This is a genomic window from Pseudomonas moorei (assembly GCF_008801475.1).
GTDB lineage: Bacteria > Pseudomonadota > Gammaproteobacteria > Pseudomonadales > Pseudomonadaceae > Aquipseudomonas > Aquipseudomonas moorei.
Window position 1 is genome coordinate 222580 of the sequence record NZ_VZPP01000009.1, and the last position, 112726, is coordinate 335305.

General features: G+C 60.1%; 102 protein-coding genes, 4 tRNA genes and 2 pseudogenes. 85 read left to right on the plus strand and 23 right to left on the minus strand.

All coding sequences use genetic code 11. The annotated features are described in order from the left end of the window. Positions 1-143: 143 nt before the first annotated feature. A complete protein-coding gene (locus F7R06_RS19015; protein WP_090317555.1) occupies positions 144-1220 on the minus strand; it encodes a DUF748 domain-containing protein in 1077 nt (358 codons plus the stop codon). A gap of 128 nt (positions 1221-1348) precedes the next feature. Between F7R06_RS19015 and cysK the strand changes: the two genes are divergently transcribed. The 4 genes from cysK to F7R06_RS19030 all read left to right on the plus strand — a co-directional run bounded on the left by cysK (position 1349) and on the right by F7R06_RS19030 (position 4829). Then, complete coding sequence (gene cysK, locus F7R06_RS19020) at positions 1349-2323, plus strand: cysteine synthase A (RefSeq protein ID WP_090317558.1); 975 nt, start codon at positions 1349-1351, stop codon at positions 2321-2323. Positions 2324-2558: 235 nt separating this feature from the next. Continuing rightward, a complete protein-coding gene (locus tag F7R06_RS19025; RefSeq protein WP_090317561.1) occupies positions 2559-3497 on the plus strand; it encodes an aspartyl/asparaginyl beta-hydroxylase domain-containing protein in 939 nt (312 codons plus the stop codon). Between the two features lie 206 nt (positions 3498-3703). Next, positions 3704-3868, plus strand: coding sequence for a hypothetical protein (locus F7R06_RS30785; RefSeq protein WP_162842363.1), 165 nt, complete (start codon positions 3704-3706; stop codon positions 3866-3868). A gap of 97 nt (positions 3869-3965) precedes the next feature. Then, the gene (locus F7R06_RS19030) at positions 3966-4829 is read left to right on the plus strand and encodes a DMT family transporter (protein ID WP_090317564.1); all 864 of its coding nucleotides are present in this window, start codon (positions 3966-3968) and stop codon (positions 4827-4829) included. Positions 4830-4865: 36 nt separating this feature from the next. On the opposite strand, the gene F7R06_RS19035 is transcribed toward F7R06_RS19030, so the two are convergent. The 4 genes from F7R06_RS19035 to F7R06_RS19050 form a co-directional block, all read right to left on the minus strand. Next, positions 4866-5807, minus strand: coding sequence for a LysR family transcriptional regulator (locus F7R06_RS19035; RefSeq protein ID WP_090317568.1), 942 nt, complete (start codon positions 5805-5807; stop codon positions 4866-4868). Positions 5808-5876: 69 nt separating this feature from the next. Beyond that, entirely contained in the window at positions 5877-7406 is a 1530-nt protein-coding gene (locus F7R06_RS19040; RefSeq protein ID WP_090317571.1) for a tripartite tricarboxylate transporter permease, read from the minus strand. Continuing rightward, positions 7403-7936: a tripartite tricarboxylate transporter TctB family protein gene (locus tag F7R06_RS19045; protein WP_090317574.1), complete on the minus strand. Its 534-nt coding sequence runs from the start codon at positions 7934-7936 to the stop codon at positions 7403-7405. The genes F7R06_RS19040 and F7R06_RS19045 overlap by 4 nt, the downstream gene beginning before the upstream one ends. A 53-nt stretch (positions 7937-7989) precedes the next feature. Further along, positions 7990-9006 carry a Bug family tripartite tricarboxylate transporter substrate binding protein gene (locus F7R06_RS19050; RefSeq protein ID WP_090317577.1) on the minus strand — a complete coding sequence of 339 codons (1017 nt, stop codon included), beginning with the start codon at positions 9004-9006 and terminating at the stop codon, positions 7990-7992. Positions 9007-9457: 451 nt separating this feature from the next. Between F7R06_RS19050 and F7R06_RS19055 the strand changes: the two are divergent. The 7 genes and pseudogenes from F7R06_RS19055 (at position 9458) to F7R06_RS19085 (ending at position 18410) form a co-directional block, all read left to right on the plus strand. Continuing rightward, positions 9458-10797: pseudogene (locus F7R06_RS19055) on the plus strand (MFS transporter). After that, positions 10790-11746, plus strand: a complete 957-nt coding sequence (locus tag F7R06_RS19060) for an amidohydrolase family protein (protein WP_090317580.1) — start codon at positions 10790-10792, stop codon at positions 11744-11746. The pseudogene F7R06_RS19055 and the gene F7R06_RS19060 overlap by 8 nt, the downstream one beginning before the upstream one ends. Further along, positions 11743-12747 (plus strand): 4-hydroxythreonine-4-phosphate dehydrogenase PdxA, encoded by a 1005-nt coding sequence (locus tag F7R06_RS19065; protein WP_090317583.1) that lies wholly within the window; start codon positions 11743-11745, stop codon positions 12745-12747. The genes F7R06_RS19060 and F7R06_RS19065 overlap by 4 nt, the downstream gene beginning before the upstream one ends. A gap of 469 nt (positions 12748-13216) precedes the next feature. After that, positions 13217-14542: an MFS transporter gene (locus F7R06_RS19070; protein ID WP_090317585.1), complete on the plus strand. Its 1326-nt coding sequence runs from the start codon at positions 13217-13219 to the stop codon at positions 14540-14542. Positions 14543-14569: 27 nt separating this feature from the next. Beyond that, a complete protein-coding gene (locus F7R06_RS19075; protein WP_090317588.1) occupies positions 14570-15745 on the plus strand; it encodes an L-rhamnonate dehydratase in 1176 nt (391 codons plus the stop codon). Between the two features lie 53 nt (positions 15746-15798). Further along, positions 15799-16794, plus strand: coding sequence for an AraD1 family protein (gene araD1 / locus F7R06_RS19080; protein ID WP_090317591.1), 996 nt, complete (start codon positions 15799-15801; stop codon positions 16792-16794). Positions 16795-16829: 35 nt separating this feature from the next. After that, positions 16830-18410, plus strand: coding sequence for an aldehyde dehydrogenase (NADP(+)) (locus F7R06_RS19085; RefSeq protein WP_090317594.1), 1581 nt, complete (start codon positions 16830-16832; stop codon positions 18408-18410). A gap of 133 nt (positions 18411-18543) precedes the next feature. On the opposite strand, the gene F7R06_RS19090 is transcribed toward F7R06_RS19085, so the two are convergent. Further along, entirely contained in the window at positions 18544-19437 is an 894-nt protein-coding gene (locus F7R06_RS19090; protein ID WP_090317597.1) for a DMT family transporter, read from the minus strand. Positions 19438-19614: 177 nt separating this feature from the next. Between F7R06_RS19090 and aceK the strand changes: the two genes are divergently transcribed. From aceK to F7R06_RS19105, 3 genes are all read left to right on the plus strand, one after another. Beyond that, positions 19615-21333: a bifunctional isocitrate dehydrogenase kinase/phosphatase gene (gene aceK / locus F7R06_RS19095; RefSeq protein WP_090317601.1), complete on the plus strand. Its 1719-nt coding sequence runs from the start codon at positions 19615-19617 to the stop codon at positions 21331-21333. Positions 21334-21455: 122 nt separating this feature from the next. Further along, entirely contained in the window at positions 21456-25367 is a 3912-nt protein-coding gene (hrpA, locus tag F7R06_RS19100) for an ATP-dependent RNA helicase HrpA (protein ID WP_090317606.1), read from the plus strand. 248 nt (positions 25368-25615) lie between these two features. Then, on the plus strand, positions 25616-26737 hold the full coding sequence (locus tag F7R06_RS19105; protein WP_090317609.1) for a beta-ketoacyl-ACP synthase III: 1122 nt from the start codon (positions 25616-25618) through the stop codon (positions 26735-26737). 131 nt (positions 26738-26868) lie between these two features. On the opposite strand, the gene xopAW is transcribed toward F7R06_RS19105, so the two are convergent. From xopAW to F7R06_RS19120, 3 genes are all read right to left on the minus strand, one after another. Continuing rightward, positions 26869-27717 (minus strand): EF-hand domain-containing protein, encoded by an 849-nt coding sequence (gene xopAW / locus F7R06_RS19110; RefSeq protein WP_090317612.1) that lies wholly within the window; start codon positions 27715-27717, stop codon positions 26869-26871. A gap of 240 nt (positions 27718-27957) precedes the next feature. Continuing rightward, the gene (locus tag F7R06_RS19115; RefSeq protein WP_090317616.1) at positions 27958-29007 is read right to left on the minus strand and encodes a sensor histidine kinase; all 1050 of its coding nucleotides are present in this window, start codon (positions 29005-29007) and stop codon (positions 27958-27960) included. Beyond that, positions 29007-29765: a response regulator gene (locus F7R06_RS19120; protein ID WP_047526906.1), complete on the minus strand. Its 759-nt coding sequence runs from the start codon at positions 29763-29765 to the stop codon at positions 29007-29009. Before F7R06_RS19120 ends, F7R06_RS19115 begins: the two co-directional genes overlap by 1 nt. A 293-nt stretch (positions 29766-30058) precedes the next feature. On the opposite strand from F7R06_RS19120, the gene pyrF reads away from it, so the two are divergent. Further along, complete coding sequence (pyrF, locus tag F7R06_RS19125) at positions 30059-30757, plus strand: orotidine-5'-phosphate decarboxylase (protein ID WP_162493922.1); 699 nt, start codon at positions 30059-30061, stop codon at positions 30755-30757. A 69-nt stretch (positions 30758-30826) separates the two neighbouring features. Here the strand turns inward: pyrF and F7R06_RS19130 are convergent, their stop codons facing one another. Continuing rightward, positions 30827-31831 (minus strand): NADP-dependent oxidoreductase, encoded by a 1005-nt coding sequence (locus tag F7R06_RS19130; protein ID WP_090317623.1) that lies wholly within the window; start codon positions 31829-31831, stop codon positions 30827-30829. Positions 31832-32063: 232 nt separating this feature from the next. Between F7R06_RS19130 and F7R06_RS19135 the strand changes: the two genes are divergently transcribed. From F7R06_RS19135 to F7R06_RS31530, 4 genes and pseudogenes are all read left to right on the plus strand, one after another. Further along, a complete protein-coding gene (locus F7R06_RS19135; protein WP_090317626.1) occupies positions 32064-32825 on the plus strand; it encodes an SDR family oxidoreductase in 762 nt (253 codons plus the stop codon). Positions 32826-33083: 258 nt separating this feature from the next. Next, positions 33084-34469 (plus strand): aminotransferase-like domain-containing protein, encoded by a 1386-nt coding sequence (locus F7R06_RS19140; protein WP_090317630.1) that lies wholly within the window; start codon positions 33084-33086, stop codon positions 34467-34469. Between the two features lie 987 nt (positions 34470-35456). Further along, positions 35457-35633 (plus strand): annotated as a pseudogene (locus F7R06_RS31525) (HAMP domain-containing protein); the annotation flags it as partial. A gap of 204 nt (positions 35634-35837) precedes the next feature. Next, on the plus strand, positions 35838-36542 hold the full coding sequence (locus tag F7R06_RS31530; protein ID WP_425415192.1) for a methyl-accepting chemotaxis protein: 705 nt from the start codon (positions 35838-35840) through the stop codon (positions 36540-36542). A gap of 258 nt (positions 36543-36800) precedes the next feature. On the opposite strand, the gene F7R06_RS19150 is transcribed toward F7R06_RS31530, so the two are convergent. Continuing rightward, positions 36801-37559, minus strand: a complete 759-nt coding sequence (locus F7R06_RS19150) for a hypothetical protein (RefSeq protein ID WP_245706671.1) — start codon at positions 37557-37559, stop codon at positions 36801-36803. A gap of 386 nt (positions 37560-37945) precedes the next feature. Between F7R06_RS19150 and F7R06_RS19155 the strand changes: the two genes are divergently transcribed. The 4 genes from F7R06_RS19155 (at position 37946) to F7R06_RS19170 (ending at position 38358) form a co-directional block, all read left to right on the plus strand. After that, a tRNA-Glu gene (locus F7R06_RS19155) sits at positions 37946-38021 on the plus strand. Between the two features lie 2 nt (positions 38022-38023). Continuing rightward, a tRNA-Gly gene (locus F7R06_RS19160) sits at positions 38024-38099 on the plus strand. Between the two features lie 104 nt (positions 38100-38203). Then, positions 38204-38279, plus strand: a tRNA-Glu gene (locus F7R06_RS19165). A 3-nt stretch (positions 38280-38282) separates the two neighbouring features. After that, a tRNA-Gly gene (locus F7R06_RS19170) sits at positions 38283-38358 on the plus strand. Between the two features lie 116 nt (positions 38359-38474). Here the strand turns inward: F7R06_RS19170 and F7R06_RS19175 are convergent. The 3 genes from F7R06_RS19175 to F7R06_RS19185 form a co-directional block, all read right to left on the minus strand. Then, on the minus strand, positions 38475-39113 hold the full coding sequence (locus F7R06_RS19175; protein WP_090317639.1) for a LysE family translocator: 639 nt from the start codon (positions 39111-39113) through the stop codon (positions 38475-38477). A 1-nt stretch (position 39114) separates the two neighbouring features. Continuing rightward, the gene (locus F7R06_RS19180) at positions 39115-39885 is read right to left on the minus strand and encodes a 2OG-Fe(II) oxygenase (RefSeq protein ID WP_090317643.1); all 771 of its coding nucleotides are present in this window, start codon (positions 39883-39885) and stop codon (positions 39115-39117) included. Between the two features lie 92 nt (positions 39886-39977). Further along, entirely contained in the window at positions 39978-40604 is a 627-nt protein-coding gene (locus F7R06_RS19185; RefSeq protein WP_090317646.1) for an alanyl-tRNA editing protein, read from the minus strand. A 91-nt stretch (positions 40605-40695) separates the two neighbouring features. On the opposite strand from F7R06_RS19185, the gene F7R06_RS19190 reads away from it, so the two are divergent. Beyond that, the gene (locus tag F7R06_RS19190; protein WP_090317650.1) at positions 40696-41694 is read left to right on the plus strand and encodes a LysR family transcriptional regulator; all 999 of its coding nucleotides are present in this window, start codon (positions 40696-40698) and stop codon (positions 41692-41694) included. A gap of 57 nt (positions 41695-41751) precedes the next feature. Here the strand turns inward: F7R06_RS19190 and F7R06_RS19195 are convergent, their stop codons facing one another. Further along, complete coding sequence (locus tag F7R06_RS19195; protein ID WP_047526931.1) at positions 41752-42159, minus strand: PA2817 family protein; 408 nt, start codon at positions 42157-42159, stop codon at positions 41752-41754. An 84-nt stretch (positions 42160-42243) separates the two neighbouring features. After that, positions 42244-44691 carry an acyl-CoA dehydrogenase gene (locus F7R06_RS19200; RefSeq protein WP_090317652.1) on the minus strand — a complete coding sequence of 816 codons (2448 nt, stop codon included), beginning with the start codon at positions 44689-44691 and terminating at the stop codon, positions 42244-42246. Positions 44692-44939: 248 nt separating this feature from the next. On the opposite strand from F7R06_RS19200, the gene F7R06_RS19205 reads away from it, so the two are divergent. The 4 genes from F7R06_RS19205 (at position 44940) to F7R06_RS19220 (ending at position 48108) form a co-directional block, all read left to right on the plus strand. Continuing rightward, on the plus strand, positions 44940-45599 hold the full coding sequence (locus F7R06_RS19205) for a transglutaminase-like domain-containing protein (RefSeq protein WP_090317655.1): 660 nt from the start codon (positions 44940-44942) through the stop codon (positions 45597-45599). 43 nt (positions 45600-45642) lie between these two features. Then, positions 45643-46266, plus strand: coding sequence for a glutathione S-transferase family protein (locus tag F7R06_RS19210; RefSeq protein WP_090317658.1), 624 nt, complete (start codon positions 45643-45645; stop codon positions 46264-46266). 133 nt (positions 46267-46399) lie between these two features. Next, positions 46400-47332 (plus strand): ABC transporter ATP-binding protein, encoded by a 933-nt coding sequence (locus F7R06_RS19215; protein ID WP_090317661.1) that lies wholly within the window; start codon positions 46400-46402, stop codon positions 47330-47332. Then, positions 47329-48108 carry an ABC transporter permease gene (locus tag F7R06_RS19220; protein ID WP_090317664.1) on the plus strand — a complete coding sequence of 260 codons (780 nt, stop codon included), beginning with the start codon at positions 47329-47331 and terminating at the stop codon, positions 48106-48108. The genes F7R06_RS19215 and F7R06_RS19220 overlap by 4 nt, the downstream gene beginning before the upstream one ends. A gap of 64 nt (positions 48109-48172) precedes the next feature. On the opposite strand, the gene F7R06_RS19225 is transcribed toward F7R06_RS19220, so the two are convergent. Continuing rightward, a complete protein-coding gene (locus tag F7R06_RS19225) occupies positions 48173-48688 on the minus strand; it encodes a DUF2062 domain-containing protein (RefSeq protein WP_090317667.1) in 516 nt (171 codons plus the stop codon). 136 nt (positions 48689-48824) lie between these two features. On the opposite strand from F7R06_RS19225, the gene F7R06_RS19230 reads away from it, so the two are divergent. The 12 genes from F7R06_RS19230 (at position 48825) to F7R06_RS19285 (ending at position 60277) form a co-directional block, all read left to right on the plus strand. Continuing rightward, positions 48825-51059 carry a DNA internalization-related competence protein ComEC/Rec2 gene (locus F7R06_RS19230; protein WP_090317671.1) on the plus strand — a complete coding sequence of 745 codons (2235 nt, stop codon included), beginning with the start codon at positions 48825-48827 and terminating at the stop codon, positions 51057-51059. A gap of 98 nt (positions 51060-51157) precedes the next feature. Continuing rightward, positions 51158-51793: a MotA/TolQ/ExbB proton channel family protein gene (locus F7R06_RS19235; protein ID WP_162493923.1), complete on the plus strand. Its 636-nt coding sequence runs from the start codon at positions 51158-51160 to the stop codon at positions 51791-51793. Beyond that, complete coding sequence (locus tag F7R06_RS19240) at positions 51790-52215, plus strand: ExbD/TolR family protein (RefSeq protein WP_090317677.1); 426 nt, start codon at positions 51790-51792, stop codon at positions 52213-52215. Before F7R06_RS19235 ends, F7R06_RS19240 begins: the two co-directional genes overlap by 4 nt. Continuing rightward, a complete protein-coding gene (gene lpxK / locus F7R06_RS19245; RefSeq protein WP_090317680.1) occupies positions 52215-53225 on the plus strand; it encodes a tetraacyldisaccharide 4'-kinase in 1011 nt (336 codons plus the stop codon). Before F7R06_RS19240 ends, lpxK begins: the two co-directional genes overlap by 1 nt. Positions 53226-53248: 23 nt before the next feature. After that, complete coding sequence (locus F7R06_RS19250) at positions 53249-53434, plus strand: Trm112 family protein (protein WP_003179363.1); 186 nt, start codon at positions 53249-53251, stop codon at positions 53432-53434. Next, on the plus strand, positions 53431-54195 hold the full coding sequence (kdsB, locus tag F7R06_RS19255; RefSeq protein WP_090317682.1) for a 3-deoxy-manno-octulosonate cytidylyltransferase: 765 nt from the start codon (positions 53431-53433) through the stop codon (positions 54193-54195). The genes F7R06_RS19250 and kdsB overlap by 4 nt, the downstream gene beginning before the upstream one ends. Then, positions 54195-54659: a low molecular weight protein-tyrosine-phosphatase gene (locus F7R06_RS19260; RefSeq protein ID WP_090317685.1), complete on the plus strand. Its 465-nt coding sequence runs from the start codon at positions 54195-54197 to the stop codon at positions 54657-54659. Before kdsB ends, F7R06_RS19260 begins: the two co-directional genes overlap by 1 nt. Beyond that, the gene (gene murB / locus F7R06_RS19265) at positions 54656-55675 is read left to right on the plus strand and encodes a UDP-N-acetylmuramate dehydrogenase (protein WP_090317687.1); all 1020 of its coding nucleotides are present in this window, start codon (positions 54656-54658) and stop codon (positions 55673-55675) included. The genes F7R06_RS19260 and murB overlap by 4 nt, the downstream gene beginning before the upstream one ends. 243 nt (positions 55676-55918) lie before the next feature. Next, a complete protein-coding gene (locus F7R06_RS19270; protein ID WP_034149969.1) occupies positions 55919-56389 on the plus strand; it encodes a (2Fe-2S)-binding protein in 471 nt (156 codons plus the stop codon). After that, on the plus strand, positions 56386-58707 hold the full coding sequence (locus tag F7R06_RS19275; protein WP_090317690.1) for a xanthine dehydrogenase family protein molybdopterin-binding subunit: 2322 nt from the start codon (positions 56386-56388) through the stop codon (positions 58705-58707). The genes F7R06_RS19270 and F7R06_RS19275 overlap by 4 nt, the downstream gene beginning before the upstream one ends. After that, positions 58707-59690, plus strand: coding sequence for an XdhC family protein (locus F7R06_RS19280; protein ID WP_090317693.1), 984 nt, complete (start codon positions 58707-58709; stop codon positions 59688-59690). Before F7R06_RS19275 ends, F7R06_RS19280 begins: the two co-directional genes overlap by 1 nt. After that, positions 59687-60277, plus strand: coding sequence for a nucleotidyltransferase family protein (locus tag F7R06_RS19285; RefSeq protein ID WP_090317696.1), 591 nt, complete (start codon positions 59687-59689; stop codon positions 60275-60277). The genes F7R06_RS19280 and F7R06_RS19285 overlap by 4 nt, the downstream gene beginning before the upstream one ends. 181 nt (positions 60278-60458) lie before the next feature. On the opposite strand, the gene rne is transcribed toward F7R06_RS19285, so the two are convergent. Continuing rightward, on the minus strand, positions 60459-63671 hold the full coding sequence (rne, locus tag F7R06_RS19290; RefSeq protein ID WP_090317700.1) for a ribonuclease E: 3213 nt from the start codon (positions 63669-63671) through the stop codon (positions 60459-60461). Between the two features lie 700 nt (positions 63672-64371). Here rne and rluC point away from each other — a divergent pair. The 3 genes from rluC to F7R06_RS19305 are packed head-to-tail and all read left to right on the plus strand — an operon-like array spanning position 64372 to position 66997. Further along, entirely contained in the window at positions 64372-65334 is a 963-nt protein-coding gene (rluC, locus tag F7R06_RS19295; RefSeq protein ID WP_090317703.1) for a 23S rRNA pseudouridine(955/2504/2580) synthase RluC, read from the plus strand. Then, positions 65321-65983 (plus strand): HAD-IA family hydrolase, encoded by a 663-nt coding sequence (locus tag F7R06_RS19300; protein ID WP_090317706.1) that lies wholly within the window; start codon positions 65321-65323, stop codon positions 65981-65983. The genes rluC and F7R06_RS19300 overlap by 14 nt, the downstream gene beginning before the upstream one ends. Positions 65984-66007: 24 nt before the next feature. Further along, entirely contained in the window at positions 66008-66997 is a 990-nt protein-coding gene (locus tag F7R06_RS19305; protein ID WP_090317708.1) for a S49 family peptidase, read from the plus strand. A gap of 49 nt (positions 66998-67046) precedes the next feature. Here the strand turns inward: F7R06_RS19305 and F7R06_RS19310 are convergent, their stop codons facing one another. After that, positions 67047-67625 (minus strand): Maf family protein, encoded by a 579-nt coding sequence (locus tag F7R06_RS19310; protein WP_090317711.1) that lies wholly within the window; start codon positions 67623-67625, stop codon positions 67047-67049. Positions 67626-67730: 105 nt separating this feature from the next. Here F7R06_RS19310 and F7R06_RS19315 point away from each other — a divergent pair, with 105 nt between their 5' ends. From F7R06_RS19315 to F7R06_RS19445, 26 genes are all read left to right on the plus strand, one after another. Then, positions 67731-68258, plus strand: a complete 528-nt coding sequence (locus tag F7R06_RS19315; protein WP_007942001.1) for a YceD family protein — start codon at positions 67731-67733, stop codon at positions 68256-68258. Positions 68259-68271: 13 nt separating this feature from the next. Beyond that, positions 68272-68454 (plus strand): 50S ribosomal protein L32, encoded by a 183-nt coding sequence (rpmF, locus tag F7R06_RS19320; RefSeq protein WP_003179396.1) that lies wholly within the window; start codon positions 68272-68274, stop codon positions 68452-68454. Positions 68455-68458: 4 nt separating this feature from the next. After that, on the plus strand, positions 68459-69469 hold the full coding sequence (gene plsX / locus F7R06_RS19325) for a phosphate acyltransferase PlsX (RefSeq protein ID WP_090317715.1): 1011 nt from the start codon (positions 68459-68461) through the stop codon (positions 69467-69469). A 125-nt stretch (positions 69470-69594) separates the two neighbouring features. After that, positions 69595-70533 (plus strand): ACP S-malonyltransferase, encoded by a 939-nt coding sequence (fabD, locus tag F7R06_RS19330; protein WP_090317717.1) that lies wholly within the window; start codon positions 69595-69597, stop codon positions 70531-70533. Positions 70534-70549: 16 nt separating this feature from the next. Beyond that, the gene (gene fabG / locus F7R06_RS19335) at positions 70550-71293 is read left to right on the plus strand and encodes a 3-oxoacyl-ACP reductase FabG (protein ID WP_090317720.1); all 744 of its coding nucleotides are present in this window, start codon (positions 70550-70552) and stop codon (positions 71291-71293) included. 191 nt (positions 71294-71484) lie between these two features. Beyond that, on the plus strand, positions 71485-71721 hold the full coding sequence (gene acpP / locus F7R06_RS19340; RefSeq protein WP_003175607.1) for an acyl carrier protein: 237 nt from the start codon (positions 71485-71487) through the stop codon (positions 71719-71721). Positions 71722-71830: 109 nt separating this feature from the next. After that, positions 71831-73075 carry a beta-ketoacyl-ACP synthase II gene (gene fabF, locus F7R06_RS19345; protein ID WP_090317724.1) on the plus strand — a complete coding sequence of 415 codons (1245 nt, stop codon included), beginning with the start codon at positions 71831-71833 and terminating at the stop codon, positions 73073-73075. Then, on the plus strand, positions 73075-73890 hold the full coding sequence (gene pabC / locus F7R06_RS19350; protein ID WP_090317727.1) for an aminodeoxychorismate lyase: 816 nt from the start codon (positions 73075-73077) through the stop codon (positions 73888-73890). Before fabF ends, pabC begins: the two co-directional genes overlap by 1 nt. A gap of 3 nt (positions 73891-73893) precedes the next feature. Further along, a complete protein-coding gene (gene mltG, locus F7R06_RS19355) occupies positions 73894-75087 on the plus strand; it encodes an endolytic transglycosylase MltG (protein ID WP_090317730.1) in 1194 nt (397 codons plus the stop codon). Positions 75088-75106: 19 nt separating this feature from the next. Then, positions 75107-75739, plus strand: coding sequence for a dTMP kinase (gene tmk, locus F7R06_RS19360; protein ID WP_090317732.1), 633 nt, complete (start codon positions 75107-75109; stop codon positions 75737-75739). Then, positions 75732-76718, plus strand: coding sequence for a DNA polymerase III subunit delta' (locus F7R06_RS19365; protein WP_090317735.1), 987 nt, complete (start codon positions 75732-75734; stop codon positions 76716-76718). The genes tmk and F7R06_RS19365 overlap by 8 nt, the downstream gene beginning before the upstream one ends. Before the next feature lie 160 nt (positions 76719-76878). Beyond that, positions 76879-77664: a TatD family hydrolase gene (locus F7R06_RS19375; protein WP_090317737.1), complete on the plus strand. Its 786-nt coding sequence runs from the start codon at positions 76879-76881 to the stop codon at positions 77662-77664. 342 nt (positions 77665-78006) lie between these two features. Beyond that, positions 78007-78645, plus strand: coding sequence for a TetR/AcrR family transcriptional regulator (locus F7R06_RS19380; protein ID WP_053161895.1), 639 nt, complete (start codon positions 78007-78009; stop codon positions 78643-78645). Positions 78646-78783: 138 nt separating this feature from the next. Further along, a complete protein-coding gene (locus F7R06_RS19385; RefSeq protein WP_090317740.1) occupies positions 78784-79752 on the plus strand; it encodes a GTP 3',8-cyclase MoaA in 969 nt (322 codons plus the stop codon). Positions 79753-79925: 173 nt separating this feature from the next. Further along, complete coding sequence (locus F7R06_RS19390; protein ID WP_090317743.1) at positions 79926-80534, plus strand: DUF4823 domain-containing protein; 609 nt, start codon at positions 79926-79928, stop codon at positions 80532-80534. 16 nt (positions 80535-80550) lie between these two features. After that, positions 80551-81111 (plus strand): DUF1285 domain-containing protein, encoded by a 561-nt coding sequence (locus F7R06_RS19395; RefSeq protein ID WP_090317746.1) that lies wholly within the window; start codon positions 80551-80553, stop codon positions 81109-81111. A 169-nt stretch (positions 81112-81280) separates the two neighbouring features. Beyond that, positions 81281-81997, plus strand: a complete 717-nt coding sequence (locus F7R06_RS19400; RefSeq protein WP_090317749.1) for a FadR/GntR family transcriptional regulator — start codon at positions 81281-81283, stop codon at positions 81995-81997. A 107-nt stretch (positions 81998-82104) separates the two neighbouring features. After that, the gene (locus tag F7R06_RS19405; protein WP_090317752.1) at positions 82105-82980 is read left to right on the plus strand and encodes an SMP-30/gluconolactonase/LRE family protein; all 876 of its coding nucleotides are present in this window, start codon (positions 82105-82107) and stop codon (positions 82978-82980) included. A 272-nt stretch (positions 82981-83252) separates the two neighbouring features. Continuing rightward, positions 83253-84071 carry an SDR family oxidoreductase gene (locus F7R06_RS19410; protein ID WP_090317755.1) on the plus strand — a complete coding sequence of 273 codons (819 nt, stop codon included), beginning with the start codon at positions 83253-83255 and terminating at the stop codon, positions 84069-84071. A gap of 142 nt (positions 84072-84213) precedes the next feature. Then, positions 84214-85218, plus strand: coding sequence for a substrate-binding domain-containing protein (locus F7R06_RS19415; protein ID WP_090317759.1), 1005 nt, complete (start codon positions 84214-84216; stop codon positions 85216-85218). Positions 85219-85282: 64 nt separating this feature from the next. Next, positions 85283-86839 (plus strand): L-arabinose ABC transporter ATP-binding protein AraG, encoded by a 1557-nt coding sequence (gene araG, locus F7R06_RS19420; RefSeq protein WP_090317765.1) that lies wholly within the window; start codon positions 85283-85285, stop codon positions 86837-86839. Positions 86840-86851: 12 nt separating this feature from the next. Further along, positions 86852-87820 (plus strand): L-arabinose ABC transporter permease AraH, encoded by a 969-nt coding sequence (gene araH, locus F7R06_RS19425; protein ID WP_090318377.1) that lies wholly within the window; start codon positions 86852-86854, stop codon positions 87818-87820. Positions 87821-88017: 197 nt separating this feature from the next. After that, complete coding sequence (locus tag F7R06_RS19430) at positions 88018-88731, plus strand: GntR family transcriptional regulator (protein WP_090317767.1); 714 nt, start codon at positions 88018-88020, stop codon at positions 88729-88731. Beyond that, complete coding sequence (locus F7R06_RS19435) at positions 88728-89726, plus strand: ADP-ribosylglycohydrolase family protein (RefSeq protein ID WP_090317769.1); 999 nt, start codon at positions 88728-88730, stop codon at positions 89724-89726. The genes F7R06_RS19430 and F7R06_RS19435 overlap by 4 nt, the downstream gene beginning before the upstream one ends. A gap of 221 nt (positions 89727-89947) precedes the next feature. Then, positions 89948-91414, plus strand: coding sequence for a purine-cytosine permease family protein (locus F7R06_RS19440; protein ID WP_090317771.1), 1467 nt, complete (start codon positions 89948-89950; stop codon positions 91412-91414). Further along, positions 91407-92336, plus strand: coding sequence for a PfkB family carbohydrate kinase (locus F7R06_RS19445; RefSeq protein ID WP_090317772.1), 930 nt, complete (start codon positions 91407-91409; stop codon positions 92334-92336). The genes F7R06_RS19440 and F7R06_RS19445 overlap by 8 nt, the downstream gene beginning before the upstream one ends. 132 nt (positions 92337-92468) lie before the next feature. Here the strand turns inward: F7R06_RS19445 and F7R06_RS19450 are convergent, their stop codons facing one another. The 3 genes from F7R06_RS19450 to F7R06_RS19460 form a co-directional block, all read right to left on the minus strand. Beyond that, positions 92469-92849, minus strand: coding sequence for a Rho termination factor N-terminal domain-containing protein (locus F7R06_RS19450; RefSeq protein WP_090317773.1), 381 nt, complete (start codon positions 92847-92849; stop codon positions 92469-92471). A gap of 27 nt (positions 92850-92876) precedes the next feature. After that, positions 92877-93200 carry a hypothetical protein gene (locus tag F7R06_RS19455; RefSeq protein WP_090317774.1) on the minus strand — a complete coding sequence of 108 codons (324 nt, stop codon included), beginning with the start codon at positions 93198-93200 and terminating at the stop codon, positions 92877-92879. 80 nt (positions 93201-93280) lie between these two features. Then, positions 93281-94486 carry an MFS transporter gene (locus F7R06_RS19460; RefSeq protein ID WP_090317775.1) on the minus strand — a complete coding sequence of 402 codons (1206 nt, stop codon included), beginning with the start codon at positions 94484-94486 and terminating at the stop codon, positions 93281-93283. A 208-nt stretch (positions 94487-94694) separates the two neighbouring features. Between F7R06_RS19460 and F7R06_RS19465 the strand changes: the two genes are divergently transcribed. From F7R06_RS19465 to F7R06_RS19490, 6 genes are all read left to right on the plus strand, one after another. Then, positions 94695-95177, plus strand: a complete 483-nt coding sequence (locus tag F7R06_RS19465) for a GNAT family N-acetyltransferase (protein WP_056855912.1) — start codon at positions 94695-94697, stop codon at positions 95175-95177. Between the two features lie 261 nt (positions 95178-95438). Continuing rightward, on the plus strand, positions 95439-96431 hold the full coding sequence (locus F7R06_RS19470) for a 2-dehydro-3-deoxygalactonokinase (RefSeq protein WP_090317777.1): 993 nt from the start codon (positions 95439-95441) through the stop codon (positions 96429-96431). A 19-nt stretch (positions 96432-96450) separates the two neighbouring features. Further along, positions 96451-97071, plus strand: coding sequence for a 2-dehydro-3-deoxy-6-phosphogalactonate aldolase (locus tag F7R06_RS19475; RefSeq protein WP_090317780.1), 621 nt, complete (start codon positions 96451-96453; stop codon positions 97069-97071). A gap of 47 nt (positions 97072-97118) precedes the next feature. After that, positions 97119-98267 carry a galactonate dehydratase gene (gene dgoD, locus F7R06_RS19480; protein WP_090317783.1) on the plus strand — a complete coding sequence of 383 codons (1149 nt, stop codon included), beginning with the start codon at positions 97119-97121 and terminating at the stop codon, positions 98265-98267. 163 nt (positions 98268-98430) lie between these two features. Then, on the plus strand, positions 98431-99741 hold the full coding sequence (locus tag F7R06_RS19485; protein WP_090317787.1) for an MFS transporter: 1311 nt from the start codon (positions 98431-98433) through the stop codon (positions 99739-99741). 60 nt (positions 99742-99801) lie between these two features. Continuing rightward, the gene (locus F7R06_RS19490; RefSeq protein WP_090317790.1) at positions 99802-100605 is read left to right on the plus strand and encodes an IclR family transcriptional regulator; all 804 of its coding nucleotides are present in this window, start codon (positions 99802-99804) and stop codon (positions 100603-100605) included. A 178-nt stretch (positions 100606-100783) separates the two neighbouring features. On the opposite strand, the gene F7R06_RS19495 is transcribed toward F7R06_RS19490, so the two are convergent. After that, a complete protein-coding gene (locus tag F7R06_RS19495) occupies positions 100784-102448 on the minus strand; it encodes an electron transfer flavoprotein-ubiquinone oxidoreductase (protein ID WP_090317793.1) in 1665 nt (554 codons plus the stop codon). A gap of 549 nt (positions 102449-102997) precedes the next feature. On the opposite strand from F7R06_RS19495, the gene F7R06_RS19500 reads away from it, so the two are divergent. From F7R06_RS19500 to F7R06_RS19545, 10 genes are all read left to right on the plus strand, one after another. Then, positions 102998-103747 carry an electron transfer flavoprotein subunit beta/FixA family protein gene (locus F7R06_RS19500; RefSeq protein WP_007987229.1) on the plus strand — a complete coding sequence of 250 codons (750 nt, stop codon included), beginning with the start codon at positions 102998-103000 and terminating at the stop codon, positions 103745-103747. After that, positions 103748-104677 (plus strand): electron transfer flavoprotein subunit alpha/FixB family protein, encoded by a 930-nt coding sequence (locus tag F7R06_RS19505; RefSeq protein WP_090317796.1) that lies wholly within the window; start codon positions 103748-103750, stop codon positions 104675-104677. It abuts the gene before it with no gap. Positions 104678-104886: 209 nt separating this feature from the next. Next, entirely contained in the window at positions 104887-105723 is an 837-nt protein-coding gene (locus F7R06_RS19510; protein WP_090317799.1) for a substrate-binding periplasmic protein, read from the plus strand. A 9-nt stretch (positions 105724-105732) separates the two neighbouring features. Beyond that, complete coding sequence (locus F7R06_RS19515) at positions 105733-106089, plus strand: DUF4398 domain-containing protein (protein WP_090317803.1); 357 nt, start codon at positions 105733-105735, stop codon at positions 106087-106089. Next, on the plus strand, positions 106086-106898 hold the full coding sequence (locus tag F7R06_RS19520) for an OmpA family protein (RefSeq protein WP_090317807.1): 813 nt from the start codon (positions 106086-106088) through the stop codon (positions 106896-106898). Before F7R06_RS19515 ends, F7R06_RS19520 begins: the two co-directional genes overlap by 4 nt. Before the next feature lie 201 nt (positions 106899-107099). Beyond that, on the plus strand, positions 107100-108539 hold the full coding sequence (locus F7R06_RS19525) for an aminotransferase-like domain-containing protein (protein ID WP_090317810.1): 1440 nt from the start codon (positions 107100-107102) through the stop codon (positions 108537-108539). Positions 108540-108639: 100 nt separating this feature from the next. Beyond that, positions 108640-109107: a translation initiation factor 2 gene (locus F7R06_RS19530; protein WP_090317814.1), complete on the plus strand. Its 468-nt coding sequence runs from the start codon at positions 108640-108642 to the stop codon at positions 109105-109107. A 165-nt stretch (positions 109108-109272) separates the two neighbouring features. Beyond that, positions 109273-109527, plus strand: coding sequence for a YkgJ family cysteine cluster protein (locus tag F7R06_RS19535; RefSeq protein ID WP_090317817.1), 255 nt, complete (start codon positions 109273-109275; stop codon positions 109525-109527). A gap of 50 nt (positions 109528-109577) precedes the next feature. Continuing rightward, positions 109578-110183 carry an START domain-containing protein gene (locus F7R06_RS19540; protein WP_090317820.1) on the plus strand — a complete coding sequence of 202 codons (606 nt, stop codon included), beginning with the start codon at positions 109578-109580 and terminating at the stop codon, positions 110181-110183. 293 nt (positions 110184-110476) lie between these two features. After that, positions 110477-112570: an LTA synthase family protein gene (locus tag F7R06_RS19545; RefSeq protein ID WP_090317823.1), complete on the plus strand. Its 2094-nt coding sequence runs from the start codon at positions 110477-110479 to the stop codon at positions 112568-112570. Positions 112571-112726: the final 156 nt, after the last annotated feature.

A 112726-nucleotide genomic window follows, 5' to 3' on the forward strand; every position in this document is an offset into this window, starting at 1 on the left:
ATAAATGGTCAGCCCCGACTATAACGCGGTGCCCGGTCAACTGTGAACGCAGACGGCTTATTCAGTCTCTGAATGGAGCGTCACATCTTGACCTGGTCGCGGCGGTTGCCGGGCAACGTCTATTCACTGTCGAGTTCTGGCTATCAACCGGCGTCCGGCTTGGGTCTTTCATAGCGGGCGTTGAATGCCTGAATGAATCCATTGCGTAAAATCTGCAAAAAAGCCTGAAACGCACTGACATCTTGCTGATGTACGTTGCCACTGAGTTCAACCCGGGTGGCAAACTGGTTCTTGCCCTGGTTTTTCAGCACGGTCTCGGAACCACCGACAATGGCCTCCCAAATGGAGCGAAAAATCCCTTTGTCCTTGTTTTCCACATCTTGCTGCCAGTTGAACACGTCGACATCCCTGAGCAGCGGTTTGATATAGCCCGTCAATTTGGCGTTTTTGGCCTGCGCTTCGATGACCACATCGCCATGGCCGGCGTTGAAATCGAACTTGCCGTAGGCCGAAGCGAAGTCGTTCATGCGTCTGAGTTCGATGTCCTTGGCCCGCAGGCGAAATTCGAAGTTTTCGAAATTGCTCAAGGGGTCGAAGGTTGCGCTGGTTTCCAGTGGCGCTTGCCCCAGCAACAGGGCTTTTCCTTCGAAGCGGGCGTCGCGTTTGCCTTTGGTATCCACCACGTTGGTCAGGTTGTAGATGCTGGCATTGACCTTGGTGGCATCCATGTTCACCGGTGGCTTGGAATTGAAGTTGCGGAAGCTGATCTTGCCATCGTCAATTCGCACTTCGTTCAATGTGATCGGCAGCAGTTTGCCCAGTTGGGCGCGCCAGTCGGTGCCTCGACCCGTTTGTGAGTTCTGCTTGTTGGCTCCGCCATCGACGAAGTTCACCTCAGGGTTGATGAACTGCACCCGTGCGACCACCGCATGGTCGTACCAGAGCGAATGCCAACTGACCGCAAGGTCGATCAACGGTGCATTGACGAACGGCACCGGCACCTTGCCGTCGACTTTGACGATTTTCAGCCCGTTGATTTTGTAGGCGCCCCGCCATAAGGCCAGGTCGACGTCAGTGATCTGACCGCGGTAATCGCCCATGTCCGCCAACTTGTCATTGAGGTAATCGCGCACCAGGTAGGGCAGGGCGATGTGCAGGGCAACCAGCAGCACGACAAGGCCTGCGAAGGTCCACAAGGGCCAGCTGTATCGACGTTTCATGATGGCAATTCTCTGGCGATCTATAGCGATTGACTGCGGTGGCCCGCGGACGTTCGCCTGACTGGACGCCCACGACCAACAGGCATACCTTTGTGCGCTTATCCAAATGCTGTAGTAAGGACCCAGTCATGAGCCGCATTTTCGCTGACAACGCCCATTCCATCGGCAATACGCCGCTGGTACAGATCAACCGTATCGCCCCGCGCGGTGTGACCATTCTGGCCAAGATCGAAGGGCGCAACCCCGGTTATTCGGTCAAGTGCCGCATTGGCGCGAACATGATCTGGGACGCCGAAAGCACCGGCAAACTCAAGCCTGGCATGACCATCGTCGAACCGACCTCCGGTAACACCGGCATTGGCCTGGCCTTCGTTGCCGCGGCCCGTGGCTATAAATTGATGCTGACCATGCCGGCGTCCATGAGTATCGAGCGTCGCAAGGTGCTCAAGGCGCTGGGTGCCGAACTGGTGCTGACCGAGCCCGCCAAGGGCATGAAAGGCGCCATCGAGAAAGCTGGCGAAATAGTGGCTAGCGATCCGTCGAAATATTTCATGCCGGCGCAGTTCGAAAACCCGGCCAACCCGGCCATCCATGAAAAAACCACCGGCCCGGAAATCTGGAACGATACCGACGGCGCTGTCGATGTGTTGGTGGCAGGCGTCGGAACCGGTGGAACCATCACCGGCGTTTCGCGGTACATCAAGAATACCCAGGGCAAACCGATCATCTCGGTCGCGGTTGAGCCGGTGGTGTCGCCGGTGATCAGCCAGGCGCTGGCCGGTGAAGAGATCAAGCCGAGCCCGCACAAGATCCAGGGCATTGGTGCCGGTTTTGTGCCGAAGAACCTGGACCTGTCAATGGTCGACCGGGTGGAGTTGGTCAGCGATGAGGAATCCAAGGCCATGGCCCTGCGCTTGATGCAGGAAGAAGGGATTTTGTGCGGAATTTCCTGCGGAGCCGCGATGGCGGTGGCCGTCCGGTTGGCCGAAACCCCGGAAATGCAGGGCAAGACCATTGTGGTGATCCTGCCGGATTCCGGTGAGCGTTACCTGTCGAGCATGCTGTTCAGCGATCTGTTCACCGAGCAGGAAAATCAGCAGTAACAGCCTGGCGCCGGATGGTTGTGCCGCAGGGACGCGCTTCCTGACATCGCGGGAGGCTGATTCAGGTCAGCGAATGTTCAAGTGGCTTGTGCTAAATAAGGCATTTATTGCGCAATCCTAAACACTGAATGTCGAATCCCGCGGGTGTTTACCGAGGTCGGTAATGTTTATCATGCCGACTGCCGCGCCGGGTGAAGGGCGTTGTGCAAAAGTGTCTATTTCCAAGGAGTTGTTGATGACCTTTTCCTTTGCCGCGAAAGCGTCATTGTTGCTGCTGTTTCTGGGTAGCACCCTCTATGTGCATTTGCGTGGCAAGGCACGGTTGCCGGTGTTGCGTCAGTTCGTCAATCATTCGGCGCTGTTCGCACCCTACAACGCCCTGATGTACCTGTTCTCCGGCGTGCCGTCGAAACCTTACCTGGATCGCAGCAAGTTCCCTGAACTGGATGTGCTCAAGGACAACTGGGAAGTCATTCGCGACGAAGCGATGCACCTGTTCGACGAGGGCTACATTCGTGCCGCCGAGAAGAACAACGACGCCGGTTTCGGTTCGTTCTTCAAAAAAGGCTGGAAGCGTTTCTACCTCAAGTGGTACGACAAGCCATTGCCGTCGGCCGAACTCCTGTGTCCGAAAACCGTGGAGCTGGTCAGTCGCATTCCCAACGTCAAGGGCGCGATGTTTGCGCTGTTGCCGGGCGGCAGTCACCTCAATCCGCATCGCGACCCGTTCGCCGGTTCCCTGCGTTATCACCTCGGCCTGTCCACGCCGAACTCCGACGATTGCCGCATTTTTGTTGACGGTCAGGTGTACGCCTGGCGCGACGGTGAAGACGTGATGTTCGATGAAACCTACGTGCACTGGGTCAAGAACGAAACCGAGAAGACTCGCGTCATCCTGTTCTGCGACATCGAACGACCGCTGAGCAACCGTCTGATGACCCGTATCAACCGTTCGGTCAGCGGCTTGCTGGGGCGGGCAACCGCGCCGCAGAACCTTGACGACGAGCGCGTCGGCGGGATCAACCAGGCCTACGCCTGGAGCAAGAACTTCAGTGACAAATTCAGCGGTGCGGTTAAGCAGTGGAAGCGCCGCAACCCCAAGGCCTACCGAGTACTGCGCCCGGTATTGGCGGTGGTGGTGCTGACATTGTTGGGGTATTGGCTGTTTGGTTGAATAATCCTGCAGGAGCCGGCAAATCGGCTCCTGCAGGGATCGCTCGTTTCACCAATACCAAGTGGAAAAATCCAAGAGGTTCGGACGACAACCTCGACGCTTTACCTTCAACGCAACTTATTGCAATTGATGTCTCGCGCTGGTTATAGTCGGCGCACCGTGAGTTTCAGCACTCACATGTTCACCCCTCAAGAAAAGATCGGCCCATGCCTGCATCCCTCATCAACGCGGTAGTCGATTCAGCGGTCAACGCTGGCGTCGTGCCGTGCGGGAATCAGCAGCCGGGGCAGATCAGTCATTACCCCCCTCCTGTCAGTCGCACGCCAGTGTGCGCGGTGGTCTCGCCGCCAGGTGTTGGCATTTCGGGCTGATCAGCGTTTTCTGCTGCTCCCCTGTGCCTGCCTGAAAAAAACAACTGAATTTCAGCTACGGCTGAATTGGCTTTTTGCCTGACTACAGGTGGTATTCATGTTTGTCCTTTCGAAAAAGTCCGCGCTCGCGGCGGTTTCCACGAGTCTGTTCGTCCTGCTGTGGAGCAGCGGGGCGATCTTCTCCAAATGGGGGTTGGCTCACGCATCGCCCTTTGCCTTTCTGTTCATGCGCTTTGTCATTGCCTTGTGCGGCTTGATCCTGCTGGTGCCCTTGCTCCAACTGAAGTTGCCCAAGGGCGGCAAGCCGATGCTGTATGCCATGGCCACCGGGGTGGTGTTGTTGGGGGCTTATCAGATTTTCTATCTGCTGGCTCTGGACTTGAAAGTCACCCCAGGGGTGATGGCGACCATCATGGGCGTGCAACCCATTCTCACCGTAGTGATCATGGAGCGTCAGCGCTCGGCCAGCCGGATGTTCGGCCTGTCGCTTGGTCTCGCCGGGTTGATCATGGTGGTCTACCAGGGCATCGGCCTGGCCGGCATGTCGCTGGCCGGGATGCTCTTCGGGTTGCTGGCGCTGGTGAGCATGACCTTCGGCTCGATCATGCAAAAGCGCATCACCGATAATCCCCTCGGCACGCTGCCGGTGCAGTACCTCGCCGGATTACTGCTCTGCGGGGTCTTTGTGCCGTTCCAGCCGTTCCACTTCGAGCACAGCAGCGGGTTCATCGTGCCAGTGTTGTGGATGGGCCTGGTGGTCTCGGTATTGGCAACGTTGCTGCTCTACCGCTTGATCGCCCGGGGCAATCTGGTGAACGTCACTAGTTTGTTTTACCTGGTGCCGGCGGTGACGGCGGTGATGGACTATCTGTTTTTCGGTAACCGCCTGGCACCGCTGAGCATGCTCGGCATGTTGCTGATCATTGTCGGTTTGGTGTTTGTGTTCCGTAAGACGGCGTAAATATGAGCAGGCCCGGAGTGTTGCTCCGGGCCTTTTTCATTTGGCCAGCGCATGCTCCGCCCGCACCGAATTCATGAACGCCTGCATCGCCGATGACTGAATGCGATGCCGTCGGGTGATCAATCCATAGGGTGGCAGCCGCGCCTCGAACTTGATCGGCAGCACTGCCAGCAGATCGCGGCCGGGATAGTCTTCGACCACGGACACCGGCGTGACGCCGAGCATGTCGGTCTGCTGGATCAGGGACAGCAACGTCATGATCGAGGTGGTTTCGACGATGCTGCTGGGAATGTCGACCCGGGCGTTGTGGAACACTTGATTGATGATTGCGCGCATCGGGCTTGGGTGTTGTTGCAGCACCCATGTCATGTTTTGCAGTTCGGCCCAGCTCAGTTGCGTGGCTTTCGCCAGTGGATTCTGCGCACCGGAGATCACGCACAAGGCCTCTTCGCCGAGGCTGTCGAACAGCAACTCTTCAGCCCGCGCTCCGGCCGGAATCCGCCCCAGCACGATGTCCAGTTGATCCTGCAACAACGCCTGCACCAGTACGTCGCTGGTGTCGACCTGGATGCTCATGGACAACCGGGGGTGGCTTTGTTTCAGGGTCGCGATGGTGCGGGTCAAGAGTCCCGAGGCCAGTGCCGGAATGGCGCCGACCGCGACGCGGCCCAGGTTGCCGGATTCGAGCGCGACCAGTTCTTCGCGCATGCCGCTGAGCTCGGCGAACACCATGCGCGCGTAGTAGATGACGGTTTCTCCGAACGGGGTAGAGCGCATGCCCCGGGGCAAACGCTCGAAGAGTTCGACGCCGAGCAGGTCTTCGGCTTCGTGCAGCATTTTGGTCGCTGCCGGTTGAGTCATGCCGATGTGATCGGCGGCGCGGCGCAACGAACCGAATTCCTGCAACGCCAGCATCAGCCGCAGTTGGCGCAGACGCAGACGACTGTGGATTACATTGGCATCAGGAATTCGGGTCATGGGCCGCACTCGCAAAAAAGACTGCGGCAAGCCTGACAACAAATGTCAGGCGTTGCCAGCATTGCTGTGTCACAGCACCGATTTTGCTTTGGCGACATGGGTTTTGCGCAGGCCCATCAGGGTTCCGAATGCCTTGGAAATCAGCGGCCAGAACAGCATCAACAGCGCTGCCGTGGTCAGGCTGCCCACCAGCGGGTTGGACCAGAAAATCCCCAGGTGGCCGTCTGAGAACAGCATCGACTGACGGAATGCATCTTCAGCCTTGTCGCCCAGTACCGCCGCCAGCACCAGCGGTGCGATCGGGTAGCCGAGTTTCTTGAACAGATACCCCAGTGCGCCGAAGCCCAGCATCAGCACCACGTCGAAGAACGAGTTGTGCACCGAGTAGGCACCGATGGCGCAGACCATGATGATGATCGGCGCAATGATCGAAAACGGAATGCGCAGGATCGAGGCGAACAGCGGCACAGTGGCCAGCACCACGATCAGGCTCACCACGTTGCCCAGGTACATGCTGGCGATCAGGCCCCAGACAAAATCGTGCTGCTCGACGAACAGCGTCGGGCCGGGGTGCAGGCCCCAGATCATCAAGCCGCCAAGCATCACCGCCGCGGTCGCCGAACCGGGAATGCCCAGGGTCAGCATCGGCAGCAGGGCGCTGGTGCCGGCGGCATGGTCGGCGGTCTCCGGGGCGATCACGCCTTCGATTTCGCCTTTGCCGAAGTTGTCGCGGTTCTTCGAGAAGCGCCGCGCCAGGCTGTAGCTCATGAACGAGGCGGCTGTCGGTCCGCCAGGCGTGATGCCCATCCAGCAACCGACCAGGGTGCTGCGCACAATGGTCCACCAGTAGCGGGGCAACTTGGCCCAGGTGCGCAGGATCACCATCGGCGTGATGCGCGCGTGTTCGCCACGGAACACCAGGCCCTCTTCCACGGTGCAGAGAATTTCACCGATGCCGAACAGGCCGATCACCGCGACTTCGAAGCTGATGCCGGTCATCAAAATCGGCTGATCGAACGTCAGGCGCAGGTTGCCGGACACGGTGTCCATGCCGACCGCCGCCATGGCGAAGCCGATCATCATCGCCACCACGGTTTTCAGCGGTGGGTTCTTGCTCATGCCGATGAAGGTACAGAACGCCAACAGGTACACCGCGAAGAACTCCGGCGAACTGAACGACATGGCGAACGCGGCGATCCTGGTCGAGAGGAAGGTCAGCAGCAACACCCCGCACAGGGCACCGATCAGGGCCGAGCTGAACGCGGCGGTCAAGGCTTCGGCGGCGCGACCTTCACGGGCCATCGGGTAGCCGTCGAAGGTGGTCGCCACCGATGAGGGCTCGCCGGGAATGTTGAACAGGATCGAGGTGATCGAGCCACCGAACAACGCGCCCCAATACATGCACGACAGCAAAATGATCGCCGACACCGGCGACATGGTGAACGTCAGTGGCAACAACAGCGCCACGCCATTGGGGGCGCCGAGACCGGGCAACACGCCGACCAGAATGCCCAGCAACACGCCGATCACCATCAGGCCGATATGGCCCGGGGTCAGGATCAGGTTCATGCCTTGCAGCAGGGAATCGAATTCGCTCATTTGAAATTTCTCCCGGCCAGGGCAATCCAGTCGCCCATGGGACCGGCATCCAGGGGCACCTTGAACCACAGTGCGAAAATCAGGTAGCTGGCCAGCACCGCGCCCAGGGAAACCGTGCCGATCATCCACTTGCCGTAAGGCTTGGCGCGGACCTTGTCACGCCACATGAACCAAGCGATGAAACAGGCCGAAGCGACATAAATACCCGTGAACGGCATCGCGCCAACGAACAGGGCGATGGGCACGAACACCGACAGCACTTGCTTGAACGCGCTGCGGCTGACGAATGCAATGCTCAGGGCTTGCCAGCGCACCAGGGTCAACACGCCGTTGGCCACGCTCGCGGCGCTCAGCATCAGGCCGATGTAGAACGGAAAGTAACCCGGCTCGGGGCCGGCATCGCCCCAGCCGATACCTTGTTCGACGCTGCCGAACATCACCACCGCGCCGATCAGGGCGGTGAACACCGCCAGGCCGAGTTCGACCCAGCGGGTGCCGACCAGCGCCGGTGAATTCGAAGAATGAGACATGAACACACCTCCAGCAGATGACGGCCGCCCGCAGGCGAACGGCCGTGACAACTTTAGTTTTTCAGCCAGCCGGCTTCTTTGAATACCGGCGTGACGCGGGCGGTGTCTTTTTCGATGTAGGCGGTCAGTGGCTCACCTTCGAGGAAGGTCGGCACCAGCGCGTTCTGCTTCACGTACGCCTTGAACTCATCGGTCTGGGTGACTTTGCGCATCAGTTCGACATAGAAGGCGCGTTGCTCGGCGGTGATGTCGCCCGGCATGAACACGGTGCGCGGGAAGCGGTACTGGTCGATGCCAAGGCCCTGTTCGTGGCAGGTCGGCACGTCGGCCCAGGATTTATCGCCAGCGACTTTCTCGGTGTAGCTCATGCGCTCCTTACTGAATACGCAGAGCGGTTCGACCTGGTCGCCGCGCCATTGGCTGATGCTTTCGCTGGGGTTGTTGACGTTGGCGGCGATGTGTTTGCCGGCCAGTTGAGTCGCGGCTTCACTGCCGCTCTTGAACGGGATGTATACCAGTTTGCTGTTGTTGGTCTGGTTGAGCAGCAGGGTCAGGGTCTGGTCGACGTCCTTGGACTGGCTGCCGCCCATGCGCAGGTTTGATGGGTCGGCCTTGACCGCTTCATAGAAGCCTTTGGCGTCCTTCCACGGTGCGTCTTTGTAGCTCCAGAGAATGAAGTCATCCTCGGCCACGGCGGCAATCGGCGTCAGCTCTTGCCATTGATAGCCGAGCTTGGAAACCAGCGGCAACAGGTAGATGTTGTTGGTGCCGATCACCAGTTTTTCGGCATCGCCCTTGTTCATCTTCATGTCGAGAAAGGCTTCGGCGCCATTGCCGCCGCCCTTGTTCAGGACGATGGTATTCACATCGAGCAGCTTGTGGGTGGTGATGATCGACTGGATCAGGCGACCGAGCTGGTCGGTGCCGCCACCGGGCCCGCCAGCGACGACGATTTCGACGTTCTTGTCCGGTTGCCAGGCGGCGTGAGCGAGAGCGGGGAGTGCGCCGGCGGCGATCAGTGTGCAGCCAAGAAACAGACGGGATGTGCGACGGACGAATGCATTTCGCATGGAAGGGCCTCGTTTTTGTAGTTGTTATGAGTGGCTTGTCTGAGCGGTAAAGCCGCAAGCCTGGCCTGAGTGTGGGAAGCCATCGCCGCCGCGTCTAGTCAAAACAATACATATACCGATAGCCTGGGGTTATAGGTCGGCAAACGAAGCAGGATCTTTGTAGGAGCAAGCCGGCTCCGGGCGGCGATTTGACGATGGACTCAAGGGCAACGCGTCACGTCAGCAAGCCCGCGTTATCGTTAACGTCCATCGCGAGCAGGCTCGCTCCTACAAAAAAGCATGCGTGGCAGCGTTGAAAGGTCGTTGAAAGCAGGTCATGACATAACTCGAGGCTATCGCCCGATTTCAAGTTTTGATTAGACGGTTATCGCTGGGCCTTCGATAGTGCTCACCAACAAACGCGGCACAACGTCTGCATCTCCACAAAAATAATAAATGAGAGGTACGCACCATGGCTCGTCCCAGTGCTTCCCTGCATCTGCCCGGCGCAGATGTCCAGCCAGTGTCAGCGACAGCACCCCTGACCGGTGTCGCCAAGGCCAGCAATGTGCGCTGGCGGATTTTCGCGATCATCTTCGCCTTGACCATGGTCAACCTGATCGATCGGGTGTCGCTGTCGATCGCGATGCCGACCATTGCCCATGAATTTTCTTTGTCGCCCAGCATGCAGGGGCTGATCCTCAGCAGTTTTTTCTGGCCTACGCCCTGCTGCAGATTCCAGGTGGCTGGATGATCGATCGCTTCGGGCCGCATCGGGTCATCAGTTGGTCGACCGGTTTGTGGGGAACGTTCCAGGTGTTGGCGGCGTTTGCCACCGGTGGACTGTCACTGCTGTTTGCCCGTGTGGCGCTGGGGGCATCGGAGGCGCCGTTGTTTCCGTCCGGCGGCAAACTGATTTCCTTGTGGCTGGCGCCGAGCGAACGCAGCCGCGGCGCGGTGCTGATGGACAGCGGCAGCCCGCTTGGTGTGGCGCTGGGCGGGTTGATCATTGCCTATCTGATTGCTTCGCTGGATTCGTGGCGCCTGGCATTCGTCATCGCCGGCATCGCAACGTTGGTACTGGCCTGGCTGGCGCGGCGTTATCTGCGCGATGACCCGGCCAGTCACCCGCAGGTCAATGCCCGGGAGCTCGAGAAGATCAACGCCGGGCGCGCCACGCCGGCCGCCGAAGCGGCCCGTGCGCCGGTCAAGGGCCTGGGCATCGCCGCTCGTTCCCTGAGCGGTTTGCTGATTGGTCGGGCCAGTTGGGCAATGGTGTATTTCGGTCTGCTGACCTGGGGGCCAAGTTATCTGTCCCAGGCTCGCGGCTTCGATATCAAGGGCATTGGCGCGGCGACCTTTGTGATCTTCATCTGCGGGGCTCTGGGTTCGTTGACCGGTGGTTTTCTCTGCGATGGCTTGATCCGCAGAGGCGTCAGTCGTGGTGTGGCGGTCAAGAGCCTGCTGGCGTTTTCCGGTCTGGTGGCCCTCGGCGCGTTCCTGCTGCTGCCGACCTTGAGTAATCCTTTTGCGGCGGTGGCGCTGTTGGCCATGACCGCGTTTTTCTTGATGTGGGGCAGTCTCTACTGGAGCTTCCCGGCGCTGCTGGCGGCACCGGCGCGGGTCGGCCTGATCGGCGGCGTGATGAACATGGCCGGCAGTACCGGCGGTATCGCGGTGCCGATTCTGGTCGGGGTGATTGTGCAAATGGCCGGCGGCTTTGCCCCGGTGCTCGGCTTCTTCGCGGCGTGTTCGGCGGTATTCGTGCTGGCTACCTTGTTCATCAGCCTTGACGAGGTGCGTCATGACTAAGTTGTGGGACGGTCCGATCATCGATGCCCATCATCACTTTTGGGACCCTTCGATCAATGACCACCCTTGGTTGGCGCCAGAGGCCAATATTCCGTTCCGCTACGGCGATTACAGCGCGATCAAGCGCCGCTACTTCCCCGAGGATTATTTCGCCGATGCCGGTACTCACCGGGTGGTGCAAACGGTCTATGTCGAGACCGAATGGAACCCGCAGGACCCGATTGGCGAAACCCGATTCATCGAGCAACTGGCGGCTCGCTACGGCGTGCCCAACGCGATCGTCGCGCAAGCCTGGCTGGACCGGCCCGACGCCATCGCCGTGCTGACCGAACAGGCCGCCTTCAAATGCGTGCGCAGTGTGCGGCACAAGCCCGGCGGACCAACGTCGCCGGAACAGGTCGGGCATCAGCGCAGCCTGATGAGCGATGAGTACTGGCGCCGCAGTTACGCCGCGCTCGAAGGCTTGGGTTTGCATTTCGATTTGCAGACCCCCTGGTGGAACCTGCACGAGGCCGAACGGCTGGCCCGGGATTTTCCCGGCATTACGCTGATCCTCAACCATGCCGGTTTACCTAGCGACCGCAGCGCCGAAGGCCTGGCGGGCTGGCGCCTGGCGATGGCGCGGCTGGCCCAATGGCCCAACGTGCAGGTCAAGATTTCCGGGTTGGGGCAGGGCGGGCAAAAGTGGCGCGCCAAGGACAACGCCTGGATCGTGCGCGAAATCATCGCCATGTTCGGCACAGATCGGGCGATGTTCGCCAGCAACTTTCCGGTCGATAGCCTGTGTGGCTCGTTCGACGACATCTACAGCGGTTTCAAATCCATCGTCGCCGATCTGCCGACGGCCGATCAGGAGCGACTGTTCTACAGCAACGCGCAGCGCATCTATCGCTGCGAGCCTTGCGCCATTGACCGGGCGTGGACTGAACCCTTGAGGAGTGAAGCATGAACAAGACAACCATCGCCATGGTCCTGGGCGACCCGGCGGGCATCGGCCCGGAACTGATCGCACGTTTGCTCGGCGAGCCCGAAGTGCGTCGCCAGGCCAATGTGATACTGATCGCCGATGAAGCGGAAATGCGTCGCGGCATGCGCATTGCCGGGGTTGAGTTTCCTTATCGTCGCGTCGAATCTCTGGATCGGTTGGAGTTCAACGATGACACGCCGCTGTTCTACGATTTTCGCGGGGACACCATCGGTGAATTTCCACGTTGCGAGGCCAGCGTCATCGGCGGTCGCTACAGCCTCGACACCCTGGAAATCGCCCTGCGCCTGACCGAGGCCGGGACCACCAACGCGGTGCTGTTCGGGCCGCTGAACAAGACGTCGCTGCACATGGCCGGCATGGCCCATAACGACGAGCTGCACTGGTTCGCCGAGTTGCTGGACTTCCACGGACCGTTCTGCGAATTCAACGTGCTCGACAACCTCTGGACCTCGCGGGTGACCTCTCATGTGGCCCTGTCCGAAGTCCCGGGCATGCTCAGCCAGGAGCGGGTGGTGGAAGCGATCCGACTGATCGATACCGCACTCAAGCGCAACGGCCTGGAAAAACCGCGCATCGGCGTGTGCGGGCTGAACCCGCATAACGGCGACAACGGCTCGTTCGGCCGCGAAGAGCTGGACATCATCGGCCCGGCTGTACGCTCGGCCCAGGCGCAGGGAATCGCGGCGGAAGGCCCGTATCCGGGCGACACGATTTTCCTCAAGGTCCAGGGCGATGCCAACGCCTTCGACGCGGTCGTCACGATGTATCACGACCAGGGGCAGATCGCGATCAAGCTGATGGGTTTCTCCCGTGGCGTCACGGTGCAGGGTGGCTTGCCGATCCCGATCACCACTCCGGCCCATGGCACCGCGTTCGATATCGCAGGGCAGGGCAAGGCCAACGTCGGCGCGACCCGCCAGGCGTTCGAAATTGCCTGCCGGATGGGCGGCAACCGCTACTGACCCAATGCAATTTCCCTGTGGAGCCTGCTCGCGAAGAGGGCATGTCAGTCGATATTTATGCCGCCTGACAGATCGCCATCGCGGGCAAGCCCGCTCCCACAGGTCTTTGGATCGATCACAAAATCAAGTAATACCTTCGGACTTGTGGGAGCTGGCTTGCCAGCGATGGCGGTCTGACAGACGTCTTTGATGTGACTGTCAGGCCGCCATCGCGAGCAGGCTCGCTCCCACAGTTTTTTGTGTGTGCCTGATAACCCTATCCTGGCAAAAACAGCCTGAATCGATCACCTCAGGTTATCGCCGGATACGCATAAGTGATTATCCGCATCCCTTTGTGCTGGCTAAAGTCGCTCCATCGAATGAACGCAACCGGTCACTTTCCGGCCACTGCATTCAGGCGAATGACAATTACAAAAAGCCTGCCTTGTCACTTCCGCAAGGCACATACCGGCAGCAAAGGAACACGCCCATGACCCGTCCAGACTCCGCCCTGGCTCTGACCAGAGCCATCTCCAAAAGCCGGCTGCGCTTGCTGCCGTTCCTGATCCTGATGTACATCCTGGCGTTCATCGATCGCTCCAACGTCGGCTTCGCCAAAGCGGCCCTGCAGGCGGACACCGGGCTGGGTGACGCCGCGTTTGCCTTCGGTGCGAGTATCTTTTTCATCGGTTACGCGTTCTTCGAAGTGCCGAGCAACTACATGCTGCACCGTCTCGGCGCCAAGGTCTGGCTGTGCCGGATCATGGTCACCTGGGGCCTGGTGTCGGCGGCGATGATGTTCGCTCACAACGCTCAAACCTTCTACGTCTTGCGCTTCCTGCTCGGTGTGGCCGAGGCGGGCTTCTTCCCCGGGATCATCCTCTATCTCACCTACTGGTTCCCGGCGCAGAGCCGCGGTCAGGCGCTGGGGCTGTTCTACTTCGGCCTGCCACTGGCACTGGTGCTGGGCAGTCCGTTGTCGGGCTGGTTGCTTGACTTCCATGGCGTGTTCGGCCTGACCAACTGGCAGTGGCTGTTCGTGGTCGAAGGCCTGATGGCATCGGTGATCGGCATCGCTGCGTACTTCTATCTGGTCAACCGTCCGGCCCAGGCCACCTGGTTGAGCGTGGAAGAAAAGCTCGCGCTGGAGAAAGCCCTGGCCGACGAAGACGCACAGAAAAAAGACAGCAGCCCCCACGGGTTCCTCAGTGCCTTGCGCAACCCTCGGGTACTGCAATTCTGCGTGGCCTATTTCACCATCCAGATGAGTGTGTATGGCGTGGTGTTCTACCTGCCAACGCGGATCGCCGGGTTGCTCGACGGGCACGTCGGTTTGAACGTCGGCCTGATCACTGCGATCCCGTGGATCTGCGCCCTGATCGTGACCCGCATCGTCACCCGTTACGCCGACCGCACCGGCCAGCACCGTCGCCTCGCCGTGTGCATGCTGACGATGGCCGCCCTGGGTATCGCCGCTTCGGCGCTGGGCACCAGCATGGTGCCAGTGGTCCTTGCGTTCTGCTTTGCCGCTGCCGGTTTCGTCTCGGTGCAGCCGCTGTTCTGGACCATTCCCACCAGCTACCTCAGCGGTGCCGCCGCAGCCGGCGGGATCGCCCTGATCAATTCTCTGGGCAACCTCGGTGGCTTCGTCGCGCCGAACCTGAAAACCGTGATGGAAACCTCGTTTGCAGACCCTCGTGCCGGCATGTTCGCCCTGGCCCTGGTCGGCATTTTCGGCGCCATCCTGCTGTCCCGGCTTCGCACCACCCACACACCAAAATCCCCCTCGCAGCTCACACCGGCTCAGGTTGGCTGATCACCGCGTTAACAAGGAACTGTATTCATGAAAATCAAAGCGATCCGTACCCGCGTTTTCGAGTGGAAAGGCAAAGTCGTCCCGCCACAAGCGCACTTCTGCACCAACGCCAGCGACATCCTGTTCGAACGCGGCGACGCCATGGGCTCGTTCCGTTTCCACGGCTGGCTGGTGGTGGAAGTCGAGACCGACACCGGTCTTGTCGGCATCGGTAACTGCGCCCTGGCACCACGTGTGGCCAAGGAAATCATCGACACTTACCTCGCGCCGATTGCCATTGGCGAAGACCCGTTCGACAACGAGTACATCTGGCAGAAAATGTACCGCCAGAGCCACGCCTGGGGCCGCAAAGGCATCGGCATGGCGGCGATCTCGGCGATCGACATCGCGATCTGGGACATCATGGGCAAAGCGGTGAACAAGCCGGTGTTCAAGTTGCTCGGCGGTCGCACCAAGGAAAAGATCTGGACCTACGCCTCCAAGCTCTACGCCAATGACAATCTCGACCTGTTCCTCGAAGAAGCCCAGGGCTATCTGAGCCAGGGTTTCACCGCGCTGAAAATGCGCTTCGGCTACGGCCCGAAAGACGGCCCGGCAGGCATGCGTCGCAACATCGAACAAGTGCGCGCCCTGCGTGAGCTGGCCGGCCCTGACGTCGACATCATGCTCGAATGCTACATGGGCTGGACCCTGGAATACGCCCGCCGCATGTTGCCCAAGCTTGCCGAGTTCGAACCGCGCTGGCTCGAGGAGCCGGTGATCGCCGACGACATCGAGGGTTACATCGAGCTGAAGAAAATGGGGATCATGCCGATCTCCGGCGGCGAACACGAGTTCACGTCCTACGGCTTCAAGGACCTGCTGGAACGCCGCGCCGTCGACGTGATCCAGTACGACACCAACCGCGTCGGCGGCATCACCGCCGCGCGCAAGATCAACGCCATGGCCGAAGCCTGGTCGGTGCCGGTGATTCCGCACGCCGGGCAAATGCACAACTACCACCTGACCATGTCCACCACCGCCTCGCCAATGGCCGAGTTCTTCCCGGTGTTCGACGTCGAGGTCGGCAACGAACTCTTCTATTACGTGTTCAAGGGCGAGCCACAACCGGTCAACGGCTACATCCAGCTCGACGACCACAAACCGGGCCTGGGCCTGGAAATCTCCGATGAGTACCTGAGCGACTTCAACATCATCGAATGATTCAAAGGCGCCGCTCACGGGCGGCGCCGTCCACGACTTTCTGGAGGCCGGATATGCGCCTGATTCAATTTGAAAACGCCCTCGGTGAGCGCCAGGTCGGCGTCATCGATGGCTCGCACGTCCAGGTGTTGAAAGACACCCGCAATACCCGTGAACTGGCATTGGCGGCGATCCGCGCGCAGCGCAGCCTGCAAGAAGAAGTCGCCCGGCGCGGCACCGAGCCGGGCCCTGACTACGCGCAACTGTTGCAGCAGGGCAAAGTGCTGCCGCCGCTGGACCACGAAGACCCGGCCCATTGCCTCGTCAGCGGTACTGGCCTGACCCACCTGGGCAGCGCTTCGGCGCGGGACAAGATGCACCAGCACGACGGTGCCGTCGAAGCCGGTATGACCGACACCATGCGTATCTTCAAATGGGGGCTGGAAGGCGGAAAGCCGGCAGCAGGGCAGGTCGGTGCGCAACCGGAATGGTTCTACAAGGGCGACGGCAGCATCGTCGTGCGTCCCGGTGCGGACTTCCCCGTGCCGCCGTTCGCTGAGGATGCCGGCGAAGAGCCGGAACTGACCGGGCTCTACGTGATCGGCGACGATGGCCAGCCGTATCGCCTCGGCTATGCCTTGGGCAACGAGTTTTCCGACCATGTCATGGAGCGCCGCAACTACCTGTATCTCGCCCACTCGAAACTGCGTTTCTGCGCCTATGGGCCGGAACTGCGGGTCGGCGAGTTGCCCAGGCATCTGGCTGGCACCAGTCGCATCACGCGCAACGGCGAAACGATTTGGGAGCAAGAGTTTCTCAGTGGCGAGGACAACATGTGCCACAGCCTCGCCAACCTCGAGTTCCACCACTTCAAATACGCCCAGTTTTTGCGCCCCGGCGATGTTCATGTGCATTACTTCGGCACGGCCACGCTGTCGTTTGCCGACGGGGTGAAAACCCAGCCGGGGGATCGCTTCCAGATCAGCCTCGACGCGTTCGGCGCGCCCCTGGAAAACGGTATTGGCGAAAGTGCCAAGCCGTTGGCCATCGGCCAGGTCCGCACGCTCTGACCCCAGCAGGTCTGCAATCGATCAAGGAATCCGAAATGACCACGATACTCGGACACAACTACATCGGCGGTCGCCGTAGCGCCAACGGCACCCTGCAACTGCACAGCCTTGACGCCACTACTGGCGAGCCGTTGCCCGGCACCTTCTTTCAGGCGTCGGAAGCCGAAGTGGATGCCGCTGCCAAGGCCGCCGCTGCGGCTTACCCGATCTACCGCAACCTGAGTGCTGAAAAACGCGCCACGTTCCTCGATGCCATCGCTGATGAGATCGATGCCTGGGGCGATGAATTCGTCGCCACCGTGTGCCGTGAAACCGCATTACCGGCGGGGCGCATACAGGGGGAGCGCGGTCGCACCAGCGGGCAGATGCGTTTGTTCGCCAAGGTGCTGCGCCGGGGTGATTTTTATGGGGCCCGCATTGATCGGGCGTTGCCGGATCGCCAGCCGCTGCCGCGCCCGGATCTGCGTCAGTACCGCATTGGCCTCGGGCCGGTGGCGGTGTTTGGTGCCAGCAATTTTCCATTGGCGTTTTCCACCGCCGGGGGGGATACCGCTTCGGCGCTGGCCGCCGGTTGCCCGGTGGTGTTCAAGGCCCACAGCGGGCACATGGCAACCGCCGAATGGGTGGCGGACGCGATCATCCGCGCCGCCGAGCGCACCGAGATGCCGGCCGGTGTGTTCAACATGATTTACGGTGGCGGGGTGGGGGAATGGCTGGTCAAGCACCCGGCCATTCAGGCCGTGGGTTTCACCGGCTCGCTCAAGGGCGGCAATGCCTTGAGTCACATGGCGGCGACCCGACCACAGCCGATCCCGGTGTTCGCCGAGATGTCGAGCATCAACCCGGTGTTCCTGCTGCCCGAAGCGTTGACGGTGCGTGGCGAGCAGATCGCTGCGCAACTGGCCGGTTCGGTGACCTTGGGCTGTGGTCAGTTCTGCACCAATCCCGGACTGGTCATTGGCCTGCGCTCGCCGCAGTTCAGCAGCTTCGTGCAAACGTTTTGCGCGAACATGAATCAGCAACCGGCGCAGACCATGCTCAACGCCGGCGCCTTGAGCAGTTACAGCCGAGGACTTGCCGAGTTGCATGAACATCCGGGGCTGACCCACCTGGCGGGTAAACCGCAGCAGGGCAATCAGGCGCAGCCGCAAGTGTTCAAGGCCGATGTCAGCCTGCTGCTCAAGGGCGACCAATTGCTTCAGGAAGAAGTGTTCGGGCCAACCACCATCATCATCGAAGTCGAGGATCGGGCGCAGTTGGCGGCGGCGTTGCACGGCCTGCGCGGGCAATTGACCGCGACGCTGATCGGCGAGGCTGACGAGTTGCAGGAGTATCGCTGGCTGGGCGAGTTGTTGCAGGAGAAAGTCGGGCGGATTCTGCTCAATGGTTATCCGACCGGTGTCGAGGTCTGCGAAGCCATGGTGCATGGCGGGCCCTATCCGGCGACTTCGGATTCGCGGGGGACGTCGGTCGGCAGTTTGGCGATTGACCGCTTCCTGCGGCCGGTGTGCTTCCAGAATTATCCGGATGCATTACTGCCCGAAGCGTTGCAGAACGCCAACCCGATGGGGATTCAGCGGTTGGTAGATGGGGAGGTGAGCGCTACAGCGCTGTGATTTTCGATGGCTGAGCCGCTGTCATCGCGAGCAATCTCCCGCAGGGTTTGGCGTTGAGCACAACATTTGTGTGCGACATCAATCACGGTGGGAGCGAGCTTGCTCGCAATGGCTTACTCGGCAGCCACAAAAATCACCGGGCAACCAGCCTGGCCCGCTTCAACACCAACCACAACGCTGCCGCAATCAACACCCCGCCATAAACATGCGCCATCGACAGCGGCTCATCGAGGAACAGCGCACCCCACAACACACCGAACAGCGGAATCAGGAAGGTCGTGGTCATCGATTTCACCGGGCCGATCGAACTCAGCAAGCGGAAGTAAATAATGTACGCAAACGCCGTGCAGCCCAGGCCTAACCCCAGCAAGGACAGCCAGACACTCCAGCCACCCCAGCTCGCCGGTGGGTGGCTGATCACGCTATAACCGAACAGCGGCAGCAGGAACAACGTCGCGCCGAGCATGCTGCCCAGTGCCGACAAGCGGCTGTCGAGACCGCCCGCGTGATCGAGCCAGCGGCGGGCCAGGAATCCGGCAAATCCGTAGCAAGTGGTCGCGAGCAGGCAGGCGACGGCGCCCATCAGCAGTTCCATATCGAACGCCACCGGACCGGCACGGGTCAGCACGCCGACACCGAACAGCCCCAGGAACACGCCGCCGAGCTTGGCGCCAGTGAGCCTTTCATGGAAAAACAGGCCGCCGATCAGTACGCCCATCAAGGGCGTGGTGGCATTGAAAATCGACGAATAGCCGGCCGGCAGCACCTGCGCGGCCACCGAGTAGAGTGTCGCCGGAATCCCGGAGTTGATCACCCCGAGCAGCATCACGGTCTTGAGCTTGCCTTTGAAATCCCAGCTGATGCGCATCAGGCCGAGAATCACCAGCAGTCCGGCAGCGGCGATCGATACACGGAAAAAAGCGGTAGGAATGCTGCCGATCACCGGGGCGATGATGCGCATGAACAGAAAGCTCGCACCCCAAATGGCTGCCAGTGACAGCAAACGAAATGTATCGACGGGGTTCACGGCGCTCTCCTTCTTGAATCGGGACGAGAGTGTTGCCGAGCGCCCGATCGATGGCAACCGAAAAACGGGCATGCAACTTTCAAGGGGGACGATCACGCGACCGCGAAAATTACGCTTCTCCTGTACCCGCTTCACTGGCTAAGCTCAGGCTTCCCGAATTCCCGCAGAGGTCTCACCATGCCGCAGCAATGGCCAGCCGCCGACATCGCCCGTTTGATCCTCGATGGCTTTGACGATTACCGCGAGCATTTCCGCCAGATCACCGATGGCGCCAGGGCCCGTTTCGAGCAGGCCCAATGGCAGGAGACGCAAATTGCCTCGGCGGCGCGGATCAATCTGTACGAAGAAAAAGTCAGCGAAACGGTGGAACGCCTGCGCACGGCGTTCGATACCGACACGCTCGACGTCAGTTGCTGGCCGCTGGTGAAAAGCGCCTACATCAGCCTGATCGACCTGCGCTTCGACGATGAGCTGTCCGAGACCTGGTACAACTCGATTTTCTGCGGGCTGTTCAGCCATGACCTGATCAGCGACGGTTGCATGTTCATCCACACCACCCGGCCGAGCCTGCGCCGGGCCCGCGCCGCGCAAACCCGTACCTACAAACCCCATGGTCAGTTGTCGGGCATGCTGGCGAGCATCTTTGCCGACTATCGCTTCAGCGAGGAATACGCCGATTTGCCCGGCGACCTGCGCCGACTCGAGGCGCAACTGCGCGAGAACCTGCCGGACTGGGTCTGCAAGGACCCGGAGTTGAGCGTCGAGCTGTTTTCCTCGGTGCTTTACCGCAATAAAGGCGCGTACCTGGTGGGACGCATCTACACCGCCGATGAACAATGGCCATTGGCAATTCCGCTGCTGCATCGCGAGGGCCATGGTATCCAGATCGATGCGCTGATCACCGACGAGGCGGACGTGTCGATCATCTTCTCGTTCACCCGTTCGTATTTCATGGTCGATGTACCGGTGCCGGCGGAGTTCATCGGCTTCCTCAAGCGCATCCTGCCGGGCAAGCACATTGCCGAGCTGTACACCTCGATCGGTTTCTACAAGCACGGCAAGTCCGAGTTCTATCGGGCATTGATCAACCACCTGGCCAACACCGACGACCAGTTCATCATGGCCCCGGGCGTGCGCGGCATGGTCATGAGCGTGTTCACCCTGCCGGGCTTCAACACGGTGTTCAAGATCATCAAGGACCGGTTCTCGCCGTCGAAAAACGTCGACCGCGCCACGGTGATCGAGAAGTACCGGCTGGTGAAAAGCGTCGACCGCGTCGGGCGCATGGCCGATACCCAGGAGTTCGCCGACTTCCGTTTCCCTTTGAGCAAGTTTGAGCCGGCGTGCCTGGAAGAACTGCTGGAGGTCGCGCCGTCAACGGTGTCGGTGGAAGGTGACACGGTGCTGATCCGCCACTGCTGGACCGAACGGCGCATGACCCCGCTGAACCTGTACCTGGAAAACGCCAACGAGGCCCAGGTGCGCGAAGCCCTGGAAGATTACGGCCTGGCGATCAAACAACTGGCGGCGGCCAACATTTTTCCCGGGGACATGCTGCTGAAAAACTTCGGCGTCACCCGACACGGTCGGGTGGTGTTTTACGATTACGACGAGATCTGTTTCCTGACTGAAGCCAACTTCCGCCATATTCCGGCGCCGCGCACTCCCGAGGACGAAATGGCCTCCGAACCCTGGTATTCCATCGGACCGCTGGACGTGTTCCCTGAAGAGTTTCCGCCGTTTTTGTTCGCCGATTCGGGGCAGCGCAAGTTGTTCAATCAACTGCATGGTGAGCTGTACAACGCCGATTACTGGAAGGGGCTGCAAGAGGCGATTCGGGCGGGCAAAGTGATTGATGTGTTTCCATATCGACGTAAAGGCCTGGATAACGAATAACCCTCCATCAGACGCGAAATTCTGTAGGAGCCGGCTTGCCGCTCCTACAAGGGATCTCGTTCAACCTTTAAATCTGCGACAATCCCCGCCCTGCGCCACTAGACGACTGAATTGCGTACCCGATGACCGACGAATCGCCCTCCATCGACAAATTGCTGAAAAACCTCGATCACGCCATGCTCGCCGACCGCCACCGGTTGCGGCGGCAGTTGCTTGAACTGCGCAAGAAACCCGACGAGGCCAAGCTGGCCCAGTGGGTGACCCGCATGCAGGCGTCCTGTGATCAGGTGCTGGCGCGCAAGGCCAGCCTGCCGGTGATTCGTTACGACGACAGCCTGCCGATCGCCGCCAAGCGCGATGAAATCAAGGAAGCGTTGCTCAAGCATCAGGTGCTGATCATTGCCGGCGAAACCGGCTCGGGCAAAACCACCCAGTTGCCGAAGATCTGCCTGGAAATCGGTCGCGGCCAGCACGGTTTGATCGGCCACACCCAACCGCGCCGAATCGCCGCGCGCAGCGTGGCCAGCCGCGTCGCCGAGGAATTGGGCACGCCATTGGGGGCGCTGGTTGGTTATCAGGTGCGGTTCGAGGATCAGAGCGATGCCAATACCCTGATCAAACTGATGACTGACGGCATCCTGCTGGCGGAAACCCAGAACGACCGTTATCTGGAACGCTACGACACGATCATCGTCGACGAAGCCCACGAACGCAGTCTCAACATCGACTTCCTGCTCGGTTACCTGAAAACCCTGCTGCCGCGTCGCCCGGACCTGAAAGTCATCATCACCTCGGCGACCATCGACCTGGAGCGCTTTTCCAGGCACTTCGACGATGCGCCGATTGTCGAAGTGTCCGGTCGCACCTTCCCGGTGGACACCTGGTATCGCCCGCTGACTCTGGAGCAGGACGAAGAGGGCAACCGTGTCGAGGACGACTTGACCGTCGATCAGGCGATCCTCGCCACCCTCGATGAAATCGCCGCCTACGAACGCAGCGAACGCCGCAGTCCTGGCGACGTGCTGGTGTTCTTGCCCGGCGAGCGGGAAATTCGCGACGCCGCCGACATGCTGCGCAAGGCCCAGCTCAAGCACACCGAGATTCTGCCGCTGTACGCACGCCTGTCACCGGCCGAGCAGCAGCGGATTTTCCAGTCGCACCCCGGCCGTCGCGTGGTCCTGGCCACCAACGTCGCGGAAACCTCGCTGACGGTGCCGGGCATTCGCTACGTGATCGACAGCGGCACCGCGCGCATCAGCCGCTACAGCTACCGTGCCAAGGTCCAGCGCCTGCCCATCGAAGCCATTTCCCAGGCCAGCGCCAACCAGCGCAAGGGCCGTTGCGGTCGGGTCGAGCCGGGCATTTGCGTGCGTCTGTACAGCGAAGAGGATTTTCTCGGGCGCCCGGAGTTCACCGATCCGGAGATCCTGCGGACCAACCTCGCGGCGGTCATTTTGCAGATGCTGCATCTGCGCCTCGGCGAGGTCACCGCGTTTCCGTTTATCGAGCCGCCCGACGGCAAGGCCATCAGCGACGGTTACAACCTGCTGCAAGAACTCTCGGCGGTGGACCGCAACAGCCAGCTGACCCCGCTTGGTCGCCAGTTGGCACGATTGCCGGTGGACCCGCGCATGGGGCGCATGTTGCTCGAGGCGGCCAAGCTCGGCAGCTTGCAGGAAGTGCTGATCGTTGCCAGCGCCATGTCGATCCAGGACCCGCGCGAACGTCCGCCGGAGCGTCAGCAGGCTGCGGATCAGGCCCACGCGCAATGGAAAGACGCCGACTCGGACTTCGCCGGGCTGGTCAATCTGTGGCGTGGTTTCGAAGAACAGCGCCAGGCACTGACCGCCAGCCCGCTGCGTAACTGGTGTCGCAAGAATTTCCTGAATTACCTGCGCTTGCGTGAATGGCGTGATTCCCATCGCCAGTTGAGTCTGATCTGCCGCGACATGCAGCTGAGCCTCAACAAAGAGCCGGCGGATTACCCGAAACTGCACAAAGCCGTGCTGGTGGGCCTGCTCAGCCAGATCGGCCAGAAAACCGAAGACGGCGACTACCTGGGCGCCCGCCAGCGACGCTTCTGGATTCACCCGTCGTCGGGTATCGGCAAGAAGCGCCCGCAATGGCTGATGACCGCCGAACTGGTGGAAACCACCAAGCTCTACGCGCGCATGGTGGCCAAGATCGACGCCGACTGGATCGAGCCGCTGGCCGGACACCTGATCAAGAAAAACCACTTCGAACCCCATTGGGAGAAGAAGCGCGGACAGGTCGTGGCGTTCGAACAGATCACCCTGTTCGGGCTGATCGTGGTCGGTCGCCGGCCGGTGCATTACGGCCCGGTCGACCCGGTGGTGTCCCGTGAACTGTTTATCCGTGAAGCGCTGGTGCGCGGCGAGATTCAGTCCAGGGCCAAGTGCCTGACAGCGAACAAGCAGTTGCTGGAACAGCTCGACGAACTGGAAGCCAAGGCCCGCCGTCGCGATATCCTCGCCGATGAAGAAACCCTGTTCGCGTTCTATGACGCGCGACTGCCGGCGGAGATCCATCAAACCGCGACCTTCGACAGCTGGTACCGCATCAACAGCCAGAAAAACCCGCAGCTGCTGATCATGCGCGAAGAGGACGTGCTGGCCCGCGAGGCCAGTGAAGTCACCGCCCAGCACTATCCGGACACCCTGCACATCGGTGATCTGGAGCTGGCGCTGAGTTACCACTTCGAGCCGAACCATCCGCGCGACGGCGTGACCCTGCGCGTGCCGGCGCCACTGTTGCCGATGCTGCCACCGGAACGCCTGGAGTGGCTGGTGCCGGGTGTGATCGAAGCTAAATGCATTGCCCTGGTGCGTAACCTGCCCAAGGCGTTACGCAAGAATTTCGTGCCGGTGCCGGACTTCATCAAGGCGGCCTTGCAGCGCATGACCTTCGCCGAGGGCTCGTTGCCCCAGGCGTTGGGCCGCGAGCTGTTGCGCATGACCGGTGCCCGGGTCAGTGATGAAGCCTGGGCCGAGGCGGCGCAGCAGGTCGAAAGCCATTTGCGCATGAACCTGGAAATCGTCGACGCCCAGGGCAAGTTCCTCGGTGAAGGCCGTGATCTGGCTGAGCTTACCGCGCGTTTTGCCGAGGCCAGCCAGGCCGCGTTGGCCGTACCGCAAACCGCGAAAAGCCAGCAACCGGTCGAGCCCAAGGTGTTTGCCGCGGTCGCCGAGAAAACCCAGCAGAAGATCGCCGGGCTGTCGATGACGGTGTATCCGGCGCTGGTGGAAGAGGCGGGCACGGTCAAGGAAGGGCGCTTCTCGACGCCGGCCGAAGCCGAGTTCCAGCATCGTCGGGCCTTGCAGCGTCTACTGATGCAGCAACTGGCGGAACCTGCGAAGTTCCTGCGCGGCAAGTTGCCGGGGCTGACCGAACTGGGGTTGATGTACCGCGACATGGGGCGTGTCGACAGCCTGGTGGAAGACATCCTGCTGGCCAGTCTCGACAGCTGCATCCTCGAAGGCGAAGACCCATTGCCCCGGGATGGCGCCGCGCTCGCGTCACTGGCCGAGCGCAAGCGTGGGGCCTGGACCGAGCACGCCGAGCGCCTGGCGAAGCTGACCCTGGAAATTCTCAAGCTCTGGCATGGCCTGCAAAAGCGCTTCAAGGGCAAGATCGACCTGGCGCAAGCCGTGGCCCTCAACGACATCAAGCAGCAGCTCAGCCATCTGGTGTATCCGGGGTTTGTCCGGGAAACGCCGATGCAATGGCTCAAGGAGTTGCCGCGTTATCTGAAAGCGGTCGAGCAGCGTTTCGAGAAAATCGGCGCTCAGGTGCAGCGGGATCGGGTCTGGAGCGGCGAATTGTCCGGCCTCTGGACGCAATACCAGACCCGTGCCAGCAAGCACGCCCAGGAGGGCAAGCGCGATCCGCAACTGGAGCTGTATCGCTGGTGGCTGGAGGAATACCGGGTTTCGCTGTTCGCCCAGCAGTTGGGAACCAAGGTGCCGATTTCCGACAAACGCTTGAACAAGCAGTGGAGTCAGGTCGAGCCCTGACCCCCCACCCCCTGTGGGAGCAGGCTCGCTCCCACAAGAGGCACCTTTACTCTCGCCAGTGACGCCAAAACCCAAGGTTTATGGCAAACTTCGCGCCTATAAACGCCGGCCCCGCGGTTTTGAGCCTTCAGGTTCAGGCGGTACGGAATAAAGCGATGCCAGGTTTGCTTCCTGTGACCGGAACAATCCCTTTGTGTATTGGTACGGCGGTACCAATACTTTCTGCCTGAACAGATAGAGACACGACCATGCATAACGTCGTCATCAGCGGCACCGGCCTGTACACCCCGGCCAACAGCATCTCCAACGAAGAGCTGGTGCAGTCTTTCAATACCTACGTGGCGCAATTCAACGCCGACAACGCCGACGCCATCGCGCGTGGTGAAGTCGAAGCATTGACCGAGTCCAGCGCAGCGTTTATCGAAAAAGCTTCAGGCATCAAAAGCCGCTTTGTCATGGACAAGGAAGGCATCCTCGATCCACAACGCATGGCACCACGCCTGCCGGAACGCTCGAACGACGAATGGTCGGTGCTGTGCCAGATGGCCATCGGCGCCGCTGAACAAGCGTTGCAACGTGCGGGTAAAACCGCTGCAGACATCGACGGCGTGATCGTCGCCTGCTCCAACCTGCAACGCGCTTACCCGGCGATTGCCATCGAAGTCCAGGAAGCGCTGGGCATCCAGGGCTTCGGTTTCGACATGAACGTGGCGTGTTCTTCGGCGACCTTCGGTATCCAGACCGCCGCCAACAGCATCCAGGTGGGCCAGGCCCGGGCGATCCTGATGGTCAACCCGGAAGTCTGCACCGGTCACCTCAATTTCCGTGACCGCGACAGCCACTTCATCTTCGGCGACGCCGCGACCGCCGTGATCATCGAGCGTGCCGACCTGGCGACTTCCAAGTACCAGTTCGACATTGTCAGCACCAAGCTGCTGACCAAGTTCTCCAACAACATCCGCAACAACTTCGGTTTCCTCAACCGCGCTGCGGAAGAGGGCATTGGTGCCAGGGACAAATTGTTCGTCCAGGAAGGTCGCAAGGTGTTCCGTGATGTTTGCCCGATGGTGGCCGAGCTGGTTGCGACCCACCTGGAAGAGAATGCACTGAACGTCAGCGATGTGAAGCGCTTCTGGCTGCACCAGGCCAACCTGAGCATGAACCACTTGATCGTCAAGAAGTTGCTCGGTCGTGACGCGACCGAACAGGAAGCGCCGGTGATTCTGGATACTTACGCCAATACCAGCTCCGCAGGTTCCGTGATTGCGTTTCACAAGAACCAGGACGACCTGCCCGCCGGTTCGCTGGCGGTGCTCAGCTCGTTCGGTGCTGGTTACTCGATCGGCAGCGTGATTCTGCGCAAGCGCTGAGTCCAGCGGTTTCGCACCCCCTGTGGGAGCGGGCCTGCCCGCGAAGAGGCTGGCACATTCAACAGAAATGTTGTCTGAGCCACCGCCATCGCGAGCAGGCTCGCTCCCACAGGTGTTTCTACCCGCCCGTTTCAGGTCGCAACGTTCAGGTGTTTGCCTACGCTCGCCACAGCGTCGAGGGAATACTGCTTGCTCAGGTTGGCGATCATTTTGCTCAGGGCTTCACTCGTAGCCGATTGAGCCGTGGTGCTGTCGCTGGGTTGCTCGCGGCCGGCTTGCAGGGCGGCCTTAAGCTTATCGCTGCTGACGCCGCCGCTGCTGTCGCTGTCCAATGCCTTGAGCAAGGCGGCGCTGGTGTCGGTGCTGGTCGATGAATTGCCGGCCTGCAGTGCACTGCTAAGTTCGCTGGAGCTGATGCTGCCATCGCTGTCGGCATCAAGGCTGCTGAACAGTTCATCGCTGGACACTTGTTGCGATGGCGGCGGAGGTGGCGCCAGGCTGGCGGCCAGTTCGTCCTTGCTGACGGAGCCGTCCTGATCCTTGTCCAGGGCCGAGAAAATCTGGCTGCTGTCGGCGCTGCTGCCGGCATTGGTCAGGCCGTTGCTCAGTTCGTCGCTGCTGATGGAACCGTCGCCGTTGGCATCCAGCGCACTGATCATCGCGTCAGCCAGTTCGGTATTGGGTGCCTGATCCCCTTGCGGGGGCGGTGGAGGGGCCATGGCGGCCATCTCTTCACCGCTCAGGTTGCCACTGTTGTCGCTGTCCAGGTCGGCAAAATTCTTGCTCAGGTTGACCAGCAGACCGTCGTCGCTTTTCTGCGACAAAGCGCTCTTGAGTTCATCCTGATCCACCGAGCCGTCACTGTTGGTGTCGAGCTTGGCGAGCAGTTCTTTCTGGAACTGTTGCGAGCGCGCGCTGCTGGTGCTGGTGGTGGTGGTGGTGCCGGTGTAGCTCGTGTAGTTGCTGACGCTACCAATCATTGGGCTCACTCCTTGGAATGGAAAACCGGTGGGTGCACCGGCTTATGCAGCCTCAAGGGACAAGTTGTCGTGGGTATGTGGGGTTTGTAGCGGTCAGTACACATGCACAAGCTTTAGGCCAACATTGAACACCTGTGGGAGCGAGCCTGCTCGCGATGAGGCAGTGTCAGTCGACATCAATGTTGTTTGATACACCGCTATCGCGAGCAGGCTCGCACCACAGGGGCGATGGTGTGATTTTCAGGGGCGCGGCAGGCGAATGACTGCCGTCAGGCCGCCGCCTGGGGTCTCTTCCAGGCTTAGCTGCCCGCCCAGCCGTTCTGCGGCCTCGCGGGCGATGGTCATGCCCAGGCCCACGCCGCCGGAATTGCGATTGCGTGAACCTTCCAGGCGAAAGAAGGGTTCGAACACCGCTTCGCGTTGCTCCGCCGCGATTCCCGGCCCATGGTCGATGACCCGGATGATCAGCTGTTCGCGGTGGTCCTCAAGGCTGATCAGCGCTTGCCCGGCGTAACGCAGGGCGTTGTCCATCAGGTTGTTGATGCACGAACGCAAGGCCATCGGCTGCACCTGCAGCGGCGCGCAGTGACCGCTGGCCTGGACGTCGGCGCCCTGGTCCTGGGCGTTTTCGCTCAGGGATTCAATCAGCGCCTGCACGTCCATCCATTGTGGTGCTTCGCTGGTGCGTTGTTCGTGCAGGTAGGTGAGGGTGGCGTCGAGCATGCTGATCATGTCGTCCAGGTCCTGACGCATCTGGCCTTGCAGCTTGTCGTCGTCGATCTGTTCCAGTCGCAGCTTGAGGCGTGACAGCGGGGTGCGCAGGTCGTGGGAGACGGCGCCGAGCATTCGCGAACGCTGCTTCACTTGCTCGATGATGCGCCGTTGCATCTTGTTGAAAGTCTGCGCCGCCTGGCGCGCTTCCAGGGGGCCGGACTCTTCCAGTGGCGGGCTGTCGAGGTTCTCGCTCAAGCGTTCGGCCGCATCACTCAGGCGCTGGATGGGGCGGCTCAACAATTTGGCGCCATACCAGGCGGCAATGATCAGCGAGATCAACTGAAAGGTCAGCGGCACCAACGGCCCGCCGAACCACGGCCGAGGTGGCCGTTTCTCGAAGCGCGGGTCCGGTGCCGGACGTTGTCCGCCGATATCTTCGGAAAAGGCCGGAGGTGGCGGCGGGGGCGGCGGACTGTAGTAGTGAAACCAGGCAAACGCGAGCAGGTGCGCCAGGATGATCGCCACCAACAGCACGCCGAACAGGCGGCCGAACAGCGTATCGAAGCGCCCGCGCATCAGCCGATGTCTCTGGCGTCGAACAGATAACCCTCGCCGCGCACGGTCTTGATCAGCTGCGGCGCTTTAGGGTCATCGCCGAGTTTTTGCCGCAGTCGCGACACCAGCAGATCGATGCTGCGATCGAAGGCTTCGATCGAACGGCCGCGAGCGGCATCCAGCAGTTGTTCACGGCTCAGGACCCGGCGCGGGCGTTCGATGAACACCCATAACAAACGGAACTCGGCGTTGGACAGCGGCACCACCAGGCCATCGGCGGCGATCAATTGGCGCAGCACGCTGTTCAAGCGCCAGTTATCGAAACGGATATTGGCCCGTTGTTCGGTACGGTCGTCGCGCACCCGGCGCAGGATGGTCTGGATGCGCGCCACCAGTTCCCGGGGTTCGAACGGTTTGGCCATGTAGTCGTCGGCGCCCAGTTCCAGGCCGATGATCCGGTCGGTGGGTTCGCAGCGGGCGGTGAGCATCAGGATCGGGATGTCCGACTCGGCGCGCAGCCAGCGGCACAGCGACAGACCGTCTTCGCCGGGCAGCATCAGGTCGAGCACCACCACATCAAAATGCTCCGCCTGCATCGCCAGGCGCATGGCGGCGCCATCGGTGACGCCGCTGGCGTGGATGTTGAAGCGGGCCAGGTAGTCGATCATCAGTTCGCGGATCGGGACGTCATCGTCGACGATCAGGGCGCGAATGCTCCAGCGTTTGTCGTCGCCGGGCGCTTTTTGATCGTCGTTCAAGGGGGCTTGGGTGCTGTGCATGCGTGCGTTCATCTGCCAGGTAGGCTGCCAACCACAGAGTTAGGCGGCGAGGTTGTGGCTTCAGCATAGGCGTCCGGCCCGGAGGCGGGAAGTGCTGTAAGGACGTGTTGCGGCTGGCGAGGGTAGCGGGCAAGGGTGTTGTGGACGTGTCGTGTATGTACCGGGCTCGACACAATTGGCCCAGCGGCTAGGCTTGCCGGAGCGTTCTCGACGATTTACCGATCATCGGGTCCCGCAGTGGCGCTGGTTCCGCTACAATGCGCGCCGATTTCGACTTGCCTGAGAGCCCACTCATGTCCGCCTGCCAGACTCCTATCATCGTCGCCCTGGATTTCCCTACCCGTGACGCCGCACTGAAGCTGGCCGATCAGTTGGACCCGAAACTGTGCCGGGTCAAAGTCGGTAAAGAGCTGTTCACCAGCTGCGCGTCGGAAATCGTCGGTACCCTGCGCGACAAGGGTTTCGAAGTGTTCCTGGACCTCAAGTTCCACGATATTCCCAACACCACCGCCATGGCCGTCAAGGCTGCTGCGGAGATGGGCGTGTGGATGGTCAACGTGCATTGCTCCGGCGGCCTGCGCATGATGGCGGCCTGCCGTGAAGTGCTGGACAAGCGCACCGGGCCAAAGCCGCTGTTGATCGGCGTGACCGTGCTGACCAGCATGGAGCGTGAGGACCTGGCGGGTATCGGCCTGGATATCGAGCCGCAGGAACAGGTGCTGCGCCTGGCTGCACTGGCGGAAAAAGCCGGGATGGACGGTCTGGTGTGCTCGGCGCTGGAAGCCCGGGCCCTGAAGTCGGCGCATCCGTCCCTGCAATTGGTGACGCCGGGTATTCGTCCGGCGGGCAGCGCCCAGGACGATCAGCGCCGCATCCTGACCCCGCGTCAGGCCCTGGATGCCGGTTCCGACTACCTGGTAATCGGCCGTCCGATCAGCCAGGCGGCTGATCCTGCCAAGGCGTTGGCCGATGTGGTGGCCGAACTCGCCTGAAGATTGCAAACCCGCGGGAGCGAGCCAGCTCGCTCCCGCGGGTGTTTTGAGATCATTTCCAGGGCTGGGTTAAACCTTCAGCACCAACTTCCCGAAATTCTCCCCGCTGAACAACTTCATCAGCGTCTCCGGGAAGGTTTCCAGGCCTTCCACGATGTCTTCCTTGCTCTTGAGCTGCCCCTTGGCCATCCAGCCGGCCATTTCCTGCCCGGCGGCCGCGAATTGCGCGGCGTAGTCCATCACCACAAAGCCTTCCATGCGGGCGCGGTTGACCAGTAGCGACAGGTAGTTCGCCGGGCCTTTGACCGCTTCCTTGTTGTTGTATTGGCTGATGGCGCCGCAGATCACCACCCGCGCCTTGAGGTTCAAGCGGCTCAGCACCGCATCGAGAATATCGCCGCCGACGTTATCGAAATACACGTCGACGCCTTTCGGACATTCACGTTTGAGCCCGGCGATGACGTCTTCGTTCTTGTAGTCGATCGCACCGTCGAATCCCAGTTCATCGATCAGGAACCGGCATTTGTCCGCGCCGCCAGCGATGCCGACCACCCGGCACCCTTTGATCTTGGCGATTTGCCCGGCAATGCTGCCCACCGCGCCGGCCGCGCCTGAAAGCACCACGGTGTCACCGGCCTTGGGCGCACCGACGTCGAGCAGGGCGAAGTAAGCGGTCATGCCGGTCATGCCCAGGGCGGACAGATAACGCGGCAGTGGCGCCAGTTTCGGATCGACCTTGTAGAAACCGCGTGGCTCGCCGAGGAAATAATCCTGCACACCCAGTGCACCGTTGACGTAGTCCCCGACCGCGAATCCGGGATTGTTCGAGGCAACGACCTTGCCTACACCCAGGGCGCGCATGACTTCACCCAGTCCTACTGGCGGGATGTAGGACTTGCCTTCGTTCATCCAGCCACGCATGGCCGGGTCGAGGGACAGATATTCGTTTTTGACCAGGATCTGACCCGCAGCCGGTTCGCCGACCGGTATTTCTTGATAGGTGAACGTCTCGCGGGTTGCCGGGCCAACTGGGCGTTTGGCGAGCAGGAACTGGCGATTGGTCTGGGTAGTCATGACAGGCACTCAAGATGAATGAAGCCTTGTTGATAGCCCCTCATGACCATTGCCGCAAGTTGGGCTGATGCGGCGAATGCAGGTCGATCCAATGTAGTGATAGTTAGTACGGTCGTTCCATCACTGCAACTCATGGGCTGGCAACCGGCCTCTTGATAGTGCTGCCGTGCCCGGGACCGCCATGGCTAGACTGGGCAGACACCATCTCCCGCATCTCTAAGAGGACACAACAATGAGCATGACCTTTTCCGGCAAGGTCGCCGTCGTCACAGGCGCGGCCAATGGTATTGGCCGCGCGACCGCCCAGGCATTCGCCGCGGAAGGCTTGAAGGTGGTGGTAGCCGATCTGGACACGGCGGGCGGCGAGGGCACTGTGGCACTGATTCGTACGGCGGGTGGCGACGCGACGTTCGTGCGCTGCAACGTCACCGTGGAAAGCGATGTGAAAAGCCTGATGGAAGAGGTGATCAATACCTACGGCCGTCTCGACTATGCCTTCAACAATGCCGGTATCGAGATCGAGAAGGGCAAGCTGGCCGAAGGCACGGTTGACGAGTTCGACGCGATCATGGGTGTCAACGTCAAAGGCGTCTGGTTATGCATGAAATACCAGTTGCCGTTGCTGCTGGCCCAGGGGGGCGGCGCCATCGTCAACACGGCGTCGGTGGCCGGCCTCGGGGCGGCGCCGAAGATGAGCATCTACGCGGCATCGAAGCACGCGGTGATCGGCCTGACTAAATCGGCGGCCATCGAGTACGCCAAGAAAAAGATCCGGGTCAACGCGGTATGCCCGGCGGTAATCGACACCGACATGTTCCGTCGCGCTTATGAGGCCGATCCAAAGAAAGGCGAGTTTGCCAATGCCATGCACCCGGTCGGCCGCATCGGCAAGGTCGAGGAAATCGCCAGTGCCGTGTTGTATCTGTGCAGCGATGGCGCAGCGTTCACTACCGGGCATTCGTTGGCGGTGGACGGAGGTGTCACGGCGTTCTGAAGCCGGATACCTGTCAACAGACAACACCAAACCTGTGGGGGGTGAGGGCGTGTCAGTCGACATTTTTGTTGCCTGGACACACCACGATCGCCAGCACGTCCACTCCCACAGGTTTTTCATTTGTCTCAGGCTCAGTCAACGGCGTGCAATGTGTTTCAAATGGTTAGAGCCGAGGGTTTTGGTGGCGTTGTCGCACATTCCATCGAACACTCCTGTGATTAACTGTTTCCCGCGAAACCTACAGGAGTTGGCTTGCTCATGGAGTTGAGAATCGATCGACAGGCATTGGTGCCTGTGGTGCAGCAAATCGTCGACGCACTGAACTGCTGGCTGCGTTGCAATGAGGTATCTCCGGGAGCGCGGTTGCCCTCGGTCCGACAAATCGCGCGGATCAATTTGCTCAGTCAGGCCACTGTCATCGAGGCCTGCGAACGTCTGGTGGCGCAAGGGGTGCTGGTGTCGCGCCATGGCAGCGGTTTTTTTGTGGCCGCTGCGCAGCCAATGACTCAGACGCAGCCGGACACTTCGTGGTTTGAAGGGGCGCAAATCAAGCAAGGCCCGCGTTTGTGCGAGTTGAAACTGGGATGTGGCGGACTGCCTGAAAGCTGGCGCGAGACAGACGACCTGAGCTACGCGATCCGTGAAGTCAGTCGTACCGACATGGCCGGATTGTTCAATTACAGCACGCCGCTGGGCTTGCCCGCCTTGCGTCTACAAATCCTCAAACGCCTGCAACAGCTCGATATCAAAGCGGACGATAGCCGTGTCCTCACCACCGCAGGGGCCAGCCAGGGGCTGGACCTGATCGTGCGAACCCTGTTCAAACCGGGCGATTGTGTGGTGGTGGAAAGCCCTGGTTATCCCTTGCTGTTCGATTTGCTCAGGCTGCACGGGATCAGGATGCTTGAAGTGCCGCGAACCCCGTGCGGGCCAGACGTCATCGCACTGCAAGCGCTGCTGCTGAAACACCAGCCGCGTGGATTGTTCATCAATAGCTTCTATCAAAATCCGACGGGTAGCAGTCTGACGCTGACAGTGGCTCAGCGGGTGTTGCAGCTGGCGAAAACCCATGGCGTTCTGATCATCGAAGACGACGTCTATGCGGATCTGCACGGCAGTCCCGGTACGCGGCTTGCTGCGCTGGATGACAGCGTGATCTACGTCAGCAGTTACTCCAAGACCCTCAGCAGCTCCTTGCGGGTCGGCTTTGTGGTGGCCGGTGCCGAGCAGATTGCGCGTCTGGCGCAGGTCAAGATGATCAGCAGCATGGGCGCATCGCGGTTTTGCGAGTCGGTGCTGGCCTGTTTGTTGGCCAATGGCGCCTACCGCAAACTGGTGCAACGTCAGCGCCAACGCTTGAACAGCGACAGAATGGCAGCATTGCAGTTGCTCGAAGACGCCGATTGGGAAGTGTTCGGCAAACCCCTAGGCGGCTTGTTCATCTGGGCGCGATCCCGGATGACCGACTACGCTGGCGTGCGGACCCAGGCGCAACGCTTCGGTGTCTTGCTCTCTTCAACGACGGCCTTCAGCCCCGGCGGTGTGGCCAATGACTGGCAGCGGATCAATGTGGCCTATGCCTGTGATCCGAGAGCCCGGGCGTTTTTTCAGGCCACCGCTCCGGATCGACCTCAAGCGTTCTGAAAACGACGTTGGCGTAGCTTTTTGCCATTATTCCGACGCCAGAGACTTGTGTTGCTACAGACCCGTTGCGAATCTGCGTCTATTGATTATGGCAGGGGACTAAGTGCAATGATTTCGGCCGTGCAAGGACGTTTTGCCAACCTCGGTATGGCAAAAAAACTGGGTATCGGGTTTGTGCTGGTGCTGTTATTGACCGCTCTGGTTGCGGGTATCGGTGTCTGGTCCCTGCAAACCATCAGTCATCGTTTCGACGGGCTCAAGCAGATGTCGTCGCTCAACAGCGGTTTGCTGAAGGTGCGGCTGCTGGAGCAGGAATACGCCTTGCACGGTAACCCGAAAACCGCCGACGCCCTGCATGAAGGGCTTGACGGCCTGGTCGCCCTGGCGACCCAGCTCAAGGCGCAGTCGGCGGCCAATGTGCCGGTCATGACGGACGTCGAGCAGTCCCTGGGGGCTTATCGCAAGGCGTTTGACGAGTTCGTCTCGCTCAGTCAGGCCAAGGACCTGGCGCTGGAAATGGCCAGTTGGTCGGTGTCCAGCGTGGCCAACAACCTCGACGTGCTGCAGTCCGGTCTCGCCGATGACGGCACCTATACCTTGAAGAGCTCCGAGGGCAAGGACGGTGCGCAGTTCATCGAGCAAGCCAATCAGGTCAGCCAGGTGTCGCGCTTGATGCTGCAAGCCATGAACGAAGCCCGTGTACGTCTGGATCAGAGTCGCAAGGGTGACGACAGCGCGGGGCAGGGCAAGATCGAACAGGCCAGCCAGGCACTGACCCAGGCCGAGCAACTTAAAACCACGGTCAAGGATGAGGGCTACCAGACCGTGCTCAACGAAGTGACCGGTCATATCTCCAGTTTCAGTGACAAGCTCGCCGAGTACACCGGCCTGCTGGAGCAGGAAAAGACGGTGTATCAGCAGCTGCATCAACGGGCCGATCAAGTGGTGGCGCGGGTGGATCAGGCCTATGTAGCCGAAGATCAGTCGATGCAGACCGAACTGAAAGAGAATTCATTGCTGATCATCGGTTCCTCGGCATTGGCATTGCTGGTGGGACTGGTCGCGGCCTGGGTCATTACCCGCTTGATCGTGGCGCCGTTGCGCAGTGTGATTCGTGTGGCGCAGCAGATCGCCTCGGGGGATCTGAGCGGCACGGTCGAGGTGACTCGTCGCGACGAGATCGGTCAATTGATGCAGGCCATGCAGCAGATGGGGGCAGGGCTGAGTCATATCGTCAGCGGTTTGCAGGCCGGTATCGAGCAACTGGCAACGTCAGCGCAATCGTTGTCCGCCGTGACTGAGCAGACCAACCTCGAAGTCAGCAGCCAGAAGGAAGAAACCGAGCAGGTCGCCACGGCCATGAATCAGATGACCGCTACCGTGCACGACGTCGCACGCAACGCCGAGGAGGCTGCTCAAGCCGCGCAAACGGCGGATGGCAAGGTCGAAAGTGGGCAACAGGTGGTGCGCCAGAGCATGGCGCGGATCGAGCAATTGGCGGATTCGGCCACTTCGGCCAGTTCGAGCATCGAAAGCCTGAGTGCGGAAATCCAGAACATCGGCACTGTGCTTGGCGTCATCAAGAGCGTGGCCGAGCAGACCAACCTGCTGGCGCTCAACGCCGCCATCGAGGCGGCGCGGGCCGGGGAACAGGGCAGGGGCTTTGCGGTGGTGGCCGATGAAGTGCGCGCGCTGGCCAAGCGCACCCAGCAATCGACGGAGGAGATCGAACGGCTGGTCAGTGCCTTGCGCACGGCGGCGCAGAGGTCGGTACAGCAGATTCAGAGCAGTGGCGAGCTGGTGAAACTGGCGGTGAGCGATGCGCTGCAGACCGAGAGTGCGCTCGGCAGCATAGCGTCGGCGGTGTCCTTGATTCAGCAGATGAACCAGCAGATCGCTGCGGCTGCCGAGGAGCAGAGTTCAGTGGCCGAGGAGATCAACCGCAGTGTTACGAGTATTCGTGCCAGTGCGGATCAGTCTTCGTTGGCGATGCAGGGGAATGCCGCGTCCAGTATCGAGCTGGCGCAGTTGGGGGTTGAGTTGAAGGGGATGGTGGGGCATTTCAGGCTCTGAGGGTGGCCTGGCAACCGACCGTTGCGCGCGCGGTTGCGCCCTGCGCTGTTTGGCGGTTGTAAGCGATTCCCTGTAGCTGGGTTGTCGGGTCTCTGCACCGCAGCGATGGTCGTAAACGATAACGCGTATGAATAGGATAAACACGGCGCACTCGATGCCATCGCTGCAAGCCAGCTGCTACAGGGTATGCATGTTCACCGGGACGTGAACCAAAAAAAAGCCACCTGTCACGGTGGCTTTTTTGCGTTTGGTCGGTGATCAGTCGTAAATCACTTTTTTCTTCCAGTCCGCATCTGCCTCGACATCTTTGAGGCCTTCGGTCAATTGGTTCACTTCGCCTTCTACCGGCGCAATGCGGTCCATGACCTGGTCGTTTGCGCGGGCCAGGAGCTTTTCCAGATATTCCAGTTGTTCGGCGTAGAGCTGTGGTTCCTGCTGTTTGCGTAGGTATTGCACGCCACGTTCGAACGCAAGGCGCGCCTGACCAGGCTGGTTTTGTTGCAGGGAGTGCTGACCGAGGTTGTTGAAGAACTCAATGTGCAGCAAGACCAGGATATGGCGCACTTCCCGGATCCAGCGCTTGGCTTCGGTGGGCTGAAGAAAGCCGTCCTGCGCTGCGCGGGTGATCTGGCCGTGCAGGGCTTCGAGCAGAAAGCGTACGTCCTTGGCCTTGGCTTCGGTCTGGATCGGTGCCGGCGGGTTGTTGACCGGCATCCCTTCGCCCAAGGCTGTCAGTACCTCCAGCTCGGCAATCCGCGCCTTGAGGTTGGAACTGGTTTTTTCCAGGTTCAGCAGGCGCTGGCAGACGTTCAGTTCCAGGCGAGTCAACAGCAGCTTGAGCGCCGGTGTCATCAACTGGCCAGGGAAGGTCTCTGTGATTTCGCCGCAACGGCGCAGGCGATCGTTGAGTTCAACCTTGGTGCGGGCCCTTTCCACCTTATTGTTTTCCACCACATGGTTGATGTAGCCAATGGCGATCAAGAGTGCGATCCCGGCTACGACGAGCAGGGTGATCATGAGTGGTGTCACCGGTAAGACCTCTTTATTGGGTTCGCGTCCGAGTTTAGTGGCCAGGCATTTAAGCGCCTAGCGCCGCTCGACGAGTTGAATCGGCGTGGCTCAACCTTTATCGGTCAGTCCTTGCTTATATGAATACTGGCACCTCCTGAGCAGATTGCCATCATTCATGTCGTGGACTATAGCGTCTTGGCGAGTGTCAGAATATAGGCGCCAAACACCGGGCGGCGGAAAATCCGGATTGGGGCCGAAAAGCAGGGCGAAGTCATTGATTTAAATAAATTTATATCAGGGGGTTGACGACCTTCCAATCCATCCATAGAATGCGCGCCACTTGCAGCGTAAAGCACACAGCGAAACGAAGCAGGGAGTGAATGTTGTAGTGTGTCCCCTTCGTCTAGTGGCCTAGGACACCGCCCTTTCACGGCGGTAACAGGGGTTCGAGTCCCCTAGGGGACGCCAAAGCGGGAATAGCTCAGTTGGTAGAGCACGACCTTGCCAAGGTCGGGGTCGCGAGTTCGAGTCTCGTTTCCCGCTCCAATTTTAAACAGCGTTGCTTTCGGGCAAGGCTGAGTGAAACCAGAACCAAGTCTTCGGACGCGGATCTGGGCACCGAAACACACACCATGTGTTCCGGGCAGCGTGTCCCCTTCGTCTAGTGGCCTAGGACACCGCCCTTTCACGGCGGTAACAGGGGTTCGAGTCCCCTAGGGGACGCCATTTGCGGGAATAGCTCAGTTGGTAGAGCACGACCTTGCCAAGGTCGGGGTCGCGAGTTCGAGTCTCGTTTCCCGCTCCATATTTAACGAAAACGCCGCTCATTGAGCGGCGTTTTTGTTTGCGCGTGATTTATCTGCGAAACAGAAAAAAGGCCCGCCAGTCTGACTGCGCGGGCCTTTTTGCAGGGGCGGGATCTTACATCGACAGAATCAACCGGCCAGCAAACAGGATCAGGATCAGCCCCATGGTGCGTTCGAACCAGTGCCCCATGCGCATGAACAATACTCGCACCCGTGCGCTGGAAAAGAACAGCGCAACGATGACGAACCACAATGCGTTTACGAAACACATCCAGATACCGTACAGCGCCTGAATTTTCAGTGGGGTCGTGGCGCTGATGAGGGTGGTGAAGATCGCCAGGAAAAACAGTGTGGCCTTGGGGTTGGTGGCGTTGGTCAGAAAGCCCGTGGTAAAGGCTTTCAGCAGCGTTTGCTCGACGACCGGTTCGTCTGCGCTGTGGCCGCCTTCCGGCACGGTTTTCGGTTTGCTGCGCAGCAGGCTGACACCGAGGTACAGAATGTAGGCGCCGCCCACGACCTTGGCTACCGTCAACAGCCAGGGCGCGGTGTGCATCAGTGCGCCGACGCCCAACAAGGTGTACAGCACGTGTACGGAAATCCCCGCACCGATCCCCAGTGCCGTGCAAATCCCGATCACTCGGCCGAAACGCACACTCTGGCGAATCGTCACGGCGAAGTCTGGCCCGGGAGCGACCACCGCCAGAAAGTGAATCGTGGCCAAAGCCAGAAATTCGCCCAGGTAATTTGAAAGCATCTCAACTCCAGAAGGTCAGGGGGGAAGCGTTGCCGCGATAGCCGACAAAGAATGAAAGACTCAAGCGCGGATCGGCCACACCTGGCGTCACTGCGTGCATGCGCCGCGAATTGAACATGATGAAGTCCCCTGGTTCAGGGCTTATCTCCAGGGTTGGAGTGCCCAGCAGGGCCGGGTCGATGCCGTAACTGTCGCCACGCATTTCGTCGAACTGTTCCGGGGAAATGTCTTGGTCCCATATCTGCAGCGCGCCACCCTCACTGGGCATGTTCAGGTAAACATTGCAGGCGAACTGCGCTTCCAGGCTTCTGGCCTGGAAACTGTCGGGGGCGTCCTTGGCGAAAATGTCGTGATGAGCCAGGAAGCACACGTCTGGCTTCACCACTCGTGACAGGCCAACGTACATCTTGCGGCCGTAAAGGCTTTCCAGGTGTGCGCCGGCTGGCCAGGATTCGTCGAGCATGCAGCGCAGGGTGTCGACCGGGCAGGAGTAGGGGGCACAGCGGTTGCGTAACTCGGCGATGTTACGGGTGGCGCGGTCGAAGTAGTCCTCTATCAGTACTGGCTGGTTTTCCGCTTCGTAGAACGCCATGCCGATGCGGCCGATGCTCGGCGCGTTGATATAGCCTTCGAAACCTGGCGCGAGGATCTTGTCGCCAATCTGGATCGCCAGCGACCGGGGCAGCCAGCCTTTGAAACGGACGGCAAGGACTTCTTCATTGGCCAGTTTTTTTATGCACGCCTCATCGAGACGCTCGACTTCAAGCATCATGTCTTAGGTCCATCTATCAGAGAGTCAACGAAGCCCGCGAATGCAGGCTCCCCCGGCGTCAGGCGATGACATTGGCGTCATCGTCCGAATCCTCAGTCCACGTGGTAGTGAACCGACAGGATCCCTTTCTTCTGCGAAAGGGAAGCGATTGTGACTGCGCCCAGATCCTTCAGGCTGCGTACGTGGGTGCCGCCGCAGCCATAGGCGGGCAGTTCACCGAAACCGATTTCCCGGGCGCCCTCGCGTAGCGATGTCAGGCGCGGCAGGTCGCGGGCGATCCATTGTTCGATGCCGTGCTGAACTGCAGGGGCATCAACGTCTTTTGCCGATTCCGTGGGTTTGAACTGCACACGTCCTTCGCCTGGCCAATGATGGGCCTTGGTAGGCATCCAGCCCATGGCTTGAACAAAGTGGCCGATCAGGTGGCCGGCGGTATGCATGCGCGTGTTGAACCGACGACGTTGTTCGTCCACCCGGATCTGAGTCATGCCGGGTTTGATCGGCTGGTCGACAAAGTGAATGATCCGATCGGGATCCTGAACCACGCGTAATACCTGGCTTTCGCCGATCCATCCGGTGTCGCAGGGTTGCCCGCCACCCTGAGGGTGAAACAACGTTGCGCGCAGCACCACGGCGAATTCGTTCTCGTGGGGCGTGCAATCCAGGACTTCCACATTGGCCTTGAGGTCATCACTATGGAAAAAGAGGCGAAGCGTCATATTCCATGCTCGTATGAATGTTTCCATTTTTCATTATATGGAGCCTGGAATTACGTGATAATCCGTTCAAACATCAAAGGACTGTTGCGTTGTGAGCATAAATCTTCCACTGCCGTTGCTCGGTGAAATGGCGATTTTCGTCAAGGTCGTCGAGACCGGCAGCTTCTCCGAGGCGGCCCGGCAGCTGGGCTCTTCACCTTCGGCGGTGAGCCGCAGCATTTCGCGTCTGGAAAAGGCACTGGCCACTCGCCTGCTGCAACGGACCACACGCAAGTTGCGATTGAGCGATGGTGGCGAGGAAGTCTTCAAGCGCTGCCAGGAGATGGTCAATGCCGCTCGGTCAGTCATGGAAATCAGTGGTCAGTTCACGGATGAACCCGAGGGTGTGGTGCGTCTCAGTGTGCCGAAAGCGGTGGGGCGGATCGTGATTCACCCGCATATGCCGGAGTTTTTACGTCGCTATCCCAAAGTGGATGTGGAGCTGTTGCTTGAGGATCGGCAGGTGGATCTGATCGACGATCACGTCGACCTGGCGATTCGCATCACCGACCGACCCCCTGCGGGCCTGGTGGGGCGGCAGTTACTGACGATTGACCATTTGCTTTGCGCGACGCCGCAGTATCTGGCTGAACACGGAACCCCGACTCATCCCCATGATTTGCTCAACCACAGCTGCATCTACCTGGGTGAAACGCCGAGCGATGCGCGCTGGAAATTCAAGAAAGGCAACAAATCCGTGACTGTGGGCGTGCGCGGGCGATACGCCGCCAACCACACGGGTGTGCGTTTTGGCGCGGTATTGCAGCACATCGGCATAGGCAGCCTGCCGTACTTTACGGCGCGCCGTGCCTTGGAGAAGGGATTGATGGTGCAGGTGCTGCCGGACTGGGTTTTTCTGGCGTCCTACCACGGCGGTGCCTGGTTGCTGCATTCGCCCACCCGCTACCTGCCTCCCAAGCTGCGGGTGTTGATCGATTACCTCGTGGAGTGCATGGAGAAAGAGCCGACCTTGGGCAAACCAGGGAAGCCGGGCAAACTGGCTACGGCGGTATCGGAGTATGAGTTGCCCGAGAGTGACGGTTTGTTTTAGGGCATTAAAAAGGCCCGCATGGTTGAACATGCGGGCCTTTGTGTTGCTGAACGCGGATCAGTGCTTGCTGTCCTCATTCGACAACGCCAGCAGCTGTTTTTCCTGGTTCCAGTCGAAAGGTTCGTCGTTCTGTTCGGCTTCGAAACGACGCTCTTCCAGGGCCTGGTAAAGGTCGATTTCATCGTCGGGCATGTAATGCAGGCAATCGCCGGCGAAGTACCACAGCAGGTCGCGCGGGACCAGGTGGGCGATTTGTGGGTAGCGGGTAATCACCTGGCACAGAATGTCCTGGCCCAGGTATTGGCTTTCGATCGGATCGACCGGCAGCAATGCACGCAATTCGTCAAAGCGCTCCAGGAACAAGGCATGGCTTTCTTCGGGAACCTGGTCGGCCTCACCTACGGCGACCAGGATGCTGCGCAGGTGGTCGAGCAGAACGAGATGATCGGCAACGATGTTGGACACGAGATAAGTCCTCAAGAGCAAAACGGGCGCAGGAGTATAAAGCTCCTGCGCCCTTTTTTCACTTGGAAGAGAGGGACTGCTGGATCATCGGACCTTCCCTGCGGCCAGCGCCAGCTCGTCCTTGTCGAAGTCATCGACATTGATCACCTTGCGTCGCGCCGCTTCGGCTTCACGCAGAGCATGTGCCTCCACGGGTTGCAATACGCCAGCTTCAAGTGCCGTATCAATGATGTGTTCCCCGGCGATCGGTTTGACCTGACCGCTTTTGAGTGCCACATGCAGTTTCTTTTGCAGAGGTTGCGCTGCGTTCAACAGATCGCTGGCGTGTTGCAGTGCGCCGACCGGGTCTTCGGCCGATTGCGGGCGATAGCAGCCCAAGAGCAACTCTTCCAGAGTCGGATCGCCTTTGGCACGGCCGATCACTGCCGCCACTTCCGCGCCGAGTCTGTCCGAAGGCCCTTTGTGGCGGCGGCCGAACGGGAACACGATCACCCGCAACAAGCAGCCCAGTATCCTGTTCGGGAAGTTGCTCAACAGTTCGTCCATGGCCCGCTCGGCCAGGCCCAGGCTTTCTTCCATGGCCCAGGTAAACAGCGGCGTCATGTGTTCCGGTGAGTCGAGGTCGCTGTAACGCTTGAGTGCGGCGCTGGCCAGGTACAGGTTGCTCAGTACATCGCCCAACCGTGCCGAGAGGCGTTCGCGGCGTTTCAATTCACCGCCCAGCAGCATCATGCTCAGATCGGCGAGCAGGGCGAACGAGGCGGCCTGACGGTTGAGCGCGCGGAAATAACCCTGGCTGAGCCTGTCGCCCGGCAGGTGTTCCAGATGCCCGAAACCAAGGTTCAGCACCAGGGTGCTGGCTGCGTTGCTCACGGCAAAACCGATGTGCTTGAGCAGCAGGCCGTCGAACTCGGTCAGGGCCTGATCCTTGTCTTCGCGGCTGGCGAGGGCCATTTCCTTGAGGACGAACGGATGGCAACGAATCGCGCCCTGGCCAAAGATCATCAGGTTGCGCGAGAGAATGTTCGCCCCTTCCACGGTGATGCAGATCGGCGCGCCGTTCCAGATCCGTCCGAGATAGTTTTTCGGCCCCATGATGATCGCCTTGCCGCCGTGAACATCCATGGCGTGGGTGATGCACTCGCGGCCGCGTTCGGTGAGGTGGTACTTGAGAATCGCCGACAGGACCGACGGCTTCTCGCCCAGATCCACCGCATTGGTCGTCAGCATGCGCGCCGCGTCCATCATCCAGGCGTTGCCGGCGATGCGTCCCATGGCTTCCTGAATGCCTTCGAAGGCGGCAATCGGTACGTTGAACTGCTCGCGAATCCGGGCGTATTGGCCGGTCACAAGGCTGCTGAACTTGGCCATGCCGGTACCGACCGCTGGCAGGGAGATCGAGCGCCCGACTGACAGGCAATTCATCAGCATCATCCAGCCCTTGCCGAGCATTTCCTGACCGCCGATGAGGTATTCCAGCGGCACGAACACATCCTTGCCGGAGTTGGGGCCATTCATGAACGCCGCACCGAGCGGCAGGTGACGGCGGCCGATTTCCACTCCCGCGGTGTCAGTCGGTATCAGTGCCAGGCTGATGCCCAGGTCTTCCTGCTCGCCCAACAAGTGATCCGGGTCGTAGGCCTTGAACGCCAGGCCGAGCAGGGTGGCCACCGGGCCCAGTGTGATGTAGCGCTTTTCCCAGTTCAGTCGCAGGCCGAGGGTTTCCTTGCCTTCCCATTGACCTTTGCAGATCACCCCGGTGTCTGGCATTCCGCCCGCATCGGAGCCGGCCAACGGCCCGGTCAGGGCGAAGCAGGGGATTTCTTCGCCGCGCGCCAGGCGTGGCAGGTAATGGTTGCGTTGTTCGTCGGTGCCGTAATGCAGCAGCAGTTCGGCCGGGCCGAGGGAGTTGGGGACCATCACGGTGGAGGCAAGGTCGCCGCTGTGGGACGCCAGTTTCATCGCGACCTGGGAGTGGGCATAGGCCGAAAACCCCTTGCCGCCAAATTCCTTGGGAATGATCAGGGCGAAGAAGCCGTTTTCCTTGATGAATGCCCAGGCCTCGGCCGGCAGGTCCATGGTTTGACCGAGCTGCCAGTCGCTGACCATGGCGCAGAGTTCTTCGGTCGGACCATCGATGAAGGCCTGTTCCTCCTCACTCAACTGCGCTTTTGGATAGGCCAGCAGTTTGTTCCAGTCCGGACGGCCGCTGAACAATTCGCCATCCCACCATACCGTGCCGGCCTCGATGGCTTCGCGCTCGGTTTGCGACATGGGCGGCAGAGTTTTCTGGAACCAGTTGAACAGCGGCGCACTGAAGCATTTACGGCGCAGGTCGGGTAGCAGCAAGGGGGTCGCCACGACGGCAACCAGCCCCCAGAAAATCAGTAGCAGCCAGCCTGGTGCGTGGCTGAATACGCCCATTGCCAGCAGGTAGACAGCCACGATACCCAGTGCAGGCAGCGGCGAAATCCGGCGGTGGGCCAAGTAAGCTATCCCGACAAGCAGAACCAGTATCCACAACAGCAGCATATTTAATCCTCCGTGAAACCAGGGCGAGCCAACCCTCAGAGCTTAGACGGCATCCGCAAAACAGGGTGGTCGCAGCGTTGTGATTGAAAACGTGGGAAACAGTGGTTGATTTTGTAGGCCTGATGAACGCCAGGCCGTGAAAAATCGTTCATTGAACGAGCGATATAGCGCCCATGTTTGGCCGAAACGTCGTTATCTCTGTGCTGAACCTCTCGCTAGACTCGGAGCTTCCCAAGGAGATTGCTCTCATGCACGAGTACCTGAGTCCCGGCCGCTTCATCGATAGTGACCATCCCTCGGTGATGGAGTTCGCCGAACAACATCGCGGCAGCCGTCGCGACCCGCTCGAGCAGGCGATCAACCTCTATTACGCCGTCCGTGAAGCCGTGCGCTACAACCCTTACACGTTCAGTCGTGATCCACAGACCTTGCGCGGCAGTCATGCACTGGCGACCGGTGAGAGTTACTGCGTGCCCAAGGCCACGCTGTTGGCCGGGTGCGCGCGGCATTGCGCAATTCCCGCGCGGATTGGTCTGGCGGATGTACGCAATCATTTATCGACGCCGCGTCTGCTCGAATTGCTCAAGAGCGACGTGTTTGCCATGCATGGCTACACCGAGCTTTACCTGAACGGCCGCTGGGTCAAAGCCACCCCGGCCTTCAACCAGGGTCTGTGTCAGCTGTTCAATGTCGCGCCGCTGGAATTCGACGGGATCAACGACAGTGTTTTCCATCCATTCAATCGCGATGGCGAGAAGCTGATGGAGTATCTGATTGATCATGGCCAGTTCAGCGACGTGCCGGAAACGTTTTTCTTCGCGCACCTTGAAAAGTGTTATCCGCACTTGTTCGGCGAGCAACTGCCAGGGCTGTTGGGGCACATGCAGAGCGATTTGAGTCGCGCCTGATCCGGCGTATGCTGCCTGCGCATTCATCCATTGAGAGGCGGTCATGCTGAAGATCTGGGGTCGGAAAAATTCATCGAATGTCAGAAAGCCATTGTGGGCCGCCGAAGAGCTGGGCTTGGCCTATGAAGCCATCGATGCCGGTGGTGCTTTTGGTGTCGTCGACACGCCGCAGTACCGCGCGATGAATCCTAACGGCCGAGTCCCGGTGATTGAAGATGATGGCTTCGTGTTGTGGGAATCCAATGCCATCGTCCGTTACCTGATGGCCCGTCACGCCGAAGGCAGCGCCTGGTATCCGGCGGATCTGCAAGCTCGCGCAACAGCCGACAAGTGGATGGACTGGACCACTTCCAGTTTTGCCGGACCGTTCCGTACCGTGTTCTGGGGCGTCTTGCGCACCCGCGCAGACCAGCAGGACTGGCCCGCCATCAAGGCGGCAATCAAGGAATGTGAAGCGCTGCTGATGATGGCCGATCAGGCATTGGCAACCCGGCCATACCTGTCCGGTGACGAGATCGGCATGGGCGACATTCCCCTGGGCAGTTTCATTTATGCCTGGTTCGAAATGCCGATCGAGCGTGCGCCCATGCCTCACCTGGAGGCCTGGTACGCAAGGCTGAAACAGCGTCCGGCTTATCAAAAGGCGGTGATGACCGCGTTGACTTAATACTCACTATCGACACACTTGACTGTACTTGTGTGGCGGCGACAAGCACCATTGTGCCGGTGCGTCGTGGTTGAGTTGTCCGCCGCCCGCCCCCATTTATTCCTTTCCTTCCTTCTTGGTGCATGAATCCGATATGAGTTCCGCTCTGTCCATCCGGCAGCTAACCAAAACCTACGGCAACGGTTTCCAGGCCTTGAGTGGTATCGATCTGGATGTCGCCGAAGGTGACTTTTTCGCCCTGCTCGGCCCCAACGGCGCCGGCAAATCCACGACCATCGGCATTCTCTCGACCCTGGTGAACAAAACCAGCGGCACGGTGAATATCTTTGGTCACGACCTGGACAAGGACCCGGCGGGGCTCAAGCGCTCCATCGGCGTCGTACCCCAGGAGTTCAACTTCAACCAGTTTGAAAAGACCTTCGACATTGTCGTGACCCAGGCCGGTTACTACGGCATTCCGGCGAAAATCGCCAAGGAGCGCGCCGAGCAGTATTTGACCCAGCTCGGGCTATGGGACAAGCGCGATGTGCCGTCGCGTTCGCTGTCCGGTGGCATGAAGCGTCGACTGATGATTGCCCGGGCGCTGGTCCACGAGCCACGCCTGTTGATCCTCGACGAACCGACCGCCGGCGTGGACATCGAACTGCGTCGCTCGATGTGGACCTTTCTCACCGAGCTGAACAAAAAAGGCATCACCATCATCCTCACCACGCACTATCTGGAAGAGGCTGAGCAGTTGTGCCGCAACATCGGCATCATCGACCACGGCACCATCGTCGAAAATACCAGCATGAAGCAGTTGCTCAGCCAGTTGCATGTCGAAACTTTCTTGCTGGATCTGAAATACAGTGTGAGCGCACCGCCGCAGCTGATCGGCTATCCGTCGCGGTTGATCGATGCCCATACCCTGGAAGTCCAGGTGGACAAGAGCATGGGCATCACTGCGCTGTTCACTCAGCTGGCACAGCAGAACATCGAAGTGCTGAGCCTGCGTAACAAAACCAATCGCCTTGAGGAGTTGTTCGTGTCCCTGGTGGAGAAAAATCTGTCGAAGGTGGCGGTATGAGTTCCGAGCTGCAGCCCAACCTCGTCGCCCTGAACACCATCGTTTACCGTGAGGTCCGGCGTTTTACCCGGATCTGGCCGCAGACCCTGCTGCCGCCGGCCATCACAATGGTTCTGTACTTCGTGATCTTCGGCAATCTGATCGGCCGGCAAATCGGCGACATGGGTGGTTTCACCTATATGGAGTACATCGTGCCGGGGCTGATCATGATGTCGGTGATCACCAACTCCTACGGTAACGTGGTGTCGAGCTTTTTCGGCAGCAAGTTTCAGCGTTCCATTGAAGAACTGATGGTGTCGCCGGTCTCGCCCCACACCATTCTGATTGGCTTTACCCTGGGCGGTGTACTGCGCGGGCTGATGGTTGGCATCATCGTGACGCTGCTGTCGCTGTTTTTCACCCATTTGCAGGTGCATCACCTTGGGGTGACCCTTCTGGTGGTGGTGCTGACGGCGACTATCTTCTCGCTGCTGGGCTTTATCAACGCCGTGTTTGCGCGCAACTTCGATGACATTTCGATCATTCCGACCTTCGTGCTGACACCACTGACGTACCTGGGCGGGGTGTTCTACTCGATTTCGTTGCTGCCGCCGTTCTGGCAGACCGTGTCCCTGGCCAACCCGGTGCTGCACATGGTCAACGCCTTCCGTTACGGCATCCTTGGTGTGTCGGATATCCGCATCAGCATTGCGATCACCTTCATGTTGGTGGCGACTGTCGTGCTGTATATCGGTTGCGCGCGATTGCTGGTCAGCGGTCGCGGGATGCGCACATAAGCGATAGTGTCATCACAGACACCGCAAAAAAGAACGGCCTCCATACGGAGGCCGTTTTGCTTTCTCACATTCGGCTTTTCTTGCGGCGCTTCCATTGCCGCGCCACCCACCAGCGCCAATACATCATCACCAGGCAGTAGGCGAGCGCCCCGAGAGCCAAACCCGTCACCACCGAGCCCAGCAAAAACGGCTGCCACAAGGTCGATAACTCGCCGCTGATCCATTCCCAGGTCAACGCATCCGGCAATTGGCGGGGAGGAACGTCCATCAGCCAGGCGCCGGCCTGGTAAGTGCAGTAGAACACCGCAGGCATGGTGATCGGGTTGGTCAGCCAGACCAGGCTGACGGCAATCGGCATGTTGCCGCGCACGATGATCGCGAGTACGGCGGCCAACAGCATTTGCAAAGGGATCGGCAGGAACGCCGCGAACAGGCCAACCGCCATTGCCCGGGCTACGGAGTGGCGATTGAGGTGCCAGAGGTTGGGGTCATGCAGCAGGGTGCCGAGAAAGCGTAAGGATTTGTGTTCCCTGATGCTGGTCGGGTCTGGCATGTAGCGTTTGAACAAGCGCCGGGGCATAAGGCTTCTCGGTCGGTTAAGGCGGCAAGTATGTCTCGATTCTAGGCGTCGCCCATTCAGACTTTGTGACAATTGATAACGACGACCGTGCGATACGCCCGCTATGCCTAGGGACGGGACTCTCAAGGACGGGCTTATGCGCACAGGGATGATGGCGCTGGCGTTGGGTCTGCTGACCTTGCGCTTTTTACCGGTATTGCCGCCGGTCGGGTTGTGGCTGTTGATGCCGGTTGTGGGTTTGATGGTGTTGCCATTCAGGACCTACCCGGTGGCGTTTTTCCTGTTTGGCTTGAGTTGGGCCTGCGCACAGGCGCAATGGGCACTGGATGATCGTTTGCCAGCGAGCCTCGATGGCGAAACGCGCTGGGTCGAAGGGCGGGTGGTGGGGCTGCCCCAGAACAACGAAGGCGTAATCCGTTTTGAGCTGGCGGATGCCCGGTCGCGACACGGCAAAGTGCCACAACTCATGCGACTGGCCTGGTATGAAGGGCCACCGGTGAACAGCGGCGAGCGCTGGCGCTTGGCGGTCAAGTTGAAGCGTCCCGCCGGGCTGCTCAATCCCCATGCCTTCGATTACGACGCCTGGCTGTTGGCGCAACGCATCGGGGCAACGGGGACCGTCAAGGACGGCGAGCGTTTGCGCGAGGCGCAATGGGCCTGGCGCGATGGTATTCGTCAGCGCTTGCAGACCGTGGACGCCCAAGGCCGTACGGGCGTGCTGGCCGCTTTGGTTCTGGGTGATGGTGGTGGACTCAGCCGCCAGGATTGGCAGGTGTTGCAAGACACCGGCACCGTGCATTTATTGGTGATTTCCGGGCAGCACATTGGTCTGCTGGCGGGGGTGGTGTATCTGCTGATTGCCGGGCTCGCCCGCTATGGCCTGTGGTCGAACCGTCTGCCATGGTTGCCCTGGGCCTGTGGTCTGGCCTTCGCTGCAGCGCTTGGTTACGGGCTATTGGCCGGTTTTGATGTGCCGGTGCGGCGTGCCTGTTTGATGATCGGTCTGGTGCTGTTATGGCGCCTGCGTTTTCGACACCTTGGCGCGTGGTGGCCGTTGCTGCTGGCGCTCAATGGCGTTTTGCTATTGGATCCGCTGGCCAGTCTGCAACCGGGGTTCTGGTTGTCTTTCGCAGCGGTGGCCGTGCTGATCTTCACCTTCGGCGGTCGCTTGGGGCCTTGGCTTTGGTGGCAAACCTGGAGCCGCGCGCAATGGCTGATCGCAATCGGCCTGGGCCCGTTGTTGCTGGTATTGGGTTTGCCGATCAGTGTCAGTGGGCCGCTGGTCAACCTGTTGGCGGTGCCGTGGATCAGTCTGGTGGTACTGCCACCGGCATTGCTCGGGACGCTGTTGTTGCCCGTGCCTTATGTGGGCGAGGGCCTGTTGTGGATCACGGGTGGTCTGATCGATGGGTTGTTCTGGGGGCTGGGGTGGGTGGCGGGCCAGGTTCCGGCGTGGGTGCCCGCAGCGATTCCACCATGGGTCTGGGCCATCGGTACCTTGGGAGCCTTTCTCCTTTTGCTGCCGCGGGGTGTGCCGATGCGCCCGCTCGGATGGCCAATGCTGCTGTTGCTGGTTTTTCCGCCGCGCGCCGAAATACCGGAAGGAATTGCCGAGGTCTGGCAGCTGGATGTCGGCCAGGGCCTGGCGATCCTGGTACGCACTCGCCATCACACGCTGCTGTATGACGCGGGTCCTCGGTTCGGTGACAACGATCTCGGCGAGCGCGTGGTTTTGCCAACGATACGCAAATTGGGCGTGGACGGTATCGACCTGATGTTGATCAGCCACGCCCACGCCGATCATGCCGGCGGAGCGCGGGCTATCGCCCAGGGGCTTCCGGTGAGGCATGTACTCGGTGGTGAACCGGCAGAGTTGCCGGGCGAACTGAAAGCGCGGGGCTGCGAGAACGGTCGGCGATGGACCTGGGACGGCGTGAACTTTGAACTGTGGCAATGGGCGCATGCCCGCGAAAGCAATCCGAAATCCTGCGTTCTGCAGATCGAAGCCAACGGCGAGCGAATGCTGCTGACCGGCGACATCGACACGGCCGCCGAGCGCGCCTTGCTCGACAGTCCATTGGCCGTAACCACCGATTGGCTGCAATCGCCGCACCACGGCAGTCGCAGTTCGTCGTCCATGGTGCTGCTCAACGCCTTGCAGCCCAAGGCGGTGCTGATCTCCCGTGGCCAGGGCAATTCGTTCGGCCATCCGCACCGGACCGTCCTGGCACGCTATAAAAAGCTCGGCATGGCGATCTACGACAGTGCGGAGCAGGGTGCCATTCATCTGCAACTCGGGCGTTACGAGGCGCCGCGTTCAATGCGTCTGGAACGGCGCTTCTGGCGCGATCCACCGCCCGTAAACAAATAACCGGGAGTTATTACAGCCCGACCGGATGCGACATCACGGTCTTCGGTGCGTCGACCCCCTATGTTAGAGTGGCGCACTTTTTCGAGGGGACTTTCACTGTGTGGGAATTGGTAAAATCCGGCGGCTGGATGATGCTGCCGATCATTCTGAGTTCCATCGTGGCCATGGCGATCGTTGCCGAGCGTCTCTGGACCCTGCGGGCCAGTCGTGTGACCCCGGAGCATTTGCTCGGTCAGGTCTGGGTCTGGATCAAGGACAAGCAACTCAATAAAGAAAAGCTCAAGGAACTGCGCGCCAACTCTCCGTTGGGCGAGATCCTGGCCGCCGGCCTGGCGAACTCCAAGCATGGTCGCGAGATCATGAAAGAGTGCATCGAAGAAGCCGCCGCCCGGGTCATCCATGAACTGGAACGCTACATCAATGCTCTCGGTACCATCGCCGCCATGGCGCCATTGCTGGGCCTGCTGGGTACGGTGCTGGGCATGATCGATATCTTCAGCTCGTTCATGGGCACGGGCATGGCGACCAACCCGGCGGTGTTGGCCGGAGGTATTTCCAAAGCCTTGATCACCACGGCGTCGGGTTTGATCGTAGGTATCCCGTCGGTGTTCTTCCATCGTTTCCTGCAACGGCGTATCGATGAACTCGTCGTGGGCATGGAGCAGGAATCCATCAAGCTGGTTGAGGTGGTGCAAGGTGACCGCGACGTTGATCTGGCTGAGGGCAAAGCGTGAAGTTCCGCCGCAAGCAACGGGAGAACGTGGACATCAACCTCGTGTCGCTGATCGACGTGGTGTTTGTCCTGCTGCTGTTTTTCGTGGTGACCACGACCTTTACCCGTGAAACCCAGTTGCGCGTCGACCTGCCGGAAGCGGTCAGCGGCTCGCCTGCCGAAGATCAATCCAAACAGCTGGATATCGCCATCAGTGCAGACGGCGTGTTCTCGGTGAACAACCAGATCCTGCCAAAAAGCGACCTGGCGACCCTGATGGACGCGCTGCAAAAAGAGGCCAAGGGTGATACCAATCGTCCGCTGTCCATCAGCGCCGACGGCAAAACCCAGCATCAATCGGTGATCACGGCCATGGACGCCGCCGGCAAGCTTGGCTTCAGTCACTTGCGCATGACCACCGTCGAGGCGGCGCCCGCGCCCTGATGGCCATGTCCGATCGCCTGCTCGCCGCCTGGTACCGAGGTCATCCGGCACTCAAGTTATTGCAGCCGCTGGAGTGGTTGTACCGACGCGTGGTCAACAACAAGCGCAAACGCTTTCTGGCAGGCGAGGGCGAGATCTATCAGCCGCCCGTCCCGCTGATCGTGGTGGGCAATATCACCGTGGGCGGTACCGGCAAGACACCTTTAATCCTGTGGATGATCCAGCATTGCCAGCGCCGTGGCTTGCGGGTCGGCGTGGTCAGTCGTGGCTACGGTGCCAAACCGGCGCAGTTGCCCTGGCGGGTCGAGGCGGATCAAGGCGCGGACATCGCCGGCGACGAACCGCTATTGATCGTCCAGCGTACCGGCGTGCCATTGATGATCGACCCGGACCGCAGTCGGGCCGTCAAGGCCTTGTTGGCGAGTGAGCCGCTGGACCTGATTTTGTCCGATGACGGCATGCAGCATTACCGACTGGCCCGGGACCTCGAACTGGTGCTGATCGATGCCGCCCGGGGCCTTGGCAACCAGAGATGCCTGCCCGCCGGGCCATTGCGCGAACCGGTCGAACGCCTGCAAAGCGTCGATGCGGTGCTGTACAACGGCGCCACGGCTGACCGCGACGGTGGTTTTGCCTTTCAGTTGCAACCGACCGCGCTGGTCAATCTGCAAAGTGGTCAACGCCTTCCCCTCGATCACTTTCCCAAAGGCCAGGCGCTGCATGCGGTGGCTGGAATCGGCAATCCGCAGCGTTTCTTCACGACCCTCGAAACGCTACACTGGCAGCCAGTGCCGCATGCCTTCGCCGATCACGCCGAATACAGCGTGCAGGCCTTGAATTTCACGCCGTCATTGCCGTTGGTGATGACCGAAAAGGACGCGGTGAAGTGCCGTGCCTTCGCCGCCGCCGATTGGTGGTATCTGGCAGTGGACGCTGTGCCGTCACCGGCTTTCGTGGCCTGGTTCGATACCCAGCTGATGCGTCTGTTGCCGGCTCGACTTTTGCCTTAAACCGTTTTATCCAGGGAATGATCATGGACACCAAACTGCTCGACATCCTCGCTTGCCCGGTCTGCAAAGGCCCACTCAAGCTCAGCGCCGACAAGACCGAGCTGATCAGCAAGGGCGCCGGCCTGGCGTACCCGATTCGCGACGGTATCCCGGTGATGCTCGAATCCGAAGCCCGTACCCTGACCACTGATGAGCGTCTGGATAAATGACTACAGCCTTTACCGTTGTCATTCCATCGCGTTATGCCTCCACGCGTCTGCCGGGCAAACCGTTGCTGTTGATTGCCGGCAAGCCGATGATTCAGCACGTCTGGGAGCAGGCGAGCAAAAGCAGCGCCCAGCGTGTGGTGGTTGCCACCGACGACGTGCGCATCGTTGAGGTTTGCCAGGGCTTTGGCGCCGAAGTGGTCATGACCCGCGAAGATCACAACTCCGGCACCGATCGTCTGGCGGAAGTCGCGGCGAAACTGGGTCTGGCGCCCGATGCCATTGTCGTCAACGTCCAGGGTGATGAACCCCTGATCCCGCCGAGCGTGATCGATCAGGTCGCCGTCAACCTCGCCGCCCACACCGAAGCGCGCATGGCCACCCTGGCCGAGCCGATCGAAGATGTCGAAACCCTGTTCAATCCCAATGTGGTCAAGGTCGTCAGTGACCTCAATGGCCTGGCCCTGACGTTCAGTCGCGCCACGTTGCCATGGGCGCGCGACGCTTTCGCCAAGAGCCGCGAACAGCTGCCGCAAGGCGTGCCGTACCGTCGCCATATCGGTATCTATGCCTATCGCGCCGGTTTCCTGCAGGACTTCGTCAGCTGGGGTCCGTGCTGGCTTGAAGATACCGAGTGCCTCGAACAGCTGCGAGCGCTGTGGCACGGGGTGCGGATTCACGTTGCCGATGCGCTGATTGCACCGCCGGCCGGCGTCGATACCGTTGAAGACCTTGAGCGCGTTCGTCGCCTGCTGGAGGCCTGATGCGGGTTCTGTTTGTCTGCCTGGGCAATATCTGTCGTTCACCCACGGCAGAGGGCGTGCTACGGCATAAGCTGCGTGAGGCAGGGCTGGCCGATCAAGTCGAAGTTGCCTCCGCCGGCACCGGTGACTGGCATGTCGGCCATCCACCGGACAAGCGCAGTCAGGCGGCTGCGAAACTGCGCGGTTATGACCTGTCGAACCAGCGTGCGCAGCAAGTGACCCGCGCCGATTTCGCCACCTACGACCTGATCCTGGCGATGGATAAAAGCAACCTGCGCAGTCTCGAGGCGCTGCAACCGGTCAAGGGTAGAGCCGAGCTGGATCTGTTCCTGCGCCGCTATCAGTCGGAACTCGATGAAGTGCCGGACCCTTATCACGACTGTGAGCAAGGGTTCGAGCGGGTGCTGGATCTGATCGAGCGTGCCAGTGATCTGCTGGTGATCGAATTGAAGGGACGGCTATGAGTCTGCAGCTGCGGCAACAGGTCTCGCTCAAGCCCTACAACAGCTTTGGCGTGGATGTTCAGGCCCGTCTGTTTGCCGAGGCCCACAGCGACGCCGACGTGCGCGAAGCACTGGCCTATGCCCGGGAACATGACGTGCCCCTGCTGGTGATCGGCGGTGGCAGCAACCTGTTGCTGACGGGCGATGTGTCGTCGCTGGTACTGCGCATGGCCACGCGCGGGATTCGCATGTTGAGCGATGACGGTAGCAAGGTCGTGGTCGAAGCCGAGGCTGGCGAACCCTGGCATCCGTTTGTGCAGCATACATTGATGCAAGGCCTGTCCGGCCTGGAAAACCTGAGCCTGATTCCCGGCACCGTGGGTGCCGCACCGATGCAGAACATCGGTGCCTATGGGGTCGAGATCAAGGACGTGTTTGCCGGCCTGACGGCGCTTGATCGCCACAGTGGTGAATTGCGCGACTTCAGCCTGGAAGAATGCAACTTCGCTTACCGTGACAGCCTCTTCAAGCAGGAGCCGGGGCGCTGGTTGATCCTTCGGGTGCGTTTCACGCTCGACCGCACTGCGCATCTGCATCTGGATTACGGCCCGGTGCGTCAGCGCCTGACCGAGCAAGGCATCGATCATCCGACCGCCACTGACGTCAGCCAGGCCATTTGCAGTATCCGCAACGAAAAGCTCCCGGACCCGGCCGTACTCGGCAACGCCGGCAGTTTCTTCAAGAACCCGTTGGTGTCGGCGGCGATGGTTGCCCGGCTCAAGGGTGAGTTCCCGGATCTGGTGGCCTACGCACAGCCGGACGGTCAGATGAAGCTGGCCGCTGGCTGGCTGATCGAGCGGGCAGGGTGGAAAGGATTTCGCGAGAACGATGCAGGCGTGCATAAATTGCAGGCCTTGGTGTTGGTCAACTATGGCAATGCCACCGGACTGCAATTGCTCGACCTGGCACAGCGCATCCAGAAAGACATTTCAGAACGTTTTCATGTCGATCTGGAAATGGAGCCCAATCAGTATTGAAGCTAAGCTTTCCAGACTGATCTCAAAGCCCTGCACAACTTCCATTGTGCAGGGCTTTTTTGTTAATGCTGGGTTAACTTAGCCACCTAACGATACCAGCATTTGCTTCATCAAAGGCCCGGCGCAGACGTGCTCGTCTGCACAAAAGAGCCCATCAGCCTGAGTCGATCTGTGATAACCGAACCGCTTGGCTAAAGCGGCAGATTGCTCGACCCCATAACCCCATACTATGCGGGCGTGCCCATGATTACCCTGAAACTCAATGGTCAAGACCATCAACTCGACGTCACCGAAGACATGCCGCTGCTCTGGGCGATCCGCGACGTGGCCGGTTACAACGGCACCAAATTCGGCTGCGGCATGGGCCTGTGCGGCGCCTGCACCATTCACATCGAAGGCGCTCCGGCACGCAGTTGCATCACGCCAATCGGCTCGGTCGTGGGGCAGAACGTCACCACGATCGACAATCTGCATGCCGACCCCGTCGGCAAAGTCGTGCAGCAAGCCTGGCTCGACACGGCCGTGGCCCAGTGCGGTTACTGTCAGGGCGGGCAAATCATGTCTGCCACCGCATTGCTTAAAACCAATCCGAACCCGAGCGACGAGCAGATCGAAGAGGCGATGGTCGGCAACATTTGCCGCTGCGGCACCTACAACCGCATCAAGACCGCCATCCGCCAGGCATCCACTCACCTCAAGGAGGCCAAGGCATGAGCCGGTTACCGAATGATTTCGCCCTGAGCAACCTCAGTCGGCGTGGTTTCCTCAAAGGCGTGGGCGCTACGGGTGCACTGGTGGTGGCCGCCAGTTGGGGCTGGCAAGACGCGTTTGCCGAAGAGAAGGAGAAGAAGTTCGGCGCCGATGGCATGCCCCACGGCTGGGTCGACGATCCCAAGGTTTACATCAGCATCGCAGCCGACGGCACGGTGACAGTCGTCTGCAACCGTTCGGAAATGGGTCAGGGTGTGCGCACCAGCCTGACCATGGTCGTGGCCGACGAACTGGAAGCGGATTGGGCACGGGTCAAAGTCAAGCAGGCACCGGGCGACGAAGTGCGTTTCGGTAACCAGGATACCGACGGTTCGCGCAGCATGCGCCACTGGTACGAGCCAATGCGCCGCTGCGGTGCCGCCGCGAGGACCATGCTGGAGCAGGCGGCTGCCGAGCAGTGGAAAGTGCCGGTCGGTGAATGTCATGCGCAACTGCATAAAGTGATCCACAAGCCTTCCGGTCGCGAACTGGACTATGGCGCCCTGGCCACCGCTGCGGGCGCCCTGGCCGTGCCGGCGCGTGACAGTCTGCGCCTCAAGCAACCTTCGGAATTCCGCTACATCGGCAAGGAAGGCACCAGGGCTATCGACGGTGACGACATCGTCAACGGTCGCGCGGTATATGGTGCCGACGTGCATGTCGACGGCATGCTGTTCGCCACCATCGCCCGACCCGCGGTGTACGGTGGCAAGGTCAAGACCTTCGATGCCAGCGCCGCGATGAAAGTCCCCGGTGTGCTCAAGGTCGTGCAGATCGAAAGCCGTCCACTGCCATCGGAGTTTCAGCCGCTGGGTGGTGTGGCGGTGGTGGCCAGCAATACCTGGGCAGCGATCAAGGGGCGTGAAGCGCTGAAAATCGAATGGGATGACGGCGCCAACGCCAGTTACGACTCGATCGCCTACCGCAAGGAGCTGGAGGCCGCTTCGCTCAAACCCGGCAAAGTGGTACGCAACACGGGCAACATCGATAAAGCCATGAGCGGCGCCAACAGCACGCTGGAAGCCTCTTACTACTTGCCGCATCTATCACAGTCGCCGATGGAGCCAATGGTCGCCATCGCCCGCTACAAGGACGGCGTATGCGAGGCCTGGGGGCCGAGCCAGGCGCCACAGGTCACCCGTGAGCGGATCAGCGAGCGTCTCGGCCTGCCGTTCGACAATGTTACCGTCAACGTCACCCTGCTGGGCGGCGGTTTCGGCCGCAAGTCCAAACCCGACTTCATCATCGAAGCGGCGATTCTTGCCAAGGAGTTCCCTGGCAAGGCCGTGCGTGTGCAATGGACCCGTGAAGACGACATCCACTGCTCCTATTTCCACACCGTGTCCGCCGAGTACCTCAAGGCCAGCCTGAACAAGGATGGCCTGCCTTCCGGCTGGTTGCACCGCACCGTGGCACCCAGCATCACCGCATTGTTCGCACCGGGCATGAATCACGAAGGGGCATTCGAGCTGGGCATGGGTTTCACCAACATGGCCTACGCGATCCCCAACGTGCGCCTGGAGAACCCCGAGGCGACGGTGCACACCCGGGTTGGTTGGTATCGCTCGGTGTCGAACATCCCCCATGGCTTTGCCATCCAGAGTTTCGTCGATGAACTGGCGCACAAGGCCGGGCAGGATCCGCTCAAGTACCAAATCAAATTGCTCGGCCCGGATCGTCAGATCGATCCGCGTACCTTGAGTGAAGAGTGGAACTACGGTGAATCGCCGGAACGTTACCCGATCGACACCGGGCGTTTGCGCACGGTGCTGGAAACTGCCGCCAAAGCCGCCGGTTGGGGGCGCGAGTTGCCGAGGGGGCGTGGCTTGGGCCTGGCGGTGCATTACAGTTTCGTCACCTACGTGGCGGCGGTGATCGAGGTCGAGGTCAAAGACGACGGCACGTTGATTGTGCACAAGGCTGACATTGCCGTGGATTGCGGGCCGCAGATCAATCCCGAGCGGATTCGCGCACAGTTCGAAGGCGCTTGCGTCATGGGCTTGGGCAACGCAGTGCTGGGTGAAATCAGCTTCAAGGATGGCAAGGTCCAGCAGGACAACTTCCATATGTACGAAGTGGCGCGCATGTCCCTGGCACCGAAGGAAGTCGCCGTGCATCTGGTCACGCCGCCAGGCAATGTCCCTTTGGGTGGCGTTGGCGAACCCGGCGTGCCGCCGATTGCGCCGGCGCTGTGTAACGCAATCTTTGCCGCCACCGGCAAACGCATTCGCAGCCTGCCGATTCGCTATCAGTTGCAGGACTGGCAAAAGGCCAAAGCCTGATGGACAGCGCCGATCTGAATGTCCTGCGCAGCGTACTGGAGTGGCGCCGAGCCGGTCAGCGGGTGGTTTTGTACAGCGTGGTCCAGACCTGGGGCACCGCGCCCCGGGCACCTGGGGCCATGCTGGCCTTGCGTGAAGACGGCGTGGTGATTGGTTCGGTGTCGGGTGGTTGTGTCGAGGATGACCTGATAGCCCGGTTGCATGATGGTCGGATTCCGGCCGAGGGGCCGCCCGTGCAATTGATCACCTACGGCGTGACCCGCGAAGAGGCAGCACGCTTTGGCTTGCCGTGCGGCGGCACCTTGCGATTGACCGAGGAGCGCGTCGGCGATCCTGCGTGGGTCGCTGAACTGCTGGCTCGCTGCGAAGCCCATGAAATCGTGGCGCGCTGCCTTGATGTTGCGACCGGAGAAGTGGTCTTACAGCCCGCCAGCAAAACGGATGTACTGGCGTTCGATGAGCAGACCTTGCGTGCCATTTACGGCCCCCGCTGGCGCTTGTTGTTGATCGGCGCGGGGCAATTGTCTCGTTACGTTGCCGAAATGGCGCGGCTGCTGGATTTCGAAGTGCTGATTTGTGATCCGCGTACCGAGTTCGTCTATGGCTGGGAAGAGCAGCATGGTCGTTTCGTCTCCGGCATGCCCGACGAGGCGGTGCTGAGTATCCAGACAGACGAACGCACGGCCATCGTTGCACTGACCCACGACCCGCGCCTGGATGATATGGCCCTGCTGACGGCCCTCGACTCCAGGGCGTTTTACGTCGGAGCGCTGGGATCACGGGTCAACAGCCAGAAGCGCCGGGAAAATCTGGCGCAACTGGGCTTGTCGCAACAGGCCATTGATCGGCTCCACGGCCCGATCGGTTTGCATATCGGCAGTCATAGCCCGGCGGAAATCGCCTTGTCGTTGATGGCTGAAATCGTGGCGATCAAAAATGGCGTGGAACTGAAACAGAAGAAGCCGTCACAGGAGCGCGTATGAGCGAGTCCATCGGCGTCATTGTGTTGGCAGCGGGGCAGGGCAGTCGGTTTCGTCAGGTCGCCGGTACCGACAAGGACAAGTTACTGGCCGATTGCAGCGGTCGCGATGGCGCGGCTCGCTCGGTGATCGAGCATGTGCTGGTGAATCTGCCGGCCAATGCGGGCAAGCGCGTCCTGGTGACTACCGCTGATCGACCCCAAGTGATTCGCATGGCTCAGGCCTACGGCTGCGAAATTGTGTTGATCGAGTCCGTCGGCATGGGTGACAGCATTGCTGCAGGAGTTTCTGCCTGTGCGCAACTCGATGGCTGGTTGATGGTTTTGGGGGATATGCCATTCATCCTGCCGTCCAGCATTGAAAAAGTTCTGGCAGGTATGCGCAGCGACAGCGTCAGCGTGCCGGTGCAGGACGGGGAGTATGGGCATCCGGTCGGGTTCGGACGGGATTTCGCGGCGGGATTGATGGCGTTGTCGGGGGATCGTGGCGCCAAACCGCTATTTGCCAAGGGGCGCGTTGTTGAGGTGGCAGTGGATGATCCCGGGGTGTTGTGGGATGTGGATGTGCCGGAGAAGTTGGTCTTCAAGTAATCGCTGATCCCTTGTGGGAGCGAGCTTGCTCGCGAGAGCGGTGGATCAGCCAGCATCAATTTCCGAATGTTAAGCCATCATCGTGAGCAAGCTGGCTCCCACAGGGAATCGGTACAGTTGTTTTGGATATAAAAAAGCCCCGCCTGGGTCACCAGGCGGGGCTTTTCATTAGCCGATGGAATCAGACGAGAGGTTTAGGCTCGTGTTCTTTTTCCAGAGCTTTTTCGTGTTGCTCTACCGCTTCCTGAACGGAGCGTGGTGCTTCGTGGATGGCGGATTGAGCAGGCTCTGCAGCGACTTCTGCAGTCGGGGCAGGCGCTGCCTCGGCCACTTCAGCAACAATCGGCGCTGGTTCGACTGCAACAACGGCTTCAGCCTGAGCCGCAGCGGCCGCCAATTCGGCTTCCTTCTGCAGGCGCTCTTCCTCACGCTTGCGACGACGCACTTCACGCGGGTCGTTTGGTGCGCGGCCGCTTGGCGTCAGGGCGCTGACAGGAGCGGCTGCAACCACGGGTGCAGGCGCTTCGGCAACGACTGGCGCTTCCACGACAGGAGCGGGCTCGGCAGCAGCGACGACCGGCTCGGAGGTCACGGCATCGGCAACAGGAGCTTCAACGGACGGCGCTTCAACGACTGGCGCTGGAGTTTCGGTGACGGCTGGCTCGGCAACCCAGTTGAACGCGGTTTGCTCTTCGCGAACTTCACGAACGGCTTCGGTCACGGTTTCAGTGACGGTTTCGGCAACCGGTTCTGCGATCACAACAGGTTCTGCGACAGCTTCAACCACTGGCTGAGCCGGTGCTACTTCGATTTCCGGCGATGCGGTCACTTCAACCGGAGTAGTCGCTTCAACGACTGGCGCTTCGACTGGTGCAGTTTCCAGGGTGGCGGCAGTGGCGCGTTCGGCTTGCTCGTTGGCCTGTGCTTCGGCCGGGGCGCTGATCACGGTGCTGGCAACGGCTGCGGTAACCGCCAGGCCGGCGGCCAGATCGGCGGTGCTTGGCGCTTCGTTGTTTTCGCCGGATTCGGATTCTTCCGAACCTTCGATCACATTGCCGTTGGCATCGCGTTGACGCTCGCGACGGTTGCTGCGACGACGCTGGCCACGGGAACGGCGGCGTGGGCGATCGCCTTCGGCGCCGTCCTGACCTTCTTCCTGCAGTTGCTCTTCGTTGGTGGTCAGCTCTTCTTCGGCGACGGCAGCGGCTTGCTCGGCACGTGGTTGACGTTCTTCACGCGGTGGGCGTGGAGCGCGCTCTTCGCGTGGCTGGCGGGCCGGGCGCTCTTCAGCGGTCGCAGCAGCAGCAACGGCCGGAGCAGCATCCAGAGGCTCACGCAGTTCACGAACGCGCTCTTCGCGTTCGCCACGTGGCTTACGGTCTTCACGCGGTGCGCGAGGTGCACGTTCTTCTCGTGGAGCGCGCGGCGCGCGTTCTTCACGTGCTACGGCTGGTGTCTCTTCACGGGCTTCGCGTGGTTGACGCTCTTCGCGTGGCTCACGTGGTGCGCGCTCTTCACGCGGTGCACGTTCTTCGCGCGGCTTGCGTTCTTCATCGCGGCGACCGTTACGGTTGCGGCTCTGCTGGCGACCGTTGCGACGTTGTTCTTCATTGCTGCGAGCCGGACGCTCGGTGGCAGCCGGTTTTTCGACCACGGCCGGGGCAGCAGGCTCTTCCTTGGAGGCGAACAGGCTGACCAGCGACTTCACCAGGCCCTTGAACAGGCTTGGCTCTGGAGCGGCGACAGGGGCGGCAACCGGAGCGGCGACGACTTCAGTCGGAACCGGAGCGTTGGCACGGGCTGGCGCAGTCTTGACCGCCGCTTCCTGGCGAACCAGGGTACGGGTGGCCGCAGCTGGCTGGACTTCTTCCACTTCGGCAGCGGCAGCAGCGATTTCGTAGCTGGACTGGTTGATCGCCGCTTCAGGGCTGTCATCACGCAGACGCTGTACTTCGAAGTGCGGCGTTTCGAGATGATCGTTCGGCAGAATCACGATGCGGGCACGGGTGCGCAGTTCGATCTTGGTGATCGAATTACGCTTTTCGTTGAGCAGGAACGCGGCGACCGGGATCGGCACCTGGGCGCGAACTTCGGCGGTGCGGTCTTTCAGTGCTTCTTCTTCGATCAGGCGCAGGATCGCCAGCGACAACGATTCAACATCACGGATGATGCCGGTGCCGTTGCAGCGCGGGCAGACGATGCCGCTGCTTTCGCCCAGGGAAGGACGCAGGCGCTGACGGGACATTTCCAGCAGGCCGAAGCGCGAGATGCGACCGACTTGCACGCGAGCGCGGTCGGCTTCCAGGCATTCGCGGACTTTCTCTTCCACGGCGCGCTGGTTCTTGGCAGGGGTCATGTCGATGAAGTCGATGACGATCAGGCCGCCAATGTCGCGCAGGCGCAACTGACGGGCGATTTCTTCCGCGGCTTCAAGGTTAGTCTGCAGGGCGGTTTCTTCGATGTCGCTGCCTTTGGTGGCACGCGCCGAGTTGATGTCGATGGACACCAGGGCTTCGGTCGGATCGATAACGATGGAGCCGCCGGAAGGCAGTTCGACGACGCGCTGGAACGCGGTTTCGATCTGGCTTTCGATCTGGAAGCGGTTGAACAGCGGAACGCTGTCTTCGTACAGCTTGATCTTGCTGGCGTACTGCGGCATCACCTGACGGATGAAGGTCAGGGCTTCGTCCTGGGCTTCGACGCTGTCGATCAGCACTTCGCCGATGTCCTGGCGCAGGTAGTCACGGATGGCGCGGATGATCACGTTGCTTTCCTGATAGATCAGGAATGGCGCGGAGCGATCCAGCGAGGCTTCTTTGATGGCGGTCCAGAGTTGCAGCAGGTAGTCGAGGTCCCACTGCATTTCTTCACTGCTGCGGCCCAGGCCGGCAGTGCGCACGATCAGGCCCATGTCGGCCGGGGCAACCAGGCCGTTCAGGGCTTCGCGCAGTTCGTTGCGCTCTTCACCTTCGATGCGACGGGAGATGCCACCGGCACGCGGGTTGTTCGGCATCAGTACCAGGTAACGACCGGCCAGGCTGATGAAAGTGGTCAGGGCGGCGCCCTTGTTGCCACGTTCTTCTTTTTCGACCTGAACGATGACTTCCTGGCCTTCGCTCAGGACGTCCTTGATGTTGACGCGGCCTTCAGGGGCTTTCTTGAAGTATTCGCGGGAGATTTCTTTGAGTGGCAGGAAGCCGTGGCGCTCGGAGCCGAAATCGACAAAGGCAGCCTCAAGGCTTGGTTCGATGCGAGTAATCCGGCCTTTATAGATGTTGGCCTTCTTCTGCTCGCGTGCACCGGATTCGATGTCCAGGTCGTAGAGGCGCTGGCCATCTACCAGTGCAACACGCAACTCTTCGGGTTGAGTTGCGTTAATCAGCATTCTTTTCATGTAGTACCGTCGGTTTCCGGGCTGCCGGAAACGGCGTTCGGCACACACGACTTCTCACGGTCGGTGTCAGGTGCGTCAGGAGTGGTTGGACACTCCAGTGTCTAGCGAACCCCGACCAATTGGGCCGGTGTCGCGACGTACGCGTCCTGCTTGCTGTGGCTACTTAAGCACTCAGTCAGGAGGAGGAATCAACCAGCGGCTGTGGACGAGATGAAGCGTCTTGATAAAGCCTATTGCTACACAGTCCAGCGGTTGTGCATCTCCACCCTACACGTATCCCTGATAATTCGGGTGCTGCCGCGCGCAGAATCCGCAGCGGGTTGGCATTTACCGTGAGCTCCGAAAGGGGAGGTCACGCATCATGGCTAATTTAGGCGTTGTTTCCGAAGCGTTCGCTCGGGGTCATTCGCAGCTGACTGCACTTTGTGAACTGGCCGTGAATATTGGCTCGCAAAACGAGTGAAAACTCTGCTTTGCGGTTTGATTCAGGCCTCATGTCACCTGCGCTTGTTACAACTGCAAACTCCACCGTTACGTAGCGAAAGCCCCGTAGGACGGCCTCGCGTCCTGGTGAATTGCGTTGGTCAGGGTCGGTTTTTGACCGTTGGTCCGCTGTCCAGGCCGCTTTTGGCGGCGTTCGCGACTATAGCAGCAATGATTAAGTGCTTCAATTCCATAAAAAATTGTTATCATCCGCGGCATGACGACTACAGCCCCCTCGACCCCAGGCGTACAACTGCTTGAGGTCTCGCCGGAATATGCCGGCCAACGTATTGATAATTTCCTTCTCGCTCGGCTCAAAGGCGTGCCCAAGACCTTGATTTATCGCATTTTGCGCAAGGGCGAAGTGCGGGTGAACAAGGGGCGGATCAAGCCCGAATACAAGCTGCAGGCGGGCGATATCGTGCGCGTGCCGCCGGTTCGCGTGCCTGAGCGCGACGAGCCGGTGCCGCTGGCTCAAGGTCTGCTGCAGCGACTCGAGGCGTCGATTGTCTACGAAGATAAGGCGTTGATCGTGATCAACAAACCTGCCGGGATCGCCGTTCATGGTGGCAGCGGTTTGAATTACGGCGTCATCGAAGCCTTTCGTCAGTTGCGCCCCGATGCCAAGGAGCTGGAGCTGGTCCACCGTCTTGACCGTGATACCTCCGGGCTGCTGATGATCGCCAAGAAGCGCAGCATGTTGCGTCACCTGCACACCGCATTGCGCGGTGATGGTGTCGATAAGCGCTACATGGCACTGGTTCGCGGCAACTGGGCGAGCTCGATCAAGCAAGTCCGTGCGGCACTCGGCAAGAGCAATCTGCGCTCCGGCGAGCGCATGGTCGAGGTCGACGAGGAGGAGGGCAAGGAGTCTGTGACCGTGTTCAAGGTCCTGCGTCGCTTTGGTGACTTTGCCACCCTGATCGAAGCCAAGCCGATCACCGGCCGCACGCACCAGATCCGCGTCCACACGTTGCACGCCGGGCACTGCATTGCCGGCGACACCAAGTACGGCGATGACGATTTCAGCAAGGAAATCCGTGATCTGGGCGGTAAGCGCCTGTTCCTGCACGCCTACATGCTGACCGTGCCGCTGCCCGATGGTGGTGAACTCAAGTTGCAGGCGCCGGTCGATGAGATGTGGGCCAAGACCGTGGAGCGATTGAGTGCGCCCATCTGATTACAAGCTGCTGATATTCGATTGGGACGGCACGCTCGCCGATTCCATTGGTCGGATTGTCGAAGCGATGCATGTGGCGTCGGAGCGAACCGGTTTTCCACTGCGCGATGATTTCGCCGTCAAGGGCATTATCGGGCTGGGTCTGCCGGAAGCGATCCGCACTTTGTATCCCGAAATCGGCGATACCGACCTGATAGCCTTCCGTCAGCATTATGCGGATCACTACATCGCATCGGAGGCGGTGCCTTCGCCGTTGTTTGAAGGTGTGGTCGAGTCGCTCGAGGCGTTTCGTGCCGAGGGTTATCATCTGGCTGTGGCGACCGGCAAGGCCCGGCGCGGGCTGGACCGGGTGCTGAAATCCCACGGCTGGGAAAATTATTTCGACATCACCCGTGCGGCTGACGAGACCGCCAGCAAGCCGCATCCACTGATGCTTGAGCAGATCCTGGCGCATTGCAATGTGGCTCCCGCGCAAGCGCTGATGGTCGGCGACTCGTCGTTCGATCTGCAGATGGCGCGTAATGCCGGAATGGATTCGGTGGCGGTCAGCTACGGTGCCCAGTCGATCGAGGCGCTGAAATTGTTCGAGCCGCGGCTGGCGGTCGATCGTTTTTCAGAATTGCATGCCTGGCTGAGTCAGCGGGCTTAATACGTTGTTGCTGGGGTAGATGGCATGACCGACGAATGGAAAGCGCCCGCCAAGTCGAGCGCGGAGAGCGGTGACGAGAAAAGCTGGAAGCTGCTGGAAAAGACGCTGCTGGCCAGTGTGCAGGAACAGCGTCGGTCCCGGCGCTGGGGGATTTTCTTCAAGTTGCTGACGTTTGTGTACCTGTTTGGCGCGCTGGCCTTGTTCACGCCGCTGATGGACATGGAAAAAGCCGCCACCCGCAGTGCCCATTACACGGCATTGATCGACGTGACCGGTATGATTGCCGACAAGGAGCCGGCCAGCGCCGACAATATTGTTGGCAGTCTGCGTGCGGCCTTCGAGGACGATAAGGTCAAGGGTGTCATCCTGCGTATCAATAGTCCGGGCGGCAGTCCGGTGCAATCGGGTTACGTTTATGACGAAATTCGTCGTCTGCGCGGCCTGCATCCGGATACCAAGGTCTACGCGGTGATTTCGGATCTGGGTGCTTCCGGGGCCTACTACATTGCCAGTGCGGCCGATCAGATCTACGCCGACAAGGCGAGCCTGGTGGGCTCCATCGGTGTGACGGCAGCCGGTTACGGTTTTGTTGGCACCATGGAGAAGCTGGGGGTCGAGCGTCGTACCTATACTTCTGGCGAGCACAAGTCGTTCCTTGATCCGTTCCAGCCGCAAAAGCCGGAAGAGACGGCGTTTTGGCAGGGCGTACTCGATACCACGCACAATCAGTTCATCAGCAGCGTCAAGCAGGGGCGTGGTGATCGCCTGAAGGACAAGGAGCATCCGGAGCTGTTCTCTGGTCTGGTGTGGTCCGGGGAGCAGGCGTTGCCACTGGGGCTGATCGATGGTCTGGGTAATGCCAGTTCGGTTGCTCGGGATGTGATCGGCGAAAAAGAGCTGGTGGACTTCACGATTCAGGAGTCGCCGTTCGACCGCTTCTCGAAAAAGCTCGGTGCCAGCGTGGCTGAGCATTTAGCGATGTGGATGGGTTTCAACGGTCCATCGCTGCGTTGATCTTTTGGGCGCTCAAAAAAACCGGTCTGTTTGGCCGGTTTTTTGTGGTTCAGGGGATTTGCACGCCTTCCGTCAACAGCATGTCGACAAGGCGGATCAGCGGTAAGCCGATCAGGCTGGTGGCGTCCGGGCCCTCGGTGCGTTGAAACAGGCTCACGCCCAAGCCTTCGGCCTTGAAGCTGCCAGCGCAGTCGTAGGGTTGTTCGGTACGCAGATAGCGCTCGATGCGGGCGCTGTCGAGTGCACGCATGTGTACGGTGAAAGGTACGCACTCGACCTGGCAGCGGCCGGTCTGGCTGTTGAGCAGTGCCAGGCCTGTCAGGAAGGTGACGCTGGTGCCGCTGGCGGCCAGCAGTTGTTCGCGGGCCTTTTCGAAGGTGTGGGGCTTGCCGATGATCCTGTCCCCGAGTACGGCAACCTGGTCGGAGCCAATGATCAAGTGAGCGCTGTGACTGCCGGTCAGTGCGCGGGCTTTTTCCTCGGCGAGGCGCTTGACCAGATCAACGGCGGTTTCGCCGGGGCGATGGCTTTCGTCGATATCCGGCGAGCTGCAGGTGAACGGCAGTTGCAGGCGAGCCAGCAATTCCCGGCGATAGACCGAGCTGGAAGCGAGTAATAAAGGCAGCATGGGCAACTCCAAAAGGCAGGCGAGAATTCTAGCGGGGCTCCCAAGTGACGGATAGGGCTGAATTTCCTTTGACATGGGCGGGGGCATCCCTATAATGCTGCGCCTATGTTGAATGACCCGATTCCACCTCACGTTGACCCGCGCAAATTGGCTGATCGTGGCACCACCCTTCAAGGTGAAATGCTGCTGGCCGATTTGGAGAGACTCTGCGACCCGCTTTCCGACAATGTCGGTACGGTGCAGGCTAAATTCGTTTTTGAACGAGATGAACGTAAATCTGTGGTCATCCACAGCTTTATCGACACTGAAGTCAAAATGGTTTGCCAGCGTTGTCTTGAGCTGGTCACCCTGCCGATCCATAGCGAATGCAGTTACGCTGTGGTGAAGGAGGGTGCGAATACCCAGTCGTTGCCGAAAGGTTATGACGTGCTGGAACTGGGCGAAGATCCTTTGGATCTGCAGTCACTGATCGAGGAGGAGCTTCTGCTCGCCTTGCCCATTGTGCCTGCTCATCATCCGGAAGAATGCCAGCAGCCGGCGGGAGCAGATGAGCCCGAACCGAGCGAGGACGAGGTAACGCGGTCCAACCCGTTCAGTGTATTGGCGCAGTTAAAGCGTGACCCAAACGTTTAGGAGTTAATCAATTATGGCTGTTCAGCAGAACAAAAAATCCCGCTCTGCCCGTGACATGCGCCGTTCGCACGACGCTCTCGAGGCTAGCACCCTGTCTGTAGAAAAAACCACTGGTGAAGTTCACCTGCGTCACCACGTATCGCCAGAAGGCGTATACCGTGGTCGTAAAGTGATCGACAAGGGCGCTGACGAGTAATCACTTGTCCGCTCAAGTCATCGCGATTGACGCAATGGGCGGGGACTTCGGTCCCCGCAGCATTGTCCAGGCCAGTCTTGCTTGCCTGTCTGCTACTCCCTCGCTACACCTGACCCTCGTCGGTCAAGCCTCCCTCCTTGAAGAATTGATCGCCGGCCATTCGGCTATGGATCGCGCTCGTCTGTCGATTACCCCTGCGTCCGAAGTCATCACCATGGACGAAAAACCGGCCCAGGCCCTGCGCGGCAAGCCCGACTCCTCGATGCGCGTGGCGCTTGAGTTGTTAAGGGATGGCAAAGTCCAGGCCTGTGTGAGTGCCGGCAATACCGGTGCGCTGATGGCGTTGTCACGGTTTGTGCTCAAGACCCTGCCCGGCATTGATCGGCCCGCCATGGTCGCGGCGATTCCGACGCAGAAAGGCTACTGTCAATTGCTCGACCTGGGTGCCAATGTCGATTGCAGTGCCGAGCACTTGCTGCAATTCGCAGTGATGGGGTCTGTCGCGGCGGAAACCCTCGGTATCGTTCGTCCGCGCGTGGCACTGCTGAATATCGGCACTGAAGACATCAAGGGCAACCAGCAGGTCAAGCTGGCGGCTACCTTGTTGCAGAATGCTCGTGGCATCAATTACATCGGTTTTATCGAGGGTGACGGTTTGTACCGTGGAGAGGCGGATGTCGTGGTGTGTGACGGCTTTGTCGGCAATATCCTGCTCAAATCCAGCGAAGGCCTGGCCACCATGATAGCCGCGCGTATCGAGGCATTGTTCAAGAAAAACCTGGCTTCGCGAATGGTCGGTGCATTGGCGCTGCCATTGATGAAGCGCCTGCAGGCGGATCTGGCTCCGGCGCGGCATAACGGTGCAAGCTTTCTGGGGTTGCAGGGGATTGTGGTGAAAAGTCACGGTTCTGCAGGGGTGCAGGGCTTTCAGAGCGCCATCCAGCGTGCTCTTATCGAGATTCAGGAAAACCTGCCGGAGCGGCTTCACGGTCGTCTGGAGGATTTGTTGCCTTAGGCGTTTTCGTCGGACAATGCTTAAATGTGACCGCTCAGTTCAATTGGCCATCCAACTGTCAGTTTCTTGCGTCCCCCAAGAGGGACGTCAATTCTCCGACGACAAGATCATTAGGGGCTTGTTTCATGTCTGCTTCCCTCGCATTCGTCTTTCCGGGACAGGGTTCACAGTCCCTCGGCATGCTGGCCGAGTTGGGCGCGCAACATCCGGTTGTCCTCGAAACATTCAAAGAAGCTTCCGATGCTCTGGGTTACGACCTGTGGGCACTGACCCAGCAAGGGCCGGAAGAACAACTCAATCAAACCGATAAAACCCAACCGGCCATTCTGACCGCCTCGATCGCCCTGTGGCGTCTGTGGCTGGCGGAAGGTGGTGCGCGTCCGGCCTATGTCGCCGGTCACAGCCTGGGTGAGTACAGCGCGCTGGTCGCGGCGGGCAGCCTCAGCCTGGGCGATGCAGTGAAGCTCGTCGAGCGTCGTGGCCAACTGATGCAGGAAGCCGTTCCGGCCGGGCAGGGCGGCATGGCCGCCATCCTGGGTCTGGACGATGCTGACGTGCTGGCGGCCTGTGCCGAAGCGGCGCAAGGCGAAGTGGTCAGCGCGGTCAACTTCAACTCGCCTGGCCAAGTGGTTATCGCTGGTGCCAAGGCTGCGGTCGAGCGCGCCATTGAAGGCTGCAAGGCACGTGGCGCCAAGCGCGCCATGCCTCTGCCGGTCAGCGTACCGTCCCATTGCGGGCTGATGCGCCCGGCGGCCGAGCGTTTCGCCGAGTCGATCGCTGCGATCGACTGGCAGACGCCGCAGATTCCGGTGGTGCAGAACGTCAGTGCCGATGTGCCTGCCGATTTGCAAACCCTCAAGCGTGATCTGCTTGAACAGCTCTACAAGCCTGTGCGCTGGGTCGAATCGGTCCAGGCACTGGCGGCCAAGGGGGCAACCCAATTGGTCGAATGCGGCCCGGGCAAAGTGCTGGCCGGTCTGAACAAACGCTGCGCCGAAGGCGTGTCGACTTCCAACCTCAATACCCCAGACGCTTTCGCTGCCGCTCGCGCAGCGCTGGCCTGAATCAGGAGAAGCTTGCATGAGTCTGCAAGGTAAAGTTGCACTGGTCACGGGTGCAAGCCGCGGTATCGGCCAGGCTATCGCCCTGGAACTGGGTCGTCAGGGCGCCATCGTTGTGGGCACCGCGACCTCCGCTTCCGGTGCCGAGCGCATTGCCGCCACCCTGAAGGAACACGGTATTCAGGGCACTGGCCTTGAGCTCAATGTCACCAGCGACGAGTCCGTGGCGGCCGTCCTGGCGAGCATTCAGGAGCAGTTCGGTGCGCCGGCGATCCTGGTCAACAATGCTGGTATCACCCGCGATAACCTGATGATGCGCATGAAAGACGACGAGTGGCATGACGTTGTCGATACCAACCTGAACAGTCTGTTCCGCCTGTCCAAGGGCGTTTTGCGCGGCATGACCAAAGCCCGTTGGGGACGAATTATCAGTATTGGCTCGGTTGTGGGTGCCATGGGCAACGCAGGCCAAGTAAACTACGCTGCCGCCAAGGCCGGTCTGGAAGGTTTCAGTCGTGCACTGGCGCGTGAAGTCGGTTCGCGTTCGATTACGGTAAACTCGGTGGCCCCAGGGTTCATCGACACCGATATGACCCGTGAACTGCCGGAAGCACAGCGTGAAGCCTTGCAGGCGCAGATTCCGCTGGGTCGTCTGGGGCAAGCACAAGAGATCGCGTCTGTGGTCGCTTTTCTTGCGTCCGACGGTGCGGCATACGTTACCGGGGCTACAATCCCGGTGAACGGCGGGATGTACATGAGTTAAATGTGACGGATTGCTTCAAAAAAATGTCATACGAGCTGTCTAAAATCCGTTATAAAGCTGCAATCTATTTATAGGCAGAGGGCCGCAGGGTTTGAGGAGTGAAGCTTTCAGTTGAAAAGCTGAAAAGTCTTTCTATACACTTACCCACTGGCCAGCTGCCTGAATTTGTCCATTAGGAGTGAAAACAAGGTATGAGCACCATCGAAGAGCGCGTCAAGAAAATCGTTGCCGAGCAACTGGGCGTTAAAGAAGAAGAAGTGGTCAACACCGCTTCCTTCGTTGAAGACCTGGGTGCTGACTCCCTTGACACCGTTGAGCTGGTGATGGCTCTGGAAGAGGAATTCGAGACCGAAATCCCTGACGAAGAAGCTGAGAAGATCACTACTGTACAAGCTGCAATCGACTACGTTACTAGCCACCAGGCGTAATAGTTTGTAATCGTTGCTTGCTGTCATGGAAAAACCGCACTGCTATCACGGCGTGCGGTTTTTTCTTTAGGCCTGATGCAAAGTCGTCATTTCAAAAAAGGAGAGTGCTGTGTCGCGTAGACGCGTCGTAGTCACCGGTATGGGTATGTTGTCGCCACTGGGCACGGATGTGCCAAGCAGCTGGCAGGGCATTCTGGCTGGCCGCAGTGGCATTGGTCTGATCGAACACACCGACCTTTCTGCCTATTCCACCCGTTTTGGCGGCTCGGTAAAGGGTTTCAATGTCGAGGAATACCTGTCGGTCAAGGAAGCCCGCAAACTCGACTTGTTCATTCAGTACGGCCTGGCCGCAGGTTTTCAGGCGGTACGCAATGCCGGTCTGGAAGTCACCGACGCCAACCGTGAACGCATTGGCGTCGCCATGGGCTCGGGCATTGGCGGACTGACCAATATCGAAGAAACCAGCCGTACGCTGCATGATTCCGGCCCACGACGGATTTCTCCGTTTTTCGTGCCCGGCTCGATCATCAATATGATTTCCGGTTTCCTGTCGATCCACTTGGGCGCACAGGGACCCAACTACGCCATTGCCACCGCCTGTACCACGGGTACGCACTGCATCGGTATGGCTGCGCGCAACATCATGTACGACGAAGCTGACGTGATGATCGCCGGCGGCTCCGAAATGGCGGCCTGTGGCCTGGGCATGGGTGGCTTTGGTGCCTCTCGCGCATTGTCGACCCGCAATGACGAGCCGACCCGCGCCAGTCGCCCATGGGACAAGGGCCGTGATGGCTTCGTGCTGTCCGATGGTGCCGGTGCGCTGGTTCTGGAAGAACTCGAACACGCCAAGGCCCGCGGCGCGACCATCTATGCCGAACTGATCGGTTTCGGCACCAGTGGCGATGCCTTTCACATGACCTCGCCTCCAGCGGATGGTGCCGGTGCTGCGCGCTGCATCACCAATGCCTTGCGCGATGCCAGGATCAATGGCGATCAGGTGCAATACGTCAACGCCCACGGTACTTCGACACCTGCCGGCGACCTTGCGGAAGTCAATGCGATCAAGTCGGTGTTCGGAGAGCACGCCTACAAGCTGGCGGTCAGTTCGACCAAGTCCATGACCGGTCACCTGCTGGGTGCGGCGGGCGCGGTCGAGGCGATCTTCAGCGTACTGGCAATCAACAGTCAGGTAGCCCCGCCGACCATCAACCTCGATGAAGCGGACGAAGGCTGCGATCTCGATTTTGTGCCGCACACCGCGCGCAACATGGATATCGATGTGGTCCTGTCCAACTCTTTCGGGTTTGGCGGTACCAACGGCTCGCTGGTATTCCGCCGGTTCGCAGGCTGATGGACAGCTGGGTCGACGGTCAGCCGGCTGACGCTTTGTCGCTGAAGGATCGCGGCCTGGCTTACGGTGATGGTCTATTCGAGACCATTGCCGTGCAGGGTGGTCTCCCGGTGTTGCTGGATCGCCATTTGCAGCGCCTGGTCAAGGGGTGCCAGCGCTTGGCAATCAACCTTGATCATGACGTAATGCTTTCGGAGCTGTTGGCCTACGCCCGGGAGCTGGACGAGGGGGTGCTCAAGCTGATCGTAACGCGTGGCGACAGCCTGCGTGGCTACGCTTTCGATCCTTCTGCACAGGCCCGACGTATCCTGTCCGGTAATCCTCCCGCGGTTTATCCGGCTGCCCATGCCGAGCAGGGCGTTCGCCTGTTTCCCTGCACGACGCGACTGTCCATTCAGCCACTGCTTGCCGGTCTCAAGCACTTGAACCGCCTCGAACAGGTGATTGCCCGCGCGGAATGGCGAGACACCGAACATGCCGAAGGCCTGATGCTTGATCAGGCGGGACGCGTGATCGAAGGTGTGTTCAGCAACCTGTTCCTTGTGCGCGATGGCGTGTTGATCACGGCTGATCTGAAACGCTGTGGCGTGGAAGGGGTGATGCGTGCCGAGTTATTGTTTCAAGCCAAGTCGTTGGGCATTCCCACGCAAATCACCGATATAACCCTCGAACAGCTGCAATGGGCTGACGAAGTCTTTGTCTGCAACAGCGTGTATGGTATTTGGCCGGTGCATGCCTATGCCGCACTGAGCTGGCCGGTTGGGCCGCTCACCCGTAAACTCCAAACCATTGCCCGCGCGCTACTGGATGCTTGATACGTGAGACGTAAATTCTTGCTGCTGCTGGAAACCGGACTGGTTCTGGCGGGGCTGATGTTGGGCGCTTCCGCCTGGAAGATTCATTCGGCGCTGGTACAGCCGCTGAACATCGCTCAGGAAGAACTGCTGGAGGTGCCAAAAGGCACCACCCCGACCCGCACCTTCTATCGACTCGAAGCCGATGGCGTCATCAAGGACGCGTTCTGGCTTCGCCTGTATTGGCGTTTCAATCTATCGAAACAACCCTTGCATAGTGGCGAGTACCGCATGTTGCCCGGTATGACCGTCGAGGGTCTGATCGACCTGTGGAAGCGGGGCGAGATGGTGCAGTACAGCGTAACCCTGGTCGAAGGCTGGAATTTCCGCCAGGTCCGCGCCGCCTTGGCCAAGGAAGAAAAGCTCGATCACACTCTGGAGGGGCTGAGCGATACCCAGGTCATGGAAAAGCTCGGTCATGGCGGGATTTTCCCGGAAGGACGATTCTTCCCTGATACCTATCGCTTCGTGCGCGGCATGACTGACGTTGAGCTATTGAAAATAGCCTACGACCGTCTCAATGAGGTGTTGGCCAAGGAATGGGAGCAGCGTGCCCCTGATGCGCCCTACACCGAACCCTATCAGGCCCTGATCATGGCCTCGCTGGTGGAAAAGGAAACCGGTGTGCCCCAGGAACGCGGGCAGATCGCGGGCGTGTTTGTGCGGCGGATGGCGATGGGCATGTTGCTGCAGACCGACCCGACGGTGATCTACGGCCTTGGTGATCGTTACAGCGGCAAATTGACCCGTGCCCATCTCAAGGAGCCGACACCGTACAACACCTATGTGATTGCCGGCTTGCCGCCAACCCCGATTGCCATGGTCGGTCGTGAAGCGATCCATGCGGCGTTGAATCCGGTAGCCGGCAACAGCCTGTACTTTGTCGCTCGCGGCGACGGCAGCCACGTGTTCTCCGACGATCTGGATGCACACAACAGCGCCGTGCGGGAGTTCCAGCTTAAGCGTCGTGCCGATTACCGCTCCAGTCCGGCGCCCGCCACCGCCCCTGACACGCAGGATGCCCCGGCTCCGGAAGCCCAGGCACCGATTCCGGCGGCTTCACCTGATCCGGCCCCGCAAGCCCTGCCGCAAGTGCCGGCGCAAGAGCCCGCACCTGCGCCCGTACCGGATGCAGCCGCCCCGCAAAGCCCGCAATGACTCTGACTAAGGACTGCCTGTGACTGGCTTGTTTATTACGCTGGAAGGCCCGGAAGGCGCCGGCAAGAGCACCAATCGCGAATACCTTGCCGAGCGCCTGCGCGCCGCGGGTATCGAGGTCGTGTTGACCCGCGAACCGGGCGGTACGCCACTGGCCGAACGAATTCGCGAGGTGTTGCTGGCTCCGGTTGATGAAGAGATGAATCCGGATACCGAATTGCTGCTGGTCTTCGCAGCGCGCGCCCAGCATCTGGCCCAGGTGATCCGCCCGGCGCTGGCGCGGGGAGCCGTGGTGCTGTGTGATCGTTTTACCGATTCGACCTACGCCTATCAGGGTGGCGGCCGCGGCTTGTCCCTGGAGCGTATCGCGACGCTGGAAACTTTCGTGCAAGGTGATCTGCGTCCCGATCTGACGCTGATTTTCGATTTGCCGGTTGAAGTAGGTCTGGCCCGTGCCAGTGCACGGGGTCGCCTCGACCGTTTCGAACTCGAGGGCCGAACCTTTTTCGATGCCGTGCGCAGCGCTTTCCTCAAGCGCGCCGCAGCGGAGCCGGGACGCTATGTGCTGGTCGACGCCGCGCAACCGCTGGCGCAGGTTCAGCAGTCCCTCGATACCTTGCTGCCGCGTCTGCTGGAGCTGACCCGTGGCTGAAGCCTATCCGTGGCAGGACAGCCTCTGGCAACAGTTGGCCGGTCGTACGCACCACGCCCACGCCTATCTGCTGCATGGCCCTGTCGGGATCGGCAAGCGAGCGCTGGCCGAGCGCCTGATGGCCAGTCTGTTGTGTCAGCGTCCTACCGCCCAGGGCGCTTGCGGTGAATGCAAATCCTGCCTGTTGCTCAAGGCCGGCAGTCACCCGGACAACTACATTCTCGAGCCGGAAGAAGCCGATAAGGCCATCAAGGTCGATCAGGTGCGTGACCTGGTCAGCTTCGTGGTCCAGACCGCGCAGTTGGGCGGGCGCAAAGTGGTGCTGATCGAACCCGTCGAGTCGATGAACATCAACGCCGCCAACGCCTTGCTCAAAAGCCTTGAAGAGCCGTCCGGCGACACGGTATTGCTGCTGGTCAGCCACCAGCCGAGCCGTTTGCTGCCGACCATCAAGAGTCGCTGCGTGCAGCAGGCTTGCCCGTTGCCGAGCGAAACCATGAGTCTGGCCTGGCTGGCGAAAGCGTTGCCCGATTGCTCGGAAGAAGAACGTATTGAACTGCTGACCCTGGCGGCCGGTTCGCCGTTGGCCGCGGTCAACCTGCAGGCTCAGGGTGTGCGCGAACAGCGTGCGCAAGTGGTCGATGGCGTGAAGAAGCTGCTCAAGCAACAGCAATCGCCGACCCAACTGGCCGAAGGTTGGAATGCAATCCCGTTGCTGCTGTTGTTCGACTGGTTCTGCGACTGGTCGAGCCTGATCCTGCGCTATCAGTTGACCCAGGATGAAGAGGGGTTGGGGCTGATGGACATGCGCAAGGTGATTCAATACCTGGCGCAGAAGGCCGCGCAGGACAAAGTCCTGAATATCCAGGACTGGATTCTTGCCCAACGCCAGAAAGTACTCGGCAAAGCCAACCTTAACCGGGTGCTGCTGCTGGAGGCCCTGCTGGTGCAATGGGCGTCGCTGCCTGCCCAGAGGTAATCCGGGCGCGACCTGTCAGCAGTGAAACGTTTCCGGGCCACCGGGGTTGGCGTACAGTTCAACGAAGTGACAACACAGCCCGCGTTCGATTCGAAAACCATCTGGCCGGAGTGCTTGAGTCCGACCATCCCACTCATACGATGTAAGTTGCAGCCCTTTTATGCTCGTAGATTCCCATTGCCACCTCGATCGCCTTGACCTCACCGCCCACGACGGATCTCTGGACGCTGCTCTCGATGCTGCCCGTCAACGCGGGGTGGGGCACTTTCTGTGTATCGGTGTCAGTGCCGACAATGCCGCCGATGTCAAAGCCCTGGCCGAGCGTTATGACGACGTCGATTGCTCGGTTGGCGTGCATCCGCTGGACGTGCAGCCGGGCGCCGCCCCTGCGCTGGACTGGCTGTTGCAGGAACTCAATCACCCGCGCGTGGTGGCGATTGGTGAAACCGGCCTGGACTATCACTACGAGCCCGAAGCGGCAGCGTTGCAGCAGGCGTCTTTCCGCCTGCACCTGCAAGCGGCGCAGCAAACTGGCAAGCCGGTGATCATCCACACCCGTGGCGCTCGCGCAGATACCCTGCAGATGCTGCGTGAGGCGGACCTGCCCCAGGCGGGCGTGCTGCATTGCTTTACCGAAGACTGGGACATGGCCAAGGCTGCCCTGGACATGGGCTATTACATCTCCCTGTCCGGTATTGTCACTTTCCGCAATGCCGACGCGTTACGAGACGTGGCCAGCAAAGTCCCGGCCGATCGATTGCTGGTGGAAACCGACTCGCCATACCTGGCGCCGATTCCTCATCGTGGCAAACCCAACTTGCCGCAGTATGTACTAGAAGTGGCAGAGTTCCTGGCCATGTTGCGTGGTGAACCTTACGAACGATTTGCCGGGCAAACCACCGAGAACTTCAAGCGACTGTTCCCGCTGGCGCATGTGAAAGGTTAAATCGCAGGCAAAAAAAACCCGGGTTCTGGGGGGTGAATCCGGGTTAAGACCATTAGGAGTAAAACAATGGCACGCGGTCCGTTGGTACCAATATCGGCGTGACACTTGGGGGAGATGCCCCGCCGACAGTTCAAGTATTGATCACTATTGCGCCGAGTCCAGTTTACCGAACACAGTTTTTAAACAATTTTGGAATACGCCCGCTTCGGAAGCGTTCTCATCAGCCGCGGACCCTGTCCGAATTCATCAAGAAACACAGACATGGTCGGATGATCCGTGCATTTTTGCGTAATTTAGGCATAATACGCGGCTTCGAATTTTGACCCCTACAGACCTTTTCTTATGCATAAAGAACCTCGTAAGGTCCGTGAGTTTCGTCGCCGCGAGCAAGAAATTCTCGATACCGCGCTCAAGCTGTTCCTCGAACAAGGTGAAGACAGTGTCACCGTCGAGATGATTGCTGATGCCGTCGGTATCGGCAAAGGCACGATCTATAAGCATTTCAAATCCAAGGCCGAGATCTATCTGCGCCTGATGCTCGACTATGAGCGCGATCTGAACGAACTGCTGCATTCGGCCGACGTCGACAAGGACAAGGAAGCCCTGTCGCGCGCCTATTTCGAATTCCGCATGCGTGACCCGCAGCGTTATCGGCTGTTCGATCGCCTGGAAGAAAAGGTGGTCAAGGGCAACCAGGTGCCGGAGATGATCGAGGAACTGCACAAGATCCGCGCCTCGAACTTCGAACGCCTGACCTTGTTGATCAAGGGCCGGATCAGCGAAGGCAAGCTGGAAGATGTGCCACCTTACTTCCATTACTGCGCGTCCTGGGCGCTGGTGCACGGTGCCGTGGCGCTGTATCACTCGCCGTTCTGGAGCAATGTGCTGGAAGATCAGGAAGGCTTCTTCCAGTTCCTGATGGACATCGGCGTTCGCATGGGCAACAAACGCAAGCGCGACTCCGACACCCCGAGCAGCTGAGCCATTCAGTTGCCTTATGACGCCATGAATTCGCTACATGGCGCAGTACCGCAGGAATATACTCAGGCATAGGGCTTGCTAAAACTTGATTTTTGAGTCAAGTTTTAGCGGTTCGATTTTCTTTCGCCGGAGTGATCCATGATCGTTGACCGTCAAGGCAGGCGTTTTCGTAATTTGCGAATCAGTCTGACCTCAGCCTGCAATTACGCTTGTACCTACTGCGTGCCTAACGGCAAGCGGCTGGTGGCTGCGCAGGATGAATTGTCGGCCGAGGCCATGGCGCGCGGCGTGGCCTATCTGATTGAAGCGGCAGGCATCGAGCGCTTGCGCATCACCGGCGGCGAGCCGCTGGTCAGCCCGAAACTCGAAGCCTTCATGACCGCCGTCGGCCAGATGGGCCTGGAAGACATCAGCCTGACCACCAATGGTCAACTGCTGGCGAAAAAGCTGCCGTTGCTGGTCAATGCCGGCATTCGCCGCATCAACGTTTCCCTCGATACCCTGGACGCCAGCGCCTTTCGCGGCATTGCCCGTGGCGGCGATCTGGCGACCGTGCTCGACGGCATGGACCAAGCCAGCGCCGCTGGCATGAAGATCAAGGTCAACATGGTGCCGTTGCGTGGCCAGAACCTCGATCAGGTAATGCCTCTGCTGGAGTACTGCCTGGAGCGCGGCTATGAATTGCGCTTCATCGAATTGATGCGAATGGGTCACCTGGCCAGCGACTCCAACGCTTTCCTGCAGCAATTTGTCAGTCTTCAACAGTTGTTGGACCTGATCGGCGAACGCTACGAGTATCTCCAGGCCGATGCCCCGGTCGACGCGACTGCGGTGCGCTACGAAATCCCGGGCATGGGCCACTTCGGTGTAATCGCCAACGAAAGCGTTCCGTTCTGCCGCACCTGTTCCAGGCTGCGTCTGTCCTCCACCGGCTGGTTGCATGGCTGTTTGTCATCGAGTAATCGTCACTTCGTCGGCGATCTGTTGGACAAACCGCGTCATCAAGCGCTGCCGGCGCTCCAGCGGCTCTTGGTGAAAGCCTTGGGCGACAAGCAGGAAGTAGCGTTTTCCGGTGGTGCCACGGTCATGAAGATTATTGGCGGCTGAACCGGCCTCATCGCGGGCAAGCCACGCTCCCACAAGGATCTGCGTAAAACCTTGTGGTTAGCGTGGCTTGCCCGCGATTGCGTTGGATCAGGTGACGATGTCCGTGAGGTGGCGCAAAAGCTGCATCCCACGGCCATTCGCCGGTTTTCCGACACCGGCCTCTGGAGGATAGGATGCGTAGCCTGGTTTTGCTGCTGGCCGTTTTGGCGCTTGGCGGCTGCATGAATGTCAGCGATATGGCCGAAGGGACTCGCTACCATATGAGCGACGCCGGTTTACTGGACCATAGCGACAGCCGCCGTGTAAATAACCTGCGCATTCAACCGGACTCTTTCGTCTACATTGCCCAAGGCGCGTTCGCCCCGCCGGGCAGTGCCGTTTACCCGCGACCCAACGTGATCGCTGAAGTCGCCTTCGATGGCTTTGTCGAATATTTCCCGATGGTCCGCCGCGCTCGTGCGCCGGAAGGGCTTGACCAGGCGATGAGCGAAGCCCGTGCCGTCGGCGCCCATTACCTGCTCTACACCCGTTTCGCCAAGTCGGATGACCGCATTGGCAACTCGGACGAATGGCTGGATCAAGAAGCAGTCGATCGCCTGGGCATCGACAGCGGTGTCATTCAGATCATGTTGATCGAGACCAGCACCCAGTATTTGATTGATACTGCACGTATCAAGAGTCGTGGCGGTTTACTGACGTTCCACGACAAAAAGCCAGAAGACCTGATGGGCCCGCCGCTGGAGCAATATGCTCGTAGCCTGCTGGGGCTCAGCGACCAGTAATCGAAAGGAGATCGCCATGAGTGGCCCGCAAAAAGCCAACGACCTGCTGGGGCAAATCCCCAAAACCAAAGGCTTGCCGCCGGTCCATCTGTGGAACCCCGACTTCTGCGGCGACATCGATATGCGCATCGCCCGCGACGGCACCTGGTACTACCTGGGCACGCCGATAGGGCGCAAGCCGATGGTCAAACTTTTCTCGACCATCCTTCGCCGCGATGGCGATGACTATTTCCTCATTACTCCGGTCGAGAAGGTCGGCATCAAGGTCGATGATGCGCCCTTCGTGGCCATTGCCGTGGATGTGGAAGGCGAGGGCGAGGCGCAGGTCTTGCGCTTCACCACCAACGTTGACGAAACCGCTGATGCCGGCGCAGAGCATCCGATCCGCGTGTTGATCGACCCGCTCACCCAGGAGCCGGCGCCTTACGTCCATGTGCGCACCAATCTCGAAGCCCTGATCCATCGCAATGTGTTCTATCAATTGGTGGAGCTGGCGGTGAGTCGCGAAATCGACGGGCAGCGTTGGTTGGGTGTATGGAGTGGCGGTGAGTTCTTCCCGATAGGTCTGGAGCCATAACTCATCACTTTGTAGGAGCAGGCTTGCTCGCGAAGGCGGCAGGCCTCGAGCTTTTCGCGAGCAAGCTCGCACCTGCGTTGAATTCCTGCCTGTAACCAAAAAATCAAATTGACACCCAATCGTATGATGATTAGCGTGATCTTCCATCGCAATCAGCTTTGAGGTGTCCATGTCCAGCAGTTTCCATGCATCAACGGTCGATTGGCTGGGCTGCTGGATCGCCACCGGGCAGGTCAAGCCGGGGGAGTCTCTCAAGGTCGAGGCGGATCTGGGTGAGCAGCTCGGCGTCAGTCGCACCGTCATCCGTGAAGCCATCAAGACCCTGGTCGCCAAAGGCATGCTCGAAGTCGGGCCCAAGGTCGGCACGCGGGTGTTGCCGGTGCGGCGCTGGAACCTGTTCGACCCACAAGTCGTCGGCTGGCTGTCGCGCAGCGGTTTGCCGGAAAACTTCGTTGATGACTTGCTCGATCTGCGCCGCACCATCGAACCGATGGCCGTGCGTTGGGCCTGTGAGCGGGCGAGTGTCGAGCAGATAGAAGCGATTTTATTGGCCTGCAATGCGCTCGAACGCGCCGTGGACAGCGGCGTCGATTACAACCGCGCCGACCAGCTTTTCCACGAATCCATCCTCGCCGCCAGTCACAATCAATTCATCGAACAAATGGTCCCGGCCCTCGGCGCGTTGTTGGCAGTGTGTTTCGAGGTGTCCGCCGCCGACCCCGACGAATTGCGTCGCACCTTGCCGATTCATAAAGACATGGCCGACGCCATCGCGGCTCGGGATGCCGCGCGGGGTGTCTGGGCCTGCATGACCCTGATCGACAACGCTGACCTGGCGATCAAGCGCTATTACCCGCAGGTCATGGCCGACAGAAAAGCCAGTTGAGAACGAAGCACCTGTAGGAGCCGGCTTGCCGGCGATGGTGCTCTTAAAGTCGCGATCGCTGGCAAGCCGGCTCCTACCTAAAAACAAGAACAACAGCAGGAGGTTGCATGACGTGGACTGCGGTTACCGAACACCGGGCGCAACTCGGCGAAGGCCCGTTCTGGGATGCGCCGACCCAGGCACTGTACTGGGTGGACATCGCTGGCAAGCAAGCGCTGCGTCTGATAGGCGCCAACGTGCAGATCTGGCAGATGCCGGAACATGTGTCGGCTTTCATCCCCTGCGAAAGCGGCGATGCGTTGGTGACCCTGAGCAGTGGCGTCTATCGACTCGATCTGGATTCACCAGGCCTGGAGCCGCGCCTGACATTGCTCTGTGTCGCCGATCCGCAACCGGGAAATCGTGCCAACGAAGCGCGCTGTGATGCCCTGGGGCGGCTCTGGCTCGGCACCATGCAAAACAACATCGGCGAGCAAGGTGAAGACCTGCCCGTCACGCGGCGTACCGGCGGGCTTTTTCGCATTGATCGCGATGCCCGGGTAACGCCACTGCTTCGCGGCCTGGGCATTCCCAATACGTTGTTGTGGAGCGAGGACATTACCACCCTGTATTTCGGCGATAGCCTCGACGGCACGCTGTATCAGCATGTCATTCGCACCGATGGCAACCTCGAACCGGCGCAGATCTGGTTCGAAGGACATGGGCGAGGCGGTCCGGACGGATCGGCGATGGATGCCGAAGGTTTTATCTGGAACGCCCGATGGGATGGCAGTTGCCTGCTCAGGCTTGCCCCGGACGGCACAGTCGATCGGGTCATCGACCTGCCGGTCAGTCGTCCCACCAGTTGCGTGTTCGGCGATGCCGACCTGAAAACCCTGTACATCACCAGTGCAGCCAGCCCGCTCGGGCATTCGCTGGACGGGGCGGTGTTGTCGATGCGTGTCGACGTGCCCGGAAAGAGCTGCACTCGATTCGCTGGTTAAATCCCAAAATATGGGATGCAAATATATATATTGAGATTTGTTGCGGGCCGGGTTTATAGTCGGCCTCACCAGTGACATGCACTCACACTTAAAAAAACAAAACAGGTGAAGTGATGCAGCGATTTTCCACCGCACTCCCTTGCGGAGTCAGTGCTTCAGATCCGATCCATGCTGAAGCGTTTTTGCGCTCGCCTGTTTTTCCTCAACGTCTTTTGACCGGACATCCACGGATGCCCGGTTTTTGTCGTGCTTTCGAACAGGAGTCTTGATCCATGGCTGAACCTCTTTCCTTGCCACCGGTACCCGAGCCGCCGAAGGGTGAGCGCCTGAAAAACAAAGTCGTGCTGCTCACCGGTGCCGCCCAAGGCATTGGCGAGGCCATCGTCGCGACCTTCGCGTCCCAGCAAGCCAGGCTGATCATCAGCGATATCCAGGCCGAGAAAGTCGAAAAAGTCGCGGCGCACTGGCGGGAACAAGGCGCCGATGTGGTGGCGATCAAGGCCGACGTATCGCGCCAACAGGATCTGCACGCCATGGCCAAATTGGCGGTCGAACGTCATGGCCGAATCGACGTGTTGGTCAACTGCGCCGGGGTCAACGTGTTCCGCGACCCTCTGGAAATGACCGAAGAAGACTGGCATCGCTGCTTCGCCATCGACCTCGACGGCGCCTGGTATGGCTGCAAGGCGGTGTTGCCGCAGATGATCGAGCAGGGCATCGGCAGCATCATCAACATTGCCTCGACCCATTCCACCCACATCATTCCAGGCTGTTTTCCGTACCCGGTGGCCAAGCACGGTTTGCTCGGCCTGACCCGCGCCCTGGGCATCGAATATGCGCCCAAGGGCATTCGCGTCAACGCCATTGCACCCGGTTACATCGAAACCCAATTGAACGTCGACTACTGGAACGGCTTTGCCGATCCTCACGCCGAGCGTCAGCGCGCCTTTGACCTGCACCCGCCAAAACGGATCGGCCAGCCGATCGAAGTGGCCATGACGGCGGTTTTCCTGGCGAGCGATGAAGCGCCGTTCATCAACGCGTCGTGCATCACCATCGATGGTGGGCGCTCGGTGATGTACCACGACTGAGCCTACGGGATTTCAGACGCATGACTACGCCTGAAATTCAATCATCATACGATATGACTATTGGCAGCACGGGTTCAACGCCCATTGGTTTACAAGAACGCTTTCAAAGAACGCTCAAAAAAAAATAACAAGGAGTCAGCTTATGAATCGTCGTCGTGCAATCCGTTCCCTGTGCTGTGCCGCTTTGGCGGTCACCGCGGTCAGCCTGAGCAGCACGCTGCTGGCGGCCGAGGAAGTGAAAATCGGTTTCCTGGTCAAACAAGCCGAAGAGCCCTGGTTCCAGACCGAATGGGCCTTCGCTGAAAAGGCCGGCAAGGAGAAGGGCTTTACCTTGATCAAGATCGCCGTGCCGGACGGCGAGAAAACCCTGTCGGCCATCGACAGCCTCGCGGCCAACGGCGCCAAGGGCTTTGTGATTTGCCCGCCGGATGTGTCCCTCGGCCCGGCGATCATGGCCAAAGCCAAGCTCAATGGTTTGAAAGTGATCGCTGTGGATGACCGTTTCGTCGACGCCGGCGGCAAGTTCATGGAAGACGTTCCCTACCTCGGCATGGCGGCGTTCGAAGTCGGCCAGAAACAGGGCCATGCCATGGCCACCGAAGCGAAAAAACGCGGTTGGGAGTGGAAAGACACCTACGCCGTGATCAACACCTACAACGAACTCGACACCGGCAAAAAGCGCACCGACGGTTCGGTCAAGGCGCTGGAAGATGCCGGCATGCCGAAGGACCACATTCTGTTCGCGGCCCTGAAAACCCTCGACGTACCGGGCAGCATGGACGCCACCAACTCGGCGCTGGTGAAACTGCCGGGCGCGGCGAAAAACCTGATCATCGGCGGCATGAACGACAACACCGTGCTGGGCGGGGTGCGCGCCACCGAAAGCGCCGGCTTCGCCGCGAAGAATGTGATCGGCATCGGCATCAACGGTACCGATGCGATCGGTGAGTTGAAGAAACCCGACAGTGGTTTCTATGGCTCGATGCTGCCAAGCCCGCACATCGAGGGCTACAACACTGCCGCGATGATGTACGAGTGGGTCACCACCGGCACGGAACCGGCGAAGTACACCGCCATGGACGATGTGACGCTGATCACCCGCGACAACTTCAAGCAGGAGCTGGAAAAGATCGGCCTGTGGAACTGAGGGCCGGTTGATTTCATCGGCAGCCCTGATGATGGGGTTGCCTGATCCGTGTGACGAGGTGGTTATGGCGCAAACACAAGTACAACAACGCACTGGCGGTGCTTTCAGGGGCAGTGGCAGCTTGCGCTTCAACGGGATCGGTAAAACCTTTCCCGGGGTGAAGGCGCTCGATGGCATCAGCTTCGTTGCCCATCCGGGGCAGGTTCATGCCTTGATGGGGGAAAACGGTGCCGGTAAATCGACCCTGCTGAAAATCCTCGGTGGCGCGTATATACCGAGCAGTGGCGACCTGCAGATCGGCGAGCAGACGATGGTCTTCAGGTCCACCGCCGACAGCATCGGCAACGGCGTCGCGGTGATCCACCAGGAGCTGCACCTGGTGCCGGAAATGACCGTGGCGGAAAACCTGTTTCTCGGGCATCTGCCGGCGAGCTTCGGCCTGATCAACGGTCGCACCCTTCGCCACCAGGCATTGGCCTGTCTCAAGGGCCTGGCTGATGAAATCGACCCGCAGGAGAAAGTCGGGCGCTTGTCCCTCGGCCAGCGGCAACTGGTGGAAATCGCCAAGGCCCTGTCCCGTGGTGCGCATGTGATTGCGTTTGACGAGCCCACCAGCAGCCTTTCGGCGCGGGAGATCGATCGTTTGATGGCGATCATCGCTCGCCTGCGCGATGAGGGCAAAGTGGTGCTCTACGTCTCCCATCGAATGGAAGAAGTGTTCCGCATCTGCAACGCGGTGACGGTGTTCAAGGACGGTCGCTACGTGCGCACCTTCGAGGACATGAGCCAGTTGACCCACGATCAATTGGTCACCTGCATGGTCGGCCGCGACATCCAGGACATCTACGATTACCGCCCTCGTCAGCGCGGTGCGGTGGCGCTTAAAGTCGACGGGCTGCTCGGGCCAGGCTTGCGCGAGCCGGTGAGTTTCGAAGCCCATAAAGGCGAGATTCTCGGGCTGTTCGGTTTGGTGGGGGCCGGTCGTACCGAGCTGTTTCGCATGCTCAGCGGTTTGCAGCGCAACACCGCCGGACGCCTTGAATTGCGCGGCCACGAGCTGAAATTGCGTTCACCCCGTGACGCCATTGCCGCCGGGATTCTGTTGTGCCCGGAGGATCGCAAGAAGGAGGGCATCATGCCGCTCTCCAGCGTCGCCGAAAACATCAACATCAGCGCTCGCGGTGCCCATTCCACCTTCGGTTGTCTGTTGCGTGGCCTGTGGGAGAAGGGCAATGCCGACAAGCAGATCAAGGCGCTGAAAGTGAAGACGCCGCATGCCGGACAGCAGATCAAGTTTCTATCCGGCGGCAACCAGCAGAAAGCCATCCTCGGTCGTTGGCTATCGATGCCAATGAAAGTGCTGCTGCTCGACGAGCCCACGCGCGGTATCGACATCGGCGCCAAGGCCGAGATCTACCAGATCATCCATAACCTGGCCGCCGACGGTATTTCGGTGATCGTGGTGTCCAGCGACCTGATGGAAGTGATGGGCATTTCCGACCGCATCCTGGTGCTGTGCGAAGGCGCCATGCGTGGCGAACTGAGCCGCGAACAGGCCAACGAAACCAACCTGCTGCAACTGGCTTTGCCGCGCCAACGCGCTGACGGCGTGGCGAACTGAGAGGTGATTATGATGACAATCCAAAACAATGCCCTGCCGACTCCGCGCAAACCTCTGGACCTGCGGCGCTTTCTCGATGACTGGGTCATGCTGCTGGCGGCTGTGGGGATCTTCGTGCTCTGCACCTTGCTGATCGACAATTTCCTTTCGCCGCTGAACATGCGTGGCCTGGGCCTGGCGATTTCCACCACCGGGATTGCCGCCTGCACCATGTTGTACTGCCTGGCGTCCGGGCATTTCGACTTGTCGGTGGGCTCGGTGATCGCCTGTGCCGGGGTCGTCGCGGCCGTGGTGATGCGCGACACCAACAGCGTGTTTCTCGGTGTCTGTGCGGCGCTGGTCATGGGGCTGATTGTCGGGCTGATCAACGGGATCGTGATCGCCAAGCTGCGGGTCAACGCGTTGATCACGACGCTGGCCACCATGCAGATCGTGCGCGGCCTGGCTTACATCTTCGCCAATGGCAAAGCGGTGGGGGTGTCCCAGGAACAGTTTTTTGTCTTCGGCAACGGCCAGTTGTTCGGCGTACCGGTGCCAATTCTGATCACCATCGTCTGCTTTCTGTTCTTCGGCTGGCTGCTCAACTACACCACCTATGGCCGCAATACCATGGCCATCGGCGGCAACCAGGAAGCGGCGCTGTTGGCCGGGGTTAACGTTGACCGGACCAAGATCATCATCTTCGCCGTGCACGGCGTGATCGGCGCGCTGGCCGGGGTGATCCTGGCTTCGCGCATGACCTCGGGTCAGCCGATGATCGGCCAGGGCTTCGAGCTGACGGTGATCTCGGCATGCGTGCTGGGCGGGGTATCGCTGAGCGGCGGGATCGGCATGATCCGGCACGTGATTGCCGGGGTGCTGATTCTGGCGATCATCGAAAACGCGATGAACCTGAAGAACATCGATACGTTTTACCAGTACGTGATTCGTGGGTCGATTTTGCTGTTGGCGGTGGTGATTGATCGTCTGAAACAGCGCTGAGATTTTCGCTGCTCTTACGGGCGCCATCGCGGGCAAGCCACGCTCCCGCAGGTTTTTGCGAAACCTGTGGGAGCGTGGCTTGCCCGCGATGGCGGCATAACTGAATCACTCCCGCTCTCACGAACAATCGCATCCTTCTGTCACCTCCCTTAAATATTCCTTGCCCGCCCCAACCCGTTTCGGGTATCAATTTGTACATGATTAGACAGGTACGATTTGACAAGAAACAACGGGTGGTCGACGAGCTTATACGGCGCATCGAAAGCGGCCTCATGGAGGACGGCTTTCATCTGCCGGGTGAGCATCAGTTGGCTCAAGAATTCAAAGTCAGCCGAGGTACTTTGCGTGAAGCCCTGGCCGAGTTGAAACGGCGCAACTACATCGCGACGCAAAGCGGGGTGGGCTCCATCGTCACTTTCGATGGTGTAGTGCTCGACCAGCGCAGTGGCTGGGCCCAGGCTCTTGCCGATAGTGGCGCGCTGATCAATACCGAAGTGCTGCGGCTGGAGGCGGTGACCCGTCCTGACTTGCTGTCGCGTTTCGGCACCGACCAGTTCATTACCCTCGACCGGCGCCGCCGCTCCAACGACGGCACCCTGGTCTCCCTCGAACGCTCCTTGATGCCCGCCACCGGAGGCCTGGAAAGCTTGCCGCGCGTCGGTTTGATCGACAATTCCCTGACCATCACTCTGGCTGCCTACGGCTATATCGGCGAACGCGGCGATCAATGGATCGGTGCCGAACCACTGAACGCCGAAGATGCCGAACTGCTGGGACGACCGGTCGGCACGGTATTCCTCAAAGCCTTGCGTACGACGTACGACCGGCAAAACCGTTTCATGGAACAGGTGGAAAGCCTGCTGGACCCCATCCACTTCCGCCTGCACCTGCAATTTGGAAACAGTAAATGACCGCACTCAATCATGCCTTGGGTGCGTTCTATGGCCTGGCCCTGGGCGATGCCCTGGGCATGCCGACCCAATCCCTGAGCCGCGCCGAGATCAAGGCGCGCTTCGGCGAAATCACCGACTTGCAAGACGCCGGCCCCTTGCAACCGATTGCCGCCAACATGCCCAAGGGCTCGATCACCGACGATACCGAACAGGCGATCCTGGTCGGCCAGTTGTTGATCGACGGCAAGGGCAAGATCGAACCGGCGCTGCTCGCCCGGCGCTTGATCGAATGGGAAGCCGGGATGCAGGCCAAGGGCTCGCAGGATTTGCTCGGGCCATCGACCAAGCGTGCGATCGAAATGATCCTGACCGGCCATTCGCCGGAAGAGGCGGGGCGTTACGGCACTACCAACGGTGCGGCGATGCGCATCACCCCGGTCGGTATTGCGGCGGACGTCGGCGATCCCGAGGGTTTTATCGACGCCGTGGTGCAGGCCTGCCAAGTCACCCATAACACCACGCTGGGTATTTCGAGCGCGGCGGCGGTGGCGGCGGTGGTCTCGGCCGGGATCAACGGCATGGCGCTGGGGGAGGCGTTGAGCCTTGGCCAGCGAATCGCCCAACAAGCCGAAAGCCATGGTCACTGGGTTGCCGGCGGACGCATTGCCTCGCGCATCAGTTGGGCGTGCAGCATCAGCGTCGACAGCGACAAGGCGTTGCTGGCCGATCTGCTGTACGACGTGATTGGCACTTCGGTGGCGTCACAGGAATCGGTGGTGGTGTCGTTTGCCCTGGCGCAGCAAGTGGCCATCGGCGAGATGAATGCCTTCGACGCACTGTGCATGGCCGCCAGCCTGGGCGGCGACACCGACACCATCGCGGCGATTCTCGGCGCAATGCTCGGGGCTTGCCTGGGCCTTGAGAGTTGGCCGGTGGCGATGGTCGAGACGGTCAAGGCCGTCAATCATTTGGAGCTGGAGCCACTGGTGCAGGGGCTATTGGCGTTGCGTTGATTGGACTGAAGCCATCGCGGGCAAGCCCGCTCCCACAGGTACAGCGTGTTCCTTCAGGCTCGCAGTGACCCTGTGGGAGCGAGCCTGCTCGCGATAGCCACGCTGCACATTGGATTTGATAACCCGCAATGGATCGCACGAGCACGGCCAGGAAAGCCGAGACGTTGTGTCGACTTCCGTATTTGCCCACAACCACAACAAAGGCAGCAGGAGTATTTTTCATGAGTTCATCAAACGTCGGGCAGAACGCCGGACAGCTGGAAACCCGGGGCATCGAACCTGTGCCGGAAGCCGAGTGCAACGGTCATCCCCTGCAGCTGTTCTGGGTCTGGTTCGCCGCCAACATTTCCATCCTCGGCCTGCCTTTGGGCGCGACCCTCGTGGCGTTTCGCGGCCTGGCGATCTGGCAGGCGATCATCGTCGCGATCCTTGGTGCCGCGGGCTCCTTCGCGGTGGTCGGGATCATTTCCATCGCCGGTCGTCGTGGCCGGGCCCCGAGCCTGACTTTGTCGCGCGCTATCTTCGGTGTGCGCGGCAACATCGGCCCGACCCTGGTTTCGCTGATGTCGCGCCTGGGGTGGGAAACGGTCAACACCACCACCGCCGCGTTCGTGCTGTTGTCGCTGTGCTCGATCCTGTTCGGCTCGCCGGTGGAAGCGAAAAGCGCACCGCTGTTGACGTTGCTGTTCATCGCGATTTTCGTGTTGCTGACCCTGTCGGTGTCGGGCCTCGGTCACGCCACGCTGTTGGTGATCCAGAAGTGGGCGACCTACGTGTTCGGCGCGCTGAACATTCTGGTGGGCGGTTTCCTCTGCGCCACCATCGACTGGAGCGCGGTGTTCAACGCCACGCCTGCGCCACTGAGCGCCATGATCATCGGCGTCGGCACCATGGCGGCGGGCACCGGTATCGGTTGGGCCAATGCCGGTGCCGACATGTCGCGCTACCAGCACCGCAGCGTCAAGGCTGTGCGCCTGGTGGCGTCAGCGGCATTCGGCGCGGGCATTCCGCTGGTGCTGTTGATCACCCTCGGCGGCCTGCTGTCGGTGGGCAATAGCGACCTGGCCCAGGCCACTGATCCGATCATCGCGATCCGCGACATGCTGCCGACCTGGATGGCGGTGCCGTACCTGATCACCGCATTCGGCGGGTTGCTGCTGTCGAACAATCTCTCGGTGTATTCCGCCGGCCTGACCACGCTGACCCTCGGCTTGAAGGTCAAGCGTGTCTATGCGGTCGTGGTCGACATCGTCGCGATCTTCGCCGGTTCGATCTACTTCATGCTGATCGCCGACAGTTTCTACGGCCCGTTCATCACCTTCATTTCCCTGCTGGCGGTGCCGATCACCGCGTGGGTTGGGATCTTTGTGGTCGACCTGATCCACCGTCACTACTACAGCCCCAAGGACTTGCTGGATGTCAGTCCGAGCAGCGCCTACTGGTATCGCGGCGGCATCGAGTGGCGTGCTTTCGGGGCCTGGGCGATTGCGATTGTGCTTGGTTTCAGTTTCACCACCATCGGCACCACCGCAGAAAACGTCTGGTTCAAGGGCTTCCTCTCCGACTCGTGGCTGGGCCATAACGGCCTGGGCTGGATCGTGACCTTTGTGGTGGCGGGCGGGATTTATTTTGTACTCGGCGGGGCGAAGGATCGTCGCGCTGCGTTGACCGGGAGTGCGCATGCCTAAGTTGTTGCACACCGGCCAGGTCATCATCGACCTGGTCATGGCCGTGGATAAATTGCCGCAAGCCGGTGGCGACGTGCTGGCGCAGTCCGCCAGTTTCGAAGCCGGAGGTGGCTTCAATGTGATGGCCGCCGCCCGGCGCAACGGTTTGCCGGTGGTCTATCTCGGCCGTCATGGCACCGGGCGCTTTGGTGATCTGGCGCGCGCGGCGATGGATGCGGAGGGCATCCGGATCGGCATCACTCACCGCGCCGAGCGCGACACCGGATTGTGTGTCGCCATCACGGACGCTTCGGCCGAGCGCAGTTTCGTGTCCTACATCGGTGCCGAGGGTGAACTGACTGCCGAAGACCTGGCGAGCGTGTCGGTCGAGGCGGGGGACTATGTCTATGTCAGTGGCTACAGCCTGCTGCACGTCGGCAAGGCCCAGGCGCTGGTGGACTGGGTGCTGGCGTTGCCGAGCGCAATCAAGGTGGTGTTCGATCCGGGGCCGTTGGTGGATTCGCCGGAGGCGCCGCTGATGCAGGCTTTATTGCCACGCATCGACCTGTGGACCAGCAATGCGGTCGAGGCGCTGAAATTCACCGGGGCGTCGGACCTCGCCGACGCGCTGACGCGCCTGACCGACCATCTGCCGCCCACGGTGTTAATGGTGGTGCGCGACGGCCCGCAAGGCTGCTGGATCAGCCAGGGCGCTGAGTGTCGGCATGTGCCGGGCTTCAAGGTCGACGCCGTGGACAGCAACGGTGCGGGCGATGCCCATGCCGGGGTGTTCGTGGCGGGCCTGGCCCAAGGGTTGTCGGCGTTTGATGCGGCGCGGCGGGCGAATGCGGCGGCGGCTTTGGCGGTGACTCGCTGGGGACCCGCCACTTCGCCGGGCACAGCCGAGGTTGATGCATTGGTCAGGCAGTCATTCAACGGCTGAACGGACGCCTTCGCTGGCAAGCCAGCTCCCTCAAGGGACAGTGGTGAACACTTGATTTGTGAACACATTGAAACCCTGTGGGAGCGGGCTTGCCCGCAATGACACCCTCCGATCCACCGCATGATTCGGACTCTAGCCAGCCTTGCGCAACGCCTCAATCAACTCTTGCTTGCGCATGCTGGATCGACCCGGAATTTTCTTGGCCCGCGCTTCCTTCATCAAACTGTCCACGGTCTGCGTATCGCGGGAGGCCTTGCTGTTGCGCGAATGCCCCTCACGACTGGCCACGGCTCGCCGGGCCGATTCCTTGCGATCCTCGGACTTGGCGCTGGCGGGCTTCTTGCGTGCGGATCCTCCGGCGCGTTCGCCGCCGCCGGATTGTTTGTTCACCGTGGCCCAGGCGCGAGCTTCGGCTTCCTCCCTGGACACGCCTTTGCTTTCATAACTGTCTTCGATGTGCTCGGCCTTGCGCTTCTGCTCGGCGGTGTATTTGTCTTTGCTTCCACGAGGCATGGGATTTCTCCTGCTTTCAGGGGGCAACTATTGGCTGATTCCGCCGACTTTGCCCGAGTTACCGCTGGTGCTCGAGCCCAGGCCGCCGCCGGTGTTATCGGGTGTTTCGGTGTCCGGCAAGTCTAATCCGCCCTGGCGTCCGGGGTCGTTGCCCTGGGTGCGTGGATCGGTCCCGGTGGAAGGCGGCAGGCGGTTGTCGATTGCCGTACCGTCGGTGTTCATGCCGGGGGCGCTCTGGATGGCCGGGGCCTTGGGTTTTTCCACTGGGTTAGTGGGGCCAGTGGCCCCGGCGAAGGCGGCAGAGGACAGCAGCGCGGAAAGGGCGAGGGCGGTCAACCGGGACAGGCTCATGGTGTTGTCTCCAATAAATAGAGTCCTGCCTGATTAGTCCGCCCCGGATCTCAATGGGTGCCTCCTTGGCGACGAACGGCTCAGGCGCGCTGCAACGCCTTGACCGCGGTGATTCGGCGCCAGGTCAGGCGCCCGACGGTAATCAACCAATTGAGCGATGCAACCCCCATCACGGTGAGCAGCAGCGTGGCCATGCCGTGTTCGACGATGATTTTCCCGGCCAGCAGTGGAAAACCGAACACGCCGATGAAGTACGACAGGCTGAACAGCAGCAAGGATTGCGCGGTGGTGCCGCTCGGCGCTTCATTGGCGGCCAGGCCGTTGATCACTGAATAGGTCAGGCCGTAACCGATCCCCAGCATCACGGCGGCGAGCACGTAGCTGAAGCCATCGTTGACCATGAATCCGAACATCAGGATCGAACCCAGCATCAATCCCGAAAGCAGGCAGGACGCACGCAGCGGATCGCGCTTGACCACGAATCCGGCGATCAGCAGGCGGCCGCTGATCGCCGCGCTCATGAAACCGAGAAAGAACAGCGAATAGTCGAGCGAGCGCTGCGCCGCGTAGCTGGTTTGAAAACTCGACAGCCCACCGAACACGCAGCCGCCGAGGCCGACCATGATGATCGGGAACACTGCTCTGGACGACAGCACCCGGGCTGCGGCGTGCCAGGAAATCCGCGATACGACGGTCGATTGCGCCGGGGCCGTTTTCAGCTGTCGATCCAGACGCCAGAACAGCAGCACCCCCATGAAGCTGGCCAGCGCCGCCAGGTAAAACGCCGCCGTTACCGGATAGCCGAGGGCACTCGCGGCGCGACCGAGCAACGGACCGCTGCCGATGCCGGTCATCATGCTGCCCGACAGCAGGGCGAAATATTTGGCGCGCTGCGCCGGCGTCACCAGGCTCGCGACGATGATCGGCCCCAGGGTATAGAAAACGCCCCAGCCCAATCCCAGCAACAGCCCGAAAAGCAGCAGCAGATGGCCGAAGCCGGGCGTCAGGGCAAAGCCCAGACTGGCGGCTACCAGCAAGAGGCCGAACAGCGCCACCGAGCGGGCCGCGCCGAGCCAGTCGGACAAGTGGCCGGAGACAATGACCGCGGCAAAGGTGCTGAGCATCGCTGCCGAAATCACGCTGCCGGCATCCTGCTCATTGCCACCGCGAGAGCCGATCAACAGCGACAGCAAAAAGGTCGAACCGTAAGACAGCGACAGCAGATAGCTGGCCAGGCAAAACAGGCCGAACAACTTGCTGGAGACAGGGGGTGTTGCGGTAGACATGACGCGGTTCCTTGACCCGATAAATACGAGGTCATCTATCTATCACGCAAGGCGTCTATGTTGGGTGCGAGGTTCGCGATGCAAGGGTTAGCCAAAGCCGGAGTAATGACCTGTAGCCAGGACGTTCCGTGGCGAGGGAGCAAGCTCCCTCGCCACAAATCGCGCGCCGCCTTAGTATGGCGTTTTCCACTTATGACAAGGCACGTCCATGACGATCGAAATCCGCCCGGCGACCCCCAGTGACGCACCGCAAATCCTCGCGTTCATCACTGAATTGGCCGACTACGAACGTGCCCGCCATGAAGTGATTGCCAGTGTTGCCGACATCGAGCGCAGCCTGTTCAGTGAGGGGGCGACCGCCCATGGCCTGATCTGCCTGCGCGACGGTTTGCCGATCGGTTTCGCGGTGTTCTTCTTCAGCTATTCCACCTGGTTGGGCAGTAACTGCCTGTACCTGGAAGACCTCTACATCACTCCGGAACAACGCGGCGGCGGGGCGGGCAAAACCCTGCTGCGGCATTTGGCGAAAATTGCCTGTGCCAACGACTGCGGGCGCTTCGAATGGAGCGTTCTGGAGTGGAACACCCCGGCCATCGATTTCTACAAATCCCTGGGCGCTCAGCCGCAGGAAGAGTGGGTTCGCTACCGGATGGACGGCAAAGTACTCCGTGAGTTCGCCGAAGGAAATTAAACGCCCACCCCTGTCGGAGCGAGCCTGCTCGCGAAGAAATCGAAAGCACCGCAGGGTGTCAGGCTTCACGCGTTATCGTTGACGACCATCGCTAGCCAGCTAGCTCCTTCAGGGGAATGCATTCCGAGGAGCTAGCGAACGCTGCGATGTTTTTTTTGTCTTTTCTCAATATATGGGATTGATATTTATATATTGAGATTGTTCCGCGTCCGGGTTTATAGTCCAGCTCACTCACTGCCAAAAACCAAAACAGGTGAAGCGATGCTGGCGCAATTGATCGCGCTCGATTGGGGGACAACCTCATTACGTGCTTACAAACTGGCCGAAGGTGGCCAGGTGCTCGAACAGCGGTCGCTGTCGTCGGGGATCATGCAATTGCCCAAGGCGCCGCGCGTCATCGCCGGCCGGGAATGCGCCGACGGCTTTGAACTGGCCTTTGACCAGGCCTGCGGTGACTGGCTCGACGAACAGCCCGGCCTGCCGGTGATTGCCTGCGGCATGGTCGGCAGCGCCCAGGGCTGGCGCGAAGCGGCCTACCGCGATACGCCGGCAAACGTCGCGACCCTCGGCACCGCCCTGCAAACCGTACGCAGTCTTCGCGGTGTCGACGTGCACATCGTGCCGGGTGTGATCCAGCGCACGCGCTTGCCCAACGTGATGCGCGGCGAAGAAACCCAGGTGCTCGGTGTGCTGCAAACGCTGCCGGACGAGGCGGGCACCGATCTGTTGATCGGCCTGCCGGGCAGTCATTCGAAATGGGTAGAAGTGGCCAACGGCTGCATCATCCATTTCGATACCTTCATGACCGGCGAGATCTTCGCTGTGCTCAGCGAACACAGCATTCTGGGGCGCACCCAGCAACGTGGCGGATCGTTCGATGGCGAAGCTTTCGATCGCGGCGTGCAGGTGGCGTTGTCGGGCGACGGCGAGATTGGCGTGCTTTCTACAGTGTTCAGCGCTCGCAGCCTGGGGCTGACGGGTGAACTGAGCGCCACCGCACAAGCCGATTACCTGTCCGGGCTGCTGATCGGTCATGAGCTCTCGGCGCTGGCCAGTCTTCAGCGCCGTCGGCGCAACACGGTGCACCTGCCGTCGATCATCCTCATCGGCAATTCCCAACTCTGTGCGCGTTACAGCCGAGCCCTCGACGCTTGCGGTTTCGCCCGGGTGACCCAGGCCGAGCAGGCCACCGAACGCGGGTTGTGGCAACTGGCGCTGGCCGCCGGACTGGTCACGCCCAACCCATCCCGATAAACCTGACTGGAGCTCTGACATGCTCAAACAAGCACTGGCGCAAAACGGTCTGATCGCGATTTTGCGTGGCCTGCGTCCGCAAGAAGCTGCGGCCATCGGCGAAGTCCTGTACGCCGCCGGATTTCGCGTCATCGAAGTGCCGCTCAATTCCCCCGAACCCTACGAAAGCATCCGTATCCTGCGCAGCACCTTGCCCGCCGATTGCCTGATCGGTGCGGGCACGGTGCTGACGCCGGAACAGGTCGAACAAGTGAAAGCGGCGGGCGGTCAGGTGATCGTCATGCCCCACAGCGATCCCAAGGTATTGCGCGCCGCGAAGGCAGCGGGGCTGTACCTGTCGCCGGGTGTCGCCACGCCGACCGAAGCCTTCGCGGCACTGGCCGAAGGCGCAGACATCCTGAAGATGTTTCCGGCCGAACAGATGGGGCCGGCGGTCGTCAAGGCGTGGCTCGCGGTGTTGCCGGCGGGAACGATTCTGGCACCGGTCGGTGGCATCACCCCGGACAACATGCAGGTGTTCATCGATGCCGGCGTCAAAGGCTTTGGCCTCGGCTCCGGGTTGTTCAAACCAGGCATGACTCCTGCGCAAGTGGCGGCCAATGCCAAGGCCTATGTCGCTGCCTGGAAATCCCTTCGCTAAGACGTTTGGCGCTGCGTGCGCTGCATCTGAATAAGAGAGACAAGAAGATGAAAATCACCAAACTGACCACCTTCATCGTTCCGCCGCGCTGGTGCTTCCTCAAGGTCGAAACCGACGAGGGCGTGACCGGTTGGGGCGAGCCCGTGGTCGAAGGCCGCGCTCACACCGTGGCGGCCGCCGTCGAAGAATTGTCCGACTACCTGATCGGCAAAGACCCACGCAACATCGAAGACATCTGGACCGTGCTTTATCGCGGCGGCTTCTACCGGGGCGGTGCGATCCACATGAGCGCACTGGCCGGCATTGACCAGGCGTTGTGGGACATCAAGGGCAAGGCGCTGGGTGTTTCGGTCAGCGATCTGCTCGGCGGCCAGGTACGCGACAAGATTCGTGTCTATTCGTGGATCGGCGGCGACCGTCCGGCGGATACCGCGCGGGCGGCAAAGGAAGCGGTGGGGCGCGGTTTCACCGCCGTGAAAATGAACGGCACCGAAGAGCTGCAGTTCCTCGACACCTTCGAGAAAGTCGACCTGGCCCTGGCCAACGTCGCGGCCGTGCGTGACGCGGTGGGCCCGAACGTCGGCATCGGCGTTGATTTCCATGGTCGGGTACACAAGCCCATGGCCAAGGTGCTAATGAAGGAGCTTGACCCGTACAAATTGATGTTCATTGAAGAGCCGGTGCTCAGCGAAAACTACGAAGCATTGAAGGAATTGGCGTCACTGACCAGCACGCCGATAGCCCTGGGTGAGCGCCTGTTTTCCCGTTGGGATTTCAAACGCGTGCTCAGCGAAGGCTACGTCGACATCATCCAGCCCGATGCGTCCCACGCCGGCGGCATCACCGAAACCCGCAAGATCGCCAACATGGCCGAAGCCTATGACGTGGCGCTGGCGCTGCATTGTCCGCTGGGTCCGATTGCGCTGGCCGCCTGCCTGCAACTGGATGCGGCCTGCTACAACGCGTTCATTCAGGAACAGAGCCTGGGCATTCATTACAACGAGAGCAACGATCTGCTGGATTACGTCAAGGATCCGCGGGTGTTCGACTACGACAAAGGCTTCGTGAAAATCCCCAACGGTCCGGGCCTGGGTATCGAGATCAACGAGGAGTACGTGATCGAACGCGCAGCCGTCGGCCACCGCTGGCGCAACCCGATCTGGCGTCATGCCGATGGCAGTTTTGCCGAGTGGTGAGTTCCTCCTGACACATAACCTGTGGGAGCGGGCTTGCCCGCGATAGCGTCCTGTTGCTCACATCAATGCCGGATGTGCCCTTGCCATCGCTGGCAAGCCACCCCCACAGGGTTTCGTGCAAGGCTTAGATCGTCCTCAATAAACACAAGAAGAGGCACCCCTCATGCAACCGCAAACCCTCGCCGGGCAGGCGACGTTGGTGACGCCCAGCCGCAAGCGTTTTTTCATCATGGTCCTGCTGTTCATCACCGTGGTGATCAATTACCTGGACCGCAGCAACCTGTCGATCGCTGCCCCGGCGCTGACCAGCGACCTGGGTATCGATCCGATTCACGTCGGCCTGATTTTCTCGGCCTTCGGCTGGACCTACGCCGCCATGCAGATCCCCGGTGGCTGGCTGGTGGATCGGGTGCCACCGCGCATTCTTTACACCGTCGCGCTGCTGCTGTGGTCGATGGCCACGGTGATGCTCGGCTTTGCCGCCAGTTTCATCGCGCTGTTCGTATTGCGCATGGCCGTCGGTGCCCTCGAAGCACCGGCCTATCCGATCAACAGCCGCGTTGTCACCACGTGGTTCCCCGAGCGCGAGCGCGCCACGGCCATCGGTTTCTACACCTCTGGACAGTTTGTCGGTCTGGCGTTCCTGACGCCGGTGTTGGCCTGGCTTCAGCACGAATTCGGCTGGCATATGGTGTTTGTCACCACAGGCGCGGTAGGCATTCTCTGGGCGGTGATCTGGTACACGGTGTATCGCGAACCGCGTGACTTCAAAGGAGCAAACGAGGCCGAAATCGACCTGATCCGCGAAGGCGGCGGGCTGGTGGACATCCAGGCCGAGCAAGCCAGGGGCAAAGCCAAATTCAGCTGGACGGACCTGGGGATCGTCCTGAGCAAGCGCAAACTCTGGGGTATCTACCTGGGCCAGTTCTGCCTCAACTCGACGCTGTGGTTTTTCCTGACGTGGTTCCCGACCTATCTGGTGAAATACCGCGGGATGGACTTCATCAAATCCGGCTTGCTGGCATCGCTGCCGTTTCTCGCCGCGTTCGTTGGAGTGTTGTGTTCCGGATTCTTTTCGGATTTCTTGATCCGTCGCGGTTACACCGTGGGTTTCGCTCGCAAGTTGCCGATCATCAGTGGCCTGCTGATTTCCACATCGATCATCGGCGCCAACTTTGTCGAGTCGACGCCGCTGGTGATTGCCTTCCTCGCCCTGGCATTCTTCGGCAACGGTCTGGCGTCGATCACCTGGTCACTGGTTTCCACGCTGGCACCGGCCCGGTTGCTCGGCCTGACCGGCGGGGTGTTCAATTTCATCGGCAACCTGTCGGCCATCGCCACCCCGATTGTCATCGGCTTCCTCGCGACCGGTGATTCGTTTGCTCCGGCAATCACCTACATCTCGGTACTGGCGTTGATGGGGGCGCTTTCCTACATCTTGCTGGTGGGGAAAGTCGAGCGTATCAAGTTGTAGTCGCGGCGTTCGGGCGACCATAATGCCGCCCGTTCACTCGCCCAACGGTAAAGGCTGGATATGCAGGAAGACGCCCCAAAAAACGCCAAGGACGCCGCGCCGACCGGCACCCAGACACTGCTTCGTGGCCTGGGTGTGGTTCAGGCCGTGGCCAGCGGCGCCCGTGATCTCAAGGAAATCGCCCGGTTGATCGGCACCACGCGCAGCACCACTCATCGACTGGCCAGTTGCCTGGTCGATGAACGTTATCTGCGAGTGGTACCGCAAGTCGGTTATCTGCTCGGGCCGAAGCTGATCGAATTGGGATTTCAGGCGCGTGAAGAACTGCCGTTGGTCACCCTGGCCGGGCCGTACCTGGATGAGTTGTCGGCGTTGACCGGTGACACCATTCACCTGGCGATCCGTGAAGGCGACGAAGTGTTGTACCTGCACAAGAATCCGGGGCGCAACGGCCCGGAAATGCGCTCGCGGGTCGGCCATCGCATGCCGTTGGCGCGTACCGGCATCGGTAAGGCACTGATGCTCGACGACACCCCGCAAGAGTGGCAGCGGCTGTATGAAGTCAGTCTTCCGGCGGGTGGGAAAAATCAGTTCTGGCCGCAGCACCCGGAGCAGTCCTGGGAGCAGTTTCATCAGCGCATGATCGAGTACGTGGCCGGTGGTTACGCTTTCGATCTGGAGGACAACGAACCGTCGATCCGGTGCGTGGCGGCGCCGATTCGTGATGCCAGCAAGCGCATTGTCGCCGGTATCAGCATCGCCAGCACCGTGCCGTATATGCCACTGGAAAAAATGGCCGAGTTGATTCCGTTGATCAAGGGTGTGACGGCGCGCCTGTCGGCGGAGCTGGGCGCCAAAATCTGAAGTTGATCGGATTGAATGTGGGCGCGAGCGTGCTCGCGATGGCGGATTGTCAGTCGCATCAGTGGTGGATGTGCTGCCCTCATCGCGAGCAAGCTCCACATTGGTTTTTTGTGCCGCCAGTAAAATCGTGGGCAACAAAAAGGCCCCCATTCGGGAGCCTCGTTGTTCAGCGTTCGGCTTACATGTTCGGGTAAGTCGGGCCGCCAGCGCCTTCCGGTGTCACCCAGGTGATGTTCTGCGAAGGGTCCTTGATGTCGCAGGTCTTGCAGTGCACGCAGTTCTGGGCGTTGATCTGGAAGCGCTTCTCGCCATCTTCCTTGGTAATCACTTCGTACACGCCGGCCGGGCAGTAACGCTGGGCTGGCTCATCGTACAGCGGCAGGTTTTTGTTGATCGGGATGCTCGGGTCGGTCAGCTTCAGGTGGCACGGCTGTTCTTCTTCATGGTTGGTACCGGAGATGAACACCGAGCTGAGTTTGTCGAAGCTGATCTTGCCGTCCGGTTTCGGGTAGTCGATCTTCTTGCAGTCGGCCGCCAGCTTCAGGCAAGCGTAATCCGGCTTGGTGTCGTGCAGGGTGAACGGCAGTTTGCCGCCGAAGATGTTCTGGTCGAGCCAGTTGAAACCGCCACCGACGATGGCGCCGAACTTGTGGATCGCCGGGCCGAAGTTGCGGCTGGCGAACAGTTCTTCGTAGAGCCAGCTCTTCTTGAACGCGTCGACGTAAGTGGTCAGCTCTGCAGTGCCGTCCAGGTCAGCGAACAGCGCGTCAGCCACGGATTCGGCGGCCAGCATGCCGGATTTCATCGCGGTGTGGCTGCCTTTGATCTTGGCGAAGTTCAGGGTGCCGAGGTCGCAACCGATCAGCGCGCCGCCTTTGAAGACCATTTTCGGCAGCGAGTTCAGGCCGCCCTTGCAGATGGCGCGAGCGCCGTAGCTGATGCGCTTGCCGCCTTCCAGGTACTGCTTGAGCACCGGGTGATGCTTGAGGCGCTGGAACTCGTCGAACGGCGACAGGTAAGTGTTGCTGTAGGACAGATCGACGATAAGGCCGACCACCACCTGGTTGTTTTCCAGGTGATAGAGGAACGAGCCACCGGTGTTCTCGGTGCCCATGATGTCCATCGGCCAACCGGCAGTGTGGACCACCAGGCCGGGCTGGTGCTTGGCCGGGTCGACTTCCCAGATTTCTTTCAGGCCGATGCCGTAGTGCTGGGCGTCGGCATCGCTGTCGAGGTTGAAGCGCTTGATCAGTTGCTTGCCGATGTGGCCGCGGCAACCTTCGGCGAACAGCGTGTACTTGCCGCGCAGTTCCATACCCGGGGTGTACAGGCCTTCTTTCGGGTGACCTTCGCGGTCAACGCCCAGGTCGCCGGTGATGATCCCGCGCACCACGCCGTTTTCGTCGAACAGGGCTTCCTGGGCAGCGAAGCCCGGGTAGATTTCCACGCCCAGGTTCTCGGCCTGCTGGGCCAGCCAGCGGCACAGGTTGCCCAGGGAGATGATGTAGTTGCCTTCGTTGTGCATGGTCTTGGGCACAAAGAAGTCTGGAATTTTCTGCGCGCTTTCGGCGTTCTTGAGCACGAAGATGTCATCGCGGGTGACGGGCGTGTTCAGCGGGGCGCCGAGTGCTTTCCAGTCCGGGAACAGTTCGTTCAGGGCCCGTGGTTCGAACACGGCACCGGACAAGATGTGAGCACCGACTTCGGAGCCTTTTTCGACCACGCAGACGCTGATTTCCTTACCGGCTTCGGCGGCCTTCTGCTTCAATCGGCAGGCAGCGGAAAGACCAGCGGGGCCGGCACCGACGATGACCACGTCGAATTCCATGTATTCGCGTTCCACAGGTTATCTCCTACTCAAGGCTCAACAGTTTTTTTTCTAATTTGGGAGGTTTGGTGTCGCATCCTTGAATCCCTGCGCAACGCCGGGAGAGGACAATCGATTAACCACCTTTCTCTTTGGGTGGCGCATTATATCTACACCACTCTCAGCGTCCAATACAAACGTTTGTTTGAAATGGCTCAAAGCCAGATAAATCAAAGTCACGCGGCTTATGAACGGCCATTTTGGCGTATTGACCGGAATAGGTGTTCCGGTCAAGATACGGGCGGTTTTGCGCTCGCCGTAGGCTGACTGTAGGTTTCAAGAGCACCTCTAAAGACAGGGCGATGGCCGTTGAAAGTGAAGTGCCGCGCAGCTTTGGCGCGGAGTTTACACGCTGCGATATTGAATGACTCGCGAGTCACGACTGACGAACGGTCATCAACATCATGAGCGATGGTCACTTGACACGTTTGCCGGCGTTTTTAGAGGTGCCCTTGCGCCCGATGAGCATCAACCGCCAGGTTCGCCTAGGCGACTTTCTTTTCACCGGAGAGTAACGAGGAATCCATGAAGGTTCTTGTAGCTGTCAAACGCGTTGTGGATTACAACGTCAAGGTCCGCGTCAAGGCGGACAATTCCGGCGTCGACCTCGCCAACGTCAAGATGTCGATGAACCCGTTCTGCGAAATCGCAGTGGAAGAAGCCGTACGCCTGAAAGAGAAAGGCGTTGCGACTGAAATCGTCGTCGTCTCCGTCGGCCCGTCCACCGCTCAAGAGCAACTGCGCACCGCGCTGGCTCTGGGTGCCGACCGCGCCATCCTCGTCGAATCCGCCGAAGATCTGACTTCCCTGGCCGTTGCCAAACTGTTGAAAGCGGTTGTCGACAAGGAACAGCCTCAGCTGGTGATCCTTGGCAAACAAGCCATCGACAGCGACAACAACCAGACTGGCCAAATGCTTGCTGCGTTGAGCGGTTACGGTCAGGGCACCTTCGCTTCCAAAGTCGAAATCAGCGGCGACAGCGTAGCTGTCACCCGCGAAATCGACGGCGGCGCGCAGACCGTTTCCCTGAAACTGCCGGCCATCGTCACCACCGACCTGCGTTTGAACGAGCCGCGCTACGCGTCCCTGCCAAACATCATGAAAGCCAAGAAGAAGCCTCTCGAAGTGCTGACTCCGGACGCTTTGGGCGTTTCCACCGCCTCCACCAACAAGACCGTGAAAGTCGAAGCGCCTGCTGCACGCAGCGCGGGTATCAAGGTCAAGTCGGTGGCTGAACTGGTCGAGAAACTGAAAAACGAAGCGAAGGTAATCTAAATGACTATCTTGGTTATTGCTGAACACGACAACAAAGTGCTGGCCCCGGCCACGCTGAACACCGTTGCTGCCGCTGCCAAAATCGGCGGCGACATCCACGTGCTGGTTGCAGGCCAGGGCGCTGGCGCCGTGGCTGAAGCCGCTGCGAAAGTCGCAGGCGTAGCTAAAGTGCTGGTAGCCGATAACGCTGCCTACGCTCACCAGCTGCCGGAAAACGTTGCTCCTCTGGTTGCCGAGCTGGGCAAGGGCTACAGCCACATCCTGGCTGCCGCCACTTCCAACGGCAAAAACATCCTGCCGCGCGTCGCCGCTGCACTGGACGTTGACCAGATCTCCGAGATCATCTCGGTCGAAAGCACTGACACCTTCAAGCGTCCGATCTATGCCGGTAACGCCATCGCTACCGTCCAGTCGAACGCTTCCGTGAAAGTGATCACCGTGCGTGCCACCGGTTTCGACCCGGTTGCCGCTGAAGGTGGTTCGGCTTCGGTTGAATCCGTTGGCGCTGCCCACGACGCTGGCATCTCCAGCTTCGTCGGCGAAGAGCTGGCCAAGTCCGATCGTCCGGAACTGACCGCTGCCAAAATCGTCGTTTCCGGCGGCCGTGGCATGCAGAACGGTGACAACTTCAAACACCTGTACGCCCTGGCCGACAAGCTGGGCGCTGCCGTCGGTGCTTCGCGCGCCGCGGTCGACGCAGGTTTCGTACCGAACGACATGCAGGTCGGTCAGACCGGCAAGATCGTTGCGCCACAGCTGTACATCGCCGTCGGTATCTCCGGCGCGATCCAGCACTTGGCCGGCATGAAAGACTCCAAAGTGATCGTTGCGATCAACAAGGACGAAGAAGCGCCGATCTTCCAGGTGGCCGATTACGGCCTGGTGGCGGACTTGTTCGAAGCCATCCCTGAGCTGGAGAAGCTGGTCTAATCCGGCGGCTTCACTTATAAAGAGCCCGACCTTTTGGTCGGGCTTTTTTTTTGCTTTTTTTTGTAGGAGCGAGCCGGCTCGCGATGGACGTCAACGATGACGCGGGGGATCCTGAATAAACGCGCTGCCCTTGAGACCATCGTCGGAACGCCGCCCGGAGCGAGCTCGCTCCTACAAGGTTATAAACAGTCTCAACGGAGTGTTTCGCCATGGATTTGCGCCGCGTGTATGGCTGGTCATTGCTTCTTGGGTTGACGCTATTTCCTGCGTTGTCCATCGCAGCAGGCAAGTGCGAGCGCCTGGTGGCGACTGGCAGCCCGGATGCGCCACCGTATCTGTGGCAAGACCCGCAAGATCCCAGGCATCTGATTGGCGCCAGCGCCGATTTATTGCAGCAAGTGGCGGGGCAGTTGGGGATCAAGGTTGAACTGTTGTACGCCGGAACACGCTCTCAGGCCCTGGACGAAGTGCGCAGTGGGCGCATGGACTTGCTGGCCGATGCCTCGTTGACGGTCAGCGAACTGGAAACCCTGGATTACATTCACCCGCCGTTGCTGGAAAACGACTATCTGGTCTGGACCCGCAAGGATTCGTCACTGGTCTACAGCAATGTGCAGGACTTGCAGGGGCATACCGGTGCCTTGTCCGAAAAGTCCCGGCTGACCCCGGCATTCGGTACTTTCGCTGAGCAGCAGTTGACCCTCACGCGTACGTCCAACCTGACCCAGGCCTTGCAGAAATTGCTCTTGGGCGAGGTGGAATATGTCCTGGCCGGACGTTATTCGGGCATGGCGATGGCGCAGACATTGGGTATGTCCAATGACCTCGTGGCTCGCGTGCAACCGGTAGACAGGCCGGGGCTGTTTCTGGCTGTTTCCCATGACTCGGCCTGCAACGATCCGTGGTTGCGCGGACAGTTGGCCAAAAAGATGACAGAATTGCCCGCGTCCGGACTGACGGAGGCCGTGCTGCAACGCAATATCGAGCGCTGGAATGCTCAACTTTCTCAACGGCAGAAGCAACCAGTCAGTACCTCAAAACAGTAGGGATTTTTAGTGAGTATCCGACCTCTTTTCGCTGCCCTGGCCGTTCTGGCTCTGGCGGGTTGTGCAGCCGATCCGGCGCCGAACGAACAAATGCGCCTGACTGCACAGGCACTTGAACAAGCCAAGGCTGTTGGTGCCACTGCCGATGAAGTGCCTGAAATGAAATTGGCCGAAGACAAGTTCAACCGTGCCAAGGGCAACATGGCCGACCAATCCTTCAAGAACGCTCGCATGCGGTCGGAACAGGCCGAGCTGGATGCGCGTCTGGCTGAAGCGCGGGTCCTGACCCTCAAGAGCGAGGAGCAGTTGAACGTGCTCAATACCCGCATTGCCCGTCTGCGCAAGCAAGTGGGAGACTCCCAATGAGCCTCAAGACCAAGGCCCTCGGCAGTTTGATCCTGGCCGGCTGTGCAAGCCTCTACGGCTGCGCCGGTCAGCACAGCGAAGCGGCATTGCAGCAGGCCGGTGCCGACTTCCAGAAGGTCAAGGAAGATTCCAATGTGCTGCGAATCGCGCCCAAGGACGTGATCCGCGCCGGTGAATCCCTGGCTCGCGCCGATCGGTTGTCCAGCTACTGGGGTAGCGGGTCGGACGTGGCGCATTACGCTTATCTGAGCCAGCGCTACAGCGAGATCGCTCGGGAGCACACCAACAAGGTGCTTAACGAAGAGCGCGCGGCGAAGCTCGAACTGGAGCGGCAGCGCCTGCAACTGGCCTTGCGGGAATCCAAACTGCTCAGCGTGCAGCAGCAGGGCAAGTGGCTCGAAGAACAGATTGTTGCGATGGCCACCACCCAGACGGACCGTGGTTTGGTCATGACCCTGGGCGATGTGCTGTTCGATACCGGTGAAGCGGAGTTGAAAAACTCGGCGAACCGCGTCGTGCTGAAAATCGTCCAGTTCCTGCAGCTCAATCCCAAGCGCGTGGTGCGGATCGAGGGCTACACCGACAGCACCGGTGGCAAACAGGAAAACCTCAAGCTGTCCCTCGATCGTGCGCAATCGGTGGCGGACGTCTTGATGGATCTGGGGATCGACGACAAACGCATTCAGGTTGAAGGCTACGGCGACGAATACCCTGTGGACGCGAACGCGTCCGAGCGTGGTCGCGCCCAGAACCGTCGGGTGGAAATTGTGTTCTCCGACGAAAAAGGCCAGCTGGGCGCCGCCCGCTAAGGGTGGCGTCACTGGAAAACCCGGCCTGCCAGTCAGCGCCGGGTTTTTTTATGCCTGCCAAATACCTCTCAAAACAGTACAGTTCTTGCTGACACTGCACTGTACTGTCGACTATTGTGGCAACTGTCCCAGTACACTTCTAAACTGTTCCGGTATTGTTTCACACAAGAATAAAATGCCCGTGAAATCGAGTGCTGCGTCATGACCAATCTCCTGCTCTACCAACGTATTGCTCAGCAACTGGCCGAAGATATCCGTCGTGGTGTCTATCAACCCGGCGAGCGTGTGCCTTCGGTGCGCAAGATGAGCTCGCAGCTCAATGTCAGCCATGCGACTGTGCTGCAGGCGTATGCCAACCTTGAGGATCAGGGGCTGATCCGTGCCCGGCCGCAGTCGGGTTACTACGTGCACCAGACGCCGGCCCTGACCGCGCCGACACCGGATATCGCCCGGGTCGAGCGTCCTGGCCTGGTCACTCGCAGCAGCATCATCCAGCAGGTATTGGTCGAGTCCCGCCGCGAAGGCGTCTTCCCGTTGGGCGCCGCGGTGCCCAGTGTCGATTATCTGCCGGTGCGGGCGCTGCACCAGCAACTGGCCAAAGTCACCCGTTTTCACAGTCCGCGTGCGTTCAGCTACATGTTCAGCCCCGGTTTCGAGCCGTTGCGCCGACAAGTGGCGATCCGCATGCGTGATGCCGGCGTAGTGGTCGATCCGTCGGAAGTGGTAATCACCCACGGCTGCGTCGATGCCTTGCAAATGTCCCTGCGGGTGCTGACACGGCCCGGTGACCTGATCGCGGCCGAGTCGCCGACGTACTATGGCTTGCTTCAACTGGCCGATCTGCTGGGTCTCAAAGTCATCGAGATTCCCAGCGATCCGTCCACCGGCATGAGCCTGGAAGCCCTGCAATTGGCCGCTAACCAGTGGTCGATCAAAGCCTTGGTGCTGACCACTCGTTTGAGTAACCCATTGGGTGGCACCATGCCCGAAGAGCGGCAGAAACAACTGCTGCGCCTGGCATCCGACTTCGATATCCAGATTGTCGAGGACGATATTTACGGCGAATTGATGTTTGAGCAGGGGCGCACCAAATCGCTCAAGGCCTATGACCGCCTGGACCGGGTGATCTATTGCTCAAGCTTCTCCAAGACCCTGTCGCCGGGTGTGCGGATCGGCTGGATGATTGCCGGCAAGTACCAGCAGGAAATCCAGCGTTTGCAGACGTTCAGCACCCATTCCGCGTGCAGCGTCACGCAAATGGGCATTGCGGCTTATCTGGAGAACGGTGGTTACGATCGGCATTTGCGGTACATCCGTCAGGAATATCGCAAGAACCTCAGCGCCTTTCAGCTGGCGGTGCAGCAGTACTTCCCTGAAGGCACCCAGATGACACGGCCAACCGGCGGTTTCATCCTGTGGGTGAGTTTGCCGGGACGGGTCAACACCCAGGAGCTGCATGTGCGAGCCCTGCAGCAGGGCATCAGCATCGCACCGGGTTTGATTTTCAGTAACACCGAGCAATTCAATCATTGCATCCGCTTGAATTGCGGCATCCCCTGGAATCGCGAAGCCGAGCGTGCCTTGATGACTCTCGGCATGCTCGCCACCCAGCTCTGCCAGGAAATGGCCAGCGGTCTGTGATGGAGGCGGGCAGGTATTTCCTGCCCACGCTTGTCATGTGGCCTGCAACAAGCGAGCATATGGCCCCTCTGTCGTTAGCGCCGTTCGCGCCGTTGGGTCCATGAAACCGATTTTTCCCGCCACCTGGCTGATGATTTGCCTGTTGTTAAGCACTCAGCCGCTGTCCGTGATGGCCGCTTCTGTTCAGGAAAAACCGGCAGCAAGCACTCCCTCGAAGAAAAACGCTCCCGCCACGAAAGCCGCGCCGGTCAAAAAGAAAACCGTGCCGGTCAAAAAACGTCCTCCGGTCGCGGCCAAGTCGATGTCGGCCAGCGAGGTGGCGAAAACCCCGCTGCCTTCCGTTGACCTGGATTTGAGTTTGCCCAAGGGCATGGTTGACGAGCTGAAGCCGGTCGGCACAGTGCCATTACCCAAGCGCGAGCCGGTGTTGCCGGAAATGTTCGGTGACAAAAGCAGTGATTTCCAGCTCAACGGAAGGTTGATCAGCAACGAAATGCAGCTACAACGGCGCAATGAAGAGCGTCGTGACGTTGAAGGCGCGGCGCTGGAATTCGAATTCAAGCATTAATGCTTCCCCCTTCATGACCCGCCAGCCAGACGCTTTGTCGGAGACTGACCGGTCACGCCCGATTGCAGACAAAAACCCATGGTTCGCCAATTTAAAACAACTGTTTTAGCGGTTACTCTGTGCCACGTCCTTTAACACATTGCCCGTTGCGAGGAGCTCGTCGTCATGAAATGCCGTGAAGGCTGTGGCGCCTGTTGCATTGCCCCATCCATCAGTTCACCGATTCCCGGTATGCCCAATGGCAAAGCCGCCGGGGAACGTTGCCTGCAATTGTCTGCCGAAAACCTGTGCTCTATTTTCGGCCAGCCAGAGCGTCCGGCTGTCTGTTCGGCGTTCGAGGCTGATTTCGAGGTGTGCGGCGACAGCCGTGAAGAAGCGATCAGGCTGCTTGGCTGGTGGGAGCAAATGACGGCTGCGTGATGTGTGGGCTTGCACCTCCGAACGGAACTTCAACAATAAGGAATAAGACTATGGGTTCGCTGCATCGTATTGCTCTGCTGTGTGGTTTGACGGCTGTATTGGCCACCTCGGCCGCCCAGGCCGAAGACTGGAAGGTTGCCAAGAACGAAGACGGCATCAAGGTCTCCCTGAGTGAAGTGCCTGGTTCCGATTACAAGGCCTACCAGGGCGTCACCCTGATGAAGACCACCATGGCCAAACTGCGCGCCCTGCAGGACGACGTCCCCGGTGCCTGCACATGGATTCACGAATGCAAGACCCAGAAGTTGCTCAAGCAGGAAGGCAATCAGCTCTGGACTTACACCCAGTTCAATACCCCCTGGCCAGTCACCCCGCGTGATTCGGTGATGCACGTTACCGTTATCGAAGGCGCTGATGGCAGTCTGACCCGCAAGCTCGAAGGGGTGCCGAAATACTTGCCTGAAGAAAAAGGCTTTGTCCGGGTCGCCAAGGTCGAGGGATTCTGGAAGTTCATCCCCAAGGGCGATCAGATCGAAGTGACCTATCAGGTGCACACCGAGCCGGGTGGCAGTGTTCCGTCGATGGTGGCCAACAAATTCGTGGTCGATGCGCCATTTAATACGTTGAAAAACCTCAAGGCCCGCGCTGAGAAGTAATCCTGTTGCCCTGTTGAGCAAGGCCTGCGCAACGCCCCGACCGGTTCGGGGCGTTGCCGTTTTTACAGGGCAGGGCTTTTTTGTGTTTCCAGATATTCGTTGCACGAAATTTTCACAACGCCTCCAAGACAATCCGCGCGCGTCTGCATCAACGAACAGTAATCAATGGCAATGATGCGGTTGATCGTGCAACATTTGCGCATCGCGCAAACCCCGGGCCAGGATTTGGCCAGCAGAGGGCAGGGCGCAGCTGTATTTTTTAAACTTCAACTTCCAATGGGTCCTAATACGACATGGCAATTCCGGACGCCCTGAATCAGCAGCGAGCTTCAAGTCGCCTGCTGCAACCGACCGTCAAATCGCATCTGGCGTATACGCTTTTGTGCGCTTTGGTCATGATGGTGATGTTCTCCTTGTTGCGCGTCGCGCTGCTGGTCTACAACCGCTCGATGATCCTCGACACACCGGCCTCGACATTCCTCGAAGCCTTCGCCAATGGCCTGCGTTTCGACTTGCGCCTGGTGGTTTATCTCTGCATTCCGTTGCTGATTGCGTTATTCAGCGCCCGTGCCATGGCGGCGCGCGGGCTGTTCCGCTTCTGGCTGACGGTTGCCTCGAGCATCGCGCTGTTTCTGGGCCTCATGGAGATGGATTTCTACCGTGAGTTCCACCAGCGCCTCAACGGCCTGGTTTTCCAGTATGTGAAAGAAGATCCGAAAACCGTGATGAGCATGCTCTGGTACGGTTTTCCGGTCGTTCGCTACCTGCTTGCCTGGGCCGTAGGTACCTGGATCCTCAGCCTGGCGTTCAAAGGCGCCGATCGTGCGACCCGTCCTCGCGGCCCCTTCAGCGGCGGCAGCATCGGTACTCGCCAGGTGGCCCCGTGGTACGCGCGCTTCGCCGTGTTCATGGTCTGCCTGCTGCTCTGCGTGGTCGCTGCCCGCGGCACCTTGCGTCAAGGCCCGCCACTGCGTTGGGGTGACGTCTATACCACCGAGTCGAACTTCGCCAACCAGTTGGGCCTCAACGGTACCCTGCAACTGGTTGCCGCGGCCCAGAGCCGGATGTCCAACGAGCGCAGCAACATCTGGAAAGCCACCATTGACCAGCCATTGGCCCAGCAGACCGTGCGCGACATGCTGCTGACACCAAGCGATAAACTGGTGGACGCCGATACCGCCGCCGTTCGTCGTAATTACACACCAAACGCCGACAAGACCCTGCCGATCAAAAACGTCGTCGTGATTCTGATGGAAAGCTTCGCCGGTCACTCGGTGGGTGCGCTGGGGCGTCCGGGCAACATCACGCCGTACTTCGATAAACTGTCCAAAGAAGGCCTGTTGTTCGACCGTTTCTTCTCCAACGGCACCCATACCCACCAGGGTATGTTCGCCACCATGGCCTGCTTCCCGAACCTGCCGGGTTTCGAATACCTGATGCAGACCCCGGAAGGCAGCCACAAGCTGTCTGGGCTGCCGCAGTTGCTCAGCGCCCGTCAATACGACGATGTTTACGTCTACAACGGCGACTTCGCCTGGGACAACCAGTCGGGCTTCTTCAGCAACCAGGGGATGACCAACTTCATCGGGCGTAACGATTTCGTTGACCCGGTGTTCTCCGATCCGACCTGGGGTGTTTCCGACCAGGACATGTTCAATCGTGGCCTGGAAGAACTGAAAGCCCGCGACGGCAAGGACAAGAAGCCGTTCTATGCCTTGCTGCAAACCCTGTCCAACCACACGCCCTACGCGCTGCCGACTCCATTGCCGGTTGACCGGGTCACTGACCGTGGCACCCTCAATGAGCACCTGACGGCCATGCGCTACTCCGACTGGGCGCTGGGTCAGTTCTTTGAGAAGGCGCGCAAGGAGCCTTACTTCAAGGAAACCCTGTTTGTGATCGTCGGTGACCATGGGTTCGGCAACGAACAGCAGATCACCGAAATGGATCTGGGGCGTTTCAACGTTCCGATGCTGATGATCGCACCGGGCATCCAGGAAAAATTCGGCCAGCGTGACCACACAGTGGGTACCCAGATCGATATCGTACCGACCATCATGGGTCGTGTAGGTGGTGATGTGGTGCACCAATGCTGGGGACGTGACCTGCTGAACCTGCCGGAAGGTGACAAGGGTTTTGGCGTGATCAAGCCATCGGGTAGCGATCAGACCGTCGCCTTGCTCACTGCCGACCGCGTGCTGGTATTGCCGAAGGAAATGTCGCCGAAACTCTACCGGTATGAACTGGGCGCGAACCCTAAAGGCGAGCTGATGCCGGAGTCGTCCGATGAAGCGGCACTGAAACTCAAGCTTGAGTCGTTCCTTCAGACCGCCACCAAGAGCCTGCTCGACAACACCGCCGGTGTGGTCGACGGCAAGCCGGACTAAGTAACGGCGCAATAAAAAGAGGCCCTTGTCAGACTGTGTGAAAACCTAGCAATCTGCGCAGCGCTCAAAGAAAATGCTCCGTATCGAAAGATACGGAGCATTTTTCGTTATGGCCTACATCCAGGGAGAGCCCCGCAGCCAGACCAGCCTGTTCCC

Coding starts and splice junctions, on each gene's coding strand:
- F7R06_RS19015 (WP_090317555.1), bottom strand. CDS start 1,220: ATGAAACGTCGATACAGCTGGCCCTTGTGGACCTTCGCAGGCCTTGTC.
- cysK (WP_090317558.1), top strand. CDS start 1,349: ATGAGCCGCATTTTCGCTGACAACGCCCATTCCATCGGCAATACGCCG.
- F7R06_RS19025 (WP_090317561.1), top strand. CDS start 2,559: ATGACCTTTTCCTTTGCCGCGAAAGCGTCATTGTTGCTGCTGTTTCTG.
- F7R06_RS30785 (WP_162842363.1), top strand. CDS start 3,704: ATGCCTGCATCCCTCATCAACGCGGTAGTCGATTCAGCGGTCAACGCT.
- F7R06_RS19030 (WP_090317564.1), top strand. CDS start 3,966: ATGTTTGTCCTTTCGAAAAAGTCCGCGCTCGCGGCGGTTTCCACGAGT.
- F7R06_RS19035 (WP_090317568.1), bottom strand. CDS start 5,807: ATGACCCGAATTCCTGATGCCAATGTAATCCACAGTCGTCTGCGTCTG.
- F7R06_RS19040 (WP_090317571.1), bottom strand. CDS start 7,406: ATGAGCGAATTCGATTCCCTGCTGCAAGGCATGAACCTGATCCTGACC.
- F7R06_RS19045 (WP_090317574.1), bottom strand. CDS start 7,936: ATGTCTCATTCTTCGAATTCACCGGCGCTGGTCGGCACCCGCTGGGTC.
- F7R06_RS19050 (WP_090317577.1), bottom strand. CDS start 9,006: ATGCGAAATGCATTCGTCCGTCGCACATCCCGTCTGTTTCTTGGCTGC.
- F7R06_RS19060 (WP_090317580.1), top strand. CDS start 10,790: ATGACTAAGTTGTGGGACGGTCCGATCATCGATGCCCATCATCACTTT.
- F7R06_RS19065 (WP_090317583.1), top strand. CDS start 11,743: ATGAACAAGACAACCATCGCCATGGTCCTGGGCGACCCGGCGGGCATC.
- F7R06_RS19070 (WP_090317585.1), top strand. CDS start 13,217: ATGACCCGTCCAGACTCCGCCCTGGCTCTGACCAGAGCCATCTCCAAA.
- F7R06_RS19075 (WP_090317588.1), top strand. CDS start 14,570: ATGAAAATCAAAGCGATCCGTACCCGCGTTTTCGAGTGGAAAGGCAAA.
- araD1 (WP_090317591.1), top strand. CDS start 15,799: ATGCGCCTGATTCAATTTGAAAACGCCCTCGGTGAGCGCCAGGTCGGC.
- F7R06_RS19085 (WP_090317594.1), top strand. CDS start 16,830: ATGACCACGATACTCGGACACAACTACATCGGCGGTCGCCGTAGCGCC.
- aceK (WP_090317601.1), top strand. CDS start 19,615: ATGCCGCAGCAATGGCCAGCCGCCGACATCGCCCGTTTGATCCTCGAT.
- hrpA (WP_090317606.1), top strand. CDS start 21,456: ATGACCGACGAATCGCCCTCCATCGACAAATTGCTGAAAAACCTCGAT.
- F7R06_RS19105 (WP_090317609.1), top strand. CDS start 25,616: ATGCATAACGTCGTCATCAGCGGCACCGGCCTGTACACCCCGGCCAAC.
- xopAW (WP_090317612.1), bottom strand. CDS start 27,717: ATGATTGGTAGCGTCAGCAACTACACGAGCTACACCGGCACCACCACC.
- F7R06_RS19115 (WP_090317616.1), bottom strand. CDS start 29,007: ATGCGCGGGCGCTTCGATACGCTGTTCGGCCGCCTGTTCGGCGTGCTG.
- F7R06_RS19120 (WP_047526906.1), bottom strand. CDS start 29,765: ATGCACAGCACCCAAGCCCCCTTGAACGACGATCAAAAAGCGCCCGGC.
- pyrF (WP_162493922.1), top strand. CDS start 30,059: ATGTCCGCCTGCCAGACTCCTATCATCGTCGCCCTGGATTTCCCTACC.
- F7R06_RS19130 (WP_090317623.1), bottom strand. CDS start 31,831: ATGACTACCCAGACCAATCGCCAGTTCCTGCTCGCCAAACGCCCAGTT.
- F7R06_RS19135 (WP_090317626.1), top strand. CDS start 32,064: ATGAGCATGACCTTTTCCGGCAAGGTCGCCGTCGTCACAGGCGCGGCC.
- F7R06_RS19140 (WP_090317630.1), top strand. CDS start 33,084: ATGGAGTTGAGAATCGATCGACAGGCATTGGTGCCTGTGGTGCAGCAA.
- F7R06_RS31530 (WP_425415192.1), top strand. CDS start 35,838: ATGACCGCTACCGTGCACGACGTCGCACGCAACGCCGAGGAGGCTGCT.
- F7R06_RS19150 (WP_245706671.1), bottom strand. CDS start 37,559: ATGATCACCCTGCTCGTCGTAGCCGGGATCGCACTCTTGATCGCCATT.
- F7R06_RS19175 (WP_090317639.1), bottom strand. CDS start 39,113: ATGCTTTCAAATTACCTGGGCGAATTTCTGGCTTTGGCCACGATTCAC.
- F7R06_RS19180 (WP_090317643.1), bottom strand. CDS start 39,885: ATGATGCTTGAAGTCGAGCGTCTCGATGAGGCGTGCATAAAAAAACTG.
- F7R06_RS19185 (WP_090317646.1), bottom strand. CDS start 40,604: ATGACGCTTCGCCTCTTTTTCCATAGTGATGACCTCAAGGCCAATGTG.
- F7R06_RS19200 (WP_090317652.1), bottom strand. CDS start 44,691: ATGCTGCTGTTGTGGATACTGGTTCTGCTTGTCGGGATAGCTTACTTG.
- F7R06_RS19205 (WP_090317655.1), top strand. CDS start 44,940: ATGCACGAGTACCTGAGTCCCGGCCGCTTCATCGATAGTGACCATCCC.
- F7R06_RS19210 (WP_090317658.1), top strand. CDS start 45,643: ATGCTGAAGATCTGGGGTCGGAAAAATTCATCGAATGTCAGAAAGCCA.
- F7R06_RS19215 (WP_090317661.1), top strand. CDS start 46,400: ATGAGTTCCGCTCTGTCCATCCGGCAGCTAACCAAAACCTACGGCAAC.
- F7R06_RS19220 (WP_090317664.1), top strand. CDS start 47,329: ATGAGTTCCGAGCTGCAGCCCAACCTCGTCGCCCTGAACACCATCGTT.
- F7R06_RS19225 (WP_090317667.1), bottom strand. CDS start 48,688: ATGCCCCGGCGCTTGTTCAAACGCTACATGCCAGACCCGACCAGCATC.
- F7R06_RS19230 (WP_090317671.1), top strand. CDS start 48,825: ATGCGCACAGGGATGATGGCGCTGGCGTTGGGTCTGCTGACCTTGCGC.
- lpxK (WP_090317680.1), top strand. CDS start 52,215: ATGGCCATGTCCGATCGCCTGCTCGCCGCCTGGTACCGAGGTCATCCG.
- F7R06_RS19250 (WP_003179363.1), top strand. CDS start 53,249: ATGGACACCAAACTGCTCGACATCCTCGCTTGCCCGGTCTGCAAAGGC.
- kdsB (WP_090317682.1), top strand. CDS start 53,431: ATGACTACAGCCTTTACCGTTGTCATTCCATCGCGTTATGCCTCCACG.
- F7R06_RS19260 (WP_090317685.1), top strand. CDS start 54,195: ATGCGGGTTCTGTTTGTCTGCCTGGGCAATATCTGTCGTTCACCCACG.
- murB (WP_090317687.1), top strand. CDS start 54,656: ATGAGTCTGCAGCTGCGGCAACAGGTCTCGCTCAAGCCCTACAACAGC.
- F7R06_RS19270 (WP_034149969.1), top strand. CDS start 55,919: ATGATTACCCTGAAACTCAATGGTCAAGACCATCAACTCGACGTCACC.
- F7R06_RS19275 (WP_090317690.1), top strand. CDS start 56,386: ATGAGCCGGTTACCGAATGATTTCGCCCTGAGCAACCTCAGTCGGCGT.
- F7R06_RS19280 (WP_090317693.1), top strand. CDS start 58,707: ATGGACAGCGCCGATCTGAATGTCCTGCGCAGCGTACTGGAGTGGCGC.
- F7R06_RS19285 (WP_090317696.1), top strand. CDS start 59,687: ATGAGCGAGTCCATCGGCGTCATTGTGTTGGCAGCGGGGCAGGGCAGT.
- rne (WP_090317700.1), bottom strand. CDS start 63,671: ATGAAAAGAATGCTGATTAACGCAACTCAACCCGAAGAGTTGCGTGTT.
- rluC (WP_090317703.1), top strand. CDS start 64,372: ATGACGACTACAGCCCCCTCGACCCCAGGCGTACAACTGCTTGAGGTC.
- F7R06_RS19305 (WP_090317708.1), top strand. CDS start 66,008: ATGACCGACGAATGGAAAGCGCCCGCCAAGTCGAGCGCGGAGAGCGGT.
- F7R06_RS19310 (WP_090317711.1), bottom strand. CDS start 67,625: ATGCTGCCTTTATTACTCGCTTCCAGCTCGGTCTATCGCCGGGAATTG.
- F7R06_RS19315 (WP_007942001.1), top strand. CDS start 67,731: ATGTTGAATGACCCGATTCCACCTCACGTTGACCCGCGCAAATTGGCT.
- rpmF (WP_003179396.1), top strand. CDS start 68,272: ATGGCTGTTCAGCAGAACAAAAAATCCCGCTCTGCCCGTGACATGCGC.
- fabD (WP_090317717.1), top strand. CDS start 69,595: ATGTCTGCTTCCCTCGCATTCGTCTTTCCGGGACAGGGTTCACAGTCC.
- fabG (WP_090317720.1), top strand. CDS start 70,550: ATGAGTCTGCAAGGTAAAGTTGCACTGGTCACGGGTGCAAGCCGCGGT.
- acpP (WP_003175607.1), top strand. CDS start 71,485: ATGAGCACCATCGAAGAGCGCGTCAAGAAAATCGTTGCCGAGCAACTG.
- pabC (WP_090317727.1), top strand. CDS start 73,075: ATGGACAGCTGGGTCGACGGTCAGCCGGCTGACGCTTTGTCGCTGAAG.
- F7R06_RS19375 (WP_090317737.1), top strand. CDS start 76,879: ATGCTCGTAGATTCCCATTGCCACCTCGATCGCCTTGACCTCACCGCC.
- F7R06_RS19380 (WP_053161895.1), top strand. CDS start 78,007: ATGCATAAAGAACCTCGTAAGGTCCGTGAGTTTCGTCGCCGCGAGCAA.
- F7R06_RS19385 (WP_090317740.1), top strand. CDS start 78,784: ATGATCGTTGACCGTCAAGGCAGGCGTTTTCGTAATTTGCGAATCAGT.
- F7R06_RS19390 (WP_090317743.1), top strand. CDS start 79,926: ATGCGTAGCCTGGTTTTGCTGCTGGCCGTTTTGGCGCTTGGCGGCTGC.
- F7R06_RS19395 (WP_090317746.1), top strand. CDS start 80,551: ATGAGTGGCCCGCAAAAAGCCAACGACCTGCTGGGGCAAATCCCCAAA.
- F7R06_RS19400 (WP_090317749.1), top strand. CDS start 81,281: ATGTCCAGCAGTTTCCATGCATCAACGGTCGATTGGCTGGGCTGCTGG.
- F7R06_RS19405 (WP_090317752.1), top strand. CDS start 82,105: ATGACGTGGACTGCGGTTACCGAACACCGGGCGCAACTCGGCGAAGGC.
- F7R06_RS19410 (WP_090317755.1), top strand. CDS start 83,253: ATGGCTGAACCTCTTTCCTTGCCACCGGTACCCGAGCCGCCGAAGGGT.
- F7R06_RS19415 (WP_090317759.1), top strand. CDS start 84,214: ATGAATCGTCGTCGTGCAATCCGTTCCCTGTGCTGTGCCGCTTTGGCG.
- araG (WP_090317765.1), top strand. CDS start 85,283: ATGGCGCAAACACAAGTACAACAACGCACTGGCGGTGCTTTCAGGGGC.
- araH (WP_090318377.1), top strand. CDS start 86,852: ATGACAATCCAAAACAATGCCCTGCCGACTCCGCGCAAACCTCTGGAC.
- F7R06_RS19430 (WP_090317767.1), top strand. CDS start 88,018: ATGATTAGACAGGTACGATTTGACAAGAAACAACGGGTGGTCGACGAG.
- F7R06_RS19435 (WP_090317769.1), top strand. CDS start 88,728: ATGACCGCACTCAATCATGCCTTGGGTGCGTTCTATGGCCTGGCCCTG.
- F7R06_RS19440 (WP_090317771.1), top strand. CDS start 89,948: ATGAGTTCATCAAACGTCGGGCAGAACGCCGGACAGCTGGAAACCCGG.
- F7R06_RS19445 (WP_090317772.1), top strand. CDS start 91,407: ATGCCTAAGTTGTTGCACACCGGCCAGGTCATCATCGACCTGGTCATG.
- F7R06_RS19450 (WP_090317773.1), bottom strand. CDS start 92,849: ATGCCTCGTGGAAGCAAAGACAAATACACCGCCGAGCAGAAGCGCAAG.
- F7R06_RS19455 (WP_090317774.1), bottom strand. CDS start 93,200: ATGAGCCTGTCCCGGTTGACCGCCCTCGCCCTTTCCGCGCTGCTGTCC.
- F7R06_RS19460 (WP_090317775.1), bottom strand. CDS start 94,486: ATGTCTACCGCAACACCCCCTGTCTCCAGCAAGTTGTTCGGCCTGTTT.
- F7R06_RS19465 (WP_056855912.1), top strand. CDS start 94,695: ATGACGATCGAAATCCGCCCGGCGACCCCCAGTGACGCACCGCAAATC.
- F7R06_RS19470 (WP_090317777.1), top strand. CDS start 95,439: ATGCTGGCGCAATTGATCGCGCTCGATTGGGGGACAACCTCATTACGT.
- F7R06_RS19475 (WP_090317780.1), top strand. CDS start 96,451: ATGCTCAAACAAGCACTGGCGCAAAACGGTCTGATCGCGATTTTGCGT.
- dgoD (WP_090317783.1), top strand. CDS start 97,119: ATGAAAATCACCAAACTGACCACCTTCATCGTTCCGCCGCGCTGGTGC.
- F7R06_RS19485 (WP_090317787.1), top strand. CDS start 98,431: ATGCAACCGCAAACCCTCGCCGGGCAGGCGACGTTGGTGACGCCCAGC.
- F7R06_RS19490 (WP_090317790.1), top strand. CDS start 99,802: ATGCAGGAAGACGCCCCAAAAAACGCCAAGGACGCCGCGCCGACCGGC.
- F7R06_RS19500 (WP_007987229.1), top strand. CDS start 102,998: ATGAAGGTTCTTGTAGCTGTCAAACGCGTTGTGGATTACAACGTCAAG.
- F7R06_RS19505 (WP_090317796.1), top strand. CDS start 103,748: ATGACTATCTTGGTTATTGCTGAACACGACAACAAAGTGCTGGCCCCG.
- F7R06_RS19510 (WP_090317799.1), top strand. CDS start 104,887: ATGGATTTGCGCCGCGTGTATGGCTGGTCATTGCTTCTTGGGTTGACG.
- F7R06_RS19520 (WP_090317807.1), top strand. CDS start 106,086: ATGAGCCTCAAGACCAAGGCCCTCGGCAGTTTGATCCTGGCCGGCTGT.
- F7R06_RS19525 (WP_090317810.1), top strand. CDS start 107,100: ATGACCAATCTCCTGCTCTACCAACGTATTGCTCAGCAACTGGCCGAA.
- F7R06_RS19530 (WP_090317814.1), top strand. CDS start 108,640: ATGAAACCGATTTTTCCCGCCACCTGGCTGATGATTTGCCTGTTGTTA.
- F7R06_RS19535 (WP_090317817.1), top strand. CDS start 109,273: ATGAAATGCCGTGAAGGCTGTGGCGCCTGTTGCATTGCCCCATCCATC.
- F7R06_RS19540 (WP_090317820.1), top strand. CDS start 109,578: ATGGGTTCGCTGCATCGTATTGCTCTGCTGTGTGGTTTGACGGCTGTA.
- F7R06_RS19545 (WP_090317823.1), top strand. CDS start 110,477: ATGGCAATTCCGGACGCCCTGAATCAGCAGCGAGCTTCAAGTCGCCTG.